The 107468-nt window shown below is 37.5% G+C and carries 88 protein-coding genes; 34 read left to right on the top strand and 54 right to left on the bottom strand.

Annotated elements, in window-relative coordinates; all coding sequences use genetic code 11:
- Positions 1–100 precede the first annotated feature (100 nt).
- The 4 genes from ACFOUY_RS18305 to ACFOUY_RS18290 all read right to left on the bottom strand — a co-directional run bounded on the left by ACFOUY_RS18305 (position 101) and on the right by ACFOUY_RS18290 (position 4770).
- Complete coding sequence (locus ACFOUY_RS18305) at positions 101–1438, bottom strand: cysteine peptidase family C39 domain-containing protein (RefSeq protein ID WP_378962687.1); 1338 nt, start codon at positions 1436–1438, stop codon at positions 101–103.
- A 194-nt stretch (positions 1439–1632) separates the two neighbouring features.
- Positions 1633–2553, bottom strand: coding sequence for a hypothetical protein (locus tag ACFOUY_RS18300; RefSeq protein ID WP_378962686.1), 921 nt, complete (start codon positions 2551–2553; stop codon positions 1633–1635).
- 232 nt (positions 2554–2785) lie between these two features.
- Positions 2786–3025, bottom strand: a complete 240-nt coding sequence (locus ACFOUY_RS18295; protein WP_378962685.1) for a hypothetical protein — start codon at positions 3023–3025, stop codon at positions 2786–2788.
- A gap of 173 nt (positions 3026–3198) precedes the next feature.
- Positions 3199–4770: a vitamin K epoxide reductase family protein gene (locus tag ACFOUY_RS18290; protein ID WP_378962684.1), complete on the bottom strand. Its 1572-nt coding sequence runs from the start codon at positions 4768–4770 to the stop codon at positions 3199–3201.
- A gap of 592 nt (positions 4771–5362) precedes the next feature.
- On the opposite strand from ACFOUY_RS18290, the gene ACFOUY_RS18285 reads away from it, so the two are divergent.
- The 5 genes from ACFOUY_RS18285 to ACFOUY_RS18265 are packed head-to-tail and all read left to right on the top strand — an operon-like array spanning position 5363 to position 9107.
- Positions 5363–5545, top strand: a complete 183-nt coding sequence (locus ACFOUY_RS18285) for a hypothetical protein (protein ID WP_378962683.1) — start codon at positions 5363–5365, stop codon at positions 5543–5545.
- Positions 5546–5580: 35 nt separating this feature from the next.
- Positions 5581–6999: a S41 family peptidase gene (locus ACFOUY_RS18280; protein WP_378962682.1), complete on the top strand. Its 1419-nt coding sequence runs from the start codon at positions 5581–5583 to the stop codon at positions 6997–6999.
- A 3-nt stretch (positions 7000–7002) separates the two neighbouring features.
- Positions 7003–8127, top strand: coding sequence for a sensor histidine kinase (locus ACFOUY_RS18275; RefSeq protein ID WP_378962681.1), 1125 nt, complete (start codon positions 7003–7005; stop codon positions 8125–8127).
- Positions 8127–8852, top strand: a complete 726-nt coding sequence (locus tag ACFOUY_RS18270) for a LytR/AlgR family response regulator transcription factor (RefSeq protein WP_378962679.1) — start codon at positions 8127–8129, stop codon at positions 8850–8852. Before ACFOUY_RS18275 ends, ACFOUY_RS18270 begins: the two co-directional genes overlap by 1 nt.
- Positions 8853–8876: 24 nt before the next feature.
- Positions 8877–9107 carry a hypothetical protein gene (locus ACFOUY_RS18265; protein ID WP_378962678.1) on the top strand — a complete coding sequence of 77 codons (231 nt, stop codon included), beginning with the start codon at positions 8877–8879 and terminating at the stop codon, positions 9105–9107.
- A gap of 596 nt (positions 9108–9703) precedes the next feature.
- Here ACFOUY_RS18265 and ACFOUY_RS18260 read toward each other — a convergent pair.
- The 4 genes from ACFOUY_RS18260 to ACFOUY_RS18245 all read right to left on the bottom strand — a co-directional run bounded on the left by ACFOUY_RS18260 (position 9704) and on the right by ACFOUY_RS18245 (position 16550).
- The gene (locus ACFOUY_RS18260; RefSeq protein ID WP_378962677.1) at positions 9704–9994 is read right to left on the bottom strand and encodes a hypothetical protein; all 291 of its coding nucleotides are present in this window, start codon (positions 9992–9994) and stop codon (positions 9704–9706) included.
- Positions 9995–10407: 413 nt separating this feature from the next.
- Positions 10408–11079: a GntR family transcriptional regulator gene (locus tag ACFOUY_RS18255; protein WP_378962675.1), complete on the bottom strand. Its 672-nt coding sequence runs from the start codon at positions 11077–11079 to the stop codon at positions 10408–10410.
- A 48-nt stretch (positions 11080–11127) separates the two neighbouring features.
- The gene (locus ACFOUY_RS18250) at positions 11128–12417 is read right to left on the bottom strand and encodes a glycoside hydrolase family 28 protein (protein WP_378962674.1); all 1290 of its coding nucleotides are present in this window, start codon (positions 12415–12417) and stop codon (positions 11128–11130) included.
- A gap of 422 nt (positions 12418–12839) precedes the next feature.
- Positions 12840–16550, bottom strand: coding sequence for a two-component regulator propeller domain-containing protein (locus tag ACFOUY_RS18245; protein WP_378962673.1), 3711 nt, complete (start codon positions 16548–16550; stop codon positions 12840–12842).
- Between the two features lie 803 nt (positions 16551–17353).
- Between ACFOUY_RS18245 and ACFOUY_RS18240 the strand changes: the two genes are divergently transcribed.
- Both ACFOUY_RS18240 and ACFOUY_RS18235 read left to right on the top strand, forming a co-directional pair.
- On the top strand, positions 17354–20578 hold the full coding sequence (locus ACFOUY_RS18240; RefSeq protein ID WP_378962672.1) for a SusC/RagA family TonB-linked outer membrane protein: 3225 nt from the start codon (positions 17354–17356) through the stop codon (positions 20576–20578).
- An 18-nt stretch (positions 20579–20596) separates the two neighbouring features.
- Complete coding sequence (locus ACFOUY_RS18235) at positions 20597–22591, top strand: RagB/SusD family nutrient uptake outer membrane protein (RefSeq protein ID WP_378962670.1); 1995 nt, start codon at positions 20597–20599, stop codon at positions 22589–22591.
- A 339-nt stretch (positions 22592–22930) separates the two neighbouring features.
- Here ACFOUY_RS18235 and ACFOUY_RS18230 read toward each other — a convergent pair whose 3' ends face one another.
- The 7 genes from ACFOUY_RS18230 to ACFOUY_RS18200 form a co-directional block, all read right to left on the bottom strand.
- Entirely contained in the window at positions 22931–25696 is a 2766-nt protein-coding gene (locus tag ACFOUY_RS18230) for a glycosyl hydrolase (RefSeq protein ID WP_378962669.1), read from the bottom strand.
- A gap of 8 nt (positions 25697–25704) precedes the next feature.
- Positions 25705–26013, bottom strand: a complete 309-nt coding sequence (gene rhaM, locus ACFOUY_RS18225; protein WP_378962668.1) for an L-rhamnose mutarotase — start codon at positions 26011–26013, stop codon at positions 25705–25707.
- Between the two features lie 45 nt (positions 26014–26058).
- Positions 26059–27186, bottom strand: a complete 1128-nt coding sequence (locus ACFOUY_RS18220; protein ID WP_378962667.1) for a glycoside hydrolase family 88/105 protein — start codon at positions 27184–27186, stop codon at positions 26059–26061.
- A gap of 91 nt (positions 27187–27277) precedes the next feature.
- The gene (locus ACFOUY_RS18215; RefSeq protein WP_378962666.1) at positions 27278–30184 is read right to left on the bottom strand and encodes an exo-beta-1,4-galactosidase; all 2907 of its coding nucleotides are present in this window, start codon (positions 30182–30184) and stop codon (positions 27278–27280) included.
- Positions 30185–30357: 173 nt separating this feature from the next.
- The gene (locus tag ACFOUY_RS18210) at positions 30358–31152 is read right to left on the bottom strand and encodes a rhamnogalacturonan acetylesterase (protein WP_378962665.1); all 795 of its coding nucleotides are present in this window, start codon (positions 31150–31152) and stop codon (positions 30358–30360) included.
- 83 nt (positions 31153–31235) lie between these two features.
- Positions 31236–32003 carry a rhamnogalacturonan acetylesterase gene (locus ACFOUY_RS18205; RefSeq protein WP_378962664.1) on the bottom strand — a complete coding sequence of 256 codons (768 nt, stop codon included), beginning with the start codon at positions 32001–32003 and terminating at the stop codon, positions 31236–31238.
- Positions 32004–32159: 156 nt separating this feature from the next.
- Positions 32160–33941, bottom strand: a complete 1782-nt coding sequence (locus ACFOUY_RS18200) for a rhamnogalacturonan lyase (protein WP_378962663.1) — start codon at positions 33939–33941, stop codon at positions 32160–32162.
- Between the two features lie 479 nt (positions 33942–34420).
- Between ACFOUY_RS18200 and ACFOUY_RS18195 the strand changes: the two genes are divergently transcribed.
- Genes ACFOUY_RS18195 through ACFOUY_RS18185 form a run of 3 tightly spaced genes read left to right on the top strand, consistent with a single transcriptional unit; the run spans position 34421 to position 37879 of the window.
- Positions 34421–35962: an alpha-N-arabinofuranosidase gene (locus tag ACFOUY_RS18195; protein WP_378962662.1), complete on the top strand. Its 1542-nt coding sequence runs from the start codon at positions 34421–34423 to the stop codon at positions 35960–35962.
- A gap of 7 nt (positions 35963–35969) precedes the next feature.
- Entirely contained in the window at positions 35970–36908 is a 939-nt protein-coding gene (locus ACFOUY_RS18190) for a glycoside hydrolase family 43 protein (protein WP_378962661.1), read from the top strand.
- Between the two features lie 2 nt (positions 36909–36910).
- Positions 36911–37879: a glycoside hydrolase family 43 protein gene (locus tag ACFOUY_RS18185; RefSeq protein ID WP_378962660.1), complete on the top strand. Its 969-nt coding sequence runs from the start codon at positions 36911–36913 to the stop codon at positions 37877–37879.
- Positions 37880–37884: 5 nt separating this feature from the next.
- Here ACFOUY_RS18185 and ACFOUY_RS18180 read toward each other — a convergent pair whose 3' ends face one another.
- From ACFOUY_RS18180 to ACFOUY_RS18165, 4 genes are all read right to left on the bottom strand, one after another.
- Entirely contained in the window at positions 37885–39210 is a 1326-nt protein-coding gene (locus tag ACFOUY_RS18180; protein WP_378962658.1) for a rhamnogalacturonan acetylesterase, read from the bottom strand.
- A gap of 478 nt (positions 39211–39688) precedes the next feature.
- The gene (locus ACFOUY_RS18175) at positions 39689–40642 is read right to left on the bottom strand and encodes a cytochrome-c peroxidase (protein WP_378962657.1); all 954 of its coding nucleotides are present in this window, start codon (positions 40640–40642) and stop codon (positions 39689–39691) included.
- Between the two features lie 8 nt (positions 40643–40650).
- Positions 40651–41028 (bottom strand): hypothetical protein, encoded by a 378-nt coding sequence (locus ACFOUY_RS18170; protein WP_378962656.1) that lies wholly within the window; start codon positions 41026–41028, stop codon positions 40651–40653.
- Between the two features lie 120 nt (positions 41029–41148).
- A complete protein-coding gene (locus ACFOUY_RS18165; protein WP_378962654.1) occupies positions 41149–44076 on the bottom strand; it encodes a hybrid sensor histidine kinase/response regulator transcription factor in 2928 nt (975 codons plus the stop codon).
- Positions 44077–44674: 598 nt separating this feature from the next.
- Here ACFOUY_RS18165 and ACFOUY_RS18160 point away from each other — a divergent pair.
- Positions 44675–45115: an Hsp20/alpha crystallin family protein gene (locus tag ACFOUY_RS18160; protein WP_378962653.1), complete on the top strand. Its 441-nt coding sequence runs from the start codon at positions 44675–44677 to the stop codon at positions 45113–45115.
- 80 nt (positions 45116–45195) lie between these two features.
- Positions 45196–45501: a hypothetical protein gene (locus ACFOUY_RS18155; protein WP_378962652.1), complete on the top strand. Its 306-nt coding sequence runs from the start codon at positions 45196–45198 to the stop codon at positions 45499–45501.
- A 96-nt stretch (positions 45502–45597) separates the two neighbouring features.
- Here ACFOUY_RS18155 and ACFOUY_RS18150 read toward each other — a convergent pair whose 3' ends face one another.
- Both ACFOUY_RS18150 and ACFOUY_RS18145 read right to left on the bottom strand, forming a co-directional pair.
- Complete coding sequence (locus tag ACFOUY_RS18150; RefSeq protein WP_378962651.1) at positions 45598–46032, bottom strand: bestrophin family protein; 435 nt, start codon at positions 46030–46032, stop codon at positions 45598–45600.
- A gap of 16 nt (positions 46033–46048) precedes the next feature.
- On the bottom strand, positions 46049–46444 hold the full coding sequence (locus ACFOUY_RS18145; RefSeq protein ID WP_378962650.1) for a bestrophin family protein: 396 nt from the start codon (positions 46442–46444) through the stop codon (positions 46049–46051).
- Positions 46445–46795: 351 nt separating this feature from the next.
- On the opposite strand from ACFOUY_RS18145, the gene ACFOUY_RS18140 reads away from it, so the two are divergent.
- Entirely contained in the window at positions 46796–48325 is a 1530-nt protein-coding gene (locus ACFOUY_RS18140) for a PAS domain-containing sensor histidine kinase (RefSeq protein ID WP_378962649.1), read from the top strand.
- 1 nt (position 48326) lies between these two features.
- Positions 48327–48686, top strand: a complete 360-nt coding sequence (locus ACFOUY_RS18135; RefSeq protein ID WP_378962648.1) for a response regulator — start codon at positions 48327–48329, stop codon at positions 48684–48686.
- A gap of 310 nt (positions 48687–48996) precedes the next feature.
- Here ACFOUY_RS18135 and ACFOUY_RS18130 read toward each other — a convergent pair whose 3' ends face one another.
- From ACFOUY_RS18130 to fumC, 11 genes are all read right to left on the bottom strand, one after another.
- Positions 48997–49188 (bottom strand): cold-shock protein, encoded by a 192-nt coding sequence (locus tag ACFOUY_RS18130; RefSeq protein WP_131531728.1) that lies wholly within the window; start codon positions 49186–49188, stop codon positions 48997–48999.
- Between the two features lie 197 nt (positions 49189–49385).
- Complete coding sequence (locus tag ACFOUY_RS18125; RefSeq protein WP_378962647.1) at positions 49386–49844, bottom strand: MaoC family dehydratase; 459 nt, start codon at positions 49842–49844, stop codon at positions 49386–49388.
- 390 nt (positions 49845–50234) lie between these two features.
- Positions 50235–53765 (bottom strand): chemotaxis protein CheB, encoded by a 3531-nt coding sequence (locus ACFOUY_RS18120; protein ID WP_378962646.1) that lies wholly within the window; start codon positions 53763–53765, stop codon positions 50235–50237.
- Between the two features lie 138 nt (positions 53766–53903).
- A complete protein-coding gene (locus ACFOUY_RS18115) occupies positions 53904–54674 on the bottom strand; it encodes a YoaK family protein (protein ID WP_378962644.1) in 771 nt (256 codons plus the stop codon).
- Complete coding sequence (locus ACFOUY_RS18110; protein WP_378962643.1) at positions 54652–55500, bottom strand: DUF6544 family protein; 849 nt, start codon at positions 55498–55500, stop codon at positions 54652–54654. The genes ACFOUY_RS18115 and ACFOUY_RS18110 overlap by 23 nt, the downstream gene beginning before the upstream one ends.
- Positions 55501–55504: 4 nt before the next feature.
- Positions 55505–56251: a succinate dehydrogenase/fumarate reductase iron-sulfur subunit gene (locus ACFOUY_RS18105; RefSeq protein ID WP_378962642.1), complete on the bottom strand. Its 747-nt coding sequence runs from the start codon at positions 56249–56251 to the stop codon at positions 55505–55507.
- 20 nt (positions 56252–56271) lie between these two features.
- Positions 56272–58182: a fumarate reductase/succinate dehydrogenase flavoprotein subunit gene (locus ACFOUY_RS18100; protein ID WP_378962641.1), complete on the bottom strand. Its 1911-nt coding sequence runs from the start codon at positions 58180–58182 to the stop codon at positions 56272–56274.
- Positions 58179–58847: a succinate dehydrogenase cytochrome b subunit gene (locus ACFOUY_RS18095; protein WP_378962640.1), complete on the bottom strand. Its 669-nt coding sequence runs from the start codon at positions 58845–58847 to the stop codon at positions 58179–58181. Before ACFOUY_RS18095 ends, ACFOUY_RS18100 begins: the two co-directional genes overlap by 4 nt.
- 109 nt (positions 58848–58956) lie before the next feature.
- On the bottom strand, positions 58957–60387 hold the full coding sequence (locus tag ACFOUY_RS18090; protein WP_378962639.1) for an anion permease: 1431 nt from the start codon (positions 60385–60387) through the stop codon (positions 58957–58959).
- A 6-nt stretch (positions 60388–60393) separates the two neighbouring features.
- Complete coding sequence (locus tag ACFOUY_RS18085; protein ID WP_378962638.1) at positions 60394–61539, bottom strand: porin; 1146 nt, start codon at positions 61537–61539, stop codon at positions 60394–60396.
- Between the two features lie 39 nt (positions 61540–61578).
- A complete protein-coding gene (gene fumC, locus ACFOUY_RS18080; RefSeq protein ID WP_378962636.1) occupies positions 61579–63012 on the bottom strand; it encodes a class II fumarate hydratase in 1434 nt (477 codons plus the stop codon).
- Positions 63013–63178: 166 nt separating this feature from the next.
- Here fumC and ACFOUY_RS18075 point away from each other — a divergent pair, with 166 nt between their 5' ends.
- On the top strand, positions 63179–63574 hold the full coding sequence (locus tag ACFOUY_RS18075) for a tautomerase family protein (protein ID WP_378962634.1): 396 nt from the start codon (positions 63179–63181) through the stop codon (positions 63572–63574).
- 17 nt (positions 63575–63591) lie between these two features.
- Here ACFOUY_RS18075 and ACFOUY_RS18070 read toward each other — a convergent pair whose 3' ends face one another.
- From ACFOUY_RS18070 to ACFOUY_RS18035, 8 genes are all read right to left on the bottom strand, one after another.
- The gene (locus ACFOUY_RS18070) at positions 63592–65094 is read right to left on the bottom strand and encodes a L,D-transpeptidase scaffold domain-containing protein (protein ID WP_378962633.1); all 1503 of its coding nucleotides are present in this window, start codon (positions 65092–65094) and stop codon (positions 63592–63594) included.
- Between the two features lie 159 nt (positions 65095–65253).
- Positions 65254–65670 (bottom strand): hypothetical protein, encoded by a 417-nt coding sequence (locus ACFOUY_RS18065; protein ID WP_378962632.1) that lies wholly within the window; start codon positions 65668–65670, stop codon positions 65254–65256.
- A gap of 26 nt (positions 65671–65696) precedes the next feature.
- Positions 65697–66527 carry a hypothetical protein gene (locus ACFOUY_RS18060; protein ID WP_378962631.1) on the bottom strand — a complete coding sequence of 277 codons (831 nt, stop codon included), beginning with the start codon at positions 66525–66527 and terminating at the stop codon, positions 65697–65699.
- Between the two features lie 97 nt (positions 66528–66624).
- On the bottom strand, positions 66625–66726 hold the full coding sequence (locus tag ACFOUY_RS18055) for an SHOCT domain-containing protein (RefSeq protein ID WP_378962690.1): 102 nt from the start codon (positions 66724–66726) through the stop codon (positions 66625–66627).
- A gap of 172 nt (positions 66727–66898) precedes the next feature.
- Positions 66899–67147: a hypothetical protein gene (locus ACFOUY_RS18050; RefSeq protein WP_378962630.1), complete on the bottom strand. Its 249-nt coding sequence runs from the start codon at positions 67145–67147 to the stop codon at positions 66899–66901.
- Between the two features lie 111 nt (positions 67148–67258).
- Complete coding sequence (locus tag ACFOUY_RS18045) at positions 67259–68137, bottom strand: universal stress protein (protein ID WP_378962629.1); 879 nt, start codon at positions 68135–68137, stop codon at positions 67259–67261.
- A gap of 117 nt (positions 68138–68254) precedes the next feature.
- Complete coding sequence (locus ACFOUY_RS18040) at positions 68255–70978, bottom strand: cation-translocating P-type ATPase (RefSeq protein ID WP_378962627.1); 2724 nt, start codon at positions 70976–70978, stop codon at positions 68255–68257.
- 5 nt (positions 70979–70983) lie between these two features.
- Entirely contained in the window at positions 70984–72231 is a 1248-nt protein-coding gene (locus ACFOUY_RS18035; RefSeq protein ID WP_378962626.1) for an acetate/propionate family kinase, read from the bottom strand.
- Between the two features lie 267 nt (positions 72232–72498).
- Between ACFOUY_RS18035 and ACFOUY_RS18030 the strand changes: the two genes are divergently transcribed.
- Complete coding sequence (locus tag ACFOUY_RS18030; RefSeq protein ID WP_378962625.1) at positions 72499–73716, top strand: PAS domain-containing sensor histidine kinase; 1218 nt, start codon at positions 72499–72501, stop codon at positions 73714–73716.
- Positions 73691–74740 (top strand): response regulator, encoded by a 1050-nt coding sequence (locus tag ACFOUY_RS18025; RefSeq protein WP_378962623.1) that lies wholly within the window; start codon positions 73691–73693, stop codon positions 74738–74740. The genes ACFOUY_RS18030 and ACFOUY_RS18025 overlap by 26 nt, the downstream gene beginning before the upstream one ends.
- A 56-nt stretch (positions 74741–74796) precedes the next feature.
- On the opposite strand, the gene ACFOUY_RS18020 is transcribed toward ACFOUY_RS18025, so the two are convergent.
- On the bottom strand, positions 74797–75669 hold the full coding sequence (locus tag ACFOUY_RS18020; protein ID WP_378962622.1) for a universal stress protein: 873 nt from the start codon (positions 75667–75669) through the stop codon (positions 74797–74799).
- A 400-nt stretch (positions 75670–76069) separates the two neighbouring features.
- Between ACFOUY_RS18020 and ACFOUY_RS18015 the strand changes: the two genes are divergently transcribed.
- The 5 genes from ACFOUY_RS18015 (at position 76070) to ACFOUY_RS17995 (ending at position 81500) form a co-directional block, all read left to right on the top strand.
- Positions 76070–77650, top strand: coding sequence for a L,D-transpeptidase family protein (locus tag ACFOUY_RS18015; RefSeq protein ID WP_378962621.1), 1581 nt, complete (start codon positions 76070–76072; stop codon positions 77648–77650).
- A 46-nt stretch (positions 77651–77696) separates the two neighbouring features.
- Entirely contained in the window at positions 77697–78788 is a 1092-nt protein-coding gene (locus ACFOUY_RS18010) for a glycoside hydrolase family 130 protein (RefSeq protein WP_378962620.1), read from the top strand.
- A gap of 191 nt (positions 78789–78979) precedes the next feature.
- Positions 78980–79720 carry an MlaE family ABC transporter permease gene (locus ACFOUY_RS18005; RefSeq protein ID WP_378962689.1) on the top strand — a complete coding sequence of 247 codons (741 nt, stop codon included), beginning with the start codon at positions 78980–78982 and terminating at the stop codon, positions 79718–79720.
- A gap of 5 nt (positions 79721–79725) precedes the next feature.
- Positions 79726–80505 carry an ABC transporter ATP-binding protein gene (locus tag ACFOUY_RS18000; RefSeq protein WP_378962619.1) on the top strand — a complete coding sequence of 260 codons (780 nt, stop codon included), beginning with the start codon at positions 79726–79728 and terminating at the stop codon, positions 80503–80505.
- 5 nt (positions 80506–80510) lie between these two features.
- Positions 80511–81500, top strand: coding sequence for an MlaD family protein (locus tag ACFOUY_RS17995; RefSeq protein ID WP_378962618.1), 990 nt, complete (start codon positions 80511–80513; stop codon positions 81498–81500).
- A gap of 19 nt (positions 81501–81519) precedes the next feature.
- Here the strand turns inward: ACFOUY_RS17995 and ACFOUY_RS17990 are convergent, their stop codons facing one another.
- Both ACFOUY_RS17990 and ACFOUY_RS17985 read right to left on the bottom strand, forming a co-directional pair.
- Positions 81520–81729 carry a hypothetical protein gene (locus tag ACFOUY_RS17990; protein WP_378962616.1) on the bottom strand — a complete coding sequence of 70 codons (210 nt, stop codon included), beginning with the start codon at positions 81727–81729 and terminating at the stop codon, positions 81520–81522.
- A gap of 219 nt (positions 81730–81948) precedes the next feature.
- Positions 81949–82611: a BON domain-containing protein gene (locus ACFOUY_RS17985; RefSeq protein WP_378962615.1), complete on the bottom strand. Its 663-nt coding sequence runs from the start codon at positions 82609–82611 to the stop codon at positions 81949–81951.
- Positions 82612–83028: 417 nt separating this feature from the next.
- Between ACFOUY_RS17985 and ACFOUY_RS17980 the strand changes: the two genes are divergently transcribed.
- From ACFOUY_RS17980 to ACFOUY_RS17970, 3 genes are all read left to right on the top strand, one after another.
- On the top strand, positions 83029–83547 hold the full coding sequence (locus ACFOUY_RS17980) for a helix-turn-helix domain-containing protein (RefSeq protein ID WP_378962614.1): 519 nt from the start codon (positions 83029–83031) through the stop codon (positions 83545–83547).
- Between the two features lie 182 nt (positions 83548–83729).
- On the top strand, positions 83730–86114 hold the full coding sequence (locus tag ACFOUY_RS17975; RefSeq protein ID WP_378962613.1) for a phosphoketolase family protein: 2385 nt from the start codon (positions 83730–83732) through the stop codon (positions 86112–86114).
- On the top strand, positions 86090–87136 hold the full coding sequence (locus tag ACFOUY_RS17970) for a class I fructose-bisphosphate aldolase (RefSeq protein ID WP_378962611.1): 1047 nt from the start codon (positions 86090–86092) through the stop codon (positions 87134–87136). The genes ACFOUY_RS17975 and ACFOUY_RS17970 overlap by 25 nt, the downstream gene beginning before the upstream one ends.
- 14 nt (positions 87137–87150) lie before the next feature.
- On the opposite strand, the gene ACFOUY_RS17965 is transcribed toward ACFOUY_RS17970, so the two are convergent.
- The 9 genes from ACFOUY_RS17965 to ACFOUY_RS17925 all read right to left on the bottom strand — a co-directional run bounded on the left by ACFOUY_RS17965 (position 87151) and on the right by ACFOUY_RS17925 (position 94260).
- The gene (locus ACFOUY_RS17965) at positions 87151–87441 is read right to left on the bottom strand and encodes a hypothetical protein (RefSeq protein ID WP_378962610.1); all 291 of its coding nucleotides are present in this window, start codon (positions 87439–87441) and stop codon (positions 87151–87153) included.
- A gap of 527 nt (positions 87442–87968) precedes the next feature.
- On the bottom strand, positions 87969–89180 hold the full coding sequence (locus ACFOUY_RS17960) for a DUF3570 domain-containing protein (RefSeq protein ID WP_378962609.1): 1212 nt from the start codon (positions 89178–89180) through the stop codon (positions 87969–87971).
- A gap of 18 nt (positions 89181–89198) precedes the next feature.
- Complete coding sequence (locus ACFOUY_RS17955; protein WP_378962608.1) at positions 89199–89429, bottom strand: DUF4266 domain-containing protein; 231 nt, start codon at positions 89427–89429, stop codon at positions 89199–89201.
- Position 89430: 1 nt separating this feature from the next.
- Positions 89431–90366, bottom strand: coding sequence for an FAD:protein FMN transferase (locus tag ACFOUY_RS17950; protein WP_378962607.1), 936 nt, complete (start codon positions 90364–90366; stop codon positions 89431–89433).
- Position 90367: 1 nt separating this feature from the next.
- Positions 90368–90796, bottom strand: a complete 429-nt coding sequence (locus tag ACFOUY_RS17945; protein WP_378962605.1) for a thioredoxin family protein — start codon at positions 90794–90796, stop codon at positions 90368–90370.
- Positions 90797–90801: 5 nt separating this feature from the next.
- On the bottom strand, positions 90802–91227 hold the full coding sequence (locus ACFOUY_RS17940; protein ID WP_378962604.1) for a QcrA and Rieske domain-containing protein: 426 nt from the start codon (positions 91225–91227) through the stop codon (positions 90802–90804).
- A 402-nt stretch (positions 91228–91629) separates the two neighbouring features.
- Positions 91630–92322, bottom strand: coding sequence for a cytochrome b/b6 domain-containing protein (locus ACFOUY_RS17935; RefSeq protein WP_378962603.1), 693 nt, complete (start codon positions 92320–92322; stop codon positions 91630–91632).
- Between the two features lie 10 nt (positions 92323–92332).
- Positions 92333–93586 (bottom strand): sensor histidine kinase, encoded by a 1254-nt coding sequence (locus tag ACFOUY_RS17930; protein ID WP_378962601.1) that lies wholly within the window; start codon positions 93584–93586, stop codon positions 92333–92335.
- On the bottom strand, positions 93583–94260 hold the full coding sequence (locus ACFOUY_RS17925) for a response regulator transcription factor (RefSeq protein WP_378962600.1): 678 nt from the start codon (positions 94258–94260) through the stop codon (positions 93583–93585). Before ACFOUY_RS17925 ends, ACFOUY_RS17930 begins: the two co-directional genes overlap by 4 nt.
- A gap of 126 nt (positions 94261–94386) precedes the next feature.
- On the opposite strand from ACFOUY_RS17925, the gene ACFOUY_RS17920 reads away from it, so the two are divergent.
- The 3 genes from ACFOUY_RS17920 to ACFOUY_RS17910 all read left to right on the top strand — a co-directional run bounded on the left by ACFOUY_RS17920 (position 94387) and on the right by ACFOUY_RS17910 (position 97523).
- Positions 94387–95022: an HD domain-containing protein gene (locus tag ACFOUY_RS17920; RefSeq protein ID WP_378962599.1), complete on the top strand. Its 636-nt coding sequence runs from the start codon at positions 94387–94389 to the stop codon at positions 95020–95022.
- 146 nt (positions 95023–95168) lie between these two features.
- On the top strand, positions 95169–95537 hold the full coding sequence (locus ACFOUY_RS17915; protein WP_378962598.1) for a hypothetical protein: 369 nt from the start codon (positions 95169–95171) through the stop codon (positions 95535–95537).
- A 486-nt stretch (positions 95538–96023) separates the two neighbouring features.
- Complete coding sequence (locus ACFOUY_RS17910) at positions 96024–97523, top strand: acyl-CoA dehydrogenase family protein (protein ID WP_378962597.1); 1500 nt, start codon at positions 96024–96026, stop codon at positions 97521–97523.
- 106 nt (positions 97524–97629) lie between these two features.
- Here ACFOUY_RS17910 and ACFOUY_RS17905 read toward each other — a convergent pair whose 3' ends face one another.
- Positions 97630–97875, bottom strand: coding sequence for a DUF2264 domain-containing protein (locus ACFOUY_RS17905; protein ID WP_378962596.1), 246 nt, complete (start codon positions 97873–97875; stop codon positions 97630–97632).
- Positions 97876–98005: 130 nt separating this feature from the next.
- The gene (locus tag ACFOUY_RS17900) at positions 98006–99085 is read right to left on the bottom strand and encodes a calcium:proton antiporter (RefSeq protein ID WP_378962595.1); all 1080 of its coding nucleotides are present in this window, start codon (positions 99083–99085) and stop codon (positions 98006–98008) included.
- Positions 99086–99277: 192 nt separating this feature from the next.
- Here ACFOUY_RS17900 and ACFOUY_RS17895 point away from each other — a divergent pair, with 192 nt between their 5' ends.
- The 6 genes from ACFOUY_RS17895 to ACFOUY_RS17870 all read left to right on the top strand — a co-directional run bounded on the left by ACFOUY_RS17895 (position 99278) and on the right by ACFOUY_RS17870 (position 107344).
- Positions 99278–99955 (top strand): response regulator transcription factor, encoded by a 678-nt coding sequence (locus ACFOUY_RS17895; protein WP_378962594.1) that lies wholly within the window; start codon positions 99278–99280, stop codon positions 99953–99955.
- Positions 99955–101295: a sensor histidine kinase gene (locus ACFOUY_RS17890; RefSeq protein WP_378962593.1), complete on the top strand. Its 1341-nt coding sequence runs from the start codon at positions 99955–99957 to the stop codon at positions 101293–101295. The genes ACFOUY_RS17895 and ACFOUY_RS17890 overlap by 1 nt, the downstream gene beginning before the upstream one ends.
- A gap of 56 nt (positions 101296–101351) precedes the next feature.
- Positions 101352–102620: a TolC family protein gene (locus tag ACFOUY_RS17885; protein WP_378962592.1), complete on the top strand. Its 1269-nt coding sequence runs from the start codon at positions 101352–101354 to the stop codon at positions 102618–102620.
- A 5-nt stretch (positions 102621–102625) separates the two neighbouring features.
- Positions 102626–103723 (top strand): efflux RND transporter periplasmic adaptor subunit, encoded by a 1098-nt coding sequence (locus ACFOUY_RS17880; RefSeq protein ID WP_378962590.1) that lies wholly within the window; start codon positions 102626–102628, stop codon positions 103721–103723.
- A 28-nt stretch (positions 103724–103751) separates the two neighbouring features.
- The gene (locus ACFOUY_RS17875) at positions 103752–106880 is read left to right on the top strand and encodes an efflux RND transporter permease subunit (protein ID WP_378962589.1); all 3129 of its coding nucleotides are present in this window, start codon (positions 103752–103754) and stop codon (positions 106878–106880) included.
- Between the two features lie 128 nt (positions 106881–107008).
- Complete coding sequence (locus tag ACFOUY_RS17870; RefSeq protein ID WP_378962588.1) at positions 107009–107344, top strand: hypothetical protein; 336 nt, start codon at positions 107009–107011, stop codon at positions 107342–107344.
- Positions 107345–107468 lie beyond the last annotated feature (124 nt).

The following is a 107468-nucleotide window of genomic DNA, read 5'->3' as shown; positions in this document are numbered from 1 at the left end:
TCGACCACACCAGGCATTAAACTTCAAATCTCCTGTAGATTTATTGCAGGAAATTTGAGGACAAAATTATACTTTTGAATGGTCTGAAAAACAGGGGAGCTTACACAAGCATCTGGTCAATGGGACTATTTAACTGTCCCATAATATACTGCACCGCCATCATGGCACCTAAGGTAAGGTTACCATCGATTACAGATTTTGCGACAAGAAAGGTTATTAGGATGTTTTTCCCTTCATTGATAAAAAATGCTCCAGCTTGCTGATATTGCCCCAGTTTGAGACTTTTGATATTAAACTGAAAAATACCTGCCTGAAGGCGCTCCCATTCCCATCGCTTCTGTTGTTCACAGTTATTGAGTTTTATCTCCTGCATCCCGCTGATAAGTTGTACAACGGAACTTTGATTTTTGGCTGAAAGATCAAACCGTTTAAAGTCGAGGTTACGGCGTCGTTTGAGAAATAGTATAACCCATAAACTATAGAGGATGGTGCTGGTAAGGAATATTAGGAAAATGTTTACATTGTAATACACCAGGACAAAGCTAAAAACAATCAGATTGAAGACGGAAAAGATTACACTTAGCGTTGATCCTGTTAGAAAGGATTCTATCCTTTTTTGATCGCTCATACGCTGCATAATATCACCTGTCATTTTAGTATCGAAATAGCTGATGGGCAGTTTCATCAGCTTGGCGAGGAAGTCTGTCAATATGGATATGTTAATCCTGGTACTGATATGCAATAATATCCAGGAGCGTATAAATTCAACACTTATCCTTCCGATAAATAGCATAGTCTGGGCAATCAGTATAACATATATAAAATTAAGGTTTCGCGTATTGATCCCGACATCGACAACCGACTGTGTTAAAAACGGAAGTATCAACTGGAGAATACTGCCTACTCCCAGGCCTACAAAAAGCTGGATAACTAGTGATTTATAACGATAGAGGTATTTGAACAAATAGGAAATACTGGAGCTATTGTCGTTATCGCCCTCCTGTTGATAGAATTCTGGAGTGGGTTCAAGTGACAGCGCTATACCCTCTTTTTTTTCATTTTTGATGGTTGAAAGCCAGTGTTTTTTGAACTCAGCTTGCGTATAAGCTATAAGTGCTTTGGCAGGATCGGCGATGTAATAGTTATTTCTTTTTATCTTATACAGTACCACAAAATGGTTTTTATCCCAATGCAGAATCATGGGTAACTCAGCCTCTGCCAGCTCCTCAAGGGACAGCCGAACCGCGCTAGTTCTAAATCCGATTTTCTCAGCTGCTTCACTGATGCCCAGCAGCGAAACACCTTCACGGTTAATACCAGAAATATCTCGCAATTTTTGCAGGCTGATGTGTTTGCCATAATATTTCGCGATCATGCGCAAGCACGTAGGCCCGCAGTCCATTTGGTCGGGCTGCTTATAGAATAAAAAATTTTTCAAGATCTTGTTTTCGGTATGTGTTTTTGATCTACTCTATTCTGATAAGTATATTTGTTGACTGATCCGAGTAGGCAGAAATCAAAATTTGAAGAAATGGTAATTAGATAAATAGATTTTGTTTCTAATCCGAATCACCTCCCGGATTGTTATGGGGGTCAATGGTCGAAAGATTATGGAATGTAAATCCTAAACCCTCAACCTACTATTATTTTTGTCCTGGCCAGCACCCGTTGATTAGCGATTTCCTTATCTAGGTTAGGGATTAACTCTGGGGAATAGCGGTTGACCTCCTTGCGGTAATTTGCAACCAGAAGCATTATAAAATAATCCCTGATGAATTTGTCTGGAAAGTTATTTATGTAACCGTAAAATAGCCTGTAATTTTTTTCGATAGCCAAATCGCCATATTTATTTGTGGCCACCCTCTCAAAATATTTCTTGAAAACGTTCTCCATAGTAAAATTAAGAAGTGTGTCAGAGGGTTTGAATATTGTTTTGTTGAATGCATACTCTAGAGAATCACCCAATAGTTTTGCCCCAGGCCGATTACCTTCCTGAATCAATTTATTTTCAAAAAAAATCAGGTTAAAGAGAAACGTTGCGGAATTTTGCCTTTTAAGGTATTCGATAAGATCCTTTGAGCATGTTTTAAATCTGGGATCAGTATCATATATGTTATTGGCAACTTGATAATAATGTTTAAGGTCCTTATAAAAAGATCCGGTCATATCTTTGTACGCGTTCGTGGTGAGTTCGGGATATTTCACTTTCGAACTTATAGATATGTTATACTTTGCGAACTCGTAATTTCCCTTATTACCCCCAGTAGCGGTAATCGTATCAATTAGTTGATCAAATGTCCTAAGGATGACGGTATAATTTACCTTCACTTTATCTCCAGGCTCGATATAAATGGGTTTATAGTTTAAAAAAACAATTTCTGGCCTTTCGTTCCTAATTGTTAAGATATAATTTTTATCATCTATTTTTTTCACGTTAAAATCCGGAGAAACTGGAAGAGTATTTCCCCTATCGAGCTGAAAAGCCAGCTTCGAACTTGAAAGAGATCCAATTTTTTCATAGTCTAGTTGATTAAAAAAACGTCTTTTTTCCACGTTCACCATAGTTGAATTGGTTAGCTGGATCTGGATGATGCTTTCCTGTTGACCATAGGAGCGAGCGGATAAAAATAGTAGGATAAAATAGATTATGCGTTTCATAGTTATCGATAAGAGTAGGAGTATGTTTACTTTAGCGTAAGATAATCAAAGGGCTTTGAAAATACTTATTTCCTGATGAAAATGTTGTTTTCAAAGCGCCCTTGATCAGATTAGAGCGAGATAATGATTAGCACCAGAATTCCTGTCCGCCTGGTACGCTACAATAGTTGTGGCATCCAGGAGCACCATTACAGTTTCCAATATTATAATCTCCATTATTGTCATGGCCTACCCAGCCCCCTTCTGTGTCGCAGGCACCACCTGCGGCACATGGATTACCGTTATTTCCACCTGGAGTTCCTACTGGATATAGCCCGCCCATTACATTTTTCATCTCAGCTCTGCTGAGTAAGTTTGCTGTTTTCATTTTTAAAAGTTTAAATTTGTTTTATAGGTCTGTTGCCCTTTCACGCAAGGGTAACTTCAGCGATGCTGGTAAACGCCTGCACTCGTTACTTGGGGCAGTTTCGTTGCAACCAGCTGCCCCTTTTTTGCAAAATTCGTTATATATATATTTTCTTAAAGTATTGTTTCAAATAACTACAAAATATATTTAAGATCTTCCAGTTCGTATCCCTTGGGGATTTGGTATCCATTGACGAAAATGGTTGGTGTTACGGTGATATTCGCAACCCTGCACCACTTTCGTTGATGATTTAGGGCTGTCTTATCCGAATCACTTTTGGAAACGGGATATCGTACCGCCCAGCCTTCATATTTAACCCTCTTCCCGTACCAGTCTTTTAATGCATTTCCGGCTAGATTTGCATCTCCTGATTGTGTTAATGCAATTAGGTGTCGAGCAACTTTGTAACGAAAATCATGCTCATCGCGATCCGTGGCAAACAACACCTTCACCTGTATATCCTCTCTGATTAGCATCCAAGTATCCAAAAAATCATGCGCTTTTGCACAGGCAACACAGGCGGGGTTACTGACCATTGTGATAGTTATAGGAGCTGACGGGTCACCGAGCCTAACGGGCATAAGAGAATCATCCACGGCATATCTTGACTGGCTAAGCAAGCTCTGCTTAAAAACATGATGTTTAAATTTAAAAACCCTTAACTGCTGCTTTAATGGCTCTACTTGTACTGAAAGGGACAATGCTGGCTTAAGCAGAAACCATGCAATCACAGGTATCAAAAAAAACAGAGGCGTTAAATAGGCAAAGGTACCGCTATTTTTATTAAAGACATTGAAACCGATATCAATCAGAAATTCTGCCCATAATAGAAACTGTACACTGCAACATAGGATACACCAGCTTTTATTTCTGTATTGATAGGTAATAGAATAAATAGTATAAGGTAACGCTAATACATTTAGCCATGCAGTTAGGTAGATTAACGATGGGTGTACAAGAAGTAACAGTAAGGAACCCATAAAGTAAAAAAAGCCGACCTCACTCCAGCTTAACCACGCTGTTATCTGCGCAGCCTCTGATTTCAGTATAGAGTCACAATCACTTTTTCCAGCCAAGCCACATATGTTCTTTATAAAAGGGTTCTGCGAATTAATACTTTGTACAAGTAGTAAGGTGCTTATGCCAGTTCCAATTAGTTTTATTGAGCACACAATAACGTAAGAAAGTGAAAATGGATGGCTGGCAATAGCAAGTCCAAAAATGGCAAGACAAAATAAAATAGCAAAGGGAAACAGTATTCTCTGCAGAATATCTTTTAGATATTTTTCTTGATAATCTTTTTCTCCACTGGTAGGTTTTTTTTCGGCATGAAATGCAATTCCGTCCCATCTGCTCAAAAATTCCTGTTCATCCATTATTCCCTGTCTATTTTCTTCATCTGTGTAGTGTACAATACCCTTTTCAATAACATGTACCAAAATGAATCTTCCCCCCATCTCTGTAAAATGTGCTGCAAAGGGAAACAGCAGATCCCCAGTTTGGAAATCCGCTTTATCAATTCTGTAGGTCTGGTTATCCATATTCCAATCCCTCAGACAATCACTTAATGCAAGTATGCTAGGATATTCGGGATGGTCGGTAAGACAGGCATCAGCTGCTGATGCGGTGACTTTAACTTTCAAGCTCTTTAGTAGAGCCGATAATATGGCCTCTAAATTTGGGCGCTTAAATGTGAAAATATTCATTGGTTAATTAGAGTTCATAGTTTCCCGAATCGCTTTAGTATTTCTTTATCTTTTTGTTTTACTAATTTTCATACTATTTATTGTTTATCAAAGCTGGAATCAGAGGTAATACACCAAAGCTCATTTTTAAAGGACACAAAGATCTTCTCGGATGACAAAAGGGATAAAAAACATATATTTTACTATTTCCCTTTACTTACTGATGCAGAGAAACTTAATTTTTTCGAGTAAAAAATTACGTAAAACCGCAGATTTTCAGTCATTCTTCATATGATTCTCTAAAGATCATGATAAATGTATAGTGAAATTAACTGTACGATGTAAGACCTGAATCAAGAGATTCCTCTAGCGCCTGCTTTAATTAACATCTATTCAAAATGTTTTCTCTGATATCGAGGTGGAAGATTTTGCAATCATTAAGTATTTGCACCGCTATTCATTGCTAATTTACCATTTAAAGGCATGAAGCTTTCAGTAGATGTACAATTAATAAGGCAGTTTCGTCCTTCAAAAATCCTATTTGGTGTATTATTTTTGTAAACAATGCAAAGAAATAATACATTTAAAGTATTAAATAATCACCTACAACATCATGAAAACAAACAAATTAGAAAAAAAAGTACAGTTTATTTTTAAAAGAAAGCCTGTTGAGCATCTAACCAAGCAGCAGATGCAAACAGTTAAAGGTGGAAATGGAACCCAGAAGGCAACCGATGGACCTTCCGTTGATCCTGGTTGTACAATCGTCCAGATACCAACACAGACTGGTATTTAATACTTATTCCTTATAATTGAGAAATAAGTAGTCCTATGTTGAAAAATTATCTTTGTGCCCTTATTCTTTTTACTCTTGCCCTCAAAGCTAAAGCAGATGACTGTTCCTGTGCCATCAACTTCGACTTTATGGTCAAAAAGGTTAAAAAAAATTACGTTGGTTTCTATGATAAAGTCACTCCTGCCAACATGAAGAAATTTGACCGTTTTACGGACAGTTTATCTTTAGTGGCTAAAGTGTCAGACAAGTACCAGTGTTCTTCTCTTATGAGGGAATGGCTGGGCTTTTTCAGGGATAAGCACATGACCGCAGGAATAGATGCTACAGGCTTTTCTGCGGATTCGATCCGTAAATTTTACGCAGCCGACAGAAAAGTCTCCTGGAGCGAAACGGACTTCAGCGTTTATTTGGTTTCCAACAAGAAACGAATCGATAGCATTGAAGGAATCTGGGGCAACACTGCAGGCGGTTATCGTGTCGGGATAATAAGGGATGATAAAAATAGAAATTCATTTCTTGCCTTCACCATTACAGCGGACAACATATACTGGATGCCGCACCAAATTAAATTTGAGATCCAAAAAAATCTTGGCAAGTATCAAACAAAACATTTTCGTACAAAAGACCATTCGTATGCCTATCCGATGTTATACAAAAATAGGGATACACTCGATTTTGGTATTTATGGCAAGTGGGTTAAAAATCCTGACGATTTACCTGCCAAGTCCACAAATATAAAAACTGCCGATCTCTCACCTAAATTTAAAGTTTTAGACAAGGAAGGCGCTCTTCTTTCCTTGCCCTCGTTTGCTTCATTGGAGTTTATCAAAGTTATGGATACACTACTTAAGCAGAATGAACAGGTACTAAAAAAAACAAAGCATCTTATCATTGACTTGCGCAACAATGCTGGAGGATCAGTTTTAGTTTATGAAAAACTTATACCTTATATTTATACCAGCCCTATTCATAAAGAGGGTGGCATGGTACTCGCTACAAAAGATAATATTGAAGGCGGATATTCAAATCTTCATCCAGAATTATCCGATAGCCTGCAAAAATATTTTAGGGAACGCTTGGAAAGGCTAAAGGATCATCAGGACCGTCTGTATACCATTTATCCTGTTGATACGCTCAAACTTCCATCGGTAGAAAAATACCCAGAGCGCATTTCTGTTATGGTAAACAGGAATACTGGAAGTGCAGCTGAACTTTTTTTGTTGGAGGCTAAACAGAGTACAAAAGTTAGGCTGTATGGGGAAAACAGCGGAGGAGCAATAGATTATACTGAATTCATTAAGGCAAAGATGCCCTGTTCCTTTTTTGTCCTGTATTATCCCGCTTGTAAGTCATTACGCCTACCAGAATATCCATTGGATAATATTGGTATAGCACCCGATGTAAAAGTCCCTGCAGGGATTTCCGACTGGATTGATTACGTACGAAAAAATTAAAATATGGGTTATAGTATAAAAACCAAAAAAACAATTGCCTACCACATCATATTTTGGCTATCCTATATGGTTTTGGGGGCACTAATGGATTTCGGCAGGAACCCCAAGCATTTCTCAGTTAATGTTTTGGATATGTTTTTTACGCATTTCCCAAACATGGTGGTCTTCTATGCCTGCTTTTTAGCTTACATAAAATTCCTGCATCCGATAAAAACGCTCAATCTTATATTATCACTCTCGACCATATACGTACTTGCCATTTCACTCTGGCTTTCAAATAAATTTTTTATTGCGCCTTTGATCCATCCCAATAAGATCAACTCATCAGCCACCCCCTTTGACGCATTTAGATTCTGTATTGAAGTATTTTGGCTCTTTCTGATGTATGCCTTTTTCTCGTTCGGTTACTATTATATGAGGAAAAGCATTAAGTCTGAAAGAAAGCAACGCATAATGGAAAAAGAAAAATATGAAGCTGAATATGCTTTTTTAAGGTCGCAGATAAATCCACACTTCTTGAATAATACCTTAAACTTCTTATATGCCAAATCAATTCCCTTATCGGACGAACTCTCGGAAGGAATTATGGTATTAAGTGAGATCATGAAATATTCACTAGAGATTGATAAAGATGACAAGACGACCCTGATCAGCAGTGAAATAGAACATATTAAAAACGTTATTAAAATTAACCAGCTGCGGTTTAATAACAAGCTCCAGATAAACTTTGTGGTTAACGGACCTACTGATAGCGTGCGGATTATACCCTTGATCCTGATAACCATTGTCGAAAATATTTTAAAACACGGTATTTGTACTGACGCTGCACATCCGGCTACAGTTGTTCTGAATATCGGAGAAGGCGGCAGCATTTGCTTAAGAACATTTAATAAGAAAAAAAAGGGGCCAAAAGAATTTTCAAGTGGCATAGGAATGGATAACATTAAAAAAAGGCTAAGCCACTTTTATGAAAAAAGTTTTAGTATTGACATCCTCGATACAGAAGCGGACTATACTATCGAGCTAAAAATAGAGCAGCTGGCTACAGCTACTCGCTTTGAAAACAATATCTACACAAAACGCAATTCCATAATAAACGAAAATCTAATTTACCCCTATCCGATATAATGATAAACTGCATTATTGTCGATGATGAAGAGCATGCAATTGATGTTATAAAACACTATATCAAGTCCGTTAGCCAGCTTAACCTCATTGCCTGTTTCACCAATCCTGCCGAAGCAATCGTCTTTTTAGAAGGCCACCAGGTTGATCTTTTATTTCTAGATATAAATATGCCTGAGTTGTCGGGTATAGAATTTATACAGACCGTCCGTCATGCAGGCTATCATTTTGTCCTCACCACAGCATACCGCGAGTTCGCAACAGACGGTTTCGATCTCGATGTTGTTGATTATTTGGTTAAACCAGTTCCACTGGCACGTTTTCTACAAGCTGTAACCAAAGTTCAAAAACTTATTGGCAAGAAAGACGCAGATAATGCCCTGATACAGAGAGATAACGACTATTTCATTGTAACGGCGCAGTCCAAAAGTAAGATGGTCAAAATCAACATCAATGACATTGATTATATCAAGGGAATGAAAAATTACGTTGCTTTCCATCATAATGGTACACGTACCCTATCGCTAATTACACTGAAGGATGTAGAGGTAAGGTTGGCGACTAAACATTTTATGAGGGTACAGAAATCATTTATTATTGCCCTCGATAAAGTAGTGGCAATTAATGGCAACCATGTCTTACTTAAAGGGGTTTCATCCGAAATTATGATTGGGGATACCTATAAAAAACTTTTTTTGGATACAATAAAGAAGAATCTGATTATCTAACTTCTCGGTCAACCTTTGTTTGAGATGGGTTACTATTATGATTCCAATAATCTATTGAAGATTACCGATATCACTTATCTCCCAAAATTATTAGAATTATTAAAGGTAGCCAAGCTTAATCGAGATAGCGACGAATTCGACAGATTAGAACCTGCGGTAACAGAAGCTTTGATGAATATGGGTTATATGAATGAGGAAAACCTTCATGCTGTAAAAAAGGGCTGCTTGAATTTATTGAGCAAAATAAAGGAGTGATACCACATATAAACTTTTTACATCCATTGATTGACAGAATGGAATATCAATTTTATCTGAGTGCTTCGCAAACTGGGAATATAAAGGAGGCCTTGGTTCATGTTGAAAAAATCCTGCGATAAAGAGATGATTGGAAATTTCGGAAGCCTTGACCAAGCGATTCCGTGGTGAATTGACCATACACGAAAAAATCTCTGCCGGTTTAGAGGCATTTGTAATGAACGTCTTAAGCTGATCATTTTATTACGAAACCGACTGGCTTTAGTTTCGAAATCTCCAAACCGTTACTGTCACCAACATCAAAATAAGAATTTACTCTGATTCCCTCATTCAAAGGTATAATGGACAAACTGCAACCTATTGATCCCATGCCACCGGAAATTACATTTGAATTAAATCATTAATTATCTTGCGACTATAGATTTGGCGGAACGGGGTCAACTAGATTGGTTTTTCCAGCCTACAAATTTCAGTTCAAAAATTGTCTAGGGACGATCCCTTAAGTTTTAAAATAATTTGCAACTTTCGCCAATTCCTGCAAATCAGCCAAGAAAAAATTCGAAATCTGCCCAGTGACGGCTACCATAATGGGCAAGTCAAACGGGAAAGCGCACAGCCTCATTCATTCGAACAGTTCGATGTTGTGTTCCATCAAAGTGAGTTTTTGGAGATAGATCGAACTGATTAATCTTCTTTTCCCTTCCGAATCTGCCTCCAAATAGGTTTCGTGGATGTTTTTGAATAATGCAGTCTACATTGTATTTTTTAAATTCCTCCACAAACAGCTTATTGACTTTTCCAGGGTTATATCTCACCCCGTATTTTGAAAAGCAATGATAATAGTTATAGTGTTTGCTGTAACCTTTTGATGCACTACCTGATAGCATACATCCGCATTTTGGACATATCAAAAACCTACGCAAAGGGAGCATATCGAGTGAAAATATAGTTGTCTCCTTCGATTTGTTTATACCTTTGATAAGCATTTCTGCTGAATCTGTGCCATTTGGTAAAAAGTACCAAACCCGTTTGCCCTCTTTTCTTTTTGAGATCAGCCAATAATTTTTGCCATGTAGGCCATACAAAGCTTTTGGCTAAATGATCCTCAAAAACAACTCTCCTCACTTTAATATCCCTACCAGTTACTAAATTTAAATAAAGAGACCTCTTCTACGATTTCAACTAAACTATCTCAAATAAGATAATATAAAAACTTCACCTTTACTGGGCTTCTTATTACCCAACGTTCCAATGACTTCAGATTTGAAACCATATTTCAAGCAAAACTTCTTTAAGCCATCTAAAATTTCGAAGGGAAAATAATATTCAACTTGTTATATTTTGAAAGTACATTCAGCGCCTTTTCCAGAGCACAGAAGATATCCCTGTCGAAATCTTCGTAAACGGTACTGCTTATACCTTTAAATTGGGGAGAAAGTTTATCTAGAATAATTAACTTTTCTTGGGGAATGGCTTGAATAATTTCTATTGCCTCTTGCATATTTTGTTGAGCTGGAGGAATAATTACATAATGAGAATAGTGATCTATTTTGCTTGTAATTATCTTTTTAAAAAGGTTAAAACTATTATTGTAGATATTTAAATCCAAGCTGGCTTGTTCACCCAATGCATCAGCGAGAGAATCATAAATTATTTTTTTATGACCACTCCACTTATTTAAAATCAGGCAGACTTTATGTTTTTTTCTACCTTCGTTTTCAATAATATAATAACCTTTACCTGGCACTGAAGTAACGACTCCCAAATCTCTAAGAGATTTATAACCTTTTTCTATGGTATCTCTGGATATATCTAATGCTATGCTCAATTCGTTTATTGATGGCAAACCCATATCAACCGAAAGTTTTCCGGTTTGCACTAAATTCAAAATTAAATTAGTTACCTGCTGATATTTTGGAGTAACTGAATATTCATTAATATGAATACTATTTACAAGCTGATGCGAATTCATAAATTTTCCTATAATTTCTTTTATAAAAACTTATTTCCAAAACACTATTTAAAATCCTTTAGGCATCTGTTCTGAAGCGGTTAATTGACTCCTTTCAAGAAGCTTTCCGTTAACAACAATATTTTCAAATTTTACATCACTATATTTAGTATTGAACGAATTTGATTTGGAAACTGCTTTGATATTTTTTATTCTTATCCCCGAGACAAGATCTTGTTTGTTTCCTTGTATGTAACCTAAATTTTGGCAGCTTACATTTATATTAGAGATACTAATGTTTTTTACCGTTCCGAAAGGCTTTTCATTACTTGAACCTAAGTCAAAGAATTGTTTCCATGGTTTTATACTGATAATTGAACCGCATCTTCCCGAAATGTTTTCAACTTTTATATTTTCAAAAACCTGATAGGTATCTGGTCTCATTTTTAAATTAAGTAGTGGGCAGTCATTTTCAACCTTACAGTTTCTTATGGTAAGATTATTAACATAAATACTTTCGCTACCTAAAGTTACACTGGCATGTGCGGGTCCGAATGTGCAGTTTTCTATTAAAATATCTTCAACAGGACCATTTTCTTCAAGCTTGTGTGCAGTTGGGCCTTTACCGCCTTTAATGGCAATTGCGTCGTCATTAACAGAAATATAACAGTTACTAATTACAACATTTTTACAAACATCAAGGTCTACCCCATCAGTTGATGGGGCGGCAACCGGCTTAAATGGAGAACGTATATCACAGCTATCGATGGTAACATTATTACATTGATAAAGATGCGTAGTCCAAAAGCCTGAATTACGAAGCTTAACATTTTTAATGGCTACATTATCGCTTTTCCAAATAAAAATCAAACGTGGTCGATGCACTTCAAGATTTGTTGTTTCTTTACCTATTTTTTTTAAAGAATCTCTACGGTGCCAAAATGCCACCCAAAATTTATGCCCGTTTCCATTTATCTCACCCGGCCCATTTATCGAAAAATCATCAACCTTGTAAGCGTTTATCAATGCAGCAAAGTAATCTTGTTTAACGCCTTCCATTCTGGATGGGATAAATGGATATTGTTTTATGTCATCGCTACCTTTTAAAACTGCACCTTTTAATAATTTAAGTTTCGTATTCTTTTTAAAAAATAGCGCTCCCACAAGAAAGGTTCCTTTTGGAACCACAATTGTGCCTCCACCTTTGGCAAAAGCATCATCAATTGTTTTTTGTATCTCAGCAGTGCTTAGTAATGTGCTATCTTTCCCTGCGCCATAATCAGTTATTAAGAACTCCTGTGCATTTACATTTTTTGCAAAAAGGAATAATATAATACTGGTTAGTAAAAATGACCTCATGTTATGTGTATTAAAAAATAATTTGAAAATGAATTGAGGATTATTTTGATTTTAAAAAAATGGTCTTATAAAAGCAAATGCTATTTAATTTTGTTAAAACCCTTGTAAAAATTAAAACCTTTGATGAGTATGCTCAGCTAAAGAAATATTTATTTTCTGAAAATAATTTAAGAGATGCCGAGCGCCAAAAGTAGCACAAGCAAAATTTAAAGGATAGTTGCCCATAACGAAGTAAGTTTTGATCTGGTTAGTAATTACTGCAGAGAACTATAATCTTTATCAAGCTACATACACTCTACTTTTCAAAAGTAGCTTACATATATTTTTTGCAGGGGTAATAAACAGTCAAAAAACAAGTAAAATTATTCCACAGCAGAAATTCACGCTAGGTGGTACGCATTTTTAAATGACTTTATATTTTTTTATTCTGAGAAATCTTGTGTTTTTACAAATTCCGAAGGAGACATTCCGAACTCCGTTTTAAAACATTTTCTGAAATAATTCGCATCTGTGAAGCCTACCATAAAGGTAATTTCATTAATATTAAAGTTTTTGGTTGTTAAGAGTTGTTGGGCTCGTTTTAACCTTATCTGACGGATAAGATCCACCGTTGTTAGTCCGGTTAATGCTTTGGTTTTTCTATATAACTGCGTTTTACTCACAAATATGTGTTCAGATATACTATCAACATTTAAATCAGGATTACTGATGTTATCTTCAACATATTCTAAAAGTTTTTTCAAAAGTTTCTCATCTGGTGTAACCGGATTAAAACTAGAAGGCTCAATAATTACATTAGCCTTAAAACGCTCTCTTAACCGTTCATTAGATTGTAAAATGTTGTTGATTTTTAAGTAAAGTATAGATAAATTAAATGGCTTTGTAATATAATCATCAGCACCAACCCCAAGTCCTTCTAGTTGAAGTTCGATAAGGGTTCTTGCTGTGAGTAAAATTACTGGTATGTGGCTGGTGTTAGGATCATTTTTTAAAATTTTACAAAATTCTAATCCATCCATTTCGGGCATCATAACATCACTAATTATCAAGTCTAAAGCATGTTTCTCCGAAATATGAAGCCCTTCTACGCCGTTCGAGGCTTCAAATACAAAATACTTTTCAATTAAAAAGTCTTTTAAATATTGCCTCATCTCGATATTATCTTCCACTAAAAGAATTTTAGAACGCGAATCACCTTCCTTAATCTCCGCACTCGTCAGCATTATTTCTTCGGCCTCGTTTTGGTAAATCGGCAAAGCATCAAAATCATTATCAATAACATTTTCGCCAGTTGCGTTATGCCATGGAAGTTTTACGGAAAAGGTAGTCATATTTGCACCCGCAATACTTTGTAGACTTTCAACATCAATACTACCGCGATATTGTTCAACAAGCGATTTTGTGTAAGCTAAACCTAAGCCAGTGCCTTTTGCAAATTTTATTTCTCCTCTTTTAAATGGCTTGAAAATCTCTTGTAAATCTTGTTTTGAAATACCTATGCCATTATCCGAAACAGAAAGATCTATAAGCTCTTCTCCATTAAAAAGTGACTTTTTTAATCTTACCTCTATTAAGCCTCCATCTTTGGTAAATTTAATAGCGTTGGAGATTAAATTATAAAGTATTTTTTCGATTTTATCTTTATCAAAACGGGAAAGCCCGTTTGAAACTATAGAATCAAAACGCAAATGAATACCCCGTAGCTCTGCGGCTTCCCTAAACGAATTTGTAATGTCACTAACGAGCTTCACCAGATCCCCATATTCAACTTTAAGAATATCATTACCAGTTTCAAGCCTTCTAAAATCTAGAAGTTGATTAATAAGATTCAAGAGCCTGTCACCATTACTTTTCATAGTTGAGAGTTGCGAAGATACCTGTGTAGACGAGGAAGGCATTTTTAACAGACTTTCAATTGGTGCTAATATTAGAGATAAAGGCGTTTTTATTTCGTGAGAAATATTTGTAAAAAAATCCAACTTATTGCGATGTAATTCATTTTCCTTTTCATGTATTATCAGTTCGTACGATAATTCTGTACGGATTCTGGCCAGTTTAGTGGTGTAATAGTGATAAATATAGGCCGCTAAAACTAGCAACAAAGTATAAATGAGATAAGCCCATATACTCGCCCAAAATGGCGGAGTAATCAAAATACGTAAGTTAGTAGTTTTCATGTTCCAGATACCATCACCATTTGCACCTTTTACTTTAAATAAATAACTACCAGGTTCTAGGTTAGAATACGAAGCAATCCTTCTAGAAGCATCTATATATATCCATTCTTTATCAAAACCTTCTAACATGTAAGCATATTTGTTTCCTTCTGGAGCCGCGTAATGTAAGCCTGCAAATTCAATAGCAAAGCTTCGGTCTTTGTAGCCAAGATTAATAGAATCGCTTAGATAAAGTGGGTGCGTGAGGATTACTTTTCCATTCACTTTCTCTCCTACGTCGACAGATTTGTTCAACACCTGTAATTCTGTTAAAACTATTCTGGCTGAAGTTGTATCGGGAAATATTTCTCCTGGCTGAAATGAGTTATAGCCACTTGTTCCACCAAAATAGAGCATTCCTGAGCTATTATCTTTAAAAGCTGCTCCTTCTACAAATTCATTACTTTGCAAACCATCTTTTGGGGTATAATTTATTATTTTGAAATTAGTACGGTTAATTTCAGAGATACCCTTTTTATGACTAACCCATAATTGTCCCTGATTATCTTCTAGAACTGCCGAAATTGTGGAGTTTAGAAGTCCGCCTGGTCCTACCCTAAAATGTTTGAAAGTTTTGCTAACTGAGTCGTACCGATCAAGACCATTCCCCGTTCCAATCCAAATTTTATTGTCACTATCTTCAAAAACAGTGTAAATTCTATTGTCGCTAATTGTATTTTTTCCTAATTTTTCATCGAACCTATTGATAAGCATTATTTCTTCCGCACCATTTTCTTTAAATACATAAAGCCCTGTACCATCAGTACCAACCCAAATCTGACCAAAATGATCTTGAAAAATTACCCTCGACCTTAGTAGTGGCAATGGCTGAGAAGGCTTTAATTTAATGAAGTTATTCTTACTTGTTATGTACTTGTAAATACCACGCCAGGTAGCAAACCAAACATCTCCTTTTTTATCCTCGCAGATACCATAAACTGCATTCCCATCAAGATCCAGATCATCGAAATGCCTAACATTTGTATAATTATCTTTAGAAAAACCATCAAGTCCATCCTTATGACCAATCCAAACATAACCTCTTGAATCACAAAAAATATTTCGGATCTGATCACTGCCAATCGTTCGTTTATCGCCCGAAACATGTTGCAGATGAACAGTGCTTTTGCCCGGACGAATTACTGACAGCCCCTTATTTCTGGTTCCAATCCAAAAATTTCCGCTCTTATCTTTAAAAAGTGCATTAATATTATCATCAACTACGGATTTATTATTCTGCGGATCGTGGTTATAGTAATTAAATGGTTTTGAGTTTAAATTAGCTTTATTAATACCATTTCCATAAGTACCTACCCAAAAAATATCCTGATTATCTAAATAGATATCGGCCACATAAGAATCATTTAAAGACCAGCGTCCCGAAGGATTTGAGGTAATTACTTTTGATGTTTTAGTTTTTAAATCTGTTTGTATCAGCGTATTTGATGCGGAATCTATCCTCCATTGCCAGCCACGGTATCTTACATCAACGGAGCGGTAATGGTCAAATCTTGACATTGATTGCAAAAATTTTGCAGGCACTTTATTGATTGGTATCCTATCGAAATCATCCTTTAGGTAATTATATTTAACTACAATAGAATCATTAAAAGTTAGTATCCAAAGATCTTCGTTCTTATCTTTTACAATATTGTGTATCCGGTTGTTAATAATACTACGGGGATCGGATTTATCGTAACTATAAATTTTAAACTTGTAACCATCGTATCGGCAAAGCCCCGACCAGGTTCCAAACCACATAAATCCATATTTATCTTTTATGATTCCATGTATGGTATTTTGTGGAAGTCCATTTTCTGATGTTATATGTTCAAATTTAAGATCTAATCGTTGAGCCGAAGTCTCTGCAAATAGAAAAATCAAACTTAGAAAAAAAAACACCTTACTACAGCTCATACAGAATAAAAGTCTTTAAAATCTGGTTAAAATTTAACCATTCTTTTTTAATGTGGATATACCCAAAGGATTATTTTAGGAAAAGATTGGATAAAAGAAGTGTTTCAAATATATTAAATTAAGCCAAGATGATTCAATAGCTACAAAAAAATAAATGTGGTAATGACGGTTTTTTACCGAATTATTGACGAAAAATTACTGCTTAAGGCATTAAATATCCGGTAATTTTAGACTTATAACCAAATCAAAATATCGCATTATGAGCAAGACTAATAATCTTAGAAGGAATACCCTGATTTTTCCCGATCTAATTACTTTCAAGAAACATTCCAGGTTACGAAATAGTTCATACAAAATACCCGTCTGAAAACAGTTGTTAGAATATTATATAAATCTAAATAATCTTTCAAACTGTGAACATTTGATTAACCAAATATCATAATGTAGGCTACCTATTTATTGTCTCAAATCAAAAAGCAGCAACGATAATATAACGTGTATTAAAAACGAATCTAATTCTCCGTTATTTGCGGCCAAAACAGGATGGGACAGAATGCATACCTACATTAAAACCTTTAACATAGTATCGAATTTAACCAAATATCCAAATGAATGAATAAACTAATACTTTTTATTTTATCCCGCTAGTTGGTCTGGCGAATCAAAAAAGCGATTAATCCAGTTGAGATTATCGAAAAGACTAATTTATGCTTATTCAATTTCAATCAATAAAAAATTAGAGCATCTATTTAACCAATGCTGTAAATAACTAACCAAATAATCATACTCAATAATTAAAAACTATGTATTTTAATTTACAAACCAAATCACTTTATCTGAGAGATTTAGCAGGGAGAAAAAAACTCCTTACAACAAGTCTTTCCGTGCTCCTTTTGCTCATTACATTTGCCCCGGCTAGTGGAGCAATTGGTTTAAAGAAAACAATTCGAATTGTAGAAAAAGAGCTTAAAAACATTGATGAAACAGTTAAAGGAAAAATTACGGATGAAAAAGGAGAAACCGTAGTTGGCGCTGTCATTAAATTAAAAAACACTAACCTTACCACATCTACTGATGCTAATGGCGCATTTTCAATCGTAATACCTACCGGAATGACAAACCCGATTTTAGTAGTTTCTTACGTTGGATATACCAGTCAGGAAGTTGTGGTAAATGGTCGTTCAAACATTACAATACAAATCAAAAGTGCCGACAATGATTTGGATGAAGTTGTAATTGTTGGTTACAACGCAGTTAAAAAAAGTGACCTTACCGGAGCAGTTGTAAGCATCGGGGCGGAAGAAATAAGATCAAGACCAGTTACTAACGCTTTACAGGCCATACAAGGTAAGGCCGCGGGGGTCGACATTACCTCAAATGAGCGTCCGGGTCAGTTAGGAAGCATTCTAATTCGTGGAGTAAGGTCGTTAACCGCAAGCAATTCTCCTTTATATGTGATAGATGGAATTCCATTACAAGCAGGAGGAATAGACGCTATTAACCCAAACGATATAGAGGCAATTGATATTCTAAAAGATGCATCTGCAACCGCAATTTATGGTTCTAGAGGTGCTAATGGTGTGGTTTTGGTAACAACTAAAAAAGGTAAAGCAGGCAGATTAACAATGGATTATGTTGGTACAGCTACCATTGAAACACTGAATGACAGAGCCGACATAATGAACTCAGGGCAATATATTGAGTTTCGTAGAGATGCATACCGCAGAACTGCTTACCTTAATTCGGTTAATGGAACTACTACCCCATCAATATACGCCTATCCGTTAGTTGCTACACAAGCCGCAGATAGAGAAATTTTCAAGCAAGATCCCTACATGCTTGAAAATGTTGATAAGGGATGGGTAAATGGAGTTTTTAACGGAGATTTAGTTCCAACAACGGATTGGGGTGATCTAGTTACCAGAACTGGAGTTACTCAAGATCATGTGTTAAGTGTGAGCGGAGGTACCGACAAAATTAAAGCCTATGGGTCGTTCGGATATCTTAACCAGGAAGGAACGCAACTGGGTCAGGATTTCGAAAGGTATAGCAGCAAGGTAAGCATCGAAATTAATCCTGTTAAATGGTTTAGAATGGGCGCAAACCTAAATGCAACTTATAGTTTACAAAACTACGGTTTTCAGGCAGCGAGTGCATCAGGCGCTAGTAGTATTTACGCTGCGGCACGTGGCATGTTGCCTATGGCTATTCCTTTTGATGCCAATGGCAACCGAATTAATCTACCAGGAGGAGACATAAACATTCAAAATCCAATACTAGAAGCAGATTACAATATTAATTTAAGAAAAACTTTAAGAACACTTGGTTCTGTTTTTGCAGAAGTTAACATCCTAAAAGGTTTAAAATATCGCATCAACTTCGGCCCCGATTTCTCTAACTTTTATAATGGAAGATACCAAGATGCAAAATCTGTAAATCGTGATGCAGGTGTTCCTGGCTCAATCAATAATTATGCACAGCTAAATCAGAGTAATCGCTTTGCATACACTTTAGATCATTTGTTGTATTATAATAAAACCATTAACAAACATGATTTCGGTTTAACATTTCTTCAAAGTTCTTCTTCTTTCCGAGAAGAATCATCATCATTAACCGGGAGCAAAATATCACTTCCAGCTTCGCTTTGGTATGGCTTGAATACAGCTAACATAACGGGCCTAGATGGATTTAATACAGATTTAAGAAGATCAACATTAGCCTCATACATGGTTAGGGGTAATTATAGTTTCAATAGTAAATATCTTTTAACAGCTTCAGCTCGTTGGGATGGCGCTTCGCAACTTGCAGCAGGTAACAAATGGGATTTTTTCCCATCAGCTGCTCTAGCATGGCGACTTGATCAGGAAGATTTCATGAAAAACATTAAATGGGTTGACCAATTGAAACTGAGAATTGGTGTAGGTAGTACAGGAAATTCATCTGTTGATATTGGAAGTACATTAGGATTGTTGCAACCACTAACTTATACATTTGGAAGTTCTGCTCAAACTGGTTACGTATCATCCGATGCTTCTCTAGCTAGTCCTATCCCACTACCAAATAAGCTGTTAAGCTGGGAAAAAACACTACAATATAATCTCGGTTTAGATTTTGATATCTTAAAAGGAAGAATCAGTGGTTCATTGGATCTATACAAATCAAAAACAACGGATCTTATTTTACTTAAAAAAATTGCTTCAGTTAATGGTTATACAACTTCATACGATAATGTTGGATCCACTAAAAACAAAGGGCTTGATTTAACTTTGAATACTGTAAATCTTAAAACCGATGACTTTAGATGGGAATCTACCTTAAATTTCTCTATGAGTAAAGATGAAATTGTACAGCTTGATAACGGTGACATGGTTAATGATCGTTTCTTTATTGGACAGAGAAATGGCGTTGCTTACGATTTTGTGAAAGAGGGTATCTGGCAAAACACACCTGCTGATTTAGCTGAAATTGCTAAATACAAAGCAAATGGAGTAACTTTCAGCCCGGGTAGTGTAAAAGTTAAAGACTTAAATGGTGATTATAAAATTGATGCCAATAATGACCGTCAAATATTGGGTCACTATAACCCTAGCTGGACAGGTGGCCTTACCAACAGCTTTAGCTACAAAGGTTTCGATCTTTCGATTTTTATTATTGCCAGATACAACTTCTTAATCCAAACAGGCGCAGAGGCTTTACAAGGCCGATTTGCACAAAGAGTTGTCGATTACTGGACACCAACGAACCCAACAAATTCATACCCTGCACCAAACTATGCTAGTGCAGCCGGAGATCAGTACATCAGTGCATTAAATTATCAGGATGCATCTTTCATTAAAATAAGAAATATATCCCTTGGATATAATTTTGATTCGAGCATTGCAAAAAAACTTACGCTATCAAGATTAAGAGTTTATGCACAAGCGATAAACCCGGGCTTAATTTACTCGAATGTGAGCTGGATTGACCCAGATTTGGGTGGTTCTACTTTTAACAGAGGTTTTGTATTTGGAATTAACGCTAGCTTTTAGCAAAAAGAGAAAATGATTATGAAAAAGATTATAAATTTAATATCAGGGGCAGTTCTATTGACCGTACTACTGATTGTCCCGACTTCTTGTAAAAAAAGTTTTTTAGACGAAGAAGTTATAAATTCGCATAACACAGCTGATTTTCAAACAACATTAGGTTTGGATGGATTAGTTATTGGAATGTACCAAAGTTTGAAATTTCATTTTAACTATACCTGGGCATATACTACAACCAATTACGGGGTAGATGAATTTACAGTAGGAGGCGATAGAACCGAGCAAATGTTTAATTCTTATGATGGAAATTTTAATTCACTTTCTGGAGATATTGCCGCATTGTGGGATAATATGTATGGTAATATTAACTCTGCAAACATTGTGATTAAAAATGTACCTGTGTACTATGAAGGCACAAATAAAAATGCCCGCTTAGGTGAAGGGTATTTTATGCGGGCTTTTGATTACTTTAAACTTGTAAAACAATACGGTGGAGTACCTTTAAAACTTGAACCATCGGAAACAGTTCAGGAAGAATTTAGCAGAAATACGGCTAAGGAAGTTTATAACCAGGTAATTGCCGATTTTACCCAAGCCTACGATTTACTTCCGGCAACTGTTAGCGAAAACGGCAGAATTACAAAATGGGCTGCTGCGCACTTTTTAGCTAAAGCTTACTTATTCCGTGCAAGCGAAATTAACAATGACTGGAATACGGATACCAAGACTGCTGATTTGCAAAATGCAGTTAAATTTGCCGATCTTGTAATTAACAGCAGCGGTTTAACGCTTGCAACAAATTTTAGCGACCTTTGGAATTTTACTACTGTTGATGGACCAAATGAGACAAACAAAGAAATTATTTTAGCTGCACAATTTTCAAACAACATAACAACTCAAGGCCGTTACGGTAACCAAATTCATCTTTACTATCCTTCAATTTATCAAACTTTGCCTGGCATGGTTCGTGATTTGGCCGGCGGGCGTGAATTCCAAAGATTAAGATCTACAGATTATGCTTTGGATGTATTTGACCGTGTAAATGACTCGAGATTTTGGAAAAGCTTTAAAACACGATATGTAAGCAACAATCCTGCGAGTGCACCTAAATGGACAGCGGCTACTGCACCTACCCCGGCTCAGGTTGGTCAGGCTAAATTTGTTGGTGGCGAAGAATCTGTTTTATACATTGTTAATAATGCAGGGGATACCAGATATACGCCTGCCACTGCAAGTGCAACGTTAAGTACTGATATTAGTCGCCGTAAACCAAGCATGTTTGTGCGTTACTTTTCTGGCGAATCGCAAAGTTATTTAAATGCCCATGGAAATACAGGTGTAAGCCAGTTTGTTGCATTATCTAAATTTATGGATGGTTCTAGGAACTTAGTTGCTTCCCAATTTGGTCAACGCGATGGTATTTTAGCTCGCTTGGCTGAAACCTACCTTATTGCGGCTGAAGCTCATGGAAGATTAGGACAATTTGCAATGGCCGTTACGTATTTAAATAAAATTAGAGATCGAGCTGCATATAAAGATGGAGAAAACAGAGAATCATATGTAGACGGTGGAGTTTCATACAAAACAAATCCTGCTACAAATGCAACTGCATTATCTTCATATTCTGACAAAAATACTTATTTCGAATCGAACAATATTCCGGTAACCAATGCAAACACGTTAACATCAATGCACTTAAATAGTGAAGCAGATGTTTTCAATTCTAATAAGGATTTTTATGATAAAATCGGGGCCTCTTCACAAACTGATAAATTCATTGCATTTATTTTAAACGAACGTTCAAGAGAATTAATGGGCGAGCTAATGAGGTGGGAAGATTTAGCCAGAACCAAAACTTTAGTTGCCAGAACCGCAGCCTTTAATACGGAGGCTAAACCTGTTGCTACTAAAGATTACCTTCGCCCTATTCCACAATCATTTTTAGATGTGGTTAAAAGTAATGGTTCGGCTTTATCATCAACCCAAAAGCAAGCATTACAAAATCCAGGGTGGTAAAATCCGCTAAAAAATAATATATAACGAAAGCTCAATTATTGGAAAAATGATTGAGCTTTCGTCATGCTGAGGGTTAATTTATTTCATAAAAATCAACATAAATGACACCAACGGTAAGTAAACTAAGTGAATGAATGATTATGCTCTGTTAAGACACGGACCATGGAGCAGCTTAGGTTTTCTTAGATCTTAGATCGTTAAAAATATCCGTTTATAGAACGTCGACGTTAGCTAAACTGCGCATCATAATGCTTTAGTAGAAACTAATTTAAGAACCGTTACTGTTGCATTACGATTCCCATTTTCATGGGAATGACGAATAAAATAAATATTATTTAATCAATAATAAGGCGTTATTGTTACCGGTCCAATTAATCCTGATGGCATTAAAGACCATTTCGAGGCATCAAAAGGTTTATAATCAATGTTTACAAAATTGATTTCGTGATAATTCCTCCATTGAATTTTTTTAATATCCATTTCGCGAATGCGATTAGCCATAAGGTTAACCACTTCTACTTTTATGGTATTATTTCCTGTTTTCAGGTATTTGCCAATTCTGGTTTGAAAAGGAATACTCCATAAAATACCTACTTCCTTTCCGTTAATCCAAACTTTTGCGCTTTCATTAACCTGATTAAGATTTAAAATATACTCTTTACCCGTTTTTGAAGCCAACGTAAATGTTGATGTATAAACTCCAGTTCCTGAAAAGGCTGCAAGTTTAGGTTCTTTCAATTCAGTCCATGAAACAAGCTTATCCAGTTTCTGGCTAGCAGGAATCTCTGGTCCGCCAGCAGTAAAATGCAGTGACCACGAGTTGTTTAAATCGATTTTCTTTCCTTCTTTATTTAGGTAATTCCAGGCTATGTTTTGTAATTGGTTGGTTGAAACATTAAGAAAAAGTGTTTCCCCAGATTTAATCTGAACACGAACCTTATTGCCTTGCATGGCACCTGTGCCAATCATTCCATTTTGAGGATCTAATAAAGTCATCTTTCCAATGCTATTTATAGGTAAATAAGTATCAATATCTTTGGCGGTATGGTTTACTAAATAATAAATGGTTTCCTCATTATTTTTCCTTCTGATAAACTTTAAACCTGTATCCGTTAATTCTTCTCTTTTAATAGAATCCTGAGCGAGTGCCATTCTAATATTCTCAGTCAATAAAATTTGCCCTTTGCCTATTTTGTACGTTAAAATTTCGTTGCCAGACTGAGCAAAAATAAATTTTGATAAGGTAGCTTTAAGCTTTGCTCTTCTATTCTCCAAATCATTTAAGCCCGGAACATCTTTTGGCAATGCCTGAAAAATAACAGTTGCACCATCATTAGCCAGTTTGATAATATTATCTAAAGTTTGAAGATTTATGAAGTAACTTGAAGGTACAATTAATACTTTATAGGGTGATGCGTTTTGCGCTGTCTGCAACTCGTTAACTTTGGTAACCGTGTTACTCAATAATCTATCGGATGCAAAATCAAAGGAATAACCCGCCTTTGTTAAATCTTGCGATAACTTGTAAAAAGCAGTTGGATGCAGCCATTCATCTACATCGTGTACTTTTAAGGCCATATCTAGTCCTTTTGCATTGTTCCAAATATCATAAATTGGCCAATAAATTAGCAGCTCATTTTCTGGTTTTCCTATTTGAAGCATCGATTGGCAACGGGCAATATAATTGTTCAATCCTTGAGCCTGGGGCCACAAACTATTGTTGGGATTCATTTCAATTGATGCATAAAACAACCAGCCAGGCCATGGAATATTTGCCGGTGAATTGGTTGTACCATGATAAAATATATGATTTATACCCGAAAGAAATAGGTTTTCAGCTTCTGGTTTACACTGTGAGTACGAAGTTTTAAAATGCTCGGTGAGCCAAGTAAATGTTTCTGATGAAACCAATTTTTTACCTCCTGTGTGTGCTGCCGATGAAGCAAATTTACTCATAATGGGATCTGGATCCACATTTCTGATATCGGCAGAATCTCTACGAAGCCCGGCAATTGCAAAAGCACTCGAACCGAAAGTTTCGGTTTCAGGAATGTCAACGGCTCCATAGAGATCAAGTAAATTCCCCGGCGAACCATGAGATTGATTTTTAGTTAAAGATTTAAGTCCATGTGCCCAGTTAGTCCAGTTTTTAGTGAAATTATTTAATAGCAATTCGTCCATTGTTTCCCGGTAATCAGACTTTAAACGGGCAATACTTTCGTTGGTAGAATCTTTGCTAACTAAATCCATAATATGTTTAGCAAGGTCATATCCTCTATTCTTTTTAAATTCGGCAAAAAAAGTTGGAGTCCATGTTGCACCATAAACTTCATAGCTATCATTAAAAAACGACCGCACTCCTTGCGGTTTATTATTAAATGAATCTGTAAACCATTTTAAATAAACATCAACTGATTTTTTGTCTAAATGATCAAGCGTAAATCCTTCTCCACCTGGAGCAGCACGTTTTACCATCTGCCTGGTTTTACCGGCAAAAGCTGCATAAATGTTCCAAACTCCAGATTTTGGCGACCAGTTTAAAGAACCATCTTTTTGAACAGCAGAAAGTAAATCTTCTGTTTCTCCTTCCGAGCCATAAGCCGTAACCGCCTGAAGTACAGCAAAATCTTGCTTAGCTTCTTTCGCCTTAATCTTTTCAGTTAATTTTTCTCCTCCATTTAATTTATAATTCTGGATAATCAACTTCGTTGCAGCATACTCGGGTTTTACCTGCGGACCACCAAATGGCCAGCCTGTGCCGGTGTTCATATCTACGCCCATATCCAAAATATTGGCTTTTTTAACAGTATAATTTAGCGCATTCATCCATTGAGGAGATAAAAACTGAAGGTATTGTTGTTCGAAACCAACAGCACCATAAATTGGCGTAATTTCAACCCCACCCAAACCAGCATCTTTATATTGCTGCAAAACATAATCAAGATTTTTTTCGTCAACTGCATTTCCCATCCACCACCATCTTGTCCATGGTTTCATTTGATTTTCAACTTTTGGCCAGTTAAGCATCCCTTTGGCAGAAGATTGTGCCTGAACTAAATTACTAAAGAAAATACCAGCTAAAATTAGCAAGAAAACTTTTTTCATGTGTATTGTTAGTCGAGATGAAAAACCATTTCTAAAGGAATACTTTTAGGAGAATTATCAGCATTTACTTCCATAATATCGGCCATATATGCCCACCATTTCCGTACAATTTCGTTTGCACCTAAATCTTGTGACGAGTTTCCGTTTTGCTGTTGAACGGCAAAAAGTGTATCTGTTTCTTCGTCTAAGAATATCGAATAATCACTCACGCTATTTTCTTTTAAAAGAGCAGATAACTCCGGCCAAATCTGATTATGACGCCTTGTATACTCTTCACCGAAACCTGGTTTAAGCTTCATTTTAAATGCAATTTTCATTTTTTATAGATTAAACTTTATCTCTGCAAGGGCTTTTTATAACCACTAAATTTTCAACTTATAAACCTCTGTTCCTGCTAATAAAAAACACCCTAAGCCATAATCCTCAAAATCTGGCATGCTTGTATAACTTACTGGCTGCCCATCTTTTGGTTCTTTGCCTGTTCCTTGCATAAAACCAATAAATCCATTTTCCTGAACTGCATCTTTTGTCATTCCGTTCCAGGCTTTGGATATAATTGGGAGGTAAGTTGCCTTATCTAAAATACCTTGATTAACGCCCCATGCCATACCGTAAACAAACAAAGCGGTACCCGAAGTTTCTTTGCCTCCGAAATGATTTGGATCATGTAAGCTCACATTCCAAAAACCATCTACACGCTGTAAAGGAACTAAAGCTTTGATCATTTCATGATAAGTTTTTAAATACTCATCGTATCCTATAGCATCTTTAGGCATAGTTTCTAAAACTCGAACGAATGCGGCAATTACCCATCCGTTACCACGCGACCAATAGCAATCTTCGCCATTTGGTTCTTTATATGGTGGAACAAAATCTTTATCTCGCCACCAAAGACCATCTTTCGCATTATACAAACCGCCACCTTCGATATTTTTGCTGTGGAGATACATTTTATACATGTATTCGTAATAGCTATTATCGTTGTACAATTTACCGAGTTTAGCAAAAACAGGCATAGCCATTTGCAAAGCATCAATCCAGGTCCAATCATTAACCTTACCCGATTGAATCATCAAATCCATCGATGCCTTAATATCTTTTACACGTTCAGGTTTTTTATCAATATTATATAAGTCAATGTAGGTTTGCCCGCAAGCCTGATCATCACCATTACGCGTTTTTATACCGTTTCTTAAACCCCAATTATGTTTTTCTCCCCATTGAACAGCGTAATTATAATATTCTTTTTTAGGGTGAATTTCATAAAGCTTCATCAAACCTTCGTAATAAACGGCTCTTGTCCAGATATTACTGGGCCTTTCTCTATTGGTAAATATAGATTTTCCGGCATCGGGCCACTTATTCATAAAGTAAACATTGGTCGATTTAAGAACTTTTAAAATTTCTTTCTTTTTTGGAAGTTTCTGTGCAAAAACCAGCTGGGTTATTAAAGTTGAAATTAAAATTGCAGTTATGCTTATTTTTTTCATCTGTGGTATATTTAAATTATTATTATCGTGCACGAAGCATTTTTTTTTTACGAGTAAGATTTTAACACCTTACGATAACAAATATTTTTATTTAGTTAGATTTTGGTTTAGGTTTTAATTCATCCGGACTATCCTTTGTAAAAGTATCAAATTGTAATTTTGAAGGGCTTTCGAATATATCTTTCACCGTATTAAAGGCAACTTCATATTTAGGATTGAATTTATCAGATGACATATATTGTTGTAAACTGAAATATAATTGTTGTGCTGCAGGTGCATCTTTCAAATCGGGACTAAGATTAGCGCTTGAAACCACAAGTTTTCCTTTGCCAACTCTAGCCTCTAAAACCAAAGCTAATCTGCGGTTTAAAAACCAGGTATCTATCGGCTGAATAATCGGTTTAAATCCTGAAGGAAAATCTTCCAGATTCATTACCTGCGCTTTATTTACAATCTCCCACCATTGCATATTACTATAACTTTCGGTAGGAAAATTAGCAAAGGCAGGATTTTTCGGATCGCAAAGAATACCTAAAGTATGCGGAGGACGCATTTTAAACCACGAAGTATTCCAAAAAACAGGTAAAAATGTTTGTACCACTTCTTTACCTTTTACCACTTTTCCTGCGGCATTTAAAAATACAGTTCCCCCTTCATCTAAAACCTTTTTGGCTTGTTCATCCAATTTATTGGTGTAGTAAAAGTTTGTTTTCAATTTAGGAAGTTCTGCCGGATAAACCCAGAAACTCCAATCGTTAGCAAACTCAGTACCATCGATAACAACTTCTAAATTAAGTTTAGCAGCTTTTTTAATCGTATTCAGCTCAAACCTAATATTCCCGATTTGAATACAATTTGTAACGGGCAAAGTCTTTTTAGCGAAATTTCCTTTAGCTAACACAATCCCCGTAACATCCTTTATCGACCATGAAATTTTAGCATTTGTTAAGGATGCTTGTCCAAAATGAGCAACTTCAACTCCTGCATCTAACGTTTCGTTATTGGTATAAACAAACTTTGGCACTTTCAGCAATGGCACTGTACTATTACTAAAGCGTTTAAATTCTTTTGCAGTGATGTAACCCTTCTCATCCCAAAAGGCATCCAAAACACCTACTAAAGCCGTTCCTTGACCCGGATAATCGTTTAACGACAGTAATTGATAGCCATTATAATTGGGTGTTCTTAAAGCCTTCTCAATTTCATTTTTATAGCAGAGTGCTTGCAATTTACCCGATGACATTAAAAAATCCTTTGCCTGATCGGCCATATTATGATCGGCTAAATCTTCCTGAAACATTTCAAAGTTTCTGGCTTTGTAAACGCCGGTATATTTTTTCATTTCCTCAAAATTTGGAAAAGCGCAATATTGCCCCATCTCATGTGCCACAAAAGGAACCGTAAATTGCTCAATTTGCTTAGCATAGGTAGAAATACTTTCTGGTTTTTTACCCCAATCTAAACCTCTTGCACCTGCACGAACCATAAATTCATTATTAGGAATAACAGGCCAACTCCCGCCTACTGATGCTCCTGTATATAATCTTCGGGAGTCTTTCGCCTTCCAATAATTGTTAAATTTTGTTAGATATTCTACCTGTCGCCCGCGAGGTTCATTGCCATAAGCCATCATACAAAACGAAGCATAATTGCCATAATTCTTTGTCATGCGGTTAGTTTCATCATATATAAATTGATCAATTGGTTTCCCATCACCAATCGATGTACCATGATTTGCCCAACTCGGACCTTCCGGCTGAAGATAAAAGCCTGTTAAATCTGCCGCAATAAAAGCTGCTTCCGGAGGGCACCAAGAATGAAAACGCATGTGGTTTAATCCGTGCGCTTTCGAAATTTTAAAAATTCTTTCCCAGGCTGCCACATCCATTGAAGGGTAACCTGTTAACGGAAATTCGCAATTGTTAACTGTTCCACGCAAGAAAACCGGGCGACCGTTAATTTCAAAACTTCGACCAACAGCTTTAAACTCTCTCATTCCAAATTGGATTTCCTTTTGATCTTTTTTACCATCATTAGCTAATAAAGTAGCTGTTAAGCGGTATAAAGCTGGGTCAAACTCATCCCAAGTTGCAATTTTATCACCCATTGGGAAATCGATTTCTAAAATATTGGTTCCATTTTTAATTTGATATGGAACAGTAATCGATTTTACCTGAATACTATTTTTAGTATTAAAACTTTTAGCTGATAAAGTGATTTTTCCTCCAGAAGAAATTGTTGAATTTGCTTTAAGTTCAATTTTTACTTTTGCAGATTTTTTCTTTAAATCCGGATAAACCTGAATATCTTCAAAATAAACTGGAGAACCTGCTTGTAAGAACATTTTACCTACTACACCATTCCAGTTTCCTTGCGTATGATCTGTTAAACTATGCGAATCTTGACCAACATTTATCGCTTTAATTCGATTATCAATAAGCAAAGTAATTGTATGTTTCCCTGTTTTTAAATTAGCAGGAAGCTCGAAATTTTGTGCCACCACAAAAGTAAATTGTGTACCAATCTCTACATCATCTACCCAAACTCGAGTTTCTGAATGTGAGTATTCTAATGATAAAACCACCCGTTTTTCTTGCCAGTTAGCAGGTATATCTACATCTTTTTGGTACCATGCTGCACCTGTGTAATGCTTAGCCGGGGTTAACCAAAAAGGGATTTTGAGGTTTCCTGGTTTACGGTATTTTTCCAATCGTGGGTGAAAATAGTAAGAGCTATCGTAAATGCTACCTGTCCATTTTGTTTTTAATGTAATATCATCTCCTTTTAGATTTTCTGCCATAGAGCCTGGCAAATTTATACTTTCCGGCAAAACAGAAGAATACCATTTAGCCTTTACCCCTTCATCTTTAGCATCAATTTTAAATCTCCATTTGCCTTTTAACGAAATAGTTTGCGCTAAAGAGCAAGTTGAAAAAACAGCAATTAAACATATAGTGGCTGCTATCCATTTGGTAAAAAGCAATATTTTAATCTGCATAATTTATTTTGAATGCAAGGCATTCTTTATATCTAGTTAAAAGATACTATTATAGGATTTAAAATAAATATGGGCAACCTGTGGTGTCCTGTTTAAGTGGTTATAGATATGGAAAGTAAGCCTAACTATCCCACGCACCTTTATAAAATCTATAAATCATTTTGAACAGTTTGTTATTTTAAATACCTTTTAAGCTTATTAGAATTCATTGCCTTAACACCTTCAATAACTAAAGTTGCATTTATCTTTGCACCTGCCTCATTAGTATGCGTATGGTCTTTTTCTGTAAAATAAGCTTGTACTTCATTAGCTGATAAAGCTGAGTATTTATCTTTAATCAATTGATTTAGTGGGATAAAAGCTACTTTTTCTTCCTTTGCTATTTCTTGAGCCCAAGATGAATAACTATCATCCACTAAAGCTACATTACCATCCTTAACCGGATTACGGGGAATCGGTGAACATATAATTGGTGTTGCACCTTTAGCCCTAATATCAGCAACAAACTTGCGCATATAATAACCATAGGTGTAAACTGTCTCTGGTTTTTTCTTAATTGGGTTGTAAATATTTTTACTTTCCATTCCAATTCCTTTAATGGTACCACGGGCGCGGGCAGTATCATCCAATGGGCTATTATCATTATGACCGAATTGCATCATAACATAATCTCCTTTTTTTATTTTTACCAAAACAGTTCCCCATAAACCATTTGTTTGGAAGGTTCTACTACTTGTTCCGCCTAAAGCATCATTTTCTACATTGATTTTTTCACTATTAAAAAAACTTTCGATAAAACTTCCCCATCCCCATAAAGAGCCATCGCCCTTACCTTTGCCATTTTTAACAGTAGAATCGCCGATTAAGAATAAAGTTGGTTTTACTTTTTGTTTTAAGATGATAAATGAAGAAAAGATAATAAATGCACCAGAAAAGATTAAGCCTAAATATATTTTATTTAATTTCATTTGATAATTGATTTTCTTAAGATTCCATTTGAGCTAATTGATTTATTTGTACAAATAAATCGCAATCAATACGACTATTTAATTTATAACAAATAGTTTTTCAGTTTACAGCCTTTTAATTTTCTAATTCCTTCTACAACAGATTGAGCGTTTACTTTTGCACCTTCTAAATTAGTGTGTGTATGGTCTGTTGGGAAAAAGGCTTTTACTTTTTCTGGCCCCATGATATCGTATTTATCACTCGTAATTTTATTTAGATCCACGAAATAAGTATGCTCCTGTTGAGCTACTTCTGCAGCCCATTTCCCAAAATCTTTATCAGCACGAATTACCTTACCTTCTCTAAATTCATTTCTCGGAATCATAGAAACTACAATTGCCGTTGCGCCTTTGGCTTTTGTTTCGCGAACAAACTTGCGAATATACCAGCCGTAAGTGTGCACAATTTCTACTTTTCCATCAGGCCATGTAAGTGCTTTCGTTTCTTCTCCAATTCCTTTTAACACTCCTCTTCTACCCGATTTGGTTGTATCAGGCTCACTTCCATCATTGTGTCCAAACTGTATAGTTACAAAATCTCCAGGTTTTAAAGTTTCTAAAACTTTACTCCATCTTCCTTCTGAAAGAAATGTTCTTGTACTTCTGCCTGCCATGGCGTTATTTTCTACGTAAATTTTTGTAGTATCAAAAAGAGTCGCAATAGGTGTTCCCCAACCCCAGGTTTCCTTATTTAAATTTCGAACAGTTGAGTCACCGATGGTGTGCAATATTGGTTTGCCGGGTTTAATAAATGCAGAAGCAATCAATATTATTCCTGCTGCAAGGAGTATTTTAATTTTCGTTGATTTCATTTATACTTTTATTTTATCAAATTCTAGCCCCAATCCCATGGTCTGTGTCTTCACAGAACATCATAGTTAATTCACTCAGTTTACTTATTTGTTTTTCATTAAAATCATTTTTTTTATATGAATGTTGATAACCCGACATAGGACTAATTTTATAACTCATTTAAATAATTTCTTAGGTTCTACAAGTATAATATTCGGTTTTGGAGCCTTATTCATTCCATAACCAAAATAAAAACCAGTATGAGGTGGTTGATTATAACCAACATTTTGCCAGGCAATACTTAAACGATATTGCGGATCGTGCATTAGTGTGTAGCTTCTATTCTCTGTTGGAATGGTTGTGGTGTAAATTCTCAGGCTTTGGTTATCATAAGTTCTAAGAATCAATTCTTCACGCCAATCGCCAAAAATATCAGCACTTAATACTGGGGTAGATTTCGTTCCATTATTAGATATTGTTCCATTGGCGGTTAAAAGTCGGCTGCCATTATATTTATCAATATGGTTTCCATCTAAAAGCTCTCGTGATAAATCTGTATCCCAGTAAATTAAAAAATTAGTAGAGATTGGTTGTTCTCCAATTCTATTGCCTTTTATATCAAACAATCCATTTGAGCCAGACCACCACATTTGGGCACCAACCCTAGTGTTATCAATATTATCGGCAACGCCTCTGCCTACATCTTCATCATCAGAACCATGCCACAAAATTTTACCAGTTTTAGCATCATAAACAGCAACCCCTGCACCATGTGTCCCTTCTTCTATTTCATGAACACCAAATACTTCTAATCCCGGGCGTTCAGGATCTAAATCAGAAACATGTATTGCATCCCCATGTCTAAGGCCAGTGGTATATAAACCTTTACCATTATCATCCACACACATAGAACCGAAAATAATTTCATCTTTTCCATCTCCATCAACATCTGCAACGGTTAGGTTATGGTTTCCTTGTCCCGAAAAAGGGTTTTTACCATTTTTTGTATCGAAAACCCACCGCGATGTGAGTTTACCTTCACGCCAATCCCAGGCAGCGATAACAGTGCGTCCATAATAACCACGGCACATTACCACACTTGGATGAATGCCATCAAGGTAAGCGATGCAGGCATTAAATCTATCAACTCGATTTCCTGTACTATCGTTTTTACCATTACCACCTTTACCACCCCATGCACCAATATCTCCCCTTGTAGGTATGTAATCAGTTGTAGCCAAAGCTACTCCGGTTTTTCCGCTAAAGATGGTAAAAAACTCAGGTCCATCTAATATTTTTCCGTTTAAATTTCGATAATCTTTAGTCGAATCTCCAATTACTTTTCCTTTTCCATCAATCGATCCGTCTGCAGTTTTACAGGCAAATTCTGCAATGCCATCGCCATCCAAATCGTAAACCATAAATTGGGTATAATGTGCACCTTCTCTAATATTTTTACCTAAATTGATTTCCCAGAGCAATGTGCCATCCATTTTATATGCTTGAAAAATTGGCGGATCGGTTGTTCCTTTCGAAGAATTATCACGGCCTCGCCCGGTTTGATGAAGGATAATTTCGTATTCGCCATCCCCGTCAAGATCACCTACCGATGCATCATTGGGTGTGTATCCTTCGGGCGTTTTTAATGGGATGTTTAAATATTGCTGAACAGGGGTTTTAGCCCCTAAAACAAAACCTTTACTACTTTCATTTTCTTGTGAATTAACAATTGATTTTACAAAATAACTATTATCTGAACTGGTATTTACGCCAACATCAATAAAATTTGTTCCTTTGGTTATCGGCTCTTTATTGAGCTTTTTTGCACTTTCTGTTCCTGTTTTTCGATAAAGGTTAAAGCCAATATCATCAGGTTCTGTACCTAAAATACGCCAGCTTACAAAAACAGAATCTGCGCCTTTGCGAACTGCAACTACACCCCGACCCAATTTTTCCATTTGACGTTGCGCAAATAAATTAATTAAACAATAAAGCATTAATGCTAAAAAAATATATTTTACTTTATAACACATACATAATGGCTTGAATTTTAGTTTTAAACATCTTTCTATATCAAACTGAATAGTTGTTTTGTAATAAGCTAATCGGCTGTACAATCTAAATAGTTATATTAAAAACCGCATCCTGTAGCATCCTGCTTTTAGTTTGGATTATCAAAGGATAACACCACTTATAAGCCAATTGTAAATCTTGTTTTTAAAAACAGATAAACTTAGGTTCTTAGATGGGAGAATATTTTGTAACTCAAACATTAAAAAAATAATCGTACCGATAACGTTTATAATCTTAAATATTTTACATTTACATGTAAATTTAACCAAATATAACATGCTTATGAAACTCGATGCGGCTATTAAAAGCCTTGAATTCATATGCTTAACGTTATCCATTAACTAATTGCACTAGCCAAACTATAATGAAAAAAACATTAATTTCTTTGTCGCTACTTTGCTTTGGTAATTTTGCCAATGCACAAACAGAAACGGCACTAAACATCCAAGCTCCAACCGACCAAATTGTAAGTAAGCATATTTACGGTCACTTTTCCGAACATTTGGGTCGTTGTATTTACGATGGTTTTTGGGTAGATGAAAATTCAGCTATCCCAAATAAAGGGAGAATCAGATTAGATGTTGTCGATGCATTGAAAAAAATTAAAGTACCGAATTTACGTTGGCCAGGTGGTTGTTTTGCCGATGAATATCATTGGCGAGATGGGATTGGACCAAGAAATGAGCGCCCGAAAATGGTTAACACCAATTGGGGTGGTGTAGTAGAAGATAATAGTTTTGGCACACATGAGTTTCTTGAGCTTTGTAAAATGCTGGATTGCGAACCATACATTGCCGGAAACGTTGGTAGTGGAACTGTTGAGGAAATGGCTAAATGGGTAGAATATTTAAACTTTGATGGAACGAGTCCGATGACGGCCATCCGTAAGCAAAATGGAATGGATAAACCCTGGAAAGTTTCTTTTTGGGGCGTTGGAAACGAAAGTTGGGGTTGTGGGGGAAATATGACTCCAGAATATTACAGCGATTTATATAGAAGATATGCCACTTATGCCAGAGATTACGAAGGTGCACCTTTAAAAAGAATTGCCAGTGGCGCTAATTCCGAAGATTATAAATGGACAGAAACCTGTATGAAAAATATTGGTGCAGGCAGAATGTGGGGCTTAACGCTGCATTATTACACTTTGCCAACTGGTAATTGGAAAACAAAAGGCTCTGCTACAAAATTTGACGAAGAACAGTATTTCAATACGATGAAAAATTGTTTGCGTATGGAAGAAATTGTAACTAAACACGCTGCCATTATGGATAAATATGATCCGAAGAAAAAAGTTGCTTTAGTTGTTGATGAGTGGGGAATATGGACTGATGTTGAACCAGGAACAAATCCAGGTTTTTTGTATCAGCAAAATAGTTTGCGTGATGCTTTAATTGCCGGAACTACTTTAAACATCTTCAACAACCACTCTGATAGAGTAAGAATGGCAAATTTAGCCCAAACGGTAAATGTTTTGCAGGCACTTATTTTAACCGAAAAAGATAAAATGCTGCTTACGCCTACTTACCATGTTTTCGATTTATACAAAGTACACATGGATGCGAAATACTTGCCAATTAAATTTACAAGTCCAGATTATACTGTAGGAAACAACAAAATTGCTGCCTTAAATGTGTCGGCTTCGCAAGATTCTACTGGTGCCATTCATATTTCGTTGGTTAATCTCGATCCTAAAAATAAAATCTCTATAAATACAAGTCTGGGAGATTTGAAATGGAAAACAGTAACCGGCCAAATTCTTACCTCAGCTAACGTAACAGATATTAATACTTTTGATAATTCTAACAAAATCCATAATGCAAAATTTTCCGGGGCTAAAAAATCAGGAAATAACCTTAAAGTAGAATTACCAGCTCAATCTGTAGTTGTTTTAGAGTTGAAATAATATAGTAATGAAATACAAAATTATTATAACAACACTTTTATTTTTTTCCTTTTTTTTTGATGCTAAGGCACAATCTAAGAAAGAGGTTTACCTTTTTGCCTATTTTAAAAACAATGGTCAGGATGGTTTACACCTTGCCTACAGCAATGATGCTTATAAATGGACGGCACTAAAAAATGATTCTTCTTTTTTAAAACCTACGGTAAGCAAGGATAAATTGATGCGAGATCCTTGCATTATTCGTGGTGCAGATGGATTATTTCACATGGTATGGACAGTTAGCTGGAAAGATAAAGGTATTGGTTATGCTAGTTCTAAAGATTTAATAAATTGGACTGAGCAACAATTTATTCCAGTAATGGTAAAGGAAGATGGTGTAAGAAATACCTGGGCGCCAGAAATTACTTACGACAGTGAAACAGATACTTATATGATTTATTGGGCCTCTACAATTATCGGCAAATTTACTGAAACCGGCTCTGTAATGGATGATGGCTACAATCACAGAATCTATTACGTTACCACAAAAGATTTTAAATCATTTAGCAATACCAAACTGCTCTATGAACCTGGCTTTAATGTTATAGATGCTTCTATTGTTAAAGATAACGGTAAATTTATTATGTTTTTAAAAGATGAAACAAGGGAGCCGACGCAGAAAAACATTAAAATTTCTTACGCCGAGCAACTAATTGGACCTTACTCTAAAGCCAGCGACCCCATTACCGGAAATTATTGGGCAGAGGGACCAACATCTTTAAAAATTAACAACAAGTGGCTGGTTTATTTTGATAAATACCGTGACCACAAATATGGTGCAATTGAGTCATCAGATTTAAAAAACTGGACTGATGTTTCTGATAAAATTTCTTTACCAAAGGGATTAAGACACGGAACTATACTTGTTATCAATCAAAAAGAACTTAAAAAACTATTAAAAAAATGATAATGACAAAGAATTTCGGCTTGTTATTTTTAATGGTTATAATTTTTAATATCGGAGTTAAGGCTCAGGAGAAAATAATTGCATCAAAGGGAAACCCAATTATTACTGATAAGTACACTGCCGATCCTGCTGCTTACGTTTATGGCGATTCGGTTTATCTTTACACAGGCCACGATGTTTCGCCCAAAGGTAACGAACGTTACGAAATGCATGATTGGTTATGTTATTCTTCGGCGGATATGGTAACCTGGAAAGAACATAAATCGCCACTTAACGTTAAAAATTTTATTTGGGCTAAAGACGATGCATGGGCATCGCAAGTGATAGAACGTAATGGTAAATTTTACTGGTATGTAGCCATTTCTCATGGTACTATTCATGGAAAATCAATCGGTGTAGCGGTAGCAGATAATCCTCGGGGGCCTTTTAAAGATGCGATTGGAAGTGCCTTGATTACCAATAATATGACCACCGATGTTAAAATTAGTTGGGATGATATCGATCCGACAGTAATTATTGATGATGATGGACAGGCTTACCTGTTCTGGGGAAACCAAAAATGTTATTTTGCCAAGCTCAAGAAAAATATGATTGAGTTGGATGGCCCTATACAGAAAGTTGATGTGCCGAAATTTACCGAAGCACCCTGGATTCATAAGCGTAAAAACTGGTATTATTTGTCTTATGCATCGGATTTTCCAGAGAAAATTGTTTATGCTATGAGCAAAAACATTAATGGCCCATGGGAATATAAAGGCATTTTAAATGAAATTGCAGGCAATTCTAATACCAATCACCAAGCCATTATCGATTTTAAAGGCAAGTCGTATTTCATTTACCATAATGGAGCTATTAATACCGATGGTGGAAGTTTCAGAAGATCTGTTTGCATCGATTATTTAAATTATAATAGTGATGGTACAATGAAACGAGTGGTAATGACGAGTGAAGGGGTGAGAAAAGTTAAATAAAAATTTTAATTTCCATCGGGCTTAACCAAGCTACTTCTTGGGCTTTCTGTCCACTTCCAAGCTGTTGGCTCATCTGGTTTCGAAGGATCAAAAACAGGTAAATCATTTATTAAATATTTTGTTAAACCTATTTTCTGATCTTTAATTCCATTAATAACACATTTTGCAATTTCATATGCTCCGTAAGGATTAAAATGCGTGTTATCAGCCAAAGGCTTATCCTGCCCGGGGTAACTGTTTGCCGGGTAATGAACCAATGCTTTTTTAGACTTCTCCTCTCCCAAGGCATTAAATAATTGTGCTGTCATCATGTTTAAATCAATTAAGGCAACATTTTCTGATTTTGCAACTTTCCTTGCTGCATCAGGAAAATCGCCTAAAGTGTTTTCTATTTTACCGCTAGAATCAAATACCCTTCTACTTGTTGAGGTAACAATAACCGGAATTCCGCCTTTTTTCCTTACCTCAACAATAAATGTTTTCAATCTTTCTGTGTACGATTTATAAGCACCATCGTTTACTCCTTTTTCTTTTTGATCATTATGCCCAAATTCGATAAATAAGTAATCACCCGGTTTCATTATACTTAAAACTTTTATAAGACGTTTGCTACCAATAAAAGAACCCAAAGTTAAACCAGATTCTGCATGGTTAGCGATGGCAACACCTGGTTTAAAAAAAACTGGAATCATTTGCCCCCACGATGCCCAAGGTTCATCCTCCTGATTTACAACAGTTGAGTTACCAGCTAAGAATACAGTAATCTGATCTTCAACCTTTACAATTTCTATGGCTGCCAGCGTAGTTTTATTATCAAACTCCAGTGTTAATTTATCATCCCAATCCAACTTGGTAAGCTCGCGAGGTTTTAAAGAAACTACTTGTCCGCCAGCTATATTTCTATCTTTAATATTTACTATAAAGCTTTTAGTAACAAATTCTCCCGCCCTGGCGCTTACATCTTCGAGCATTAACCTTCTCGATTCTGCCTTAACTGTTGTAGAAGTTGGTTCTTTAGCATTACCCAAAGTTACCGTAACTTTATAATTTCCCTCTGGCACAGCAACTGAGAAATAAAAAGTTTTATCGCTTTTCACTGCATCTGATGTTAAGGCGTTTTTTCCGCCATTATCTACACCCTCAACTTTTGAATCAAAATCGAAACCATATTTTCCACTGTTCTGAAATTTGGTTTCTGGCAAGACATTAAGATAGCCTTTGGCTATCTTTCCTGAACCAAAATCAAATTTATAGCTGGTTTGCTGAGCTAATAAGGTGGAAGAAAACACAACTAGAGCGGCAATTGTTAAGTTTATATTTTTAGTATTCATTTTAGTTGTTACTGGATTACCATTAATGTTTACTGGATAAAAATTTAAATCTATTGGTTTTTAAATCCGATTACTTTTTCGTAGATATTTGCAGGGCAAGTGACCATATCGGCGGTAACTTGGTCTAAAAAAACGTTCTCCCCTTCCCCACCTGTTTTTCATAGTTCTATACTGCCCTTCTACCTTATTCTTTAATACTTTGTCAAAATTTACTATAGCCTCACAATACTCATAAAGGTTCGACAAATTGCAACTCCATTACTACTAATCATAAGCTCATCGAAAGATGGGCTTTTTTTGTTTAAAAACCTACTTGATGAGTTTGATTTTCTTGGCTATGCTAAGACTGGTAAGTATACTACATTGGCCTTTCGATTATATTCCGTATCAGAATAAGCATATCTTTCACCAGAAATACAACAGATTAGAATAACTGAAAAATGAACAAAAAATATTTATTTTTGATTAAAGAGTTAATTTAAGGTTTCTTTAGCGTATACCTCTTATCAGTCAGTGAAATTAGAAAATTTTCCAAATCAATTTTCTCAGTTTCCGTTAGCTTTAGCGGTTTGGCCAAAAGTGAATCCCTGGTAATAGGATTTGGAACAATTTTATCGGGATCATCATAGTAATCAATCACCTCCCGCAAGGTTTTAAACATGCCATTATGCATGTACGGAGCTGTTATGGCAATATTTCTAAGCGGACCTATTTTAAATTTGCCCAAGTCGGTTGGTTTTTTGGTAACGACCGCTCTACCACTGTCAATGAGTTTTTTCCCATCATATAAACCAATTGCCCGAAACTCTACATTGTTAAAATCTGGCCCGAAATGGCATTGAATGCAATTTGCCTTACCATTAAATAGCAAGAATCCTTGCTTTGCTGATTCGCTTACTGCATCTTGATTATCATTCATTCGCCAATCATCGAAAGGGGTATCAGTTGTTTCTAATGTTCGCTCAAAATCGGCCAAAACAAGCGCTAAATTTTTCCTATTTGGTTCTTCATTAAAAATCTTCTTAAAAGCGTTGCGATAAAACTTATTGGCTTGCAATCTTTTTACCGCCGCCGAAATTGGAAGGTTCATCTCTATTGGGTTTTCAATTGGCATAAGCGCTTGTTCTTCCAATGTCTTCGCTCTTCCATCCCAAAAGAAACTTACTTGCAATGCCAAATTCATTGATGAAGGCGTATTCCTTGTACCTTTCAGATTATTAACCCCTAAACTTAACGCTGCTGTATCGGCAAAAGCAAACTCCTCTTTATGGCAGCTGGCACAGCTGATTTTTTTATTCCCTGAAAGTATAGGATCAGAAAAAAGAATCTTTCCCAAATCAACTGATGTTGTTGGCCGGGCATCAATAAATCCAAACTGAACTGTTAAGCTGGCAAAAGCGCAGATTAAAAGTAAACAACCAAGCTTTTTCATCCTTAACTTTATTTTACTCTTTTGAAAGTAAACCCGTTAGCGCCTTGAACTCTAGCCTTACAACTGTCAGTAATTACATCAAATCTCACCGAATCTTTTTCTCCATACAAGGTTAACTTATATTTTCCATTGTACTTGGAATTGCAGATGGGATCAGCAATAAAAATGGTGTCTTTATCGACATGGTAAGTTCCATTAACAAAGGTTTTCTTATTAGCGAAACCGTCGTAGGTGCCATCCGCTCTAAAAAGTAACATGATGGTCAAAGGACCTTCTTTGTAAACTGTTTTTGATTCCCATTTTCCTAGTAATGGATTGGGCTCACCTATTAATTTGAAGCTGCTAATAACTAAAGCTAATGCAATGATAAATAGTGTTTTTTTCATGACCTTAAGTTTTTATGATATCTTTTTTATACCACAAAGTAACTCAAGGCTAATGGAAAGCTCGTTTGATGTTGTTGCAAATGAATTTGAAAATGTTGCAAATAAGAGCAATAAAGCTTTTTACCGTTTTTGAACTTCACTAGGTGTAAACCCAAAATGCTTTAAAAATGTTGTTGAGAAATTTTGTGGATTGCCATAACCCACCATATAGCCGATTTCGGCAACGGTACCTGCTTTGCTTTTGAGAAGATTAAAAGCATGTTCCATTCGAATTATTCTAATTAAATCCCCCGGACTTTTGTTAATCAATGCAATTAGCTTTCTATGAAGTTGCGTTCTACTTAAACCAATTTCTACACCAAGTTTTTCTACACTAAATTGTTCATCATCTAAATACAGTGTTACCGTATTTTTTACTTTTTCCAAAAAAGTTTTTTCCATCGATGGAAGTTCAGTGGTATTAGAAATCCAAATATTGTTTTTACCATGTGTTTCACGTAGCTGCTTGCGGGTATTAATCAAACTTTGAATAACAGACAGCAGCTCTCTTGGATCAAAAGGTTTACTTAAATATGCATCAGCATTTTGCTCAAAACCTGCAATTCGACTGTCGATATCTGCTTTTGCACTTAAAATAACGACGGGAATGTGGCTCGTTCTAGAATCTGCTTTAACAACATTACAAACCTGATAGCCATCCATCTGCGGCATCATTAAATCAGTAAGAATTAAATCAGGAATGTATTTCTGACTTTCTTTTACACCTTCCATTCCGTTGGAAGCACTTATGATGCGGTATTTGCCTTGAAGAATTTGGGCAATGTAATTCCGGATTTCTACATTATCCTCAATCACTAAAATTAACAGCAAACCTTCGTCTTGATTATAAGCGGCTTGAATGGACTCATCAGCTTCGCTAACCTTTCCAGAACGAGCAATATCTATTGCGTGATCTATTTGCTCTGCCTCATTAATTTGAAACTGTATTTTTACTTCAGTTCCTTCATTTTCAATACTGGAGATTGAAATTGTGCCATTTAAAAGACGAACCAATTCTTTCGTTATCGCCAGCCCAATTCCAGTACCCTCATGTGCTCTTGAATCCGCAGAATCTACCTGATAAAATCTATCGAAAATATAAGGCATTTTACTTTCCGGAATTCCAATTCCAGTATCTGTTATGCTAATTTCGAATAAATTATTTTCTACTTTGGAGACATTAATTGCAATTATTCCTTCTTGTTTAGTAAACTTTATCGCATTCGAAACCAGATTTATAATTATTCGCTCCAGTTTTTCTTGATCGATTGTTAACCAAAGTTTATCCCAAGCAGATTCGAAAGCCAGTTGAATGTTCTTTTCCTTAGCTAATGATTCGAAGGATAAAAAATTATGCTTGATCAACGCTACCAGTTCTACCGATTTATTTTGAGTTTGCATTTCGCCAGATTCTAATTTGCTCAAATCGAGAAGTTGATTAATTAAACCCAATAACCGCTCTGCATTTCTAAATATTGTTCTTGCAAAGCTAGTTAACGTAGCATCTTTTGCATCTTGCAAAATCTGCCTCGCCGGACCTAAAATCAGCGTTAATGGCGTTCTGAATTCGTGGGTAAGGTTGATGAAAAATCTGGATTTTACAACATCCATTTCACGGAGTTTATCTGCTTGTTGTTGCACTTCAAGCGTTCTTTCGGCAACCGTAATTTCCAATTCCTCTGCTTGATGTGTAATCAAATCCAGCTTTTCTTTTTCTTGAGCTATGGCTTTCACTGATAACTGCTCAACCTCTACTAAACGGGAAGAAAGATTTTGATTGGTTCGTGCAAAATCAAGCGCTAAATAAATGGAATAACAGAAAGGAAACGACAACAATCCAATAGCCATAGTTAAACAGCGTAAAGGATAATTTTGCCACAACTTAAATGCGTCAGCTCCAACTAAAAAATAGAAGAATAGAATTATAATCATGCCCACCCCAACAATCCAGGCATAAGGAATTTGACTTCGGATGGTTTTAAAAAGTCGCCAAAGGCTATCCAGCATGATGATTAGAAAGATAATATCCGATCCATCAAAACCATCATGCAATGGAAAAAGAAAATATTTTACGAGGTAAATAATGGTAATAAAAGCTACAGCAATACTTTTCCAGCGTGGAATGTTTAGGTTGCCAACTTTATAGAGCAAAACCCATGCAATAGCTTTGCCTATTATAGAACTTACAAAAAAAAGTGAGTCAGAAAGTTTTTGGATTTCGGGCGAAGGGGAAATGTTGTACATGCAAACAGACCAGGAAGTTGCAGCAAAAAGCACAGAATAAAAGAAGTACCAGAGGTTTAATTTTTGTTTGGGATAGAATAAAAAGAAAAAAAGATGGAGTAAGCCTAAGGCAAATTGAACTGCGATTGGGATTAACATATATTCAAATAGCATTTTCTTATTCTTGGAAATGGTATGCATTTTAATATATTCCCCAGCCCAGATTTGAAAACCGACAAAATCGTTATACACAGGTTTATAATTGGCATATTTAATCGCGACAAGATGTGGAAGGGTATCATTGACCTGGAATGGAATTATTTCAAATGGCATCCTCTCATTTTTCGTAGCAGCCTGAGTAGTGCCAATTTGTCCAAACCCTGTCTTGAATAAGCCGTCCAAATAAATTGCAGATGCACCATCATGATTGATTCTTAAGCCAAGTGTTTTTCCTATTAATGCACTATCAACTGAGATCCACAATCTAAACCAACCTATTCCTTTCCAGCCTGAAGGCGTATCTTCTTTACCAAATTTTGGCTCAACCTTAATCAGTATGCTGTCTGCACTTTTTTCCTTGCCCCACTTACCATCAGTATCGGTAGTAAAAAACCATTGCTTATTGCTTAAGCTGAATTCTCCTAATTTACTATCAATGCTGTCTTTATTAATCAGAGTAATAGTTTGCTGCGAATAGACTGTGGCAATAGAAACAAAACATAGCATCATCACTAAACAAATGTGATTTTTTTTCAGCGCTTGATGCATTGTAACTAACAGATTCATAAAAAGTTGATACTTGTTATCCGAAGATAAAAAATAATGTCAACATTCTTAATTTGTATATAGTGGGCTTTTCGCGTTGGATTTTGGCAACTTCGAAACTCATTTGTATTTATGAACAAATAAGATAAAACACAATTACTATATTGAACAGATAGAAATATCTATCTCAAGTTTCTCATTGTTATTTTGAACTAAAAATGATTAAGAATGCTAGAGAAAATAAAAAGTCATTTAGATGCTCCGACTTGAATTTAGATGCTTGTATTAAACTGATTCAAAAGTTGGCAAGTAACAACCTTTAATTTAAAATAAGCCCCAACTTTCGCCAATCGCTTTAATTACATCTGCAAAGAAGCTAATTTCAATTCCCTTAAAACTCAATATATCTCATTTATAAAAAACACTTTAATCGGAAAAAATTTCAGTTTCGACCTGAAAATTTTTCAGAAAAAATGAAAAAATTTCAGATTAAAGCTGCTGCCGGCAATCTCATTGACATTTGGCACAACGGTTGATACAAACTGTATGTACCCACTGGGAGCATAAAAATTAATTAATTATTAGTCCATTTATTATTAAACCATTAAAAGGAAAAGCTATGACATTGGTTAAATTCAATCCAGAAAAAAAGAATAATGTATTATTGCCAGGCTTTAATGACATTTTCGAATCCGTTCTAAGCGACACTTTCTTTTCAGACCGAAGAATGAACAGCGTACCTTCTGTAAACATTTCAGAAACGAGCGATGCCTATCAAGTAGAGCTTGCCGCACCGGGTCTTAAAAAAGAAAATTTCAGGATAAACCTTGAAAAAGACATGTTAACCATTTCTACAGAAAATGTTCAGCATGGCAATAAAGAGGACAAAACCTATAATAGAAGAGAGTTTAGCTACAGTGCCTTTACCAGAGGGTTTACATTACCTGAGAGCGCTGATGTTGAGCGAATTGAAGCTAGCTATACTGATGGAATCTTAAGTATTAACCTTCCAAAAAGAGAAGAAGCAAAGGCAGTTTCAAGACAAATTGAAATTCAGTAATTTTAAAGAATGCCGCTTTAAAAGCGGCATTCTTGATTTATTAAGATTGTATTATCTGATTAACTCAAAATTTAAAGGATATGGAATTCAACCTCTTGATTTCTTTAAATCTACCGAATAGAAAAATACCCTACGGCAGGTTCCTGCTTGGCAAAGATGCCAACTTTGCTAACGAGCTGTTTTTGCAGTTAAAGGGAAAACCTGATGGAACAGAAAATCACAATTGTATAAAAATCGAACTTTCAGAAGAAATTCTGGGGTTACCTGTACCTATTGCCATACGGTCTTGTACGCTAGATGAACTGAAAGAAAATGTATCCATAATCTCTAAAGAGATTTTCCGCATTGCTCATTTGGAAGATGGTGCTGATCAGATTTTAAGCTGAAGAATACGAAATTTTGCTAGAATTAGATTTAAGAATTAAATAAGCTACTTCATTAATAAACTCGGATCCCTTATAATTTCTAGCAAAGGCTAAAAATTACATCGCATAAAAACTGTAAGGCTCAACTGGTTTGGGAATTTCACTTTCGCCTAATAGCTGTTTAATATTGATTTCTATATTTGTTGCTATAGTGGTCATAGCAGTATCTGTAGGTCGGTTACTGAATGGATCCTGCAAATGCATCGCCGATTTTTCGAGCAAAAAGAAAGCACTTGAGATCACCAGAAGCAATGGTATCTCGAAAAAGCTATCGATATTCCGAAGGGCTATTGAGAGCGTGACAACGAAAATATAAATAAAAAAATGCAAAAATAAACGGTATGTTTTAGGGAATACAGTAGTCTTTATTCTTTCAGCCATGCCCATTGCGTTAGAAAAATTGACACATGTAGTATTGATTTGTATGTGACTGAATAATTCAAGTGCTCCCTGATCCCTTAGCGCAGCTATTTGCAGTGTATTAAGCTGCAAAAGGGCAAGTGGTTTATTATTGTGGGTGCCTATACTTACTTTCCAGGTCAGTCTTTGTAATATACTTATCTAAGTCTTTCATTGCATCGCCCCCTCTGAGGCTTTGTCCAAGGCTAAAACACCAGGCAATATGCCTGTAGGCAATTTCCTTAATTTCTTTTTTTGAGGATTCAGATACAAATGACTGCAACTGTAGCACAAGTGTGCGACTATCATTCACAATGCTCCCCCAAATTTTCCGGGCTTCCCACCACCTGTCGTAAGACTGGTTAATTTTAAAAGATAAGATTACTGAAATTGCGGTACCAATAAAAGTGGGTATGGCTATTGGCATTTCAGGGATCAGGTTTTTGAATTCACCAGTTAAATAGTTAACCAGCAGACCTATAATTAGCACATAGGCGAGTTCCATTTTTATTTTTTTTAAAATGTAAGTTGCTGGTATCGTCTTGTTCAGAAGCATGGATGAATCATATTAAACTCAAAAATAAAAAAGATTTGAGCTTTACAAAAAGTATTTATTTTAAGATGAATAGCTATAAGTTGTTTCTTGAATCTAAAATGAATGATTTCTAAAGTTTATTTCGAAAACAGAAACCATCATTTAAAAGATTTAAAAAAGTTGTAATGCACTCCTTTAAGTTTTAGATTAAACAATTTACATAAAAGTTTAATAAAAAATAAACAAAAAACGGGTTCATTAGTTAGTTAAAGCAGATAAGCAATTAACTTTTAATAAGATTTTAGGATAGTTAAATGAGATATGGAAGACTTTCCGCTAAACATACCCGATTTTGGGAATGCAGACTTTAGGCTTTTCGCAGCGGCCTTTAACGCATCGAGTAATGGAGTTATTATTACTGACCACTCCCAGCCCGATGACCCGATAATTTATTGTAATAAAGCCTTTGAATCTTTAACTGGATATTCTAGGAAAGAGATTATTGGTCACAATTGCCGTTTTCTTCAGTCTAATGACAGGAGCCAAGAGTCTAGAATATTGTTAAAAGAAGCTGTAAAAAAAGGTTCGCATTGCCAGGTACTGATTAGAAATTACAAAAAAGATGGCAGGGCAATTTGGAATGAGCTCATGATATCGCCTATCAGGAATGCAAAGGGTGATGTTTCTCATTTTATTGGAATTCAGAATGATGTAACCAAGCGAGTCGAGGCTGAACAAAATCTTTTAGAGGAACGTGAACTTCTCGATGATAAAGTTCGCGAGCGAACGCAAACCCTTGAGGAAAGCGAAGCCTATCTTTCAGCTATTGTAGAAACAATCAGAGAAAGCCTTGTTGTTCTGGATAAGCAAATGAGAATTACGAGCGCAAACAGAAACTTTCGTGAGTTTTTTAAGATCTCGCAGCAAAAAATTCTTGGAAAAGAAATCTTTGAAATCGGACACCACCAATGGGATATTCCAGAACTTAGAGAATTACTTTTTAACATCCTCCCTCATAATAATCCTATTGAAGGCTTTGAAATGGAAACTGAATTTGAAGCCATTGGCAGAAAAATGCTTATACTAAATGCAAGGCAAATGACTTTAAAAGGAAAATATCAGGATAGGATACTGCTGGCAATTGAGGATATTACCGAGCGCAAGGCATTAGAACATCGGAAAGAGGATTTTATCAATATTGCGAGCCATGAGATGAAAACTCCTTTAACAAGTATAAAGGGCAATCTTCAGCTTTTGGAAAAGATTGCGAGGAGACGAAATGATGAAAGCTACTTTAAAGGCTTTAAAACTGCTGGAAAATCAATTGATAGATTAGAAAGATTAATATATGAGCTTTTAGACGTCGCTAGAATACAATCTGGTAAAATTGAGTTCTCGTTTGAAACTTTTGAGCTCTCAAAATTAATAAATGAATCGGCTGCCATCATGGAAGCCGAATTCCCAAGCCATAAGATTATAATATCTGGTGATTTAAACAATACAATAGAAGGTGATTTCGGGAGACTTGAACAGGTTATGATCAATCTATTATCTAATGCGGTTAAATACAGCCCAAATTCCCAGAGCGTAAGGATCCATGTCGCCTGCCTTTCAGATTACTGTAAAATATCAGTTATGGATAGCGGACTTGGGATTCATAGCCGGGATCATAAAAGAATATTTGAGCGCTTTTATAGAGCTGATGAAATATCAGAGAAATTTCCAGGCGTAGGAATTGGATTATACGTTTGCAGCCAGATTATAAAAGAACACCATGGAACCTTATGGGTGGAAAGTGAAGAGCAAAATGGATCTTCTTTTAGTTTTACAATACCAATGAAACAAAAATAGGATGCCAAAAAAAATAATGTTATGTGATGATGAAGTTGATATCCTTGATATTACCACCTTTATATTGGAAGATGAAGGATATGAAATTATTTCTACTTCAAATAGTTTGGTGGCCGAACAAATGTTTATTAAGGAGCTACCTGATTTGCTAATTATAGATTTATGGATGCCTGGGATTTCAGGAGATCAGATTATAAAGTCGCTGAAGAAAAGAGATATATTTAAAAACATACCAATGATAATCTTGTCTGCAAGTGACAAAGCAAAACTTACTTCAATTGCATGTGGCGCTGATGCTTTTATAGCCAAGCCGTATGATATTGATGAATTTTTGGTTACGATAAGCAAATATATTAACTAAATAATGATGGTAATGCATACTATTAAGGTCTGAATTTGCTGATTTTGTTAAGCTAAAACCAAAAAATGCTGATGCAAAAAACATAATGCACTATAGGGATACTTTTTTACGCTATTTTATTAAACTTCCTTTTACCATTACTGACCAATAAAATTATGATTACCCAGTAAATAGAGAACTAATGACATTATTACTCGTTGAGGTTTTAAAGACTTAGAACTGGGTTGAATTTATTCTTCCTAAAATATATGGGCAAAAAAAAACATCCACTCAATGAGCGGATGTTTTTAACAATTTATGAAGGTTACTTTTATCCTATTTTAACATTAATTGCGTTCAGGCCTTTTCTGCCCTCTTCTACATCGTAGCTTACTGAATCATTCTCACGAATGTTATCCAATAGGCCAGATACGTGTACAAAAAGTTCTGCATCGCCATTAGCTGGTACGATAAATCCAAAACCTTTTGTCTCATTGAAAAATTTTACTGTTCCTTGTTGCATTATATTTTATTTAATTATTTTCAAATATAAATAAAATATATTGAAAATCAAAATGTTACATTAAGCAGCAGCATTTGCAAATCAAAAAACTATTTTTTGCATCAGGATGTATAATTTGGCAGATAAGCTGAGCCTGTTATGCGTAATTATAAAACCTATAACCATATTTATTAAACAAAGCCTAAGGAATTTTAAGATTAAAGGAAGTGATATAGGAAGATTACATCACCTGTATAAGCTGGCTTACTTTCTCCACGGATTATCAGCGTAGCCTGAATAACTACTTTTGTAGTCCCTCGTAGGTTGGCTATCGAAAGTAATTTAGCTTTCAACTGAACTTCGCTACCCACAATAACAGCTTGGCCGAACCTGAAGCGCTCTATTCCGTAATTAATTTCCATTTTAAGATTGCGAACATCTGCAATCTGTTTCCATAGATATGGAATCAGCGAAAGGGTAAGGTAACCGTGTGAAATTGTTGCCTTAAATGGCCCTTCATTTTCTGCTCGCACGCAGTCAACGTGTATCCACTGATGATCTAGGGTAGCATCCGCAAAGCTATTGATCTGATCCTGGTCAATTTTATGCCATTGTGAAATGCCAAGCTCTTTTCCAAGATGAGATTGGTATTCTTCAAAACTGTTTATTATCAACATATTCTTAACCAAAGGTTTATTAAGTATTACTAATCATGGAAACCATTTGAAAGCTAATAAAAGCCCAATATAATTACCGGGATAAAAATATTTTAAAAAAACCTTATTTAAAAATTATTTTTCTAATCTAAAATATATCCCTCTAAAGCGGCTGTATATTTGATAATAGCACGTCTTAACTTACCTATTACGGTGTCACTTCCTTGTGCAATTTCAAAATTCAGGAAACTAAAAATTTAATAAAATGATGAAAAGCCTGAAAAAACAGATGTTAATTAAACTCAGCTCGCTAAAAAGATTCACCACCCTAAGTTGCTAACTGCAAAGTCGCAAAAAAGTAGTTTATCCAACCCGTGTTTCACTTCGACCAAAATCTGGGTAAAGACGAAATTATATTGGCAAACCAAAACAAAAGGTAGAGCCATGCCCCAATTCACTTTCTACCCAGATCTTTCCTTTGTGCAATTTTACAATCTCTGCCGATAGGTAGAGTCCAAGACCAAATCCAGAAACTTTACGGGTTTGGACATTATCTGCCCTATAATACCTGTCGAAGAGTTTCTTCTGGTCTTTTTCGCTAATTCCAGCTCCATGATCCTTCACAATTACGGTAACCAATTTCTTGGATACTTTTAGCGAGATTTCTATACTTGTTCCTACCGGAGAATACTTAGCGGCATTGGCAACAAGGTTATTTATAACCTGACCAATCTTATCGCGATCGGCAGTTATTGAACAGTCGCCATGGGAGATGAGTTTAATATCGTGTTTGAGTTCAATTACCTTTGAATCTGCTATTGTTTCTTCAAGCAAGTTATTTAATTCAAAGGTCTCGGCATTTAAATAAATCTTACCTGCCTCGAAGCTCGAGGTATTCAGAAAACCGTTTACCAGAAGTGACATCTTTTTGATCTGTAAATCTGCTTTTTGAAGAGCGGTAATCAGGAACTCGTCGCCGCTATTTTTAGTCCTCGTTCCCATGAGCTGAATATAACCCTGAAGCGTTGTTAACGGAGTTCTTAGCTCATGGCTGGCAATAGCAATAAAATCATTCTTTCTAATCTCATCCTCTTTATGAATAGTTACATCATTCAACAATCCTGCAAAATAAACCGGTTTATCATCCTCATTATACACAAGATTACCGATGGATCTTACCCAAAGAGCCCTATCCTCCAATGGAAGGATTAGTGGATATTCAATATCCATTTTTTCTCCCCTATTAATACTATTTTCAATTCCATTAGTAAATAGCATTCTGTAATCATTTCCAATTCTTGAAACCACATCCTCGTATGACATTTTTTGTTCCGCCCGATACCCAAAGAGCTCTTTCATTCGCAGTGAAGGCATAAAAGCACGGGTATCAACATCAATGGAATACATCCCCATTTCGGCAGCATCCAGAGCCATAGCCAACGTCCTGTTGCTTACATCTAATTCTCGTTGTACCTTTTTCAGTTCAGTGATATCGTTAAAGGTTACAATGGCTCCGCTATTTTTATTATCCGATTGCCGTACATAAGGCATAGTCATCACCTGGTACCATTTACCATTATTGGTCTCGATTTCTTTGGTAATAATGTCTCCGTCTTTAAGTACCTGTTTAATATCATCGATAATAGTTTCAAATTTAATATTAGTGGTAATATTACTTAAAGGTCTGCCTATGTCTGTCTCAAGCAGATTAATTTGTTTAACCGTGCCCGGAGAAAACTTCATCAGCAATAGATTGTTGTTGATGAAAAGCTGCCCATTAATGTTACTTCTAAAATAATTATTCAAATCATCATTAATATCGAGGAGTTCTTTGTTTTTGAGCTGGTATTCTGAATTTATGGTATCAAGCTCTTCGTTAACAGATTGCATTTCCTCATTGGTACTCTGCATTTCCTCATTAGCAGAAATCATCTCCTCATTGAAGGATTGCATGTTCTCGTTCGAAGCATCTAGCTGTTCATAAGCAGATTTGAGCTTTTGCCTAATTTCCCTCATCTCTTCTTCGAGATTTAAAGTATACTGGTCATGATAAACTTTTTCGTTGAATTCGATTCCCTTCTGCTCTGAGATTGCGAAAGATTTATCCTCAATAAAAGTGACCATTATCAATTTCTGTTCACCTCCTTTCACTTCCATCGGGGTTAGGCTTAGGTTAATGCGCATAAAGGCGTCGCCCTGTTTTATCTTGATTCGGTTAAGGGTAGCTTTTTTCCCAGTCTTAATAACATTAACGCTCATCGTATGAAATACCATGGCCAGTTTGTGTGGCAAGAGTTTTTCTAGATTGGTAGTAAAATGTTTTGCAAGCAGGAATTTGGAGGTGTTGCCGTAAGATTTAATTACATTTTTGTTCTCATCTATACAAAGAGCAAGATAATCCAGATCTTGAGCAAGGCTTACCTGCATCATTTCAGACAGGGAGGTACTTGTATTATTATCCATGCTATCGCCCGTTGCAAAAGCAGGCCTGTGTTTAACCTCTAAAGTATCAGGCATAGAAAAAGCATCGAAACTGAACATACGCTTCGATTTTATGTTCCGGTATACTTTATATTGCTTACTAACCACTTCTAGGTTCTGTATGATTGGCATTGGGTTTTCACTGGAGCCCAGAAATAAATGACCATCCATTTTAAGCCCAAAGAGGAGCATCGAAAATACCTTTCGCTGCAAAACAGGCGCCATATAAATCAAAAGATTGCGGCAGCTGATGAAGTGCATGTTGCAATAGGGTGGGTTTTTAACCAGGTCATGCTGGGCAAATATGGCCATCTTCCTAAGTGCAGGCTTGATGCGGTAATGCGATCCTTCTTTTATAAAATGTTTTTTTAATCTGTCGGAACTGATATTTTTTACCATATCGGACTGATAAATTCCCTTACCTGCATATGTAAGCGCCGCACTGTCGATATCGGTAGCAAAAATCTTGACTACTGTAAAGGCAAGTTCTCCGGTAAGCTGTTCTGCGATAAGCATGGCCAGAGAATAAACCTCTTCGCCCGTTGCGCATCCGGCTACCCAAAGTTTAAACTCTTCATTTGGCATCAGCTTTTTGAGTATCCCAGGAATTACGTTTTTTTGTATATAATCAAAAGCTTCCGTGTCGCGAAAAAAAGCGGTAACGCTGATGAGAAAATCCTTGGAAAGCAATTCAATTTCTTCCGGCGAACTTTTCAAAAAATCATAATACTGCAAAAGGCCTGAAAAATCATGATAGGCTGCCCTGCGTTTTGTCCTTCTTAAAATCGTAGTTGGCTTATAGTCAGAAAAATCAAGCGGCGAGCGCTGTTTAATAAGCTCGATAATCAGCCCAAGGTTTTTATCATCATCCTTCGCATCATTCTTGATTTCTCCCTCGTAATTTACATAATCTACAATGGCACCAGGCATGGCGGTGGGTTCCAGTATAAAATCCACCATTCCTGTGGCAATGGCCTTTGAGGGCATACTTGGAAAAAGCGAGGTTTCAGGGTTTCTAGCGATAACCATACCGCCTGCTTTCTTGATAGCGATAACACCTTCGGCACCATCACTTCCCAGTCCGGAGAGCACAACAACAATGGCTTTGTTCCCGCAGTCTAGTGCAAGGGCGTTAAAAAATGTATTTATGGTTAGATGCGGACTTTTCGATTTTTCCTTTTCACGTAGATAAAGATGTCCATTCTGGATGGTCATAAATTTATCGTGAGGAATGAGGTAAACCCGGTTGGTTTCTACAATAACCCCTTCGGTTGCCTCCTCCACCAATAGTTTGCTATGCTTGGCAAGCACTTCGCCCATCCTGCTTTTGAAATCTACCGAAAGATGCTGCACCACAATATAGGAAACGCCGTCCAATGGGGTATGGTCGAAAAAGGAGTTAATTTCCTCAAGACCACCGGCAGATGCACCAATGGCTATAATGTACTCAGGGTCTTTCATTTTATCTACTGTATTATATGTTGGGCAAAATCAATCGGATTGATTGTTAAAAACAGCACAAAATTGTACTGTTAAAAAAGGAAGTTAACAGGGGAAATATATGTTTAAATGTAGGTATTAATATCTGGTAACTGTTATTTATACAATTTCATTTTTTTTATCTGATATGATAGTGTGCGTATCACTCTTGTGGTAGCGAAAATTAGAATAATATCTTTTGATGTTTAGCCGGAATACATCGTATAGCAGGGCAAAACTGAGCATTGATGCTGGCAGTAGAAACGACCAGAAACTGATGTAGGTAAAAAGATATGCACCTGATAGTGCTCCAAGCATAAAGAAAAAAATTATAGAAACCCTGAGCTTAATCCTGGCAATCAGTTCATCCTGAAAAACTTGCTTATCTATCCTGATTTGTGCGAGCTCTATACCCAAATCTGTGAAGGTACCGGTAAGATGCGTAGTTCTTACAACTGAACCAGAAATTACCGAAACCAGTGCATTCTGCATACCCATTGCAAAAAGGAGGCTACCTGCAAAAAAATTGCCTGAGAAACCCCAAAATTTAATAGCTGGTGAAAACGCACAAAATAGCAGTATCATTGTTTCTAAAATAATAGGAATGGCAAATGAGAACCGTGCATTATGACCGATTTTATTTACAATCAGGCTGCTGGTGAAAGCGCCGGCAAGAAATAACGTCATCCATGTTGCAACAAGTTTAGCCATTAACCAGTCTTGCCTGGCAATGCCTTCGGCAAAGAGGGCAGCATGGCCGGTAACATTTGTAGTTAGTGCAGAAAAACCAAGAAAACCTGCTGCATTTACAAAACCAGCAGTTAGACTTAATAGCACAGCCAGTTTCAAGTTGTGCACATAGGTTCTCTTAACTCCGAAATGTCTCAGCATGGTTTATTTTCTTTGCTGTATAACGAAACTCCATATCGTATTCTATTTCCAGGATTTCAAATCTTGCATAAGGGAAAAGCTTTCCACCTAATTTCCAGCTAGCCTCAGCCATAAATGGGATACGCATTGAATTGATTTCGCGATAATCTGAAAGACTGATCACCCAAATTTCCAATACACCAGCCATATACCTTTTGGTAGATAGTGTTGCAATTTCTCCCTTTTGGGTAAAAGCTACAAGAAAGCTTAAGTTCAACCCATAAACATTTACTTTAAGCCTTGCATTTTTTGAATCTATAGCAAACCACTGCCTGTTTTCATTCTCAAGAAAATTGGTTGGAAACCAAACGCTTTCTGCCAACCACCTCAGCAGTTCGCCCTGATTGAACTTATCTCCCTTGCCATTAACAATTTTCAGAGCATCCAACAGAAAAACCTCCAGCTTTCCTTTACCGCCTATATACATATCCCTCGCACTAAACAGCGCAGTATTTCCTTTCCAGATAAAACCAGCTGGTAAGATGGTATAATACTGCTCGCCACGAATTGGGATCCATGGCCTATCCAGAGCAGTTTTGAACTGTCCGCTATGCTTTAGTCGAATCGTTCGGATATAACTTTGACCTTCTTTAAGCACTAGTCTGAAATATTTATCAACTGGTAAGGGAAGCCCGGAAAGCTGGCCAAAATTAAAAAACTTAGGTGCTGACCTATCCTGTAAGGATAACAATCTATAAAGCTGGCTTTTGTAACGCCAATTAGAAAGTAACACCATAAAAGCATACAGAACTAAGACAGCAATTATCAGGTAAAAGGCAATAATCATCTCGTTATTTTCTTAATACCAGTGCCTTATTGTACTGATAATTCATCCGTCCGATGTGCAAAACAGATATTTCCTGAGGGCATTCTACTTCGCAGGCCTCTGTATTGGAGCAATGCCCGAAACCTTCGGCATCCATCTGGTTGACCATTTTTACAACTCTATTGGCAGATTCAAGCTTTCCTTGTGGCAAAAGCACAAGGTGAGATACCTTTGCAGAGGTAAACAGTGCGGCGCTTGAATTTTTACAGGTAGCTACGCAGGCACCGCAACCAATACATGCTGCAGCATCAAATGCTGCCTCTGTAACTTCATGCGCAATGGGCATACTGTTGGCTTCTGGTGCCTGTCCGGTAGAGGCTGAAATGTAACCACCTGCCTGAATGATATGATCAAAAGCAGAACGGTCAATCTTCAGATCCCTTAACACCGGAAAAGCAGCCGCACGGAAAGGCTCAATATAGACGGTCTCTCCATCTTTAAAACTTCTCATGTGTAACTGGCAGGTTGTTGTGCCCTTAAGTGGCCCATGTGCCCTTCCGTTAATCATCATTCCACATGCACCACAAATGCCTTCCCTGCAATCGTGATCGAATTCAATCACACGCTCCCCTTTTCCAATCAGCCTTTCGTTCAATAAATCAAGCATTTCTAAAAAAGACATGTGCTCGGAAATCTCATCGACTTCGTAACTGACCATATCTCCTTTTGATTCTCTATGCTCCTGACGCCAAACTTTCAGATATAATTTCATAATAAATTTCTTAATAATAACTATTTATAACTCCTAACGGTAAGCTTTACGGTCTCAAAAACCAGTGGTTCTCTATGCAATTCTGGCTCTGCGCCTTCTCCTTTCCATTGCCATGCAGACACGAAGCAGAAATCCTCATCATTCCGGACCGCTTCGCCATCAGAAGTCTGGTATTCTTCCCTGAAATGTGCGCCGCAAGACTCCTCTCTTTGCAAAGCATCATGGCACATCAGCTCACCCAGTTCAAGAAAATCCGAAACCCGGCCAGCCTTTTCAAGCTCGGAATTTATTTGGTCATCACCGGTAATCTTCAGTTCTTGATCAAATGATTTTTTAAGCGTTTTGATTTCAGTTATCGCCTGCTCTAAACTTTCTTTTGTTCTGGAGAGCCCACATTTATCATAAAGCAATTTACCGAGTATCTTATGGAAATAATCGGCTGAAAGATGTCCTTTAAGGTTTAAAAACCTATCCAGCTGTGCTCTTACGTTATTTTCTGCATCTACGAAAGCAGGGTGATCACTTGTTACCTTTTCTGCTTTAAGTTCTCCAGAAAGATAATTCGGGATGGTGTATGGTGCGATGAAGTAACCATCAACACAGGATTGGAGCAACGAATTAGCACCCAATCGGTTAGCACCATGGTCAGAAAAATTGGCTTCACCTAAAGCAAAAAGTCCTGGAATGGTTGTCATCAGGTCATAATCTACCCAAAGCCCACCCATAGTAAAGTGGGCAGCAGGAGAAATCAGCATAGGCTCTTTATAGGCATCAACACCATTTATCTTATCGTACATTCGAAATAGATTGCCATATTTCTCTTCTATCTTTTCTTTTCCCTGTTCTTTGATTGCTTTAGAAAAGTCAAGACAGACTGCATTTTTCATCGGTCCTACGCCGCAACCAGCATCAATACGCTCTTTTGCGGCGCGTGAAGAGATATCTCTGGGAGAAAGATTTCCAAAGGTTGGGTAGCGCCTTTCCAGATAATAATCCCTTTCCTCTTCGGGAATATCGTTGGGCACTCTCACATCTCCCGCTTTTTTGGGTACCCAGATTCTTCCATCGTTACGAAGAGATTCTGACATTAGTGTCAACTTTGACTGGGTTTCGCCAATCTGTGGTAAACAGGTAGGGTGAAATTGAATCCAGCTTACTCCCGACATAAAGGCGCCTTTTTTATGTGCCCTCCAAATAGCTGAACTGTTGCAACCCATTGCCAGCGTAGAGAGGTAATAAACTTTTCCATAACCGCCTGTTGCCAGAACAACTGCATTAGCCGCATGGCGCTCAATTTCTCCTGTTTCTAGGTTACGTGCTATGATACCACGTGCTTTCCCATCAACAAGTACAAGATCAAGCATTTCGTGGCGGGTATAGGTTTTTACCTTTCCAGCTGATACCTGTCTCATCAATGCCTGATAGGCACCAATCATCAACTGTTGGCCTGTCTGTCCACGGGCATAAAAAGTACGCGATACCTGAACGCCCCCGAAAGAGCGGTTATTCAGGTATCCACCATATTCTCTTGCAAAAGGAACGCCTTGCGCAACCGCCTGATCAATCAATGCAAGAGAGCATTCAGCCAGGCGGTAAACATTGGCTTCGCGAGAGCGAAAATCTCCACCCTTAATCGTATCGTAGAACATCCGATATATGCTATCTCCATCGTTTTTGTAGTTCTTTGCCGCATTAACCCCACCCTGAGCTGCGACTGAATGTGCCCTACGAGCAGAATCCTGAAAGCAGAAAGATTTAACATTATATCCTTGTTCAGCCAGAGTTGCCGCACACGAAGAACCTGCAAGCCCGGTTCCCACTACGATAATTTCAAGTTTTTTTCTATTGGCTGGGTTAATAAGTCTTGAGCTATCCTTATAGTTTTTCCACTTATCGGCAAGTTCGCCATGAGGTATTTTTGCGTCCATCATAATGCTTTGAGATTAAAATATATGTAAATCGGAATGAACATGAAACCAAAGGTGATCAGTAGTGTATACACCCACCCTAAGGCACGCACTACCCAGGCATATTTGGGATGATACAATCCAAGCGTTCTTGATGCGCTAAAAAAGCCATGCAAAAGATGGAACCCAAGCGCAATAAAGGAAAGCTCATAAATAACTATATACCAGCCTTGTCGAAATGAACTTATCACAATAGAATATAGATCTTTATTCCCTTCTGCATCCAGAGGCAAATGGCCAAACTTGTAAACATACCAGTAATCCTTGAAATGGATAATCAAAAAAATTAGGATAATTGTGCCCAAAATGCCCATGTTCCGACTGTTCCACGAGCTGAGCCGAGCCCGTTTATCATAAACATAGCTGCTACCGTTAGCGGTGTTGTTTTTTCTGGTGATGAGCAGTGCATAAATGGCATGTCCGATGAGTGAGAGATAAAGAACATATGATATAATTTTAATCAGAATATTTCCAGAAAGCAGGTTCGAGTACCAGTTGAACTGTGTTCTGGCCGCAGATGCAGGCAATAACAGCTGTAAGTTTCCCAGCAAGTGTATAACCAAAAAGAAGCACAGGAAGAGTCCGGTCGCGGCCATCACCAGTTTGTATGTTAATGTGGTCTGTTTCATTTATTTGTTTTTAGGATGGAGCTTTTTAAATAATTTGATCATGCCCCTTTATGCTTATTAATGATTTTAATCATCTAGGATTTATATTTTCTTTGATGAGCAATTTGACTTACCAAAGTCCAATGACCTTCCACCATAATCCGCCGACCAGAAACCAGATCAACAAGAATAGTACACTCATAAAAAAGCCCTGTTTCCACCAATCCTTAAGGTCGACGTATGTACTTCCAAAAAATATTGGAGCTGGTCCGTGTCCGTAGTGCGTCAGGGAACCCATCAATGAGGCGCAAGCTCCAAGAAATATGGCAAGCATAGTTCCAGGTACACCTACAGCAATACCAACGGCCAAAAATACCGAGTACATGGCTGCAACCTGCGCTGTTGCACTCGCAAACATATAATGGCAATAAGAGTATACCAGAATAATTACGGGAAAAGCGAGTTGCCAGCTTAAGTGTGCCATCTGACCACCGACCAGGTGACCAAACCAACCGATAAAGCCCAATGAATTCAAGAATGATCCCATCATCACCAGGGAAGAAAACCAGACAATGGTATCCCACGCCCCTTTTTCAGACTTGACGTCTTCCCAAGTAAGTACACCACATAAAAGCAGGATACAAAGGCCAATAAGTGCACCTGTTGTGGCGTCGATAGAAAACAGGTTACCAAAAATCCAGAGCACAAGTAAAATAATAAATGTTGCAACCATAAGCCATTCCTTGATGGTGATTGGTCCCATTTCCTTTAATTGTTTGGCGGCAATAGCAGGTGCTTCCTTAGTTTCTTTCAGTTCGGGTGGAAAAACTTTGTACAGAAATATAGGGACTAAAAGGAAGCAGACAAGACCTGGAACCAATGCTGCGATAGCCCAGCTTCCCCAGGTAATGGTCACCCCTAGGTCTTTCGCAAACTTCTGCGCCATTGGGTTACTCGCTGTCGCAGTCAGAAACATAACTGAGGTAATCATATTCGCATTATAACTGCTTAAGGTTAAAAATGCTCCAATTTTTCTGTGCGTTTCTGCTTTCTCCGGGATAGAACCCATATTAACGGCGATAGATTTCATAATCGGAAAGATTACACCTCCCGCCCTTGCAGTATTGCTTGGGATGGCTGGAGCTAAAATAAGATCGGCCGTGTTCAGTCCATAAGCTAAACCCAACGGGCTTTTACCAAAAATTTTGATAAAGCTGTAGGCAATCCGAGTTCCAAGACCAGTCTTGATAAAGCCACGGGCAATAAAAAAAGCCAGCCCGATTAGCCATATGGTAGAATTGCCAAAGCCACTGAGTGCATTCAGGATGGATTTTGTTGGATCACCGGGGGCTAAAACCTGCGTAAGGGCGCAAAGGGTGATACCGATGATGGCCATAGTACCCATTGTAGCTGCTTTGGAAATAATACCTACAATAGTGGCTACAAAAATAGCAAGTAAATGCCAGGCGTTGGGCTTCACACCATCGGGTACAGGAATAAACCAAATAGCCACACCGACCACAAGGGTGATGATGAGTGATTTAAAATTGATCTCTTTCATAATATTTTAAAAGCGTATTTGTAACTGAATATAGCCTAGGCTATGATTGTATGTCGTGCTTAAGGGCACTTGGTTTTTAAATCTGTCTATCGCTACTCCAATCTGGACAGCAGCATAAAAATCGTCTGCAAAAATCAGAGAGACATTGGGAATCAGTGTCTGGCGGGGATTGCTCGCTAGCTTGTAGTTTTCATCAAAATATTCATATCTGCATGAGAACTCCACCGCCCGAAGCCTCCGGCTTTCGTGGTTGTAGCGTAGTGTTGGAAAGAAATAAAATCCCTGCATCTGGTATTCGCTCAAATCAGGACGAACCAACTGCTTATTGGCATTGTAGGCTAAAAAGTTTGCGCCTGTTTTATATTCGGCCATTAAAAGCAGATCGAATTTTTTGGACAGGGGAATCTTAGCCGTTGCATCAGCGCCATAGGCTTTACCAATACTGCTCAATGCCATACTACCTGAACCTGCATTGATGCCGACTGTAAAATCCTTCAGGAAGTCGGCTTCTAATCTTCCGTAGAGATTTTTGGTATTGTTATCATCTGAAGACTGGTTCTTGTTGTTCCCGTTGTAGGCACCTGCAAAATACCGGAGTTTGCCTCCCTGAATAACATTTCCAAGAACGGAAATCCCGGTCTGAAAACTCTGCCATCCGTTTTTACCAAATGCGTAGTATTGGTTAGAAAAATCAAGTGTTCGGATAATATCAACTGCCATGGCGTCCTCTATCCCGAAAAAGGGGCGAAACTGCCCAGCCTGGATATGAAAATATTCATTGAGCGAATATTTGATGTAGGCATTTTCCAAGACCTTATTGGCTGGATCACTATTAAACTCTGCTAGGTTGGCCAGAATATTAGCAGAAAAATGGTCGTTGATATCCCCCTTTACCATTACCCTAGCTCGCTTTACCAAAAAGGTATTTGATATGGCTTTGGATGTAGAAGGATCGAAATTTTTGCCATTAATATCTGCGTCTTTATCCAAAGAAAGCACATATCTGGTTTGCAGTACTCCTGCAAAAGTCAGTTTTCTTTTGTATGCAGAATAGTTGTTGAGTGTATCACTCAGCCTAGTTCGGTCTTTTTGCTGGGCATGCGTAACAAACACAGTTAGGATTATGATAAGTAATAAATAGAAGTGTTTCACGATATGAACATTTAGCTTTTAGTAAAAATTTAAAATGGCTTACTTGATGGTTCCGATCATATCCTCAGCACGAACCCACTCATCAAACTGTTCATTGGTAACCAGGCCAAGCGAGATGGCAGATTCCCGCAATGATTTATTATTCTTCAGGGCTGCTTTGGCTATCTTGGCAGAATTATCATAACCAATGTGAGGATTAAGCGCCGTTACAAGCATAAGTGAAGTTTCCAGGTGTTTTTTGATGCCATCATAATTTGGCTCTATACCCAAGGCACAGTGTTCGTTGAATGAGCAACAGGCATCGCCAATGAGTCTAGCTGACTGCAGAAAATTAGCAGCCATTACCGGCTTGAATACATTAAGCTGAAACTGTCCGTTAGAGCCAGCGACAGTAATAGCAACATCATTGCCCATAACTTGTGCAGCGACCATCGTTACAGCTTCGTTCTGGGTCGGGTTGACTTTACCAGGCATGATGGATGAACCCGGCTCATTTTCTGGCAGGTGTAATTCCCCAATGCTGCATCTGGGACCTGAAGCCAGCATACGGATATTATTCGAGATGTGCATTAGTGAAACCGCAATCTGTTTTAATGCGCCGTGACTTTCTACAAGAGCATCGTGAGCTGATAATGCTTCAAATTTATTATCCGCCGTCCGAAATGGCAGGCCTGTAAAATCCGCGATATATTTTGCAACCGCAATATCATAACCTTGGGGCGTATTCATTCCCGTACCAACAGCCGTTCCGCCAAGTGCTAATTCAGAAAGATGATCTAATGTATGGCACAACGCTTTTAGCCCGTGATCCAGTTGTGAAACATAACCAGATATTTCCTGACCCAGTGTTAAGGGTGTTGCATCCATTAAATGGGTACGCCCAATCTTAACCACTTTTTTAAAAACTTCTGATTTTACTGCTAAAGTATCCCTGAGTTTTTCTATACCGGGAATGGTGACATCTATCAATATTTTATAAGCTGCAATGTGCATAGCCGTTGGAAAAGTATCGTTTGAGGACTGCGATTTGTTCACATCATCATTTGGGTGGACATACAGTATTCCCTCACCCATTTCTTTTCCCTGCAGTACATGAATTCGGTTGGAGATCACTTCGTTTGCATTCATATTCGACTGCGTTCCTGACCCGGTCTGCCAAATCACAAGCGGAAATTCCGCAAAAAGTTCTCCTTTTATTATCTCATCACATACATTGGCAATCAGATCCCTTTTATCAACGGGCAGGACATTCAAATCACTATTTGCGTAGGCGGCGGCTTTCTTCAGAAAACCGAAAGCCTCAATAATTTCTTCAGGCATAGATGCCGCAGGGCCAATCTTAAAGTTATTTCTTGAACGCTCGGTCTGAGCGCCCCAGTAATGGCTTTTAGGTACTTGGACTTCGCCCATACTATCGTGCTCGGTTCTTGATGTTGAAAGTCCTGTATGATTTATTTCTTTTAAGGCAGACATATTTTTTATTTAGGATATGCCGTAAAGGTGGGCAAGGTTGGCTGGCTCAGCCATGACAAGAATCAAGAGGAAAGATGATTTGAATCAGCAGAAGTCTATTTAAAATAAACCTAATTTGTTAACGGGATAAACCAATTCGGGTTAATGCCCATCAACCATCGTAACCATGCCCTACCTTCAACTGGAAGTCATCAGAAACTACCCCTATGCCACTAAAAAATTATTGGCCAAACGAATTGGCGAAGTCTATTCAAAAATTATGAAAGCAGATCAGAACCGAATCACAATAAGTATACGTGAACTTGGTGAAGGCGCCATCTGGCGATGTGGAGATGATGAGCCTATTCCTGGGGCAATTATGATGTGCGATATCAGGAAAGGCAGAGATGCGCATACTAGAACAGCGCTTTCCCGGGCACTTATTGAAATGTGCAATGAGGTTTTGGGACTGGAAACAGGTCAGCTTAATATTGAATTTACCCAGCATAGTGGCGATGAAATGTACCACCAGCGGCTTGGAAGTTTTAGTGCAGAATGGACTCCAGATGAAGGATCGCTATAAAACATTTAATTAAAAAATTAAGGCTTTGATCTGATTTTCTTATCTGAAGCCAGCAATCGTTCGAAACCGTACATTGCCATTTCCAAAGCCCCGTCATGGGAATAGATGTCTTTAAATATTACCAGCTGGCTGTCTATCATTTCGCAGGTTAGATAGGTTATTTTCATGACAACTGGTGTGTTCAACTTAAAATCCATAGTCTTACCATTTGAAATGGCAGCATGCAGCAAAGGCCTTTTATTAGATGAACCATCCGTTACCAAAAGCAAATCGGCCAGTTTTTCAGCCTGGTCAATCTGGATACAACCAGTACTTAAGGCTCTTTTTGATAAACCAACCAGTTTGGATTGTGGGGCATCATGAAGATAAATACCAGAAGTATCTGCCGAGTGGAACAGAAGTTTGCCCATAGCATTACCGCAAGCTTGAGATTGTCTTGCATAATAACCTTTTGGCTGTGCTTTTATTTGCACGAGTTTTTTAGCCGTGTTCTCGATTAACCTACCTTTTAAATCATAAATTGTATAATGGTTGCTATCCAGATAGGTTAGATTTTTTAAAGCTCCGGGTAGAACCTGGCTAATAAAAATTTTAGCAGCTACCCTGCGATCGGGAACAGTAGTCAAACTAATCAGTTTGCTTTCAAATATTGGTGTTGGAGAAGACGGTTTGCCTACAATAATTTTAAAAGTATATACCGTGTCTGATAGTTTCATTTTTGCTGTAAAAGCTGGGATGTTTATAATCAGGCTTGGCGTTTGGCTGGCAGAAAGCCATCTTAAACGTTCCATATTAATCGTCATTTTCCTTACATGCTCTTCTGGAAACTCATAGCTATCTTCCAGATATTGGCCCCGTACCAGATGCATATATCTTTGCAGGTCATCGTACTCTTTGGATGAGGGCTGTACCGCAGCAATTTCATTATAGAAATCTTTACTTTCCATCAGCTGCATCAATCTGGCTTCAGCATTGAAGTCTCCGTAACCTCCATCATCAATTTTTGACGGAGTCAGAACGGTATTGAATTTCCCATAATGCAGGTGATTCATAAAGGTAATCATCGCGTCGGTCATCATTACATCGAATATCGCACGCTGGCCACCACTAAGCATATTTGGCACTTCGGCTAAAACACTAATCTGCTGATAAATAAGTTCACTGGCATGAAAATCATCTCGATTAAGGCCAAACTGAGAAACGCAATCCAGAATCATCATCGCGTGAGCAAGTTGTCTATTATGATTCTCTTTCTCTACCCAAGCCAGACTGTAACCTTTGGATTTATAAAAACGTTCAACTGATTTAGGATAATTCAGCATACTTCTGCAGGCTAAAAGCTGCGCTTTGGTCTGCTCGGAAATAGCGGCGTTAATTCTTTCTCCCTCCTTAGTAAACGTGATGGGAGGATTCTGTGCCAGCACATTGAAAGAGGTATGCGCAAGCAGACAGATCAGCCATATCATGAATACTATTTTATGGCTTTTTGAACAGTATTCGGTTTTCGAGGTATTTTCCATCTTTATTTATGAGATTAGGGGGGAAGGACAGCGAATCTTATCACGATCTTTAAACAACAAACTTCGTATTAATCCTTTTTTCCTGAAATGATTAAGATCAATCTTTTGGCTGACTTTGCTCACGACCATTTTTGTTAAAAAATTCGAGCCGTTGATGGATTATGATATTTTTTGCTGAGCTTTTATGACCTGTTGGACAAGAAAAAAAAGCTCTTTTTTGACAGTTCTGTAAGTCGATGTCAGGTGAGTCATCACATGTTCCATCTGCTCGTGCTTATCTTCCAACAATTCACCATGGTTAAACAAAAGTTCCTCCGTCTGTCCTTCTAAGTTTTTAAGATGCTTACACAGAAGAATATCTGCACTGTATTTATCCTTTTCGAGCTGCAAAAGTTTGGCACCTACGCTCTTTAGTGCTTCAAGATATTCTGGACTTGACAAGCGGATAAAATAGTCATCTAAAAGATGGTGCAAGAAAACGGTTTCAACCTTAAAAAAATCTACGTCGGATGCCCAGTGTTTGGCTAATGCATGATATTGACGATACGCTGCAGGTGTGATGTTTTTACCATTCATAAGTAATTTCTTTACAGTTAAGATAATTAAGAAGGAAATATGAGCAAGGGCACTGGCTTGTATAGTGCACATTTATCCTTAAAATATTGTTTGGTGAGGGTATTGAAATGAAAATGCTGATTTACAAGAATCAGCAAATCTGCCTGCATACCCCTTACCATTATTTCAAGGGTATTTAGTTCATCGTTTTTATCCAGTATATTCAGAAACAGTTTTTTGTAACCGACATTCAAACTCACTTCCTGATTGAAAATATTCTCCGCTTCCTGTGATTCTATTTCCGGAAGGCCGCTTGCCGATGTGTGTGCGATAACGAGATTGGCTCTCCAGCATCCTGCAAGATTAGCAAGAAATTTAACGATCTCGATTCCACAGAAACGCAGATCAGTCAGGTAGACCAACCTTGTGAATTCATTTTCAGACCATGAAGATGGAACTAGTAATAAGGGAACCTGAAGCTTATCTAAAAGGGTATTGATATTTAGGTTTACATTTAGCAGTGCTTCTGGCGAGAATTCATCCATTCCCTTAATAACCATATAAAGATCATTTCTTGATGTAATCAGAAAAAAACCTTCTCTATCATTATCAAGCTCCGTCTCCTGAATTAGCGGACTGAATCCGGGATGGAGTTTTTTTCTGCAAAGCAGCTTTTTCATCAAGGAGGTATGAATTGGTTTTGCGATGGTTTCATCATGAGTACTTCCTGCCCATTCGTAATTCTGCAAATCAAATTCTGGCTCTTTACTGCTGGCAAGTATGATATTCGCATGCATACGCTGGGCAAGTATCAGCCCAAATATCGCCGCATGTTCCGCTTCAGGAGTATGATCGTTGATTAGGAGTATCGTTTTCATTTCAAGTATTGTTTAATTTTGTTGTGCATCTTTGCGGACCCTTAGTATATTAAGCTATAATTTTTCGTTATATAAAAATTTTTTAGGCGGCGAATCATCATAATGGTTCCATTTTATCACGCTCCAGTATGTTTTTTTTCCGTTCATATTCCTTGAGGTCTATTGCGCCTCTGGCAAAGCGTTCCTGAAGAATATGCATTGCGGAGCGCTTTCTATTACGTTGCCCTGGGATGTCATATGGCACAAGAAATATCCATACCAATAGTGCAGACCATAAGATCCACCAGAGAAAATCCATTCCAAAAAAAAGATTTGTGAAGTACATTTTTAATTTTATTTAATTGGTAAGTTCTTTTTATTCCGGTAAAATATTAACCTATTTCGCTATTATCAACGATTATTCCCATTTCACTAAGCACCCACTCCGAAAGGTTATCTCCGTGATTTCTGCTTAATTCAGGTAGTTTTCTGAAAATGGAAACCCTTTGCAAAAAGTTCTTGTTCTTCCAGATTCGAAATTTTTCTTCTATTCTGGAAAGTTGCTCCAGGTAATCTGCACCAGACAGCTTATCGGTATTCTGAATAGATTTTTCAATTTGAATTGCTGTATGTAAATCCATTTTCTTAATATGATGATATTGTAAATATTGCATAAAGTGCCTGCCTTAATAATGCCCTACCATGACAGGTGATACATATCTTATTTACGCTAGCTAAGGACATCTACCGCTTCAAGCAATATGATCAGCATCTTTTACGGCACTGAATATTAGCATAGGAAAATTTAAATCTTTTGCCAGCTTTTCAGTCACACTTCCATTTAGCCAGCGGTTTAGGAAATTTTTCTTGCGGTGAACCATTACGAGCAGATCCATAGCTGAGCTGGCCATAAGCTTTTCAAGGCCATTTGTTGTATTTTCTTCGTTGATTCTGATAAAATGAATACCTGGATAACCAAGGTCACTGCTAAAGGCAAGCATCATATCTTTTGTTTTCTCTGAAATGTTGCTGGTTAGATTTTTAGGTGTCGAAATGTGGGCGATAAAAATTTCAGCTTTAAATGCCCTAGCCAATGGGATTAGCTTTCTTAAAAAAGCACCATCTTCATGTGTATCGCTCAAATCAGAAGCAAAATAAATATTCTTGAACGGGGCAATTCTGGTTTTTGAGGGAATGAGTAAAAGTGGTAAACTGAGGGACTCAATCATATTGCGGGTGTGGTTGCCAAGCAAAAAACCTCCAAATCCATCACCATGCGTTCCCATAACCACGCAATCTATTAGCTGATCTGCAGCAACTAAACCTTCGACCACATCCTGAAGATAACCAGACTGGTTTACAATTCCGATTTGCGGTTTTTTATCATGTGAATGATCAATTTTTTTAATATGCTCCTTTAATTTTTCAAGTTCGCTCTTACTTTCTTCTTCCAGCACATTGGATTCTTCCATTGGCCAGACAACAAGTCCGGCCTGTGGCACTTCCGCTGGTACAATTACGGCATTGCATAGAATAATGTTGGCATCTATTTTTTTGGCAAGCGAATAAGCATATTCGGCCACATGTTTCGCATGCGAAGAGAAGTCGGTAAGTACTAACAAATTTTTCATTATTTTATGGGCTATTTTGGTGGAGCAGTTCTTTGCTTCTATAAAATTGAGCAATTTAAAAATTGCCCGCAGTGATAAGCATCACCTTTTCAAGTGTTTATCGTCAGTAAAAACCATTTAATTGCTCAGAACTGTATTAATTTTTTTAGAATCAACAGAAATAGATCTTTTTTCAAACACCAGCTTATATAGCTGCACTAGTAATAATGGAACAATGCTGGCAAGACCTGCAATAACCCATGCCTGAACGGGGATTATATCTAAATTTAATGCATCTCGACCTTGAGAAAACAGGAATACTAGAGCGACCAGAAAAAAGCAAAGTAGAAGAGCAATCCAAACAAATTTGTTTTTAGTTACCTCGTTAACAAGCATTCCCGAATGCAGTGATGACATGTTAAAAACATGAAGCAGCTGTGAAAAAACCAGAGTCAGAAAAGCTACATTATTAATTATCCTTACATCCGTTCCTACATAAATCCTGCAAATGAAAATGGCCAATAACACTGAACCGGTCATCATCAGGGCATAAATTAAGATTACTATCCAGTTGCGCTTTGAGATAATATCCAATTTGGGATCTCGAGGTGGCCGCTGCATAACGGTTTGATCTCCTTTACCAAGCCCAAGCGCTAAAGCCGGAAATATGTCGGTAACCATATTCAAAAACAAAATCTGTAACGGAAAAAGCATTGATCCCTGTGCCAGGAAGCCTAAAAGGGTTACAATAAAAATTTCACTGAGGTTACAGGATACCAGATAGATTACAAAGCGCTGAATATTCTGAAAGATTTCCCTTCCTTGAGCAACAGCCTGAGCAATGGAGGTAAAAGAATCGTCCTTAAGTACAATGCTGGCCGTTTCCTTGGCTACCTGTGTTCCCCTTAGTCCCATAGCAATGCCAACATCTGCTTTTTTAAGTGCAGGTGCATCATTAACGCCATCTCCAGTCATTGCAACGATAAAGCCTGCCTTTTGATAAACATCTACAATTTCAAGTTTCTGTTTTGGAGTTGTCCTGGCAAATACTGATGTAGATAGTATCTTTTCTTTCCATACCTCTTGTAGCAATTCCATTTCTGGAAGCTCGCTCCCTGTAATTACTTTATTGTCGTCCATATCCGTTATACCTACTTTTCTGGCAATGTTCAGTGCGGTCATTGGATGATCTCCGGTAATCATAACAATCTTAATCCCAGCAGAAATGCAGTCGCCAATAGCATCTTTTATATCACTTCTGGGTGGATCCAAAAAACCAACCATTCCTACGTAAATAAGCTCATGGAGATAATCGCCGACCAGCATTTCAGCGGATATGCGGTAGGCAAAAGCAAGCACCCTAAGACCAGACGAGGAAAGGATTTCTGCCTGTGAAAGAATTTTTGCGCTTTCCTCCTCAGATATACCTATTGTAGTATTGCCAGATTGGAGTGTTTTGCACTTGGGCAACAGGTCTTCCACCGATCCTTTTGCAGATACAAAAAAACCAACCTTACCTTGATGGATGGTGCCCATAAGCTTGGTTTCAGAACTAAAGGGTATTTCATTTAGACGTTTAAATTCGTCTTTAGTTTTTCCAGCAGGGAATCCAGAAGCATCTGCCAAAATCAACAATGCTATTTCTACGGGATCACCTGATGTTTTTTTATGCTTATCCTGTTCATTTATAGTCGCATTGTTGCAAAGGCTTCCGATCCGGACAAGCAGTTCAATATTCTCTTGGATTTTTTCGGTTATGGATTCTTTACATTCAAGTAATCCATTCTTTATACAAACATTCAGTTCGCCAGAAGGAAAAGAAAGCACTTCAACAAAAATCCTGTTTTCTGTAAGCGTACCAGTTTTATCTGTTAAAATAACATTTACACCGCCAAGCGTTTCAACTGAAGATAATTTTTTAACAATAGCATTCTTTCTGGCCATTAGCAACATACCATAAGCAAGCGCTACGGTAGCGACAATAGGAAGTCCTTCTGGAAATGCGGCAACAGCCAGAGCGATGGAGGTTTCCATAATCTGGAGCCAGGGCTTTCTTTCAATCACACCAGAAATTGCAAAAATACCTGTCATAACCAGGGTAATCCAAATGAGTCTTTTGGTCAGTTTACTTATTTTGAGATCAAGGGGCGTTTTGGTAGGGCTTGAATGCCCAACCAATTCGCTGATTTTTCCAAGCTCTGTATTTTCGGCAATCCCGGTGATGATAACCCTTGCATTTCCATTCATTACAGCTGTTCCTTTGTAAACCATATTCTTTGCTGCTATATGGGCTATCTTTCCAGTCAGGATTTCGGTATTTTTTAAAACGGGAAAAGATTCTCCAGTAAGAGAAGATTCATCGGTCTGAAGACCATTGCTCGAAACGATCCTTCCGTCGCCCGAAACCATATCTCCCGCTTCTAAAAAAAGCAAATCACCGGGAGTAAGGCCTTCAGAGGAGATTTCAATTATCTTTCCACCTCTAATTACCCTAGAATAGCTGACATCCATTTTTTTCAGAGCCATCATAGAACTTCTTGCCTGCAATTCCATAAAAAAACCGATCATGGCATTTACGAGAATTACGATAAATATTGCTACAGCCTCTACCTTATTATTAAAATATAGGGAGGCGAAGCCAGCCAGGAAGAGAAGATAAACTATAGGACTGTTAAACTGCTCAAATGCCATTCGCCATAGGCTTTTCTGTTTTTGGCTTTTATAAATATTAAGTCCAAAACGTTTAGAACGCATCAAAGCCTCTCTCTGGCTCAGCCCATGTTGTTTATCTGTCAACAGATTTTTTACAATACTTTCAATCTCAAGAGAATGAGCTGCTTTAAGGGGATACTCAATGTTCATATCTTCTAAGTTATTTCTACCTCCGATTGCGTAGAAAATGTCGAATCTTTTTCTTCTCCGCCTTCGAGAATACGTTTGGTATGCAGGGCAATCATAAATTCCTCATCGGTCTTCATCACGCGGATGCAAACCCTACTACTTTGACAGGAGACGATTTTTTCGGTACGCAGGTTAAGGCAGCGATCGATTTTTAGCGCCATAAAATCCATATCTGCACAAATACGTTCCCTAATCTCTGGTGAATTTTGCCCTATTCCACCTGTAAAGATTAGCATATCGAGCCCGCCCATAGAGGCAGCCAGCGCTGCAATAAATTTCTTTGCCTGGCAACAGTATAATGTAATTGCTGCTACTGCACGCTTATCATCATCTCCCATATTCAAAATCTCCTGCATGTCGCCAGTGCCTGCGATAGCTTTCATTCCAGACTCTTCACTCAGCTCTACATCAAGTTCTTCCGCAGTAATATCGTTCTGTTTGAGCATAAAAAGGATAGCACCCGGATCAAGATCGCCACAGCGGGTGGCCATCACTAAGCCTCCCATCGGACTGATGCCCATAGTCGTATCAAAACCTTTCCCTGATGAAATGGCAGCCATACTCGAACCATTTCCAAGGTGTGCAATAATGATTTTTTTCTGATCAATAAATGCATACTGTTCATTGAGTTTTTGCATGATGTACTCATAAGACATGCCATGAAAGCCATACCTTCTCAATCCCTGTTTTTTATATTTAACAGGCAATGGATAAAATTTATTTTCATCGGGCATCTCGCGGTGAAAGTTGGTGTCGAAACATGCCACATGATTTAAGCTGGGAAACTTAAGCAGAAATGTATTAATCAGGCTCAGTTCGTTTGGTAAATGATTAGGAGCTAAAAAGATGAGCGCATTTAGATCCGCCAATAATTTTTCAGTCACAATTTCAGGAACCATATGATTAGCTCCGCCCTGTACAATACGGTAACCAATAGCATATATCTGGCAATTTTTTTTATTTTCCTTGAGCCAAAGAATTATTTCGGTTGAGGCATCCTCAATATTTCGGTAATGTCTCATTCTTCGAGAAGCCTCATGCTGGTGGCTGTCACTTATGGTCATATTACCTAAAGGCTTACCAATCCCAGTTATCACTCCGAACCATTGCCTGTGCATTGATTTGTAGTGATAAACGGCGAACTTCAAGCTTGAAGAGCCCGAATTGAGCACTAATATGAACTGCTCGTTGTTCAGTTTTACATTCTTCTCCATATTTCTCGCTGAATTGAATAAACCTGTATCGGCTCATAAAAATCCCCATACAGCAAATCTAGCTCAAGAAAAAGTCTGGGTAAATGACCTTACCACAAGCTAATCGTGATACCCGTCACCGATAGCGGATAATTGTACCTACATTGTACCAAATAGGTTTGGGTTAAATGATGATTTCATTTGAATTAAGATTCAACGAACGAAACAAAAGCCCCTACCGATTGTCTATTTCAAACAGTTAATTATTTATCTGTCAATCAACAATTTATGGAAAACACCGTACTACTTAAAGCAATCATTGAAAATGCAATAGACGGTCTGATTACCATAGATGACCGTGGGATTATTGAATCCATAAATCCTTCGGCATGTAAGCTTTTTAATTATTTGGCGGAAGAGGTTGTAGGCCAAAATATATCTGTACTGATGCCACAGCCTGACAGGGCCAGACATGATGGCTACCTTTTTCAATATAAAAAAACAGGACTTGCCAGTATAATAGGCATTGGAAGGGAGCTCGTTGGATTAAAAAAAAATGGAAGCCAATTTCCTTTTCGGCTAGGTGTAAGTGAAGTAAAATATTCTGGAAGAATTATATATGCAGGATTTATACATGATCTGACCAGAGAAAAAGAAGCTGAAGGTAAGCTACAGGACTATGCTGCATTATTAGAGGAACAGGTTGAAGAAAGAACACATTCGCTCAGAACAAGCGTATATGCACTTCAGAAGACCCAAGATGAGCTGAACCTTTCCCTAAATAAGGAAAAAGAACTTGGCCAGCTCAAAAGCAGGTTTGTATCCATAGCATCACACGAGTTCCGCACCCCTTTAAGCATGGTACAGCTTTCCGCATCGCTCATCGATCGATATGCAGAAAATCAGGACAGGGAAAGCATTGGAAAACATGTAGTCAAAATCAAAGATGCCGTACTTAACATTACAGCAATACTCAATGATTTCCTTTCGCTGGAAAAACTCGATTCAGGAATGGTTAAACCAAAGCTCAGCTACTTTAATCTCTCCGAAATGGCCGAAGAGATTACCGGCGAAATGCAGATCTCGCTTAAGGGAAAACAGAAAATTGTTTTTAAGCATAAGGGATCTGGTTTGATGATTAACCTAGATCAGAACCTGCTAAAAAACTGTATTGTTATCCTGATTGACAACGCGATCAAATATTCAGGGGATGAAAGCGAAATCCATTTTCATACCAAGATTAATGAAAAAAATTTCTCCATCAGGATTTGCGATAATGGTATCGGTATTCCAGATACCGACCACAAGCATCTCTTTGAGGCATTTTTTAGAGCCCATAACACAGGGAATATTTCCGGAAACGGTCTTGGCCTGAGCATTCTTTCCAGATATACAGGCCTAATGAATGGCAAGGTCAGTTTCAAGAGCAGAATCAACAAGGGAACCTTATTTACACTCACTTTTCCACAAACCGATAACCATGAGCAAAAAAGTACTGATCATTGAAGATCATGATGCCATTCGTGCAAACGTGGTAGAAATTCTTGAAATGGCCCGCTATACCGTATTTCAGGCAGAAAATGGAAAAATTGGCGTTGACATGGCTCTAAAAACCATTCCTGACATTATATTGTGCGACATTATGATGCCTGAACTGGATGGTTATGGTGTCTTGTATATGCTTAATAAGCACGTAGAAACTTCAGGAATACCCTTTATTTTTCTGACTGCAAAAGCAGAACATACAGACTTAAGAAAGGGAATGGAACTAGGAGCCGATGATTATCTGATTAAGCCTTTTGATGACATGGAACTGCTTAATGCAATTGATATCCGATTGAGAAAAAAATCTATGTCTGAGTATACCCACAAAACCAATTCTGATGAATTTAAGAATTTGATTGCCAAAACAGATGGTCTTGCAGAATTCAACAAAATAATTGAGGGTAAAAAGAGCCGGGCATTCAAAAAGAGTCAAGTCATTTATTATGAAGATGATCAGGGAAAAGGGTTATACCTAATTATTCAAGGCAGAGTTAAAACCATAAAAATGGCCAAGGATGGACGTGAATTAATGACTGGAATGTACTGCGAAGGGGACTATATTGGGATTAATGCAGTGTTAAGCGGCAGTACTTATGCCGATACTGCAACAACAATCGAAGATAGCTTACTCTGCCTGATACCCACAGAGCAGATGGAAAGTGTTTTCAGTCTTTACCCTGAGGTCGCAAGAAAATTCATTCATCTTCTCTCAAGAGACAATCGTGAAAAAGAAGATCAGTTGTTGCAATTGGCTTATAATTCTGTAAGAAAGAAAATGGCTGCTACACTGGTAAAGCTATACCATAAGGATATAAAAAGTAATTTCTTTACCATCACAAGAGAGGATCTTGCCGCAATGGCCTGCATGGCTACAGAAACAGTTAGCCGTACACTTTCTGATTTTAAGGATGAAAAACTGATAGACAGAACTGGTACCCGCATTACTTTATTGGATCTCAATGGGCTTTCGAAAATGAAAAATTAGGATGCGAGTATTTTAAATTACTTCCATAATCACAGCTGTAAGGTTTCAAAAGTGAATCAGTACAATGTTCCATGGTAACCTTCTGGCATAATCAATAATGGAAGATTAGTTTGGCGGGCCATTTTCTGTGCGTGGCTTCCGTTTACAAAATCATTAATAACACCATTTCGGCGATGAATCATAACTAGTAAATCCGTTTCTCCATGTTTCTTCAACCAATCTAGCCCGTCCTCTACTTTCACCCGGTATACATTCTCATAATAAACTCGTTCGTAATTAATTTTATTTTTAAGCTCACTCATAAAGGCCTCAATCCGACCGGTTATGCCCTCATCAACATTTTTACCGATAACATGTACAATAACCAATTCTGCATTCATTAGGCTTGCAAAAGCGGCAAGTGCGTGTATGCATTCCATATCATCGAGGCAAAGATCGGTTGCGAAAGCAATTTTGCAAATTGGTTTAAAGCTTGCTCCTTTAGGAATAAATAGTACAGGATAATCTGCAGAATCAATTACATCGCGGCTGCTACTGCCCAGGATAAAGCGTTTCATGTATCCGGAACGTGAAAGCCCCATGACTACAAAACCAATACCTTTTTGCTGAACAGTTTCCCTGAGCAGATCAGTAACGGATCCCAAATCAGACTTTATTCCGATCTTTGGCCAGGCTTTGGTATGCTCTGAGGTGGCAGGCGTACGATCCATTAAAGATATAGAAAGATTTTTTAGACGGGTATCCGTACGTTTTATAAGCGTTTGATAATCTTCTATTGGCCACAGAATCTCTACAGGTGAGTCTGTATTGACTGCGGCCGCATTAATCAGCAAGACCTCTGTATTGATTTGGCGAGCCAACTCAATGGCATACCTGGCGGCATCCTCGGCAGCTACTGAAAAATCGGTGGCTATAAGTATTTTTTTCATCGGATTACTTTTATTTTTTCTTCAGCGTTAAATCGATTATAATCTATTGATCATATGATGGTTTCATTAATCTATCTTTTGACATTCAAATTTTGTGAATACGGATCTACTGGTCAATGACGATGGTCAAGGGAGCAAATGATTCACGACACGGGATAATGAAATGGGAAAAGTGTGAATCATGCAAAATATCGAGATAATAAGATAATGTTCTAAAGGGTGAAAACCAGATATTGGTGATCCCATATTGTTATCATATTACAGCTTGATGGTCCTCGAGGCCATCAAGTTGTAGTATTTAATAACCTTCGAAAAAAGAGTTTAATACTCCATTATCCCAAAAGCCTCAAAGAATATCATGAAAACAGACCGTTTGTTTAAATACCTATATAAGATCTTGATGGCAGTCTTTTTTATCTCTTTAATCCTGAGCTGCAGAGCGCAAGAGAGAAAAGAGCGCCTCAGTAAAGATTCGCTTGCTTTGGTTAAAAAATCCAGCGATGAAAAACTCGTGACCTTCGATAGTTTGAATGTAGCAACTTTCTTTTCGAGCTATCCAGAACTCTATAAATACCAGTATACACTAATGGATTTCTACCGAAAAAGAGAATTTTCTTATGCATGGTACGATAAAGGCGAGCTTAGCCTTCAAGCACAAAACCTGAGCAACAGGCTACTGAACATTAGTGAGGAAGGCATCTATCGAATCCCTCCTTATTCCAGGGTATTGGATTCACTGGTAAATAATCCTGTAGATAGCAAGAAAAATCTTCAACCTAATCCTACAACTGAGCTGATGCTCACCGCACAATATCTACTGTTTTCCAAAATGGCCTGGCAAGGGCAAGACGATTCGCTGAGCCGTGTCGCAGGCTGGTTCATCCCAAGAAAAAAGATAGCCTATGCAGATCTTCTCGACAGTCTTCTTAATGAACAGGAAGATAAGGTAGTATTTCATGAGCCGGTTTACAGGCAATATGAACTGTTAAAATCTTATCTAAAAAAGTATAAACTTCTCTCTTTCGAGCCTTGGCCACCCCTCTTAGACAGCTTAATACCTTTAAAACCGGGTGATACAGCGCAGGTAATTATCCAGATCAAGCTTCGACTTTTTAAGCTTGGGGATTATAATGGAGCTATCTTTATCGCAAGTTACGACCAGGAACTTATCGATGGTTTAAAGCATTTTCAGCAAAGGCACGGATTAAAAGAAGATGGTCTTTTAGGGCCGGATACATTTGCCCAGCTCAATATCTCTATAGAACAACGCATCAAACAGATCATCGTTAACATGGAACGCTGCCGATGGCTCCCGGTAAGTTCGGATGGGGATTATTTAGCCGTCAATATACCAGAATATAAACTACACGTTTACCATCGCGATAGCTTGCTATGGAGCTGCAAAGTGGTAGTTGGTCAAAGCTGGAGCAGAACGAACGTTTTTTTTGGCAACCTAAAACATATAGTGTTCAGTCCATATTGGAATCTTCCTGAAAGCATTGTTAAACAGGAAGTACTTCCTGGAATTGAAAAAGATCCTGGCTATTTGGCTAAACATAATATGGAGATAACATATTACAAGGGCAAGTTAGCAGCAGTAAGGCAGAGACCAGGTGTAAGGAATTCACTCGGATTGGTCAAATTTATTTTCCCTAACAGTTATAACATCTACATGCATGACACGCCAAGTAAATCTCTTTTTGGAGAAACCGATCGAGCTTTTAGTCATGGGTGTATAAGGGTGATGGAGCCTGTAAAACTTTCAGAATTCTTGCTGGACAATCAAAAGGAATGGACTAAAGAAAGAATTGAGGCGTCAATGAATTCGGGTAGAGAAAAATATGTATCCATCAAAAAGCAAGTTCCAGTCTACATTGCTTATCTGACCGCTTTCTGTGACAGGAACAATGTGCTTAACTTCAGAAAGGACATTTATAAACTTGATGAGGCCATAGCAACTTCCTTAATTGCAGACCGTTAACGAAAACTGATGCTTAAAAAAATAAAATGTCAACCTAAGAATAAATATGAATCCATTTAAACTTCAACGCCTAGGTATAGTGATGGAGCCAGAAAAGGGAAACGAACTCGAAGTTGAAGGGGTGCTTAACCCTGCAGCAGTTCGCGGCCCGGATGGCCACCTATACCTTTTTCCAAGACTGGTAGCAAAAGGTAACTATTCAAGGATTGGTATTGCCCGGGTTTTATTTAGCCCAGAAGGCGACCCAGTGGGGGTGAAACGCATAGGTATTGCACTAGAACCTGAGGCGGATTATGAAAAAAGACCTGATGGCGGCGGGGGTTGCGAGGATCCCAGAATCACATTTGTAGAGCCGCTAAACAGTTATGTCATGACCTATACCGCCTTTTCTGCTGCAGGTCCTAGGATTGCTCTTGCAGTTTCGGCAGATCTTATGCATTGGGAAAGGTTGGGGCTTGCAAACTTCGCACCCTATAAAAATATCGAATTCAATGGTGTTAACAATAAGGATGCCTGCATTTTCCCTAAGTCGTTGATCAGCCCTCACGGACATCCTTCGCTTATAATGTTGCATCGGCCGCTATTTCCGGGTACCCGCCCAGAGGATATTGTAAAAGATCCCTTAGACAGGCGGATTAGAGATCACCATGAATGCATCTGGATCTCCTATAGTCATCTCAGCAGTAAGCCTTACCATAGCAGTCCACTACCAATGTTTGTATCTAATAGTCCGCTTGCCCTTCCAGAGGCACCGTGGGAGAAACTAAAGATCGGTGCTGGTGCACCTCCGGTGATAAGTCGGCACGGCTGGCTCTTAGTCTATCATGGTGTTATGCAAGGCTCACTAACTCCAAATATCTATGATGAACTGGTTTATTCTGCAGGCGTGATGATTTTAGACGCTAATTGTCCTGATAAAATCCTTTACCGGTCTAGCAATCCAGTGCTCAGCCCTGAAATCCAGGAAGAGCGCATTGGAACAATCGGAGATGTAGTTTTTCCAACCGGCATAGATCAGCGCATAGACATCGGGTGTCCTGATCGATACGATGTATATTATGGGATGGCCGATAACCGCATAGGAGCGGCAAGGCTGGATATGCCCGAGATGATGCCTCCAAAGAACAGCGATACATAAGTGTGAATCATATAATAAATCAAATGAATTACATAACGTTTCAACCTGCCAAAAAGGGAGTTTTGCATTAACAGGATCCTTTTCTATTATGAGAAAAAATCCATCTAACAATTCTCAGGTTAGAAACTGCATGGCTTTTACATCCAAAAAATAAATATAGTATGGCAATAATTTCTGAGACCAAAGATTTTTTGAACCAGACCGGACAGATCTCCAGGTTTGCAGGTCGTTTCTTCTCACATGGGCTCAAACCTAAGCTTGAGGTAAAAGAACTTTTGGCACAATGCTATCTGATAGGTTACAAGTCATTTCCATTGGTTGGATTAACAGGGTTTATTATGGGGCTAGTGCTAACTATGCAGTTGCGCCCCTCACTTGTCAGCTATGGGGTTCAGTCAGAATTGCCTGTTATGGTGGGCATTGCAATCGTTAGGGAAATCGGTCCGGTTATCACAGCACTTATATTTGCAGGAAAAATCGGCAGCAGTATTGGTGCAGAGCTGGGATCGATGAAGGTAACAGAACAAATCGATTCAATGGATGTGAGTGGAACCAACCCGTTCAAATACCTAGTCGCAACAAGAGTAATCGCGACCAGCCTGATGCTTCCGATACTGACTATTCTTGGAGATGCAGTATCCCTATTTGGCGCTTATATAGGTGTAAATATCAAATCCGTAACAAACATCAGGTTCTTTTTCGTTCAGGTATTTGATAGTCTAAGTTATAGTGATGTACTGCCCGCCGTAATAAAAACTATATTTTTTGGCTTTGCGGTTGGTCTAATCGGATGCTATAAGGGCTTCAACTCTACCAAAGGCACGCAGGGTGTGGGAAGTTCGGCCAATTCTGCAGTTGTGCTTTCATCAGTCTTAATTTTCATTCTGGACCTGCTAACCGTTCAGCTTACTAATCTGCTGGGTTTAAATTGATGGCCATGAATACAGGAGTGATAGCAAACAAAGCAGAGGAAAAGCATCAGCCAATAAGCAATCCGGTCATCGTAATTGAACACCTCTGCAAAAGATTTGGAGATAACGTCATTCTGAAAGATTTTTCCTTAAGCGTTAAAAGAGAGGAAAATGTGGTGGTTCTTGGGAAATCCGGAGCAGGAAAATCTGTGCTGATCAAATGCATTATCGGGCTTTTAAAACCAGACAAAGGCAAAATTCTGGTGTTTGGAGATGATGTTACTGCTATGGATGAAGATGCATTGGCAAAAGCCCGAACCAAAATCGGATTTTTATTTCAAGCCAACGCACTCTATGATTCGATGACGGTGAGAGAAAATCTGGAATTCCCCCTGCGCAGGCACTGGACAAGCCTCGGCGACAATGAGATTGGAAAAATGGTAAAAGAGGCACTTGAAAATGTGGGGTTGACCCATACTTCGGACATGATGCCAGCAGAACTTTCAGGTGGAATGCTAAAAAGAATTGCACTTGCCAGAACGCTTATCTTAAAACCGGAAATTATCCTTTATGATGAGCCCACGACAGGACTCGACCCGGTAACGGCTAAAGAAATCGATCAGCTGATTCTCACCCTTCAAAAAAAATATAAGACTTCTTCTATCATTATCTCTCACGACATGAATTGTGTGAGGAATATCGCAGACCGCGTGATTCTCCTTTTAGAAGGCATGTGCTACGCGGATGGCACATACAATACGCTTGAGCGTTCAAGCGACCCCAAAATCAATCAGTTTTTTCAGTAAACATTATGGCAAAGACAGAAGAAAAAAATATAAAACTTGGAATATTCGTGATGGCAGGCCTGCTGGTTCTGGTCGTGTCATTCTATATGATCGGCAGAAGCCGCAACATCTTTGGAAGAGACTTCGAAATCAAAGCACGCTTTAATAACCTAAATGGATTAATGGAGGGCAATAATGTTCTTTTTTCCGGCATCCAGGCAGGAACGGTAAAAAGTATTGATATGGTTAACGATACCACCATTGAGGTAACCATGCAAATCAACAGTAAGGTACGTACTTACATCCAAAAAAATGCGCAGGCCGCAATAGGAACTGAAGGGCTTATGGGCAACAAGGTTGTCAATATAGAACCGGTAAAAGTGCCTGGAGAAAAAATTTCTGAAGGAGATATGCTAAGTGCGCAGAAGCTGGTTAGTACCGATGAAATGCTCAAAACACTCTCCAAGACTAATAACGACGTCGCGGCAATTGCCAAGGCCTTAAAAGAAACTGTATTAAGACTAGATACTAGTGAAATATTCAACCTGATGAATGATCCTGCAATTGGGCTGAGCTTGAAATCCTCCCTAAACGAAATCAATATGGCCACAAAAAATGCCAATCAGATGAGCTATGGATTAAATGCTATGGTTGGCGATATTCGAAGAGGAAAAGGTGCTGCCGGACTTCTATTAACCGATACCCTACTCGCAGCTGATATCAAATATGCCATAGCAGATTTCAGGCTTACTGGTGGCAATGCTAAAAGAATTTCAGGCCAGCTTGGCGACATGGTAAAAGGAATAGATTATGAATTGAATTCTGGCAAAGGGCCATTGCATGCCTTGCTAAGAGACTCCTCTTTCACGATAAGACTCGGTGCAAGTCTGGATAACCTGCAAAAAGGAACTGATGGATTCTCTGATTTAATGGACGCCACTAAACACAGTTTTCTATTCCGCGGATATTTCAGGAAACAGGAGCAGAAACAGCAAAAAATCAAAGCGAAAGAATAGCAAAATAAAGATAGATCAATTAGCCAAAAAAATGCCAAGGTCTGCTTGCATATAAACAGGCTCCCCATAGTCTGGTTCCAAAAAGTAGGTTTTCCAAAAAAGTTTCCGCATTATTTACATCGTAATTAAGAATATCTGCGCAGAGGGTAATTTCTCCGTAACTCTGTGCAAGCAGTTTCCCCATTTCAAGAGTAATTAGTTTAGCAAGGATATCCTTTTGCATGCGCATAGCGAAGCAACGTTATGGAGCAGGTGCGCTCGTTCAGAAAAAGGTATTTTTCTTCATCGCTGGAAGTCTTCATCTGCAAGAGAAATTGCAATTTCTACTGCACATGGACTCATTTCGTTGTAGCTTTTAATAACCTGATTATTAAAAGGGTTAATGGTTTTGTATGGCAATGGTTAAAAATTAAGGTATTTATTATCTTTTTTATTAATCATTGTTAAATCAGTAATCTGCGTATTCTATTATCAGTTTATTATGTACATTACATACGCCAGCTGCATTCCAGGCAATCCTTTCTGCAGTATTGCTTTGGTAAATGGAGTGTACCTTTCCTATTAAAGTGACTTCATTTCCAAGAACGAAAACCTCGATCTGCTGATCATCTATTGCCCAGTTCCTCAGCAATGCATTTTCGATGGCGGCCTTTTCAACATCATCTTCTCTTTCAGAACGGATGCTAATATTATTGGTGATCATCTTCACGCCCGATATATGTTGTATTACCCGCTCTACTTCTTCTTTCTGTGCTATCCAGTTAACTTTTCCATCAAGGGTTATCCAACCGTCTTCAACAAGTACGTTAATATTATCTTTGATTATATCTGGACTAAACTGCATAGCTGTTAATATATCGGAGGCAAGTGCTTCATCTGTTTTTGTAGCATCTGCCGCGAACTTAACCTTGATTTTTTCTGCTACTGCACATACACCTGGAACTTTGCCAGCAACGTATTCCGCAGCTCTTTTTTTTACGTAGGTATCAACCGTACCTGATAAGGTAACGATACCTTCATTTGCTGCAACCTCTATCTTTGCTGTATAAAGCAAGGGCTCGACTCTAATGGCTTCGAGCACTTTATTTCTAAGTGTTTCGTTGATTTTCATGCTGTAGAACTAGTATCGGTCAAATAATCGGTTATGCTATGTTGTATTTGCTTCGCCTTGGATTATTAATCCATAAATGTCTTTCTATTCTCTTTATTAGTAAATGATACGGGTCATTCAGTATTGAGATTTTCGTCAATGGTAAAGGATGATAATAACCCAATGCCAGATCAGCAATAAAAACAGTTGCTCCTTCACGCGAAGCTTCCGGGGCTGCTGCTTTACCAATCCCCGAGTTACCCATTGATGATGAACATCTACAATCCGCATGACGAGCGTCATTCTCAAAACAGTACTCAATATTGAATTTTGTTGAATGGCCAGCGTGCCTTTAAAAGGCTTTTTAGTATTTAATCAATCATAAGCGATTCAACTATGAAATTACATATCAGGAATATGGTCAGCAACCCGTGTAAGATGATCGTAAAAAATGAGCTTGAGCTGATTGGCTTGAAGTATGAAAACATAGCACTTGGAGAGGTTGAGATGAGAGATATTCCAACCAAAGATGAGTATAGACTACTGAAGACAGCACTGATAAGGTTTGGTCTTGAGCTGATGGTAGATAAAAAAGCCATGCTAATTGAGCGCATCAAGAATACGATTATCGATATGGTACATTATACAGAAGAGCTGCCCAAAGTAAAAAATTCTAATTACATCAGCGAAAAGATTGAGCATGATTACACCTATCTGGCCAATGTATTTTCGCAGGAAACTGGAATGACTATCGAACATTACATTATCAACCACAAAATTGAGCGTGTAAAAGAACTTATACTCTACGATGAATTAAACCTCACGGAAATTTCATACTTATTGAATTACAGTAGTGTAGCACATCTTTCAAGGCAGTTCAAACAAGTTACCGGACTTACTGCCTCATTTTTCAGGAATGCGCCATTTGATAGCCGGATTGCTCTTGAAAATGTATAGTACCCAGGTTACCTTTCAAAACAAATCACCCTTCTAACGCCAAGAAGATTTTTAATGGATGTTAAAATGGAAACACAATAACGTATTACAATCCTATTTCATAATATCGGACACGTTCTGCTCAATGCTGATTAGGACAAAACCTATTTAGAATATACTAAGCTTTAAAACACATAAATAGAATGGAAGAATTATTATTAAACGCTGAAGTTGAACAGATTTCTCCTGAACTTTTAAACAAAATGGATGCTTACTGGAGAGCTGCCAACTATCTCTCCGTCGGACAGATTTACCTGTATGACAATGCGATGCTCAGAGAAAAACTGTTATTATCTCATGTAAAACCCATTGTTGTTGGCCATTGGGGAACTACTCCTGGTCAGAACTTTATATATGTCCATCTCAACCGGTTAATTAAAAAATTTGACTTGAACATGTTTTACATTTCCGGTCCTGGGCATGGAGGACCTGCTCTAGTCGCCAATACCTACTTGGAGGGTAGTTACAGTGAAGTTTACCCGAACATTAGTCAGGATGAAGAAGGTATGAAAAAGCTTTTTACTCAATTTTCTTTTCCTGGAGGAATTTCCAGTCATGTTGCGCCTAGCACACCCGGTTCTATCCACGAAGGTGGCGAATTAGGTTATTCACTGAGCCATGCTTTTGGAGCTGTTTTCGATAACCCCGACCTTATTGTCGCCTGTATTGTAGGTGATGGAGAGGCAGAAACCGGTCCTTTGGCTACTGCCTGGCATTCAAACAAATTTCTAAACCCAATAACTGATGGAGCCGTACTACCAATACTTCACCTGAATGGTTATAAAATCAGTAATCCGACACTATTGGCACGCATACCACATGAAGAACTTGAACAGTTCTTTAAGGGATGTGGATGGACACCCTATTTTGTTGAAGGAGATGATCCTGAAAAAATGCACAAGGAAATGGCGATTGCTACGGAAAAAGCCGTAACAGAGATACTTGAGTTTAAACGTAACGCCAGAACGAAATCTGATAACAGCAGACCTCGATGGCCGATGATCGTGCTCCGCTCGCCAAAGGGCTGGACAGGTCCAAAAATTGTAGATGGCCTGCAAAATGAAGGTACCTTTCGTTCGCATCAGGTTCCAATCCTTGTAGACGAAAAACATCCACAAAATGTTGCACTATTAGAAAACTGGATGAAAAGCTATAGAGCTGAAGAACTTTTCGATGAAGAAGGCAAGCTGATTCCGGAACTTGCAGAGCTTGCACCTAAAGGAGACAGACGTATGGGTTCTAATCCCCATACCAATGGTGGACTATTGCTTGAAGACCTCAGAATACCGGATTTTCGTACTTATGCAATTGATATACCATCACCTGGATCAGTCCAGGGACAAGACACTATGGTATTAGCAAAATTCTTGAGCGAGATTATCAAGCTCAACAAAGCTAATTTCAGAATATTTGGCCCTGACGAAACTTTATCCAATCTTTTGGGTGCCGTTTTTCAAGTCAGTAACCGCCAATGGGATGCAGAAATGCAGGACAACGATGAATTTCTTTCTCCATCTGGAAGAATACTGGATGCTCAGCTCAGCGAGCACCAGTGCGAGGGTTGGCTGGAAGGGTATCTGCTTACTGGGAGACATGGGATTTTCAACAGCTATGAGGCATTTATCCGCATCGTGGATTCCATGTTCAGCCAGCATGCCAAATGGCTGAAAGTGACCAGGGAGCTTCCATGGAGACGTAATATTGCTTCGCTGAATTATCTTTTAGCATCACATGTCTGGCAACAAGACCATAATGGATTTACCCATCAGGATCCCGGCTTTCTTGATCATGTAGTTAGTAAAAAAGCAGACATTGTTAGAGTTTATCTACCACCAGATGCGAACTGCCTGCTTTCTGTGTTCGATCACTGTCTTCGCACAAAACACTATGTAAATGTTGTTGTTGCCGGAAAACATGCACTTCCTCAATGGCTGAACATGCGAGAGGCCGAAATACACTGTACGGAGGGCATTGGAATATGGCAATGGGCAAGCAATGACCAGGGCTCAGAACCTGATGTAATTATGGCTAGTTGTGGAGATACGGTAACTTTGGAACTCCTCGCCGCAGTTTCGATATTGAGGGAACATCTGCCAGCATTAAAGATCAGGGTAGTTAATGTCGTCGATTTGATGAAAATGCAATCCAGTTCAGAACATCCACACGGCTTGAGTGAAGTTGATTATGATTCAATATTTACTAAAGATAAACACATTATATTCAACTTTCATGGCTATCCATGGCTGGTACACCGTATCAGCTACCGTAGGGCCAACCGCAATCTCCATGTTCGGGGCTATAAAGAAGAAGGTACGATTACAACGCCTTTTGACTTGAGGGTACAGAACGAGATTGACCGTTTCCACTTGGTTATCGATGTTATTGACCGGGCACCAAATCTGGGCAGCAAAGGGGCTTATTTAAAACAGCAGCTAAAAGATAAACTTATTGAACATAAACATTATGTAAACCGATACGGAAAAGATATGCCCGAAATACTGGAATGGAAATGGAACGTAAAAGCATGAATTTTAAAACCCTAACTGAAATAACCCAAGCACTGCTTGCTGATAATAAAGGGTTATTTGCGATGGATGAGCGGAATTCCACCTGCAATAAACGTTTCGCAGCCACAGGAATTCCTCAAACGGAAGAAAACAGGCGTCTTTATAGGGAATTGATAATAAAGACCGCCGGACTTAGTGAAAGCATCAGTGGGGTAATTCTATACCATGAAACCATCCGCCAAAGTGATGAGGCAGGAATTCCTTTTGTCAAGATTATCGAAGATTCAGGAATCATTCCTGGAATTAAGGTTGATATTGGCACGGAAGATCTCGCGGGATTCGCGGGCGAAAAAATAACAGAAGGACTGGACGGATTGCGATATCGGTTGAAGGAATATATGAAGATGGGAGCTAGATTTGCTAAATGGAGGGCAGTAATATCCATTGGTCAGGGAACCCCAACAAAAAACTGTATTGTATCAAACGCTAATGCATTAGCTCGCTATGCTGCTCTCTGCCAAGAATGCGGGCTGGTTCCAATTGTAGAACCTGAGGTAATGATGCTCGGCAGCCATTCATCACAAACCTGCTTTAAGGTAACCAGAGAAGTAATCAGTACGGTATTCGAACAACTGTATCTTAATAAGATATCGCTTGAAGATATGATTCTAAAACCAAATATGATTCTTCCTGGGCAGGATTCGGGCGAAAAGAAAACAACAGAAAAAATTGCAGAGGATACAATCAAATGTCTAATGGAATGCGTTCCGGCTGCAGTTCCAGGTATTGCATTTTTATCGGGTGGACAATCTGCACAAGAAGCTTCCTCAAGACTCAACGCCATGAACCAGATCTCAAAATCAAACCAGCCATGGAAACTAACTTTTTCATTCGGACGGGCACTTCAACAAACTGCGCTTGAGATATGGAAAGGAGATGACTCGAATAAAGTAAAAGCGCAACAGGATATTTATCATCGTGGTAAATGCAACAGAGGCGCAAATATGGGTTTATACGGAATTGATATGGAGATGCAGAATTAAAGCATAAGAAGTAGTTAATCAAGTTGTTGTACGTCTACTGCGAAAAGGCCCTTAGTCAATTCTTCTATGTTAAATGAAACTTGGTTACCAACAGACAAATTATGAAGTAAATCGCACTCAAAGGAGATTTCTTCACCGTTCTCATCTGTAATTATTCCTATTCTTTTAAGTGCATGCAATCCGGTTATCTCTCCCTTTCTAATCATGGTATATCTAAAGTTTACATATTGATAATCAACACAATAGAAATGAAATTGTTTTAGAATTTTGTTTTTAAATAAAATATTTTGATTTATACTTCCCACAACAACCTATTTTCTCTTTACATTATGAGACATAGATGATACAGCTAAACTTTTTTCTCGAAATTTTAATTCCAGAATGAATCGTTCTCAATGTCCAAAATCTACATATTGACCTCCGTTTTTTTCAGAATACAGTAGTTTTTGGTAATACTTTGAATGGCTTATTTGTATAATTAAAAAAATGCAGGAGACATCCATCATCCTGCATTTATAATTAACTTAAATTTTTAATCTATTTTGTTGCTATTACTTCTCCACAAGTGAGCATATTTTTAGGGAAATAAGGGTTTTTAATTTCCTTAGAATCACTTAGCCAGGTACTGCCAACCATTAGGCATTTTTGCTGGTAAAGGGCTAAACCTTCCCCCTTTAATAAATCTACAATTGCCCATAACTGCTCCGATAACTTAACAAACTCTTTTCGTTATACTTCAATATTTCCTTAATTGAAAATTTGGTTAGGTATTTCTTATCTCAAAATACCTTAACCACTATTGTTGCAATCGATAAAAATCAACATAGTATTACTATTTAAATTTTAAATTCAGACTTACAATATTAGAAACCAAGCTGGTTGAGCGTGAATAATGTCCGTAACGAAGTTCAAGGGTATTAAGTCTCTGCCATCCAAACACACCTTTTGGCGGTGAAAATTTAACTCCTGCACCATAAAAATCACTACTAAGTGTTGACAAGTCATAATCACTGGTAAAATATTGATCTGAAGACTGATGTTGTCCGTAAGGAGCAAAATACTTAGTACCTGTTTGGTTATTATAACGATAAAACGGACTTACAGAGAAAAATGCATTAATTTTTACGGGTATTTCCAGCTCTGCTGTATGAGCCCGTATGCCCCAGTTATCCATATAATAGCGATAAAAAGTACGAATAATGAACTGATCATTTAAAAAATAGTTCATACGTAATCCTATTGGCAATTTATAACGCTTATCTGGCAGGGTTTCCGAGCGCAAGGATCCATCTGTAAAATAATTACGCTGATACTTAGTAGCGAGCAGCCCATGTTGATAGGACGGTTCAAGAATCAGTGAAGCCTGAAACTTCTGGTTGATAACCTGCGATAGTGAAAAGGAGGCACTAAAAGAATTTCTTGGTGCAGTGTCATACTGTTCTCCACCTTTACCCGCATTGCCCGTTCGGAGCTCTATAGGCAAAATTACCGTCCATTGATCTAGAAAGGCCTGCAATTTCATGTCGAACTGTGTATTTTTATCTGCTGATAGGCGAGTTAAATTGAATGCAGCTCCAAGTGATTGATAATCGAATTCTGTAGAATAAGAACCAGTGAAACCGAATGAATTTCCTGTCTGTTCGTTGGAATGTGTCCAATTTAAAGATGGATAAATACGAGTATCTGCACTTGATGCAGAAGAAATTGTACTTGGATCAATTTTATCTGAAGATGCAGAGGTGTAATGATCTACACCAAGTTCAAAAAGAAAAGTGTTCTTCTTGCCATTCTTGTTAAATTTTGACATTTGAAGATCAATTGTATTTGCAAAATCACTGAGCTTTTCTGTTCCGATTCCGCCCGTAACCGCAGAGTTGTTACCATTTTGATGATAGTAAGCGGAGACCAGATTTACCTCATCGATCTTTAGCTTTCTCGATTGATAATTTGTGGTATCGGTGCGAACCGGGATATTTTTGCTTTGTCCATACGTGCTTAATATACCAAGATACATAAACACAATGTGGAGATAAATCTTTCTCATTCTCTTGTTTAGCTAATATTAATTACAACCACAACCACCACCACTTTTACCTCCATTTGCGCCTGAGGCGCCTTCGCGATAAAGCTGAAAACTCTGCTCAAACTTCTGTACCTTTCTGGAAGAAAGAATCATATCCGAATCGTTGAGTTTGTTTTTCTGGTAGGGCTTTACACTTGCGCAAGAGGCCAAAAAGGATATTGCTAGCACACTAACAAATCCATTAAAAACTATTTTTTTAGAAAATTTCATATCAGTATTTAACATTAATATTTTTAGAGGTATACATTCTGTCATCATCATCAATAATGATACAGGCAACCTGTTGAAGCTGATTTATGAGGTTAAGCCCAACTTCTACACCCATAACAACGATCGGGGTAGCGAGTGCATCTGCTAGTTCGGCACTTGGACAAATCACGCTTACACTTTTAACACCACTAACTGGAAGACCAGTTTTTGGATCAATGGTATGAGAATAACGTTTACCGTCAATCATTACAAACTTTTCATAATTTCCGGAGGTGGCTATAGCCATATTACTTATTTTTAGTGCAGAGAAAGGCCTGTCTGTCTGATCGGGATCTGCAATTCCCACCGTCCAGTCTTTCCCGTCAAGTTGTTGCCCCCAGGTTACCAAATCTCCTGCAGCATTTACAATCCCTGCCTTTATTCCAGCTGATTTTAAAACCTTCATTGCCATGTCAGCAGCATATCCTTTACCTATACCACCGAAACCTACACGCATGCCCTTATTTTTCAGAAAAACTGATCTGTCGCTTTTATTGAGGATAATATTCTGGTAATCAATAAGGCTTACTGATTCCCTTGCCAACTGTGCATCGGGCAGGCTTTTCATGTTTACATCAAAGTTCCACAGACTCTTGTCGATAGAACCATAAGTGATATCAAAGGCTCCATCGGTAATTTCTGAGATTTTTACAGCCCTTTCAATCAAAAGCAAAACCTCTTCGGAAACCTTGAAAGGACTGATTCCTGCATGTTCATTTATCTGGTTAGTTTCGCTAGAATCCTTAAACGTAGTCAGTAAAGCTTCAATCCGGCGAACCTCTTCTACGGCGAGATCTATCGCCTCATTTCCCGAGTAATTATCTTCTGCAATTACCGTAAACTCAAAGCGGTTACCCATGAGTTTTAGAATCCTATTCACTGAAACTACTGCAGACATCTTATTTGGATAAAGTAGAAATTTCTTTCACAAAGGCTGTCGGTGATTCATCAGGAAAACCGTCCCAGGTTTTAAGTACTTTACCGTTCTCATCAACCAGCAAAGTATATGGAAACTTCCCATCTTGATTATATTTTTCTGCTAGCGCTTCGTTAAGCTTAACCTGCTCTTTGGGCAACTGATTTTTTTTCTGCCTGGGAAAATCTGCACGCACCAGTACTAATTTGTTTGTTGCATAATCCTCGAAAGCCGCTGACTCCAGGATTTCTTTTCTCAATCTGATGCAGGGACCACACCAGTCCGAGCCCGAAAAATTGATTAGGATTATTTTATGCGATGCCTTCGCTGTTTTCTGTGCTTCTTCAAAATTCCCCATCCATATTGCGGGGGTTAAAACGAAAGCAAGTAGAGAGATGAATAATATTTTCATTTTTTTTAAGAATAAACCCTAAGTGAAGTACCAGTTAAAGTGGTGTTGTAAACAGTAAGCGAGCGTGTTGCTGGTCCGTTGGTTACGGCTCCACCTTCGGAGAAAGTTGCACCATGGTTCGGACAGTAAAATCTGCTATTTGGCGACTGATAAGTTAATGTATAACTTTCATGAGTACAAGAGCGTTGCACAGCGATATAACTTCCCGTTTTTGTACGAGCCACAATTAATCCATTAGATATTAATGAGCCACCATTGCCTAATAGCGCTGAATTTGCTGCCAAACTTAAATCGATTGTAAAGTTTATACCTGATGGGCCAATAGTATCAGGAGATGAGCCAATGTCGGTTTTCTTACAACCCATACAATTTAGCAAAGCGAATGCTGCAGCACTCATACCCATGCTGTTTAAAAAGTCTTTTCTATCCATGTTTTGTTTATTTCACTAAAATTAACAGCATTACATATTTTTGAAGCCAAACCCCAATGAAGCACAATGATGTGTCGATTAATTCGGGTTTATCAAAACTTTTGTAGATTTTTTGTCGATAGAAAAGATTTTTGTTTGTCAATTAAATTTCCGCTGCTAATACCTTCCAAACTTTAAGGCACCAGAAGAGTAAACTTTGTAACAAATTAAGTGATAAACTTTGAAGACATTCTGAAGTTTTGGTGAACATTTAATTAATTTAACAATTAATAACATTTCTAGAGAAGCCCAATCTTACAGAACTCCATCGCTAATTCTGAGTATATTGTAAATGAACGCTGAACTTTTAAGATCTTGTGCTTTATGATAGCCAATAATGATTCGCAATGTTTCAATATGACATCAAAATATGCATAACGATTGCTCATTATCCTCACCACCATTCACCATATCGGAGATTATTCCCTTGCTATCCTTTCGCTCAGCAAGAAAAACACCAACCACATGCACGGTGATGAAACCTAAAATCAGGTACATACAGAAACCGTGAATTTCCTTTACGGAATGGTTAACATCCGTCGAAATGCCGGTGCTATCTTCAAATGCGAGCAATAAGCCAGTGGTAACCATAATTAATAGTAGTAGGTAAAAAAACAGGTAAAGTGATTTAACCACCAATTCATGCATGGCAAGTTCTCGTTCCTTTTTTATGATAAAGTAATCAGTATAAGCCGATTTTAGTTTGACGAATAATTTACTCTTTTTAGTGCTGAAAATTTCAGAGACTATCCGAAAAAGCAGTAATGCTGCCAACGCGTATCCAAAATAAATATGAATGCCCCATACCTGATCTTCCATGCTGTGGGTAAAACCTCTGGCTTGCTGATCAGTAATGGCTGTCCCAGATTGCTGGAGTTCGGCTTTCAAAAAAGTAGCCTGACTCCTATCCAGCAAGGTAGAATTTACCAGTACCGTTAGCAGCGAACCACAAATAATAAGGGTATTTGCCCAGTGCCAGAACCTGAGGCTACGAGAATACCTCTTATTTTTTTGTGGGCTGGAGATGTCGGCTCTTTTAGGTTCGATGATTGCCATAGTATAAAATTTAAAAGGTTATGGTAAATACGTGGAGATCTGTCTCGTAGTGATACTCTAGATTAAAATTTTGTTTCAGGCAGATCTGTTTAAGTATAGAAAGCCCTAAACCAGTTCCCTCGCTGGCATTATCCTTATAAAAGCGTTCAAATATTTTCTCAGGGTCAAGCGCCTTATTGTGGCCGGTATTCTTAAAGCTTAGTTTATGGCTTGTTAGGGAAATTTCGATATTCCCACGTTCATAATTGTGGCGGATAACGTTGCTAAAGAGGTTATTGATCAGAATGTCCATCAATTGATGGGAAGAGAATATACTAGCCTCCTCTAAATTTGTCTTTAGCTGCAGGCCACGTTTTTGAATGAGTTCCTGAAAATAGCTGATCTTATCCTCAATTAGTTCCTTAATATCAAGTTGCTCCTGGTCTTTTAGCAGGCTATTATCTATTTTAACCAGTAGTAGCAATGATTGATTAAGTTTGGTTAAGCGGGAAGTTGCCCTATACAGTTCAGCTAAGGTCTCTCCTCCCTCACTACCCAAGTCGCTAGACTGAAGCATCATATCCAGCTTGGAATTAATTACTGCCAATGGCGTCATCATTTCATGCGAAGCATTTTCGGTAAAAAGCTTAATTTCCTGATAATCCGTACGTATCTTTTTAGATAAAGATACAACTGCATCATTGAGCGTCCTGAATTCACTAATTGAAGTATCAACTGGTTCAAAAGGCTTCTCCTGACTGAGGTTAAAAGCGGTAATATTTTCTATAAGTTTTTCAAATGGCTTCCAAAGGTTACGAATCATAATCCTATTAACCAGTAATAAAACTCCAACAAGCAGTATCACCGGAAGGAGTATAATCAGGCAAATACTTTTGATTTGCTCTTCACGTTCAACCTTTGAAGCAATCACCATTACCTGATAGGGTTTGCCAATCAAACTAAGTTCAGTTCTCAAATATCTTGCCCGCTCGGTCTGGTGCTTTACCGGATTATACAACACAGTATCTCCATAAATGATAACTGGATGTTTCTGAAGGTTACTGATACTTTTATACTGTACAATTAGGTCCTCAAACTCATGGGGCTCGTAAAAAATATTCTTTTCAGCGTATTCCTTTACCTCCATAACCTCTTCGACCATATCGTGATCTATTTGCTTATCTAGATAAAAGGTTTGGGTTTTGTAAAAAAGGTAGCCTATTAGTGCGAGTCCAAAGATGCTTATAAGCAGAAGGATAATATTATAACGGGTAAAGAGTTTCATGATTGAGCGAATTTATAACCTACACCATAAACAGAATGAAAATAATCGGCACTGCCTGCATCGGTTAGTTTCTTGCGTATATTCCTGATGTGGGTGTAGATAAAATCAAAGCTATCAGCCATATCCGCATCATCACCCCATATATGTTCTACCGCAGCAGATTTTGAGATGGCTTTTCCTTTATTGGCGATAAAGTAAAGGAGCAAGTCAAACTCCTTTCTTGTAAAATGAACGATCTTACCAGAAACGGATACTTCTTTGCTATCAAGATCAATAGAAATTTCATTAAAAGCGATAAGTTTCCCTCCTGCAGCACTCTTCCTTCTCACTACAGCGAGTATCCTTGCATTGAGTTCGGAAAGGTGAAAAGGCTTCGTCAAATAATCGTCTGCTCCCATTCCAAGCCCCTCAATTTTCTGATCGATTGAATTTCTTGCGGAAATAATGATTACTCCCTCTGGTTTATTCATCCGTTTGAGGTAGTTCAATAGTTGCAGACCTTCCCCGTCCGGTAGATTAAGATCGAGCAGAACACAATCGTACTCATAGATACTTAGTTTCTCAAAGGCCAGCTTATAGGTAGAGGCACATACGCAAATGTTCCCCTCACCTGTTAAATAGCTTTCAATACTTTTCTGAAGGCTTAATTCGTCTTCAACCAGAAGAATTTTCATAATATCAAATATGCATGAAGATATTGAAGAGAATCTGAAGTTCTGGCATAACAAGAGAAAAATTAATTAACAGACAATACGATCAAACTTCAATATATCTTCAGTATTTGCAACTACCTTGCCGAAATGAATCAAGATACAACCGAGATAAACGATATTTTGTGTTCTGCTCTTATAGCCAGCGTTCGTGAGTTTGTAGAAACATTCCTTAAGGCCAAGTTATCCTCTGGTCTGTATTTTCATAGCATCCAACATACAATGGAGGTTGTGGAAGCCACAATCGAAATCGGCAGTCAGTCAGCCTTGAGCAGGGAAGATTTTGAGGTCGTAATTATCGCTGCCTGGTTTCATGATATTGGATACGGAATACGCTATCAAGATCATGAAAATGAGAGCGCCAATCTGGCAGGAATGTTTTTAAAACAGCATCTGGTAGAAGAATCTAAAATCGAGAAAATTAAAAATTGTATACTGGCAACCAGATACCCTCAGCTGCCGAGCACCAAACTTGAGGAGATCATCTGCGATGCAGACTTTTATCATTTTTCAAGAAGCGATTATATTGCACATGAACAAGCGCTTAGAAAAGAATGGTCAACTATTCTGGATATGGTTTTTTCTGACGGGGACTGGAACGAGCTAAATTACAAAATGTTAAAAAGCCATCAATATTTCACGCCATATGGTAAACGTGTGCTTCAGGTGAACAAATTTATGAACCTTGAAAGACTCGAAAAATTAACACAGGAAAATAGGGAGTAAAGAGCTTGGCTATTTCATCATCTCATCAATACATCAAACAGATTGACATTTCTCAATAAGAGAGGCTATCAGGTGTATTTAGACTAATTATCATTACCAAAAAACTTCATCAAATAGAATTTCGATTTTGTAATTTCAAAAAAAATATGAGTATTCACATCGGCTTAATGATCTGGAAAGAGATGAAAGCGCAAAACATGTCGGTTTCGACGCTTGCACATGCGCTAGAAATGGGTAAAACCAAAACACAGGAATTATTGGGTAACGCTAATATTGATGTAGCTCTTTTGGCAAGAATTAGTGAGGTTATGAACTATAATTTCTTTGAATATTATGAATCTGGAGATATTTTTTCAAAGATAAAAAACAACAAAAAACAAAAGACTGCCGAGGAAATTATTCGCTTGAAAGGGCTATTACAAGAAAAAAACAAAATGCTCGAGCTTAAAGAGCAGTTTATCAAAAGCCAGGCTCAAATCATCAGCCTGTTTGAAAAACAAAACCTAAGTATTTAAATCTAGCAAAACCGTAGAAAAAGACGCAAGATATTTATACAATTTACATGCAAATCTCATGATCAAAGTCCAACCAAAACGGGATTTTTGTTTTAATGTTTTGCCAAAGAATACCTAATCTAAGTAATGGTTTTGCTTATTGATAAAAGTGTAGCTGAACGTGAAGAAATGCTGTCTTTCAGCCAATTTAAAAATCATTTTTTCTGTTAAAATTTAGCAAAGTAAATATTTCCAGCTCAAAACGATTATTTGATAATATTCTTGTATCTTGAAAAAAAACAGGTTGAGTGAGAAAAATTACTTTAATATAAGCGCTTAAGCCTATTTAAGGTATCCATCTTGAAAATCACTCAACCCCGCTCTTCCCTTTAACATGTGTATTAATTATATAAAGTTTATTTAAAATCAAACTTTTATAAGGAGGAGTTTGTATAGAGAAAGCCCTTTGAATAAATATATAACTAGCCCAGAGACTAAAAAATAAGAATGACAAACAATAACCCGGAGTTTCCGCAATTCCTTAAAAACTTTGAGCAGCGGTTAAAACATCTATTTCAAGATGAATACAATATCGATCAGCTAAGCCTTCAAAGAGGCCTTCCGCCAGAATTATTAAAAGGAATAATGGATAATGTTCCTTTATCTGTAGCCATTCCTAAAGAGTATGGTGGCAGAGGATCTTTAGTTAAAGAATGTCTTGGAATACTATCTGCTGCGTCTTATGAGTCGTTATCGCTTTCTTTAACATTCGGAATTAACATTGCACTCTTCTTAGAACCAATATCTAAGTATGGCGACGATGAAATTAAATCAGAAATTTTCGATAAATTTTTGCTTGAGCAAAACATGGGCGGTTTAATGATTACTGAACCAGATTTTGGCAGCGATGCACTAAATATGAAAACCGTAAACAAAGCTACACCTAACGGATACGAAATTAAGGGCACTAAACACTGGCAAGGCCTTACAGGGATGGCTAACTATTGGCTTATTGCTTCGCGAAGTGAAAGTAGCGATGGCTCATTAGCAAGAGATATTGATTTTTTTGTATGTGATAATTCTAAAGTAGGCCAGCAGATTGTTGTAGAAGAATATTACGATAACGCAGGCTTGTATATTATACCTTATGGATTAAATAAATTGGACATTACTGTTCCAAAAAACTTTAAGCTGCAGCCCGAAACCACAGGCATTAAAATGATGCTGGATATTTTGCATCGAAGCAGAATGCAGTTCCCAGGAATGGGAATGGGGTTTATTAAGCGTATGCTTGATGAAGCCTATGACCATTGCTTCAACAGAAAAGTTGGAACCGGGAATTTGTTGTGCATGGATAATGTACAGTATCAAATTTCCCGCTTACAATCTGCATACACAATTTGCTCTGCAATGTGCGCCAAAAGTTCATCAATAAGTGGCATTCAGAACAATCTTGCTACCGAAGGACTGGAAGCCAATACAATGAAAACGGTTGTAACAGATCTTATGCAAGAAAGCGCACAATTACTTGTACAATTATCGGGAGCTAAAGGTTATCGAACAAGCCATATTGGTGGTCGCGGGATTATGGATAGTCGTCCTTTTCAGATTTTTGAAGGTTCGAACGAAATGCTTTATGCACAAATCGCAGAAATAATTATTAAGTCGATGAAAAAGCTAAAGCAAGTACAGCTGTATGCATTTCTAAGTGATTTTTCTTTAACTATTAAGGCCGTTGATTATTTTAAAACAGAATTAGCATTTAATCTCGACGACCAATTACCGCAAAGAAAACTGGTTGAACTTGGAAAAATAATTGCAAGAGTTATCTGTATAGGTTACGTAATAGAACTTCAGGAAAAAGGATTTAGAAAAGAATTAGCAGAAAACTGTATTATAATGGTTAGGCAGGAAGTAGCATCATTGGTTACCGCCTTGCGTTTTCAAAACACCGCAGCAAGCATTACTGATTATCAAGCAGATAGTTTGTGGCTTGATTTTGCATAATTGCATATATCCAAGAAGCTGTTCAAATTGCATCGAGTATTTACTTGCTTATTTGGTTTTAGTAAACCCGAAAATTATCTCTCGAAATTTGAACAGTTTCTTAATATTAAACTTTGTAATCCTTTTTTATCTCTTCACCTTTCCATGACTTTAAACTAGTCCAAGGTGCTGGCTCGTCATTCCAAAATCCATGATTAGCTGGCAAACCAAGTGTTAAAAACCCTAATGTTGCCATGTACAAACTTCCCGTAGAAGTATAAGTATCTGCAACCTCAGGTTGGTGGCCATTAAAACCCAAAACCAGCCAGCCTTGTTTATCAAAATTCTGATTCCCATCGTATAAGTTATGCATCACTTTTTTAACGATAGAAAATATTTTAGTTTGGAATTTAGGAAGCAGTTTGGCAAAACGCCAAGCGAGTTTGCTCAAAAAAGCAAAGAAAAAAATTAATCAAAATACATTGCATGCGTGTATGATTTATTTAAGGCACAATTGTATAAAAAAGATAAGATGCAAATATGACCAACAACACAACACCTTGTTGCACATTCGTTTTTCCAGTAGCTAATGTAAAAACAAGGGTAATCATTGATAGCAAAAGTAAAACCGTCGACCTTGCATCGACGCCTAATACCAACGGCATATCCATTAAAATAGAAACAATTGCAACAGCTGGAATTGTCAAACCAATGCTCGCCAATGCAGAACCTAAAGCCAAGTTAAGGCTGGTTTGTAGCCTGTTCATTTTAACAGCTCGGTAAGCGGCAAGCCCTTCGGGTAACAGTACAACTGCAGCAATAATTACACCGACTAAAGATTTTGGAGCACCCACACTTACCACAATATTTTCTAAATCGTAAGACAGATATTTTGCCATTAATACAACCAATACTAGGCTAACCAACAAAAAAATAAGACTAACCGTTGCTGTTTTTTTATTAGGCTCAACCGCATGGTCATCTTCTGATGTTGAATCTTTTGGCAAAAAATAATCGCGATGACGATGCGTTTGCACAAAAATAAATCCCCCGTAGAGCACCAACGATATTATAGAAACAAAGATAAGTTGATTGGTATTGTACTCGCCTATTGGTCCACTAATGGTAAAATTGGGCAAAATAAGAGTTAACACAACAATGGCCATAAGTGTAATTAAAGCCGTATTTACACCTTGTAATTGGTAACCCTGCTCTTTAAATTTAATGCCGCCTTTTAAAAGGCAAATACCAACTATCGCCGTTATTATAATCATTACGGCTGCAAAAACTGTATCTCTCGCAAGCTCCTTTACCCCATCTCCGCCACTCAGCATTAAAGAAACAATTAGCGCAACCTCAATAGTCGTAATCGCTATCGCAAGAATTATTGTGCCAAAAGGCTCGCCAACTTTGTGTGCAATAACTTCTGCATGATGCACTGAAGCCAATACACTGCCTATTAGCATAAACGCCAAAACAATTTTTATAAAAACGCCTAAATCGAGGTTGGAAAGCAAGTAGGCTACAATTCCTAATGCAGGAATTAGCATTGTCCAAATTGGTAAAGTAATCTTATTATTCATAAGTTGTAAGTTTCAGTCTTAACACAAAAAATGCCACATGGTTTTTATCATCTGCAATTGATGATAAAAGTTCAAAATAGAGCATTAATGTTAAGATAAAGATTTATGAAATTTTTAACTTCAGGTATATTTACATATGCCATATTCAGACTTGCACATCGTCTTTTAAAATGAGATGATTACTTTTGCTTTATGCCAAGAATCGGAATTGCCGAAGACGATAAAAAAATTGCAGAGTTGCTGAAAACAGCTTTCGAAGAAAATGACTATGAAGCCGAATTTGCTTTCAACGGAATCCAAGCTTTAGAATTATTCACAGAAAAGGATTTTGATTTGTACATTATCGATATTATGATGCCTGGTATTAATGGTATTCAGCTTTGCAAACAACTTAGAGAAAATCACTTAAATAACCCCATTTTAATGCTTACGGCCATGGGTGGGGTTGATGATAAAGTTATAGCTTTTGAAGCTGGTGCTGATGACTACTTAGTAAAACCCTTTCATTTAAAAGAACTTCTGGTGAGAGTTGGAGCCTTATTTCGACGTAATTTCAACTTGTATAAAGAAGAAACCCAAAAACTCTGCTATCAAGACCTTTGTTTGGATACTTATAGCAAAGAAGTAACCCGTTCTGGCGAAGTAATAAACCTTAGCGCAAAGGAATTTATCTTGCTCGAACTTTTTCTTCGTAACCCAAACCGATTATTATCACGACGGTTTATTGCAGAACAAGCTTGGGATATTAACTTCGATACCGGCACTAATGTTATCGATGTTTATATAAATTTTTTGAGGAAAAAGATTGATAAGGATTTTGAAAGGAAACTTATTCACACCAAAATAAATATGGGCTACATTTTGAAATAATGAAAATAAAAGACAGAATTGCATTGTACTTTACGCTCATTAGTACTTCTATGCTATTTGCAGTTTTGTTCACTGTGTATTTCACTTTTATGAAATTTTTAGAAGCGGATTTTTTCGAACGTTTAACCGATAGAACAATGGTTACGGCTAAGCTTTATTTAGAAGCCGATGAAATTAGTCGGGATGCATTAAATAGCATTCGCCATAAATATTTACAGAAACTTAATGGCGAAGTTATCCGAATTTATGATAACAAAAACCAGGCAACTTTTATTAGCGATTCTGCACAATATTGGACGAATGCAACCATCAATAAAGTTCGTAAAAATGGCCACTTAAAATATACCGATGGCAAACATCAGGTGGTTGGAATTTACTATAAGGATAACCAGGGCGATTTCGTTATTCTGGCTTCGGCAACAGATGAAGGCTCGCAAAACAGACTAAATAAATTGTTTAAAATAATGGTTTTTACTTTTATTCTGATTTCAATTTTGGTTTTATTATTAAGTAGATGGACAGCCGAGAAAATGCTAAAACCATTAAATCGCTTCATGCTTGATGTAAAACAGGTCGGCTCAAAAAACATGGCATTTAGAGTTAAAGAAACCCGTAATAAGGATGAAATTAATTTAATCGCCCAAAGCTTTAATCGCTTAATGGAAGAGCTGGAACAAGCTTTTATCTTACAAAAAACATTTGTAGCTAATGCTTCGCATGAGTTAAGAACCCCAATTACCCGAATAATGATGAACGCAGAGTTAACACTTTCGAAAGAAAGACCAAATTCTGCATACCAAAAAGCTTTGTCAGAAATGTTAGAAGACACCGAGAAAATGGACCACATTATTTCCGGACTTTTAACTTTGGCAAAAATGGATGTGGAAATAATAAATTCGCAAATTGCTCCCGTCGATTTAAATAAATTACTTACTCAAATAGAGCTAGAATGGAAAGAGTCAAAAACACTTCCCTTTAAATTTATCAATAAAAATGGAGCCTTAACAACTGTTTTAGCCAATCCGGTTTTACTTCAAATTGCAATTGATAATATTATTTCTAACGCTTTTAAATTTTCGGATAATAAGCCTGTTATTTGCCAATTAAAATATTTGGACGGGCATTTTTTAATCGAAATAATTGATGAAGGAAAGGGTATTTCAATAGAAAAGCAGAATGAAATTTTCAAGCCATTTTACACAACATCGGAAGAAAGTGGAAAAAAAGGCGAAGGAATGGGCTTGTATATGGCTCAAAAAATAATAGCACTTTTTAAGGGAAGTATTAAAGCATCAGCTATCGGCAAAACAACATTTACAATTTCTCTACCAAAACTTTAATCTGCTTTTAATTTCGATTTAATTCCCTTTTAATTCGGTAAAAATAGATTTGCCGAATGAGAAGAATACAGCTACTGATTTTATTTCTTTTTGCAATACAAGCCACTACAACATTTGCACAAAGCGACACTTTACGTTTAAATATAACGCAGGTAGAAAATCTATTTCTTAAAAACAATTACGAACTTTTATTAAGTAATTATCAGATTGAAAGCGCAAAAGCAGAAATTATTACGGCTAAACTTTTCGATAATCCAGAGCTTGAATACGAGAATTTATTCTACAACCACGAAACCAAAAAATTCCTACAAACATCATACGAATATGGACAATACTCGGCTTCAATTTCTCAGCTTGTAAAATTAGCTGATAAGCGAAATAAAAATATAAAACTGGCTCAAACCGGAGTAAAACTGGCCGAGCTTGAATATTTCGATTTAATGCGCACAATGAAGTTCGAGCTTCAAAACACCTTCTACAAAATTTATTTTGCTTCGCAATCACTCACCGTTTTCAATAATCAAATTTTACCTACAGAACAACTTTTAAAGGCTTACACTATCCAATTAATGGCTGGAAATGTTGCCGCAAAAGATGTTATCCGCATAAAATCTTTGTTAATTGGCTTAAAAGCAGAACGTACAGAACTTTTAAATGAGCTTGAAGATGACTTTAGAGATTTGAGGTTAATGTGCGGGCTAAAACCTTATACTCCAATTACATTACTTTTATCTGAAAAAACACAAAATCAGTCGATTACAAATTTTTCCTACAATAAACTCCTCGATTCTGCAAGAAACAATCGTTCTGATTTAAAATTAGCAAAAACAGATTTATTGTATAACGAAGCAAACCTTAAGCTTCAAAAGGTAATGGCAATTCCTGATGTAGAAGTTTCTTTAAGTTATGATTTGAAAGGAAATTATCCGGAGAAATACACAGGCTTGGGTATTAAAATTCCAATCCCGCTTTTTAACAGAAATCAGGGTGAAATTAAAAAGGTGAAAATTGGTATCGATGCCGCAAACACAAGAGTTAAAAAGCAAGAGTTGATTCTCGAAAATGAAGTTTTTAACAGCTACCAAACCGCCATCAGAAATGAGCAAAGTTTAAAAGAAATCGACCCCTATTTTAATTCAGGTTTTAATAAAATAATTACAGGTTTGGTTAAAAATTTCAGAGAACGGAACATCAGTTTAATCGAATTTCTCGACTTATACGAATCCTACAAAGACAATACGCTTCAAATTAACAAACTCGAATTAGCCCGCATGAGTTCGAGAGCAGAAATCAATTTTGTTACCGGCACAAACATCTTTAAATAAGCAATATGCAAATCATCCATAAAAACCTTTTTAAAGGCATAATCATTTCTTCAACGGCATTATTTTTTTCTTGCAGCGAACATAAAGTTGTAACACCAGAAGAAAAATTTGTCCTTACCGATTCGCTACTAAACCGATTGGTAATTGATACCGTTAGGCAGGCCAATAATAAAACCGACTTGACGTTTTCGGCAAAAATTACCGCCAATGAAGAGCGCAGGTCTGAACTTTTTCCAATGGTTAGCGGGACGGTTAATCGGGTTGCAGTTAGATTGGGAGATGAAGTTTCGAGCGGGCAAGTATTGGCAACCGTAAACAGTGCTGAAATGGCAGGTTTTGATAAAGAAGTTATCTCTGCGCAGGCCGAATTAAAAAGTGCAGATCGAACCATGAAACAAGCAGAACAATTGTACGAAAGTGGTTTATCATCTGCCAAAGAGTTGGAAGATGCCCGCAATGATTACCAAATTAAGAAAGCAGAGGCAAAGCGCTCGGCTTCGGTATTAAGATTAAACGGAGGTAGCAAAAATGGATTTTATGCTGTAAAATCTCCAATAAAAGGTTTTGTAATAGAGAAAAATGTTACAGATAATATGCAGCTAAGAGCCGACAATGATAAAAGTCTTTTTACAATTGCCGATTTATCAACCGTTTGGGCAATGATAAATATTTATGAATCGGATATTTCAAAAATAAAAGCTGGTGATGAGGTCAAACTATCTACACTTTCTTATCCTGATAAAATTTTCGCAGGAAAAATAGACAAGTTATACAACCTGATTGACCAGGAAACGAAAGTGATGAATGCAAGAGTAATTATTCAAAATCCAGGTTTTTCGCTAAAACCTGGAATGCTTGGAACAGTGAAAGTTTCGGCAAGCACGAGTAGCAATTTACCAGTTGTAAATGCTAATGCGGTAATTTTTGATGAAAATAAAAACTACCTCCTTGTTCTAAATAAGAATAAAAAGGTAAGCGTGCGGGAAATCGAAATTGGAAGAAAAACTGCAAATAAAATTTACATCAGCAAAGGTATAAATGCTGGCGATTTAGTCATCGCCTCTAAACAGGTTTTTCTTTTCGAAAGCCTTAAAGGACAATAATTTTCCATCAATTTAGAAATTTCAGATAATGAATAAATTCATTAAAAATATTATCGGTTTTGCGCTTAAAAATAAGTATTTCATTTTTTTTAGTACGTTTATATTAATTGCTGCAGGTTATTTAAGCTTTAAAAGCACCACAATTGATGCCTTTCCTGATGTTACTAATACTAACATTACCATAATTACACAGTGGCCAGGCAGAAGTGCCGAAGAAGTAGAAAAATTTGTAAGTCGGCCTTTAGAAATAGCGATGAACCCTACAGAAAAGCGAACGAGTATTCGTTCTTCATCTCTTTTTGGTTTATCAATTGTAAAGGTAAGTTTCGAAGATGATGTAGATTATGCCGAAGCTAGAGTACAGGTTAACAATCACCTCGAAGAAGCAGATTTACCAGAAAGTATTCAGCCAGAAGTACAACCTCCATACGGACCAACGGGTGAAATTTTTAGATACACTTTAACCAGCGATAAAAAATCTGTTCGTGAACTAAAAACTTTGCAAGATTGGGTAATTCAACGCGAATTGCTTTCTGTTTCTGGAATTGCAGATGTGGTAAGTTTTGGTGGTGAAGTAAAAACTTACCAGATTACAGTCGACCCGCAAAAAGCCATCCAGTATAAAGTTAGTGCCACTGAATTATTCGATGCCGTTTCTAAAAGTAATATAAATGTTGGTGGCGATGTAATTGTTCAAGGTGGCCAGGCTTATGTGGTTCGCGGTATTGGAGTATTAAACAACATCGATGAAATTAAAAATGTTGTTGTTGATAACATTAATGGAACGCCAGTTTATGTAAAAACCATTGCCGAAGTTGCTGAATCGGCTTTACCAAGGCTTGGGCAAGTCGGAAGAGACCGCGACCCCGATGTTGTTGAAGGCATTGTGGTAATGAGAAAAGGTGGAAATCCAAGTGATGTGATTACTCGCTTAAAAGAAAAAATTCAAGACATCAATAAAAATATCCTTCCTGGCGATGTTCAAATCAAGGCTTTTTACGACCGTGAAGATTTGGTTAATTATTCGATACATACTGTAATGGGCAATATGTTAGAGGGAATCATATTTGTAACCCTAATTGTATTCCTATTTATGGCCGATTGGAGAACAACTTTGATTGTTTCCATCATAATTCCTTTAGCTCTACTTTTTGCTTTTATCTGTTTAAAAATGAAGGGAATGCCTGCTAATCTTTTATCAATGGGCGCAATAGATTTTGGGATTATTATCGATGGTGCTGTGGTAATGGTCGAAGGGATTTTCGTTGCGCTCGACCATCAGGCAAAAAAGTTTGGAATGGAGCGTTTTAATAAAATGAGCAAGCTGGGCATCATAAAACAAGCTTCTTTAGAAAATGGAAAAGGTATTTCATTTGCCAAACTGATTATCATTACGGGATTACTCCCAATTTTTACTTTCGAAAAAGTAGAAGGTAAAATGTTTTCTCCCTTAGCTTGGACATTGAGTTTTGCGCTTTTAGGTGCTTTAATTCTAACATTTACTTTAGTACCTGCAATGGCAAGTTTGCTCCTAAAAAAGAACGTGAAAGAAAAACACAACATCTTTTTAGAATGGCTTACAAGAGTTACCTTAAAATTTTATGACGCCTGTTTTAACAAAAAGCGACTAACCTTTGGCATCTCCATTATAATTTTAGTTGCTGGCGCATTTAGCTTTAATTTTTTGGGAACAGAATTTTTGCCAAGTTTGGATGAAGGTTCTATCTATGTAAGAGCTACTGGACCTTTAAGTATATCGCTTGATGAAACCAAAAAATTATCGAACGATATGCGAAAAATCTTTTTAAGTTTTGATGAAGTAAAGCAAGTTGTGTCGCAAACTGGCCGACCAAATGATGGCACAGATGCAACAGGCTTTTACAATATGGAATTTCACGTAGATATTTACCCGCGCAAAGAATGGAAGCGTAAGCAAACAAAGGAACAACTTATAGAGCGAATGCAGGAAAAACTGAAAGGTTTTCCAGGGATAAGTTTAAATTTCTCGCAGCCAATTTCTGATAATGTTGAGGAAGCTGTTTCTGGTGTAAAAGGTTCTATTGTAGTGAAATTATTCGGTGATAATTTCGATTACATAGAGAAAGAGGAAGAGAAAATTGAGCAAATTCTTAAAACAGTTGATGGAATTGAAGATTTGGGAATTCTAAGAAATCTTGGTCAACCAGAACTGCAAATTAACTTAGACCAGAAAAATATGGCGCTTTATGGTGTAAGTGCCGCTGATGCGAATTCGGTAATCGAAATGGCCATTGGCGGTAAAGCTGCTACGCAAATTTATGAGGGCGAACGAAAGTTCGATTTGATTATCAGGTATCCCGAAGACTTTAGGAACGATGAAAGTTCAATTGCAAAATTGCAGGTTCCAACAATATCTGGTTCCAGCGTTCAGTTAGGCGAAATTTCCAGCATTCACAAAACTGCTGGGCCTAGTATGATTTACAGAGATAAACACAAACGTTATGGTGCAATAAAATTTTCCATCAGAGGTCGCGATATGGGGAGTGTAATTGCAGAAGCACAAGAAAAAGTAAATTCAAAAATTAAACTCCCGAAGGAATATAAACTGGAATGGGCGGGTGATTTTGAGAACCAACAAAGAGCAACGGCCAGATTATCTCAAGCTGTACCAGTAAGCTTATTACTAATTTTCTTTATCCTATTTGTTCTATTTGGAAACGTTCGTGATGCTTTACTGGTCCTAAACAACGTACCTTTTGCAATGATTGGTGGTATTTTAGCACTTTTAATTGCTGGCGTAAACTTTAACATTTCTGCCGGAATTGGTTTTATCGCCCTATTTGGAATTTGTGTTCAAAATGGCGTTATTCTGATAACCCGTTTTAAAAGTAATATTGCAACTCTAAAACATCACACAACGTGGACTTTTGCCGATGCGATGAAAGATGGTGTTGCGAGCCGTTTTCGACCTGTACTAATGACCGCCATGATGGCCGCTATTGGTTTAATGCCAGCAGCACTTTCTACAGGCATAGGTTCGGAGGCATCGAAACCATTGGCAATTGTGGTTATTGGCGGTTTAGTAACCAATACCATATTCAATCTTTTTGTTTACCCTATCGTTTTCTATTGGTCGTACAAAAAGAAAGTTGAAAAGCTTAACGCCTCATTAATTTAATAAATTGTTATACCAAATGTCTTTATAACAAATTAAAGGCCTTTTTTATTGAAAAATAATTATCTAAAAATCCAAATATTCCTTAAAGACGTAGATATGTCCAAATCGATTCAGAAGCAAATACTCCTATGGGAAAGTTTTCCTTTTTATTCTTACTCTCGTTATTGCTTTTACTTTGCGTAAATGCAAAAATAGTATCGAGTGTAATTTGTCCTGTAGCTTCAATTCAATCTAAAGAAGAGATAGAAAAAGATAAAAGCGAAAAAATTGAAACCAGTGATGAAGAAAATAATGAAAATGAAGACATTGTTAAGCCTGTCGATTTTATATTAACACATATTTCTAAAATTAGCTTTCTTCAAGAAAGTAAAATCAGTTATCTAAATAACAATCCCAATCTTCTAACTGCCTATTCAAAGGTTTTACAGCAACCACCAAAAAAAAGTTTTTTTTCTACTAATTAAACAATTACTTAAATAAAACTTTTGAAATAGGCGTTTAAGTGATAATCATTTTATATGTGTGAGGTGGATTTTTGATCATTCTATTCATTAGATTTTCAAAAATGCCTTCTTTCATCTTGTGTCT

The sequence above is a fragment of the Pedobacter jamesrossensis genome (assembly GCF_042650905.1).
Classification (GTDB): domain Bacteria; phylum Bacteroidota; class Bacteroidia; order Sphingobacteriales; family Sphingobacteriaceae; genus Pedobacter; species Pedobacter jamesrossensis.
Note: the sequence above shows the minus strand (reverse complement) of the source record. Positions and strands in the feature narration are given on the sequence as shown.

Bases quoted from the DNA above. Each gene is read 5' to 3' on its own strand.
- ACFOUY_RS18280 (WP_378962682.1), top strand. From the start codon at position 5,581: ATGTTGAAAAATTATCTTTGTGCCCTTATTCTTTTTACTCTTGCCCTC.
- ACFOUY_RS18165 (WP_378962654.1), bottom strand. From the start codon at position 44,076: ATGAATCTGTTAGTTACAATGCATCAAGCGCTGAAAAAAAATCACATT.
- ACFOUY_RS18265 (WP_378962678.1), top strand. From the start codon at position 8,877: ATGGGTTACTATTATGATTCCAATAATCTATTGAAGATTACCGATATC.
- ACFOUY_RS18025 (WP_378962623.1), top strand. From the start codon at position 73,691: ATGAGCAAAAAAGTACTGATCATTGAAGATCATGATGCCATTCGTGCA.
- ACFOUY_RS17970 (WP_378962611.1), top strand. From the start codon at position 86,090: ATGGAAATGGAACGTAAAAGCATGAATTTTAAAACCCTAACTGAAATA.
- ACFOUY_RS18000 (WP_378962619.1), top strand. From the start codon at position 79,726: ATGAATACAGGAGTGATAGCAAACAAAGCAGAGGAAAAGCATCAGCCA.
- ACFOUY_RS18160 (WP_378962653.1), top strand. From the start codon at position 44,675: ATGACATTGGTTAAATTCAATCCAGAAAAAAAGAATAATGTATTATTG.
- ACFOUY_RS17960 (WP_378962609.1), bottom strand. From the start codon at position 89,180: ATGAGAAAGATTTATCTCCACATTGTGTTTATGTATCTTGGTATATTA.
- ACFOUY_RS18120 (WP_378962646.1), bottom strand. From the start codon at position 53,765: ATGAAAGACCCTGAGTACATTATAGCCATTGGTGCATCTGCCGGTGGT.
- ACFOUY_RS17900 (WP_378962595.1), bottom strand. From the start codon at position 99,085: ATGAATAATAAGATTACTTTACCAATTTGGACAATGCTAATTCCTGCA.
- ACFOUY_RS18210 (WP_378962665.1), bottom strand. From the start codon at position 31,152: ATGAAATTAAATAAAATATATTTAGGCTTAATCTTTTCTGGTGCATTT.
- ACFOUY_RS18175 (WP_378962657.1), bottom strand. From the start codon at position 40,642: ATGAAAAAGCTTGGTTGTTTACTTTTAATCTGCGCTTTTGCCAGCTTA.
- ACFOUY_RS18155 (WP_378962652.1), top strand. From the start codon at position 45,196: ATGGAATTCAACCTCTTGATTTCTTTAAATCTACCGAATAGAAAAATA.
- ACFOUY_RS17895 (WP_378962594.1), top strand. From the start codon at position 99,278: ATGCCAAGAATCGGAATTGCCGAAGACGATAAAAAAATTGCAGAGTTG.
- ACFOUY_RS17955 (WP_378962608.1), bottom strand. From the start codon at position 89,429: ATGAAATTTTCTAAAAAAATAGTTTTTAATGGATTTGTTAGTGTGCTA.
- ACFOUY_RS17985 (WP_378962615.1), bottom strand. From the start codon at position 82,611: ATGAAAATCAACGAAACACTTAGAAATAAAGTGCTCGAAGCCATTAGA.
- ACFOUY_RS18010 (WP_378962620.1), top strand. From the start codon at position 77,697: ATGAATCCATTTAAACTTCAACGCCTAGGTATAGTGATGGAGCCAGAA.
- ACFOUY_RS18190 (WP_378962661.1), top strand. From the start codon at position 35,970: ATGAAATACAAAATTATTATAACAACACTTTTATTTTTTTCCTTTTTT.
- ACFOUY_RS18040 (WP_378962627.1), bottom strand. From the start codon at position 70,978: ATGAACATTGAGTATCCCCTTAAAGCAGCTCATTCTCTTGAGATTGAA.
- ACFOUY_RS18060 (WP_378962631.1), bottom strand. From the start codon at position 66,527: ATGAAAACGATACTCCTAATCAACGATCATACTCCTGAAGCGGAACAT.
- ACFOUY_RS18030 (WP_378962625.1), top strand. From the start codon at position 72,499: ATGGAAAACACCGTACTACTTAAAGCAATCATTGAAAATGCAATAGAC.
- ACFOUY_RS18285 (WP_378962683.1), top strand. From the start codon at position 5,363: ATGAAAACAAACAAATTAGAAAAAAAAGTACAGTTTATTTTTAAAAGA.
- ACFOUY_RS18050 (WP_378962630.1), bottom strand. From the start codon at position 67,147: ATGGATTTACATACAGCAATTCAAATTGAAAAATCTATTCAGAATACC.
- ACFOUY_RS17930 (WP_378962601.1), bottom strand. From the start codon at position 93,586: ATGAAACTCTTTACCCGTTATAATATTATCCTTCTGCTTATAAGCATC.
- ACFOUY_RS17915 (WP_378962598.1), top strand. From the start codon at position 95,169: ATGAGTATTCACATCGGCTTAATGATCTGGAAAGAGATGAAAGCGCAA.
- ACFOUY_RS18035 (WP_378962626.1), bottom strand. From the start codon at position 72,231: ATGGAGAAGAATGTAAAACTGAACAACGAGCAGTTCATATTAGTGCTC.
- ACFOUY_RS17920 (WP_378962599.1), top strand. From the start codon at position 94,387: ATGAATCAAGATACAACCGAGATAAACGATATTTTGTGTTCTGCTCTT.
- ACFOUY_RS18205 (WP_378962664.1), bottom strand. From the start codon at position 32,003: ATGAAATCAACGAAAATTAAAATACTCCTTGCAGCAGGAATAATATTG.
- ACFOUY_RS18065 (WP_378962632.1), bottom strand. From the start codon at position 65,670: ATGAATGGTAAAAACATCACACCTGCAGCGTATCGTCAATATCATGCA.
- ACFOUY_RS18230 (WP_378962669.1), bottom strand. From the start codon at position 25,696: ATGAAAAAAGTTTTCTTGCTAATTTTAGCTGGTATTTTCTTTAGTAAT.
- ACFOUY_RS18245 (WP_378962673.1), bottom strand. From the start codon at position 16,550: ATGAGCTGTAGTAAGGTGTTTTTTTTTCTAAGTTTGATTTTTCTATTT.
- ACFOUY_RS18275 (WP_378962681.1), top strand. From the start codon at position 7,003: ATGGGTTATAGTATAAAAACCAAAAAAACAATTGCCTACCACATCATA.
- ACFOUY_RS18090 (WP_378962639.1), bottom strand. From the start codon at position 60,387: ATGAAAGAGATCAATTTTAAATCACTCATCATCACCCTTGTGGTCGGT.
- ACFOUY_RS18270 (WP_378962679.1), top strand. From the start codon at position 8,127: ATGATAAACTGCATTATTGTCGATGATGAAGAGCATGCAATTGATGTT.
- ACFOUY_RS18200 (WP_378962663.1), bottom strand. From the start codon at position 33,941: ATGGAAAAATTGGGTCGGGGTGTAGTTGCAGTTCGCAAAGGCGCAGAT.
- ACFOUY_RS18110 (WP_378962643.1), bottom strand. From the start codon at position 55,500: ATGATTATTGCCTTTTACCTGATAATTGCTGTCTTAGTTCTGTATGCT.
- ACFOUY_RS17880 (WP_378962590.1), top strand. From the start codon at position 102,626: ATGCAAATCATCCATAAAAACCTTTTTAAAGGCATAATCATTTCTTCA.
- ACFOUY_RS18115 (WP_378962644.1), bottom strand. From the start codon at position 54,674: ATGCTGAGACATTTCGGAGTTAAGAGAACCTATGTGCACAACTTGAAA.
- ACFOUY_RS17975 (WP_378962613.1), top strand. From the start codon at position 83,730: ATGGAAGAATTATTATTAAACGCTGAAGTTGAACAGATTTCTCCTGAA.
- ACFOUY_RS18170 (WP_378962656.1), bottom strand. From the start codon at position 41,028: ATGAAAAAAACACTATTTATCATTGCATTAGCTTTAGTTATTAGCAGC.
- ACFOUY_RS18290 (WP_378962684.1), bottom strand. From the start codon at position 4,770: ATGAATATTTTCACATTTAAGCGCCCAAATTTAGAGGCCATATTATCG.
- ACFOUY_RS17890 (WP_378962593.1), top strand. From the start codon at position 99,955: ATGAAAATAAAAGACAGAATTGCATTGTACTTTACGCTCATTAGTACT.
- ACFOUY_RS18215 (WP_378962666.1), bottom strand. From the start codon at position 30,184: ATGCAGATTAAAATATTGCTTTTTACCAAATGGATAGCAGCCACTATA.
- ACFOUY_RS18295 (WP_378962685.1), bottom strand. From the start codon at position 3,025: ATGAAAACAGCAAACTTACTCAGCAGAGCTGAGATGAAAAATGTAATG.
- ACFOUY_RS17910 (WP_378962597.1), top strand. From the start codon at position 96,024: ATGACAAACAATAACCCGGAGTTTCCGCAATTCCTTAAAAACTTTGAG.
- ACFOUY_RS18235 (WP_378962670.1), top strand. From the start codon at position 20,597: ATGAAAAAGATTATAAATTTAATATCAGGGGCAGTTCTATTGACCGTA.
- ACFOUY_RS17925 (WP_378962600.1), bottom strand. From the start codon at position 94,260: ATGAAAATTCTTCTGGTTGAAGACGAATTAAGCCTTCAGAAAAGTATT.
- ACFOUY_RS17870 (WP_378962588.1), top strand. From the start codon at position 107,009: ATGGGAAAGTTTTCCTTTTTATTCTTACTCTCGTTATTGCTTTTACTT.
- ACFOUY_RS17995 (WP_378962618.1), top strand. From the start codon at position 80,511: ATGGCAAAGACAGAAGAAAAAAATATAAAACTTGGAATATTCGTGATG.
- ACFOUY_RS18070 (WP_378962633.1), bottom strand. From the start codon at position 65,094: ATGGAAAATACCTCGAAAACCGAATACTGTTCAAAAAGCCATAAAATA.
- ACFOUY_RS17935 (WP_378962603.1), bottom strand. From the start codon at position 92,322: ATGGCAATCATCGAACCTAAAAGAGCCGACATCTCCAGCCCACAAAAA.
- ACFOUY_RS17875 (WP_378962589.1), top strand. From the start codon at position 103,752: ATGAATAAATTCATTAAAAATATTATCGGTTTTGCGCTTAAAAATAAG.
- ACFOUY_RS17940 (WP_378962604.1), bottom strand. From the start codon at position 91,227: ATGGATAGAAAAGACTTTTTAAACAGCATGGGTATGAGTGCTGCAGCA.
- ACFOUY_RS17905 (WP_378962596.1), bottom strand. From the start codon at position 97,875: ATGCATAACTTATACGATGGGAATCAGAATTTTGATAAACAAGGCTGG.
- ACFOUY_RS18095 (WP_378962640.1), bottom strand. From the start codon at position 58,847: ATGAAACAGACCACATTAACATACAAACTGGTGATGGCCGCGACCGGA.
- ACFOUY_RS18195 (WP_378962662.1), top strand. From the start codon at position 34,421: ATGAAAAAAACATTAATTTCTTTGTCGCTACTTTGCTTTGGTAATTTT.
- ACFOUY_RS18075 (WP_378962634.1), top strand. From the start codon at position 63,179: ATGCCCTACCTTCAACTGGAAGTCATCAGAAACTACCCCTATGCCACT.
- ACFOUY_RS18125 (WP_378962647.1), bottom strand. From the start codon at position 49,844: ATGTTGATAATAAACAGTTTTGAAGAATACCAATCTCATCTTGGAAAA.
- ACFOUY_RS18140 (WP_378962649.1), top strand. From the start codon at position 46,796: ATGGAAGACTTTCCGCTAAACATACCCGATTTTGGGAATGCAGACTTT.
- rhaM (WP_378962668.1), bottom strand. From the start codon at position 26,013: ATGAAAATTGCATTTAAAATGAAGCTTAAACCAGGTTTCGGTGAAGAG.
- ACFOUY_RS18145 (WP_378962650.1), bottom strand. From the start codon at position 46,444: ATGGAACTCGCCTATGTGCTAATTATAGGTCTGCTGGTTAACTATTTA.
- ACFOUY_RS17950 (WP_378962607.1), bottom strand. From the start codon at position 90,366: ATGTCTGCAGTAGTTTCAGTGAATAGGATTCTAAAACTCATGGGTAAC.
- ACFOUY_RS18105 (WP_378962642.1), bottom strand. From the start codon at position 56,251: ATGAAATTATATCTGAAAGTTTGGCGTCAGGAGCATAGAGAATCAAAA.
- fumC (WP_378962636.1), bottom strand. From the start codon at position 63,012: ATGTCTGCCTTAAAAGAAATAAATCATACAGGACTTTCAACATCAAGA.
- ACFOUY_RS17980 (WP_378962614.1), top strand. From the start codon at position 83,029: ATGATCGTAAAAAATGAGCTTGAGCTGATTGGCTTGAAGTATGAAAAC.
- ACFOUY_RS17885 (WP_378962592.1), top strand. From the start codon at position 101,352: ATGAGAAGAATACAGCTACTGATTTTATTTCTTTTTGCAATACAAGCC.
- ACFOUY_RS18250 (WP_378962674.1), bottom strand. From the start codon at position 12,417: ATGAGGTCATTTTTACTAACCAGTATTATATTATTCCTTTTTGCAAAA.
- ACFOUY_RS18255 (WP_378962675.1), bottom strand. From the start codon at position 11,079: ATGAATTCGCATCAGCTTGTAAATAGTATTCATATTAATGAATATTCA.
- ACFOUY_RS18100 (WP_378962641.1), bottom strand. From the start codon at position 58,182: ATGATGGACGCAAAAATACCTCATGGCGAACTTGCCGATAAGTGGAAA.
- ACFOUY_RS18045 (WP_378962629.1), bottom strand. From the start codon at position 68,137: ATGAAAAATTTGTTAGTACTTACCGACTTCTCTTCGCATGCGAAACAT.
- ACFOUY_RS18185 (WP_378962660.1), top strand. From the start codon at position 36,911: ATGACAAAGAATTTCGGCTTGTTATTTTTAATGGTTATAATTTTTAAT.
- ACFOUY_RS18015 (WP_378962621.1), top strand. From the start codon at position 76,070: ATGGCAGTCTTTTTTATCTCTTTAATCCTGAGCTGCAGAGCGCAAGAG.
- ACFOUY_RS17990 (WP_378962616.1), bottom strand. From the start codon at position 81,729: ATGCGCATGCAAAAGGATATCCTTGCTAAACTAATTACTCTTGAAATG.
- ACFOUY_RS18260 (WP_378962677.1), bottom strand. From the start codon at position 9,994: ATGCTATCAGGTAGTGCATCAAAAGGTTACAGCAAACACTATAACTAT.
- ACFOUY_RS18220 (WP_378962667.1), bottom strand. From the start codon at position 27,186: ATGAAAAAAATAAGCATAACTGCAATTTTAATTTCAACTTTAATAACC.
- ACFOUY_RS18135 (WP_378962648.1), top strand. From the start codon at position 48,327: ATGCCAAAAAAAATAATGTTATGTGATGATGAAGTTGATATCCTTGAT.
- ACFOUY_RS18240 (WP_378962672.1), top strand. From the start codon at position 17,354: ATGTATTTTAATTTACAAACCAAATCACTTTATCTGAGAGATTTAGCA.
- ACFOUY_RS18180 (WP_378962658.1), bottom strand. From the start codon at position 39,210: ATGAATACTAAAAATATAAACTTAACAATTGCCGCTCTAGTTGTGTTT.
- ACFOUY_RS18020 (WP_378962622.1), bottom strand. From the start codon at position 75,669: ATGAAAAAAATACTTATAGCCACCGATTTTTCAGTAGCTGCCGAGGAT.
- ACFOUY_RS18130 (WP_131531728.1), bottom strand. From the start codon at position 49,188: ATGCAACAAGGAACAGTAAAATTTTTCAATGAGACAAAAGGTTTTGGA.
- ACFOUY_RS17945 (WP_378962605.1), bottom strand. From the start codon at position 90,796: ATGAAAATATTATTCATCTCTCTACTTGCTTTCGTTTTAACCCCCGCA.
- ACFOUY_RS18055 (WP_378962690.1), bottom strand. From the start codon at position 66,726: ATGCATATTCTTCAGGAACGCTTTGCCAGAGGCGCAATAGACCTCAAG.